We start from the raw sequence: 115343 nt of genomic DNA, 5'->3' as shown, positions 1-115343 counted from the left end.
GGTGCCGTGAAGACGCACGACTTTATCGTCAGGCAGAACGAACTCCAGCTCGCCCCACACCAGCCCGCGCTTACAGTGGATAGCCAGAAGCTGATTAAACGGAATAAGGTATTCGTGGCGTTCCCCGGAGACTTTCACCCCGGCATTAAGGAGAACCACCCTGTCGTAAGGGTGTTGCGCCAGGCGTTTGCCTAACGAGGTTGCTTTCAGTTCCATGTTCCGCCAAATCCACGAAGAGATAATTTACCTGACAGTTTAACTGCCAGTTTTAAGGTGCTCCAGCCTAAAAAAACGTTACAATCATTGGGCGTTAATTTTATCGAAAGGAAGTGAGGGTTTATGCGTACCGTTCTGAATGTGTTGAATTTTGTGCTGGGCGGTTTTGCCACCACCCTTTCCTGGCTTTTCGCCACGCTGGTGAGCATCGTCCTGATTTTCACGCTTCCCCTGACCCGTTCCTGCTGGGAGATCACAAAACTCTCCTTAATCCCCTACGGAAATGAAGCTATCCACGTTGACGAGCTCAATCCGGAGAGCAAAAACGCCCTGATGAATACGGGCGGAACCCTGCTGAACATTCTGTGGCTGATTTTCTTCGGCTGGTGGCTGTGCATCATGCATATTTTTGCCGGTATTGCACAGTGCATCACGATTATTGGTATTCCGGTGGGGATAGCGAACTTTAAGATCGCCGCTATCGCCCTTTGGCCCGTCGGTCGCAGGGTTGTTCCGGTAGAAGTGGCCCAGGCGGCGCGTGAAGCAAACGCGCGTCGTCGTTTTCAGTAAATAAGGACCGGCCGCGTTTATGCTAAGCCCACTGCTTCGCCGTTATACCTGGAACAGCACCTGGCTATACAACGTCAGGATATTTATCGCGCTTTGCGGCACGGTTGCCCTGCCCTGGTGGCTGAATGATGTCAAGCTCACCATTCCGCTTACGCTGGGGGTGGTGGCCGGGGCGCTGGCGGACCTGGACGATCGTCTGGCCGGACGTTTACGTAACCTGGTCATTACGCTCGTCTGCTTTTTCATTGCGTCAGCGTCCGTTGAGCTGCTTTTCCCGTGGCCCTGGCTGTTTGCCCTGGGCCTTACGCTCTCAACCAGCGGGTTTATTTTGCTGGGCGGCCTCGGGCAGCGCTATGCCACCATCGCGTTTGGTGCATTGCTGATCGCCATCTACACGATGCTGGGCGTTTCCCTGTACGACCAGTGGTACCAGCAGCCGGTTCTCCTGCTGCTGGGCGCCATCTGGTATAACCTGCTGACGCTAACCGGTCATCTGATCTTCCCGGTTCGCCCGCTGCAGGATAACCTTGCCCGCAGCTTTGAGCAGTTAGCCCACTATCTGGAACTGAAATCCCGGCTGTTCGACCCGGATATCGAGGAAGAAAGCCAGGCTCCGCTCTACGATCTGGCGCTGGCAAACGGCCAGCTGGTCGCCACCCTTAACCAGACAAAAGCCTCTCTGCTTACCCGTCTTCGCGGCGATCGCGGTCAGCGCGGAACGCGAAGGACCTTACACTACTATTTTGCCGCCCAGGACATTCACGAACGTGCCAGCTCCTCGCACGTTCAATACGCGGCCCTGCGCGAGAAGTTCCGCTACAGCGACGTGATGTTCCGCTTCCAGCGCCTGCTGTCCATGCAGTCTCAGGCGTGTCAGCAGCTCTCGCGCTCCATTCTGCTGCGTACGCCCTATCAGCATGACCCCCGCTTTGAACGCGTATTCAGCCATCTTGATGCGGCGCTCGACCGCGTTCAGGCCAGCGGAACGTCACCGGAGCACATCAAAGCGCTGGGCTTTCTGCTGAACAACCTGCGGGCGATTGATGCTCAGCTGGCGACCATTGAGTCCGAACAGGCGATGGCGCTGCCGGGCAGTGAGGTGGAAAATCAGCTTGCTGATGACAGCGTGCACAGCGTTAGCGATATGTGGCTACGGCTGAGCCGTAACTTTACGCCGGAGTCGGCACTCTTTCGCCACGCGGTAAGAATGTCGCTGGTGCTGTGCGTGGGGTATGCCTTTATCCAGATAACCGGGCTGCACCACGGCTACTGGATCCTGCTGACCAGCCTGTTCGTCTGCCAGCCAAACTATAACGCCACCCGACACCGTCTTGCGCTGCGTATTATCGGCACGCTGGTCGGCGTCGCGATCGGCCTTCCGGTGCTCTATTTCGTGCCCTCCGTTGAAGGTCAACTGATTCTGATTGTGATCACCGGCGTGCTGTTCTTCGCGTTTCGCAACGTGCAGTACGCGCACGCCACCATGTTCATCACGCTGCTGGTGCTGCTCTGCTTTAACCTGCTGGGTGAAGGGTTTGAAGTTGCCCTGCCCCGCGTGATCGATACCCTGATTGGCTGTGCGATTGCCTGGGCTGCGGTCAGCTTTATCTGGCCGGACTGGCGTTTCCGCAATTTGCCGCGCGTGGTAGACAGGGCAATGAACGCCAACTGTCGATACCTTGACGCAATCCTGGAGCAGTACCACCAGGGGCGCGATAACCGCCTGGCTTACCGGATAGCCCGTCGCGACGCGCACAACAGTGACGCAGAACTGGCCTCCGTTGTCTCTAACATGTCAACGGAGCCTCGCGCCACGGCGGAGATTCGTGAGACTGCGTTCCGCCTGCTCTGTCTGAACCATACGTTCACCAGCTATATTTCGACGCTGGGTGCCCACCGTGAGAAACTCACCAACCCGGGCATTCTCAACCTGCTCGATGATGCCGTCTGTTACGTTGATGACGCACTTCATCACCGACCGGCCGATGAGCCGCGCGTTCAACAGGCCCTGGATGAACTGGCTCAACGCATTGCGCATCTTGACCCAGGAAACGACAGCAAAGCGCCGCTGGTTCTTCAGCAAATAGGCCTGCTTATCGCTCTGCTGCCTGAAATTTGCCGGCTGCAACAGCAAATCGCTACCTGGAGGAGTGATTCTCCTGTGGCTCAGGCAGCGCATTAAACCACTCCGTCAGCTCCCGGCGAATGCCTGCCGGGAGTGCCGCCTCATGCAGCCCCTCGATAGCCCCTTCCAGCGCGAAAAGAACTTTAATACCGAGCGCTTTGTTTTTTGCCCGCATCTTCAGCCAGCTCGCTCTGGCACCCAGCGCCCGCAGCGTTTCCTCATTGGTGATGCCAGCTTCAAAGAGCAAGACTTCAAGCTGAAAGGTCAGGTTTGGCAGATCCTTGAGTCGGTTTCGTTGATGGCGCTGATAACGCTCTTTTCTTGCCGCACTGAGCGCAAACGAGGAGAGCTGAAGCAACCGCTCCCTGTCCTGCCATAATCCGTCATCCACACGATAATAGTTGAGCAGCACAGGGCGGCCTCGCTTCATCAACGTCAAAAAAGAGGAGGCATTTTTTACACAGTATTTCGCACTCTCTTCACAGGCGCGAAGATAAAGCTCTCCGTCTGACACCATGGCAAAAACCGCATCATCCACCGCCAGGGTATAGCCTCCAAACAGCGCACGATGATGAATCTCGCCCAACGGGGAGAGGTATTCCTGGGATTTATAAATCCGTTCATAAGATATCTTTTTCATGATATTTCCCTTCAAAATCATAAAGTAACAACGAAATTTCTTACTAGCGGATCCGTTAGCAGGAAAATAGGCAACTTATTGCCGATGAGCAAGATGATTTTTCGAGGGACATCAACATTGAATGAATTTTGCGAGTCGCTTTCCGAAAATGAGGTTGATCTTTATGCATACAGGGGTTACTGTATATCCATACAGTAACTACAGGGCTGGAATGAATATGCACACTTCAGGCTATGCAAATCGCTCAACCTCTCTCTCTTCTACCGCAGGCAATGTCGCGCAGAATTCCGTCGAGCGTGTTTCCACGGGGCTTATCAGTGAAGTGGTTTATCGTGAAGACCAGCCCCTGTTGACGCAACTTCTGTTGTTGCCGTTATTACAACAGCTTGGTCAGCAATCGCGCTGGCAGCTTTGGCTCACGCCTCAGCAAAAACTGAGCCGTGAGTGGGTTCAGTCCGCAGGCCTTCCGCTTACTAAGGTCATGCAAATTAATCAGCTCCCGCCGTGCGATACCGTTGAGTCGATGATCCGCGCGTTACGCACCGGAAATTACAGCGTGGTGATTGGATGGTTCCCGGAAGAATTGACGGAAGAGGAACATTTCCGTCTGACTGAAGCAGCCGAAGAAGGGAATGCGATCGGGTTCATTATGCGTCCGGTTCGATCGGATTCTTACCGCAGAGGACAACTTTCTGGGCTAAAAATTCACTCAAATTTGTATCATTGAGAGAAATTAAGATTTTTCCTGGAATTTTTTTTGACCACAAGATGGCATTAAAGTTCCCGGCCTGAAAATTGCGGCAAGGCTTGTCTGGTGCGGTTCTCCTTAATTTTATTGCACAAAATTCGTTCGAAAAATGTTAAATAATCGGTATACGGAACTTTTTTTTTCATATGCCTGACGGACTTCACACTTGTAAGTTTTCAGCTACGTTGTAGACTTTACATCGCCAGGGGTGCTCGGCCTAAGCCGAAGATATCGGTAGATTTATATTTGACCACGCCCCCCCGTGAAGGATTTAACCGTGATTCTCTCCTGAGACTTTCATGGCGAATTTTGGATGATAACGAGGCGCAAAAAATGAAAAAGACAGCTATCGCGATTGCAGTGGCACTGGCTGGCTTCGCTACCGTAGCGCAGGCCGCTCCGAAAGATAATACCTGGTATGCAGGTGGTAAACTGGGCTGGTCTCAGTTCCACGACACCGGCTGGTACAACAGCAGCCTGAACAATGATGGCCCAACTCACGAGAGCCAGCTTGGTGCAGGTGCGTTCGGTGGCTATCAGGTTAACCCGTATGTTGGTTTTGAAATGGGTTACGACTGGTTAGGTCGTATGCCATACAAAGGCGACACCATCAACGGCGCTTTCAAAGCACAGGGCGTTCAGCTGACCGCTAAACTGGGCTACCCAATCACTGACGATCTGGACGTGTACACCCGTCTGGGCGGCATGGTATGGCGCGCAGATTCCAGCAACAACATCTCTGGTGACAACCATGACACCGGTGTTTCCCCAGTATTCGCTGGTGGCGTTGAGTGGGCTATGACCCGTGACATCGCTACCCGTCTGGAATACCAGTGGGTTAACAACATCGGCGACGGCAACACCGTTGGTGTTCGTCCAGACAACGGCATGCTGAGCGTAGGTGTTTCCTACCGTTTCGGCCAGCAGGAAGAAGCAGCTCCAGTTGTTGCTCCAGCGCCGGCTCCAGCTCCAGAAGTACAGACCAAGCACTTCACTCTGAAGTCTGACGTTCTGTTCAACTTCAACAAAGCGACTCTGAAACCAGAAGGCCAGCAGGCACTGGATCAGCTGTACACCCAGCTGAGCAACCTGGATCCTAAAGACGGTTCCGTAGTGGTTCTGGGCTTCACCGACCGTATCGGTTCTGACGCTTACAACCAGAAACTGTCTGAGAAACGTGCTCAGTCTGTTGTTGATTACCTGATCTCTAAAGGTATCCCAGCTAACAAGATCTCCCCACGTGGTATGGGCGAATCTAACCCAGTTACTGGCAACACCTGTGACAACGTGAAAGCTCGCGCTGCACTGATCGACTGCCTGGCTCCAGATCGTCGCGTAGAGATCGAAGTTAAAGGCATCAAAGACGTTGTAACTCAGCCAGCGGCATAAGTTATCGTCTTATAAAAAAACCCCGCCATGCGGGGTTTTTTATTGTCTGAAGAAAAGAAAAATCTATTTTTTACCCAACAGAGCCTGAAGGTCGTTCTTCAGCGTCGACATCTGGTTGGCGTACTTCTCTTTATGTTCGGCATCCTCAATCAGCTGCACGATGGTTTCCGACAGCGTTTTGCCCCGTCGTTGTGCCAGCCCAGCCAGGCGTTGCCAGACAACGAACTCCAGGTCGATTGATTTTTTGCGAGTGTGCTGATGCTCAGCATTAAAATGCCGTTTGCGTCGCGCGCGGATAGTTTGCTTCATCCGGTTTAACAACGCGGGATTGATGTGTTTCTCAATCCAGCCGTTAACCTGTACCGGTTCATTTTCGAGGGTCAGCAAAATATCCACGGCTTCTTGCGCAGCGCTGGCTTCGACGTAGCAGGTGATCAGCTCCCCTTCACGGTGCTTTTTGACCAGGTACTTCCATTTCCAGCCGCTTTCGAGATTTTCCAGTTGTTGATATTTCATTGCGATCTCAGTGTTACCACGTAACTCTGTTCAGAATATCAGTTTTTTAGCAATCTGCTGAAAAGAAATCATATCCTGTGAGTGAATGCAGCCAATCGCCCTGTCGAAATGCCCAATCCTGCTTGGGTAGAGCCCCCCGCTTACGGTATACTCCACGCTTTTACATCTGACTAAAAAACATCAACTTTGACCATTACGAAACTTGCATGGCGTGACCTTGTTCCGGATACCGAAAGTTACCAGGAACTGTTTGCACAGCCCGAACTCGCAAAAGAACACGAATTCATCCTTAGCGATACGCAGCCTCGTTTGCATTATGCGCTGGAGCAGGTGTTAAGCCCATGGGCAACAGCGCCCTTCATGCTGCTCAAGGCCCCGGAAGAAGCGGAATACCTGACGCTGCTCGGTGATGCCGTGCGCCAGCTGAAGCCGGAAGCGAACGCAGTTTTTGGCGGCCAGTATCGTATTGCGGGACATGATGTCACTTTCGAACCAACGGCGCAGACCGATGGCCGTTTTGCCGTTAAAGGCGAAGTGATTACCGCTAACTGGGTCGAGGCGGAACAACTCTTTGGTTGTCTGCGCCAGTTTAACGGCGAACTTTCGCTGCAGCCGGGGCTGGTTCATCGCGCAAATGGCGGTGTTCTCATCATCTCACTGCGTACCCTGCTCTCGCAGCCGCTGCTGTGGATGCGTCTGAAAACTATCGTCAACCAGCAGCGTTTCGACTGGGTCGGCTACGATGAGTCTCGTCCTCTGCCTGTCTCTGTTCCGTCTATGCCGCTGTCGCTGACCGTCGTGCTGACGGGCGACCGCGAATCGCTGGCGGACTTCCAGGAAATGGAGCCGGAACTGGCTCAGCAGGCGGTGTATAGCGAATACGAAGACAACATCCAGATTGCTGACGCCGACGATATGGCGCAGTGGTGCCAGTGGGTGATGGCCGTTGCTGAGCGTTTTTCGCTGCCAACCCCTGCGGCTGACGCGTGGCCGGGCTTAATCCGCGAAGCGGTACGCTACACCGGTGACCAGGAAACGCTGCCGCTTTGCCCGCTCTGGATCGGCAAACAGCTGCGTGAAGTGGGTGTGATTAGCGGTAACGGGGCGTTCAGCGGAGAACAGCTCACTCAGATGCTGGCTCAGCGTGAGTGGCGAGAAGGCTATCTTGCCGACCGTATGCAGGATGAAATTCTGCTGGAACAAATTCTGGTGGAAACCGAAGGCGAACGCGTCGGGCAGATCAACGCCCTGTCGGTGATTGAATTTCCTGGCCATCCGCGCGCATTCGGGGAGCCGTCCCGTATCAGCTGCGTTGTGCACATTGGCGATGGCGAGTTCACCGATATTGAACGAAAAGCCGAGCTGGGCGGCAACATTCACGCGAAAGGCATGATGATCATGCAGGCGTTTTTGATGTCAGAGCTGCAGCTTGAGCAACAGATCCCCTTCTCCGCCTCGCTGACGTTTGAGCAGTCCTACAGCGAAGTGGATGGCGATAGCGCCTCTATGGCCGAGCTGTGCGCCTTAATCAGCGCCCTGGCGGAAGTGCCCATCAATCAGAACATCGCGATCACCGGTTCGGTGGACCAGTTCGGTCGTGCACAGCCAGTGGGAGGCCTCAACGAAAAAATTGAAGGCTTCTTCTCTATCTGTCAGCAGCGCGGTTTAAACGGCAAACAGGGTGTGATTATTCCTGCTCCCAACGCACGCCATTTGAGCCTCAGCCAGGATATTCTGGATGCGGTTGAGCAAGAGCAATTCACCATCTGGGCCATCGAAGGGATTGAGGATGCGCTACCCTTACTGACAAATCTGGTTTGGGATGGCGAAGGGCAAACCACCCTGATGCAGACTATCCAGGAGCGCATTGCTCAGGCGACGCAGCAGGATGCTCGTCATCGTCATCCATGGCCGTTACGCTGGCTGGGCTGGTTTAGTTCGAACTGATCGGACTTGTTCAGCGTACACGTGTTAGCTATCCTGCGTCCTTCACTAAAATAAGGCTTACTGAGAACATGGTAGATAAACGCGAATCCTATACAAAAGAAGATCTTCTTGCCTCTGGTCGCGGTGAACTGTTTGGCGCTAAAGGCCCACAGTTACCGGCCCCGAACATGCTGATGATGGACCGTGTCGTGAAAATGACCGAAACCGGCGGCAACTTCGATAAGGGTTACGTAGAAGCAGAACTCGATATCAACCCGGACCTGTGGTTCTTCGGTTGCCACTTTATTGGCGATCCGGTAATGCCTGGCTGTCTGGGCCTGGATGCCATGTGGCAGCTGGTTGGCTTCTATCTGGGCTGGCTGGGCGGCGAAGGTAAAGGTCGCGCGCTGGGCGTGGGCGAAGTAAAATTCACTGGCCAGGTTCTGCCTACGGCGAAGAAAGTGACCTATCGTATTCACTTCAAGCGCATCGTTAACCGCCGCCTGATTATGGGCCTGGCAGATGGCGAAGTGCTGGTCGATGGTCGTCTGATCTATAGCGCAAGCGACCTGAAAGTTGGCCTGTTCCAGGATACTTCAGCTTTCTGATCGTGCTTTTGGCACCCCCAGAAAGGCGAAACCTCCGCATTGCGGAGGTTTCTTTTTTAAAAGAGACGTTATCAGGCTATGAGTGCCCTGTCGCCGATGGCTTCTCGCCAGCCTCCAAGCCATTGTGACCTTTGATTTATCGTCTGATAAGGACACATTTCTTTAGAACGTCCAGCGATGCCGGCCTGATAACCACGTTGATGAGCCCGTTCCAGGCGATCTCGTTTCTGTCTCTTCATGCCTCGTTTCCCTCATTCTTTTGTCTGGTGGAAAGAAAACAGTGTCTGCACTATCTGCACAGGCACAGATAACGAATACCCCGAATTAGTCGCATCGTCAATGTTCAAAATTCATACAGGTGTCATATTTGTGAGCTAGCCGGAAGTTCATTTGTACAAAAATTGTGACGTGGCACAAGTAACAATCTGAACTGAAAACGAAAAAAAACCGCAATCAGCAACAGGCCAACTGCGGTTTTTGATGATGAATTTTACTTATGGCAGCCGGGAAATTTCTCTCGCGATGCTGGCCGACTCCTGTGCCCAACCCTGAGCCAGAACTTTCACCATTTCATCATAGCCATCTTTCTGCTGCTTCAGCTCCAGATGGAAAGGACGCTTAATCAGCTGCCCCTGATGGTTCAGCAACCACTCCCCGCTGATCACCACCGCACCGTCATAACGGCCGTGGAAGCCCGTTACCGTGACGTTAAGCGTATCCTGGTCGTTACCCAGCGGCTGCGACGCGACAACCCAGCCCGGAAGCTGACTGCCCAGATTGGCCACCAGCGTGTTACGCAGCTGCTGATCCAGCGGGCTGGCCCACAGGTTGTTCGTCGCAATCACGTATTTAACGTCGCTGGTCTGATAGACCACGCCGTTTCCTGCCAGATAATCCGGCACGGCAACCTGCTCAACCCACAGCTGGCGGTTTCCCTGGCTGGCCGTGCTTTGTCCACCGCTGTGGGTAGACACAGGCAGCTGATAGTAGCTTTTATTATCTACCCCTGAACTGCACGCCGTTAACAGCAGAGCGCCAACCATCAATAGCCACTTTTTCATTCTTTTGCCCTCTTCGGCTCAGGATCCTTTTTATCTTTCGCTTCGAACACCAGCGCATTGCTCTTCTCGTTGAGCGTTTTCAGCACCGGCTGCAGTTCACGCAAGACCTGATCAAGACGCTGCATATCTGCCACCATCTTGTTGTACGCCGCTGAACCCGGCTGGAAGCCCTGCATACTGCGGTTCAGCTCACGTAGCGTTTTCTGCATATCCTGCGGCAGCTGCTGCATGCTCTGGCTCGCAGTGATCTTGTTGATGTTATCCAGCGTGGTTTGCAGGCGACGCATCGTTGCCTGGCTTTCGCTCAGAGAGTTCGTCGCCGCTTCAATCATCGGATTCAGTGGCAGATTGTTGATCTTATCCAGCGTTTCCATCAGACGCTGCTGGATCTGAGCCAGACCGCTGCTCACCGTTGGAATGATCTTGTAGCCACCAAATTCACGAATACCGGTAATCGGCGGTGCTTTCGGGTAGAAGTCCATATCCACATACAGCGCACCGGTCACCAGATTACCCGTCTTCAAGGAACCTCGCAGACCACGGTCCATCAGTTGACTGATATGGGTGGCAATATCCTGATTCTCGCCAATCTGGTTAAGCAGACGTTCCGGCTCGATGCGGATCAGTACCGGAATGCGGTAATCATCGTCAAGCATCTGGCTCAGGCCCGGAACAAAGAACGGAACTTGCCCAACTGTACCAAGACGAATACCGCGGAACTCAACGGGTGCGCCCGGCTGCAGACCGCGGACGGAATCCTTGAAGAACATCAGGAAGTCGATGTGGTCGGTATAAAGCGCGTCCTGAATGCTTCGCTGATCGTCAAAGAGTCTGAACGCCGTTTTCTCGGCAACCGGCTGCCCCAGATCCTGCCCTTCCGGCACATCAAAGCTCACCCCACCGCCAAACAGCGTGGTTAAGGAACCCATTTCTACGCGCATCCCCGCCGACGTAAGATCGACCGCGATCCCGCTGTCCTTCCAGAAGCGAACGTTGCTGGTCACCAGACGATCGTTTGGCGCATTGATGAAAAGCTGATAGCTGATGGTACGCTTTTGCGCATCGAAGGTGCTGGTTTCAACGGAACCGACGCGGTAGCCGCGGAACAGTACCGGGTCACCCGCCGTAAGCTGGCCTGCTTTTTTGCTGTCGAGGATCACGCGGATACCCTTGGCATCAGGCGGCGCAAGCGGCGGTGAGTCGAGAAGCTGATATTGCCCAGGCTGGCTGCCCTTCGTGCCGGGCTGCAGTTCAATATAGGCCCCGGAGAGCAGCGTCCCTAAGCCGCTGATCCCTTCGCGCCCCACCTGCGGTTTAACGACCCAGAAAACGGAATCGCCGTGCAGCAGTTTTTCCATGCCGGCATTAAGGCGCGCCTTAATTTCCACGTGGGTTAAATCGTCGGTCAGGGTTGCGCTTTCGACCACGCCCACGTCCACGCTACGGCTTTTGATGGTCGTTTTACCGCCCTCAATCCCCTCGGCATTGGTGGTTATCAGCGTGACTTCCGGTCCCTGATGGCTGTAATGATAAAACAGGATCCATGCACCGATCAGCGCGGTCACAATGGGGAAAATCCACACCGGCGACCAGTTTTTGACCTTCTGCACTTTCGCCTCTCCACTCTTATTTTCCATGCTCTTACTCTTCCTCATGGCTTGATTCAGGCTCACGATCCCACGATAAACGAGGGTCGAAGGTCATGGCCGCAAACATGGTCATAATCACGACCAGTGCAAACATTAAAGCCCCCATCGCGGGATAAATACTCATCAAACCGCCCATCCGCACCAGTGCAGAGAGAACGGCGATGACAAACACGTCAATCATTGACCAGCGTCCGACAAACTCGACCACTTCATAAATCAGGTGCATGCGTTCGCTGTCGCGTTTTCCATGACCCTTCGCATCCCAACAGAGCCAGGCGATGGCGATCATTTTTAAGGTTGGCACCATAATACTGGCGATAAAGATCACGCCGGCGACAGGATAGGAACCTTCGCCCCACAGCAGGATCACCCCGGCGAGGATCGTCGAGGGCATTTTATCGCCGAGCAAATCGGTGATCATGATCGGTAGAATATTGGCAGGCAGATACAGCATGATGGAGGTGACCAGCAGGGCCATCGTCCACTGAAGGCTATTTTTACGGCGTACGTGACCCTTCGTTTCGCAGCGCGGACAAACGTCGAGATCGGCGGGCAGCACGGCGGTGCAGCACGGGCAGGAACGCAGCCCCTGACGAATGCCGGGCACGCCGACTTTTACCGTCTGCGCAAGCGTCGGTGCCGGGGCGATATCATCCCACGCCCAGCGTCTGTCCACGCACTGGAAAGCACGCAGCTGCAGGACACAGTACAGGCACCACGGAATAAAGCTGCTGCCGATCCCCACGTCGCCGTACGCCATGAGCTTCACGAAACTGACCAGAATGCCCGCCAGAAAGATCTCGGCCATGCCCCAGCTTTTAAGCTGAAAAAGGATACGCGCCAGCCGGATTTTCAGTGATGAGGGCATCCTGACGCGGTTGACCAGCAAAAGGATAACGACCAGGCAAAAAGCCGGGACTATCTGGACAAACAGGAGAAAAAAGGTGCCGAGGCTGGCGTAATCTTCCGAGAACATCACGCCCGGGATTTCAAGCAGATCCACCTGGCTGGTTATCCCTCCCACCTTCATATAGATGAAAGGGAAGAGATTGGAGAGCAGCAGCATGAACAATGCTGCCAGAGCGTAAGCAGTGGGACGCTGCCGCGGCGCGTCCCACTCGGTTGTCAACGTTGCGCCGCAACGTGGACACAGGGCTTTATGTCCGTGACCAAGCTCTGGCAACGCCACGAGCATATCGCATTGCGAGCATAAAATATGCCTGTCGGCATGGTGCTGGTCACACATATGTTATCCCTGTCTATGCGCCGTTTTTCAGAGACTCAAGGTACTCCCAGCGCTCAAATGCTTCTTCCAGGGCTTTTTCAGCCGCGGACAGTTCAGCCAGTACTTTCTGAGTATAGTCATGCGACTGGGTAAAGAATGACGCATCAGCGACCTGTTTTTGCAGATCCTCAAGCGCGGCCTCCAGCTCTTCAAGACGCTGCGGTAGCCCCTCCAGTTCGCGCTGCAGGTTATAGCTTAGTTTAGCCGAGGTTTTCTTGACAGTTTCTGCTTTTGTTACAGCAGGTTCTGAACTTATTTTGGACTTTGACTGTTTCTGCGCCAGAGACTGCGATTGCTGCCCTTTTGCATCGTGATAACCACCTACGTATTGTCCAATTCGCCCTTCACCTTCGAAGATCCAGCACTCGGTTACGGTGTTATCCACGAACTGACGATCGTGGCTGACCAGCATTACGGTCCCCTGATAACCGTCAATCAATTCTTCGAGCAATTCCAGCGTTTCGACATCCAGGTCGTTCGTTGGTTCATCGAGAATCAACAGGTTACTTGGTTTCAGGAACAAACGCGCCAGCAGCAGACGATTACGCTCTCCGCCAGATAACGCACGCACTGGGGTCATCGCACGTTTCGGATGGAACAGGAAGTCCTGCAGATAGCCCAGTACGTGGCGCGGTTTGCCGTTTACCATTACCTCTTGCTTGCCTTCGGCGAGGTTATCCATCACCGTGCGGTCCGGATCCAGCTCCGCGCGGTGCTGGTCGAAGTAGGCCACTTCCAGCTTAGTCCCACAGTGAATGCGGCCGCTGTCGGCCTGCAGCTGCCCCAGCATCAGCTTCAGCAGCGTGGTTTTACCACAGCCGTTCGGGCCGATAAGCGCAATTTTGTCGCCGCGCTGCACCTGGGCGGAGAAATCTTTCACCAGCACTTTGCCATCAACCTGATAGTTGACGTTTTCCATTTCGAAGACAATCTTGCCGGAACGGGATGCTTCTTCTACCTGCATTTTAGCGCTGCCCATCACTTCACGGCGTTCGCTGCGCTCACGGCGCATTGCCTTCAGAGCGCGCACGCGGCCTTCGTTACGGGTACGGCGGGCCTTGATGCCCTGGCGGATCCACACCTCTTCCTGCGCCAGCTTGCGGTCGAACTCCGCATTTTGCAGCTCTTCCACGCGCAGGTTTTCTTCTTTCTCCAGCAGATAGGTGTCGTAATCGCCAGGATAGGTGACCAGCTTGCCGCGGTCGAGATCGACAATACGCGTCGCCATGTTGCGAATAAACGAACGGTCGTGCGAGATAAAGATGATGGTGCCGCTGAAGGTTTTCAGGAAGCCTTCCAGCCAGTCAATCGCTTCGATATCCAGGTGGTTCGTCGGTTCGTCCAGCAGCAGCACCTTCGGCCCGCTGACCAGCGCGCGGCCCAGCGCCGCTTTACGCAACCAGCCGCCGGAGAGCGCCGACAGCTCCATGTCCGCTTCCAGACCAAGCTGGGCCAGAACCTCGTTAATGCGGTTTTCGAGCTGCCACAGACCGTGGTGATCGAGCATCTCCTGCACTTTCGCCAGTTCGTTGAGGTTCTTGTCGCTCGGGTCGGTCATCACCAGATGCGAAATCTCGTGATAGCGCTTCAGGTATTCGGCCTGCTCAGAAATGCCTTCCGCTACGAAATCGTAAACGCTGCCTGTCACGTGACGCGGCGGGTCCTGCTGGAGGCGGGAGACGATCAGATCCTGCTCGTAAACGATGCGACCGTCATCCAGCCCCTGTTCGCGGTTGAGGATTTTCATTAGCGTGGATTTACCCGCACCGTTACGGCCCACCAGACAGACGCGCTCGTTATCTTCGATATGCAGCTCTGCATTATCGAGAAGCGGCGAGTCGCTGAAAGAGAGCCACGCGCCGTGCATACTAATTAAAGACATTTATTTTTCCTTTCAGGCCGCGGTAATCAACCAGCAGTTATGAATTTGACGGTTACGGGCAAAGTCCTGAGACAGCGTTTTTTGGCTGATTTCTTGTGCTTTCAGTCCCAGGGCTGCTAAGCCGTCATGATCCATACGGAAGCCGCGTTTGTTGTTCGAGAACATAATGGTACCGCCCTTACGCAGCAGGCGCTTCAGGTCGGTCATCAGGCGCAGGTGATCGCGTTGAACGTCAAAGCTATCCTCCATGCGCTTGGAGTTGGAGAAGGTCGGCGGATCGATAAAGATCAGGTCGAACTGCTCGTCAGTATCACGCAGCCAGCCCAGCACGTCGGCCTGCATCAGACGATGCTGACGTCCGGTCAGCCCGTTAAGACGCAGGTTGCGCTCCGCCCACTCCAGATAGGTGCGGGACATATCCACCGTGGTGGTGCTTCGCGCGCCGCCCAGACCCGCATGCACGCTCGCGCTGCCGGTATAGGAGAACAGGTTGAGGAAATCTTTGCCCTTGCTCATCTGGCCCAGCATGCGACGCGCGATACGGTGGTCGAGGAACAGGCCGGTATCCAGATAGTCGGTCAGGTTGACCCACAGGCGAGCGTTGTATTCGCCCACTTCGATAAAATCACCCTTCTCGCCCATCTTCTGATACTGATTTTTTCCTTTCTGACGCTCGCGGGTTTTCAGCACCAGCTTGTTCGGCGCAATGCCGAGCACGGCGATGGTGGCCGCGATAACGTCCAGCATGCGCTGACGCGCTTTTTGCGCATCAATGGTTTTCGGTGGCGCATATTCCTGAATCACCACCCAGTCCGCGTAGCGGTCAACCGCCACGTTGTACTCCGGCAGGTCGGCGTCGTACAGGCGGTAGCATTCAATCCCTTCCTGCTTCGCCCACTTTTCATATTTTTTCAGGTTCTTGCGCAGGCGGTTGGCGTAATCCTCCGCCACGCCGGAAGGCTTACTGTCCGCCGCTTTCTCCGCCAGATGGTAGTTTTTCTGCACGCAGTCCAGCGGGCCGTTTTTCGCCTTAAACTGGCGATCGGCACGCAGCTGCAGGCAGCTCAGCAGCTCCGGCGAGGCGCTAAACAGCGACAGGTTCCAGCCGCCGAAGTAGTCCTTCATATTGCGCCCCAGCAGGCTGTGCAGGGCAATCAGCGCCGGCTCGCTGTCCAGACGCTCGCCGTATGGCGGGTTGCTGATCACGGTACCGTACGGGCCTTTTGGCAGCGGGTTGGTCAGATTCGCCACGTCTTTCACCTCGAAGGTGACCAGCTCGCCGATACCGGCGCGACGGGCGTTGCTGCGCGCGCGTTCGATTACGCGCGGGTCGCTGTCCGAACCGTAGAAGTGGGAGGTGTACTCCGCCAGACCTTTACGCGCGCGGGTCTGCGCGTCGTCTTTGACCTCTTTCCAGAGCGCTTCGTCGTGCTGGGCCCAGCCTTTAAAGCCCCAGTGACCGCGATGCAGGCCTGGCGCGCGGTCGGTTGCCAGCATGGCCGCTTCAATCAGTAACGTACCGGAACCACACATCGGATCGAGCAGCGGCGTGCCCGGCTGCCAGCCGGAGCGCATCACAATAGCGGCTGCCAGGGTTTCTTTAATTGGCGCCATACCGGTACGATCGCGGTAGCCGCGCAGGTGCAGGCCCGCGCCGCTCAGATCGAGAGAAATACTCGCCGAGTCACCGTTGAGCCAGACGTTAATACGCAGATCCGGATTTTCGCGATCGACGTTCGGACGTTCCTTATTTTTACGCGTGAAGCAGTCCACAATGGCGTCTTTTACGCGCAGGGCACCGTACTGGCTGTTGCGGATCTCGTCATTCACGCCGTTGAAATGCACCGCAAAGGTGGCATTGGGCGTGAAGATCTCTGTCCAGTCGATCATCTGTACGCCGGTATAGAGGTCCAGGTCGCTATAGACCTTGCACTCCTTCATCGGCAGCATGATGCGCGACGCCAGACGGCTCCACATCAGGCTCTGGTAAATAAGCCGCGTGTCGCCCTCAAAGTGGACACCACCCTGAACCACCTGGCACTCTTGCGCGCCCAGGCTTTCCAGTTCAGTTTTTAACAGCTCTTCCAGCCCACGGGCCGTACTGGCAAACAGAGAATTCATATCGTCACTTTTACTCTTAGAAAATTGTCGCGCATTATAGCTAATATGGCGTGTATGTCATAAAGTTGAAGGCTTATTTTCATTTGTGGGAGTGTGCAGTGGCGACGTTATCCAGGCTTTTTATTCATCCGGTGAAATCCATGCGCGGCATCGGCGTCTCTCACGCGCTGGCCGACATGAGCGGATTCGCCTTCGATCGTATTTTTATGGTCACCGAGCCTGACGGCACGTTCATCACCGCACGCCAGTTCCCGCAGATGGTTCGCTTTACCCCTTCCCCGCTTCATGACGGTTTGCACCTTACCGCGCCGGACGGTTCCAGCGCGGTCATTCGCTTTGCTGATTTTGCGCCTGTCGATGCGCCAACGGAAGTGTGGGGCAATCATTTTACCGCGCGCATCGCCCCGGATGAGATTAACCGCTGGCTGAGCGGTTTCTTCTCCCGCGACGTGCAGCTGCGCTGGGTAGGTCCTGAACCGACGCGTCGCGTGAAGCGCCACGACGCCGTTCCCCTCTCCTTCGCCGATGGTTTCCCATTCCTGCTGACTAACGAAGCCTCGCTGCGTGATTTACAAGGCCGCTGCAAGGCCAGCGTTCAGATGGAACAGTTCCGTCCGAACCTGGTGGTTACGGGTGCCGACGCCTGGGAAGAAGACACCTGGAAAGTGATCCGCATCGGCAGCGTCATCTTTGATGTCGTAAAACCCTGCAGCCGCTGCATTTTCACCACGGTGAGCCCTGAGAAAGGCCAGAAGCACCCTTCCGGCGAACCGCTGAAGACGCTGCAGTCGTTCCGCACCGCACAGGATAACGGCGATGTGGATTTCGGCCAGAACCTGATCCCGCGCTCCAGCGGCGCAATCCGCGTCGGTGATGAGGTAGAAATTCTTGCCAGAGGGCCTGCAAAAGCGTACGGCTCAGGTCAGGAAGAAGAAATGGTCGACGTTGTGACAAATGTCGCTTCTGCGGTAGATATTCACTGGCAGGGCAACGTCATCCGTGGCAACAACCAGCAGGTATTACTGGAGCAACTGGAGCAGGCAGGTATTCGCGTACCCTATTCCTGTCGCGCAGGCATTTGCGGATGCTGCCGCATCAGGCTGGTGGATGGAGAGGTTAGTGCGCTGAAAAAATCGGCAATTGGAAATGACGGCACAATTCTGTGCTGTAGCTGCATACCGAAAACGTCCGTACAGCTGGAAGCTTAAACCGCCTGTTCAAGGCTGAAAGAATCTACGCGCAGCTGCGGCTTCAGCCGGTCATTCATCACTTTAATGGCATCGCCAAGCTGCATCGTCCGCCCGGCAATGGTTACGCCGGGCTGTGCCAGCAGGCAGAGCGCAGCATTTTCACCTGGCTCAACCACCAGCAGGCTCACCTCTTCTGCGGTATCGCTCAGATTGACGCTGGCCGCGTCACCCGTTGCCGGGGTCCAGCTCATACCATGCGCAAGAAAATGCCAGCTTTTTGGCATTTGCGGTTTCAGGAAGCGGATAGCCACCAGCGCATTTAATACCAGCTCTGCACGCTGCTCTTTAGAGAGCACCAGATCGCGGCATTTTTCTTCAAAGGAGAAATAAAGCGCCGCATCGTCAACGCAAAAGCCCGACGGGGAAAATGCATCCGGGGTTAACATTCGGCGGGCAAAACGAGAACGAAACAACATGCCATTGGCTAAATCGAGCATCATTCGGTCATGCTCGTCGCAAAAATACCAGCGCCAGTTATCGTCAGGTTTAATTCGCATGTGTCTCTCCCGTCCCCAAACGTCCTGTACTAAAAATGTCCTGTTTGCCGCCTCGTTTATAACACCATTAATAAAAGACTATAATGACTAAATAAGCAACAGTGACGGAATATAAAACAACCAGGGCTGGAAATAAAGCCCTGGTTGTCTGATTAAGAGAAAAGATTAGATATGAGTAACGATTTCTTTAATCAGCGGCGGTCCTTTAAAAATAAAGCCGGAATAGATTTGCACCAGTGATGCACCCGCCGCCATCTTCTCGCGCGCAGCAATCACTGAGTCAATGCCGCCGACACCAATAATCGGCAGACGTCCTTTTAATTCTGCAGACAGGGCGCGAATAATTTCGGTGCTTTTTAATTGCACCGGACGTCCACTTAACCCACCCGCTTCGTCACAGTTTTTCATTCCCTGCACGAGGGAACGATCGAGAGTGGTATTGGTCGCAATAACACCATCAATATTATGGCGAACCAAACTGTCGGCAACCTGGATCAATTCTTCAGGAGAAAGATCCGGGGCGATCTTAACCGCGACCGGAACATATTTATGGTGGATCGTCTGGAGTTCATTTTGTTTATTTTTAATGGCACTCAGAAGATCGTCCAGCGCTTCGCCATATTGTAAGGAACGCAGACCCGGAGTATTGGGTGAAGAAATATTCACCGCGATATAACCGGCATAGGCGTAGACTTTTTCCATACAAATCAGATAGTCATCTTTACCCTGCTCTACCGGCGTGTCTTTATTTTTACCGATATTGATGCCTAATATTCCGTCAAAATGGGCTTTTTTTACGTTCTCAACCAGGTGATCAACACCGAGGTTATTAAAGCCCATGCGGTTGATCAGCCCTTCGGCTTCAACCAGGCGGAACAGGCGCGGCTTGTCATTTCCCGGCTGCGGGCGCGGCGTGACGGTACCGATTTCAATGGAGCCAAAGCCCATCGCGCCCAGGGCATCAATGCACTCGCCATTTTTGTCCAGACCGGCCGCCAGACCCAGCGGATTCTTAAAGGTCAGACCCATGCACTGCACAGGTTTTTCCGGCACATTCTGACGCACCAGAGCGGCCAGCGGCGTTCCGGTAATACGACGTAATTGCTGGAATGTAAATTCATGAGCGCGCTCAGGGTCGAGCTGGAAAAGGGCTTTACGAACGAAGGGGTAGTACATGAACTCTCCTGGATTCCCGGTGTGCAAACCGGGAGGGGATTATGGGCGATCCACGCGCGAAAGGGAATTGACCTGCGGCAAAAAATCAGCGTAAAACGCAATCGTTTACCTCCCCGTCTATTTCTTATGCACTTTTTCGCATTTTAATTGCAGATAAATCATTTAGTGGAATAACCGCGCGGTGTCACACTCCTGAAAATTGTTATGAATGTTAGATAAAAGCAAACAATTGGTTATAAGGAGGAAGTATGCGCGTCATTACCCTGGCCGGAAGTCCACGATTCCCTTCGCGCTCCAGCGCCCTGCTGGAATATGCCCGCGAAAAACTCAATGCCCTGGATGTGGAAGTGTGCCACTGGAACCTGCATAACTTCGAACCTGAAGATCTGCTCTACGCCCGCTTCGACAGCCCAGCGCTGAAAACGCTCATCGAGCAGCTTAACGGCGCTGACGGCTTAATTGTGGCAACGCCTATTTATAAAGCCTCTTTTTCCGGGGCGCTGAAAACCCTGCTCGATCTGCTTCCGGAACGCGCCCTGGACGGCAAAGTCGTGCTGCCGCTGGCAACGGGCGGTACGGTTGCCCATTTACTGGCCGTGGATTATGCCCTGAAGCCGGTGCTGAACGCGCTGAAAGCGCAGGAGATCCTCCACGGCGTTTTCGCAGATGACTCCCAGGTTATCGATTACCAACATAAACCTCATTTTACGCCGAACCTGCAAACCCGCCTCGATACTGCCCTGGAAACCTTCTGGCATGCCCTGCACCGCAGGGATATCCAGGCCCCGGCGTTTGGTCAGCCTCAAGGAGTCGCACATGTTTAAAACGTTAACCCGCATCGGCCTGGCAGGTCTGATGGCGCTTACCTCGCTGGCCCATGCCGCAGAAGCGGCTCCGGAAAGTTTGCGCATTGGCTATCAGAAAGGCAGCGTCAGCATGGTGCTGGCGAAAAGCCACCAGCTTCTGGAAAAACGCTTCCCGGACACCAAATTCTCGTGGGTGGAATTCCCGGCTGGCCCGCAGATGCTGGAGGCCCTGAACGTCGGCAGTATCGATCTCGGCAGCACGGGTGATATTCCGCCGATATTCGCCCAGGCGGCGGGAGCGGACCTCGTCTATGTTGGCGTTGAGCCGCCCAAACCGAAGGCCGAAGTGATCCTGGTGCCTGAAAACAGCGACATTAAAAGCGTCGCGGACCTCAAAGGGCATAAAGTGGCTTTCCAGAAAGGTTCCAGCTCGCACAACCTGCTGCTGCGTGCCCTGCAGGAAGCCGGGCTCAAGTTCACTGACATTCAGCCCGTTTACCTGACGCCTGCCGACGCGCGCGCCGCGTTCCAGCAGAAGAACGTTGATGCCTGGGCCATCTGGGATCCGTACTACTCCGCCGCATTGCTGCAGGGCGGCGTTCGCGTACTGAAAGACGGTACCACGCTGAAGCAGACCGGCTCGTTCTATCTGGCCGCGCGTCCTTATGCGGAAAAGAACGGCGCATTTATTCAGGGCGTACTGGATACCTTTACTCAGGCCGATGCGCTGACCCAGACCCAGCGTCAGGAGAGCATTGCCCTGCTGGCGAAAACCATGGGCTTACCTGAGCCGGTGATTGCGAGCTATCTCAACCACCGTCCGCCGACCACCATTACGCCCGTGGACGCGCACGTCGCCGCGCTTCAGCAACAAACGGCTGACCTTTTCTATCAAAACCACCTGGTGCCAAAACAGGTCACTATTCGCGAACGCATCTGGCAGCCCGCAGGCAAAGAAGGAGCTAAATCATGAGTCTGAATCTTTTCTGGTTTTTACCCACCCACGGTGATGGACACTATCTTGGTACAGAAGAGGGCTCGCGCCCGGTTGACCACGGCTACCTGCAGCAGATTGCGCAGGCGGCGGACCGAATCGGTTTCACCGGAGTGCTGATCCCGACCGGACGTTCATGTGAAGATGCCTGGCTGGTCGCCGCGTCGATGATCCCGGTCACCCAGCGTCTGAAGTTCCTGGTTGCCTTACGCCCGAGCGTGGTCTCCCCCACCGTGGCGGCGCGTCAGGCGGCAACGCTGGACAGGCTGTCCAACGGTCGCGCCCTGTTTAACCTGGTGACGGGCAGCGATCCGCAGGAGCTGGCGGGCGATGGGGTGTTCCTCGACCATACCGAGCGCTATGAAGCCTCCGCCGAGTTCACCCGCGTCTGGCGACGTCTGCTGGAAGGTGAAACCGTCACCTTTGAAGGCAAGCATATTCACGTTCGTGACGCGAGGCTCTACTTCCCGCCGGTGCAGCAGCCGCGACCGCCGCTCTATTTTGGCGGATCGTCGGATGTAGCCCAGGATCTGGCGGCAGAACAGGTCGATCTCTATCTGACCTGGGGCGAACCGCCTGAGCTGGTGAAAGAAAAAATTGCCCAGGTGCGCGCTAAGGCGGCCGCCCATGGTCGCAAGGTGCGCTTCGGCATTCGCCTGCACGTGATCGTGCGTGAAACCAATGAAGAAGCCTGGCAGGCCGCCGACCGCCTGATCTCCCACCTGGACGATGAGACCATCGCCAGGGCGCAGGCCGCGTTTGCGAAAACCGACTCCGTCGGACAGCACCGAATGGCGTCCCTGCACAACGGCAAGCGCGAGAACCTGGAGATTAGCCCGAACCTGTGGGCGGGCGTTGGCCTGGTGCGCGGCGGGGCGGGCACGGCGCTGGTCGGCGACGGACCGACCGTAGCCGCCCGGATTAATGAATACGCAGACCTGGGTATCGACAGCTTTATTCTCTCCGGTTATCCGCATCTGGAAGAGGCGTACAAGGTGGGCGAGCTGTTATTCCCGCATCTGGATGTCGCCATCCCGGAGATCCCGCAGCCGCAGCGGCTTCAGCTTCAGGGCGAAGCCGTGGCGAACGAGTTTATTCCACGCAAAGCCGCACAGAGCTAAGGAGTGACTATGTCTGCCACCTCCCAAAAATGGCTGCTGCGCGCCGCGCCGTGGTTTTTACCCGTCGGCATTGTGGCTCTCTGGCAGCTCGCGTCGTCCGCCGGCTGGCTGTCGAGCCGCATTCTGCCCTCTCCGGAGGGCGTCGTAGAAGCGTTCTGGTCGCTGAGCGTCAGCGGTGAGCTGTGGCAGCATCTGGCGATCAGCTCCTGGCGCGCCGTGATTGGGTTTTCCATCGGCGGCAGCATCGGTCTGGTTCTGGGCCTGATCAGCGGCCTTTCCCGCTGGGGCGAGCGGTTGCTGGATACCTCCATTCAGATGCTGCGCAACGTGCCGCATCTGGCGCTGATCCCGCTGGTTATCCTGTGGTTTGGGATTGATGAGAGCGCCAAGATCTTCCTCGTAGCGCTGGGCACACTGTTCCCGATCTACATCAACACCTGGCACGGCATCCGCAACATCGATCGCGGTCTGGTGGAGATGGCGCGCAGCTACGGCTTATCGGGTTTTTCCCTCTTTACTCACGTGATTCTGCCGGGCGCCCTGCCCTCCATTATGGTCGGGGTGCGTTTTGCGCTCGGCCTGATGTGGCTGACGCTGATTGTGGCGGAGACCATCTCGGCCAACTCAGGCATTGGTTACCTGGCGATGAACGCCCGCGAATTCCTGCAAACGGACGTGGTGGTGGTTGCCATCATTCTGTATGCCCTGCTCGGCAAGCTCGCCGACGTCAGCGCTCAGTGGCTGGAGCGCAGCTGGCTGCGCTGGAACCCGGCCTATACCCTTCAGGAGGCGAAAGCATGAATACTGCACGACTGAACCAGGGAACGCCGTTACTGCTGAACGGCGTGACCAAACGCTACGGCGAAAACACCATACTTAACGGGCTGGATCTGCATATTCCCGCCGGACAATTTGTGGCCGTTGTCGGGCGCAGCGGCGGCGGCAAGAGTACCCTGCTACGGCTTCTGGCCGGCCTGGAAGCCCCCAACGGCGGTGACATTCTGGCAGGAACGACGCCGCTTTCGAATATTCAGGACGATACCCGCATGATGTTTCAGGATGCACGCCTGCTGCCGTGGAAAACGGTTATCGACAATGTGGGGCTCGGTCTGAAAGGCAGCTGGCGGGATGAAGCCCGCCAGGCGCTGGCCGCCGTTGGGCTGGAAAATCGTGCGGGCGAATGGCCTGCCGCCCTCTCGGGCGGGCAGAAGCAGCGCGTGGCGCTGGCGCGCGCGTTGATTCACCGTCCGGGCCTGCTGTTGCTTGATGAACCGCTCGGCGCGCTCGACGCCCTGACGCGGATCGAAATGCAGGATTTGATTGGCTCCCTCTGGCAGGCGCACGGCTTTACGGTACTGCTGGTGACGCATGACGTGAGCGAGGCCGTCGCGATGGCTGACCGGGTGCTGCTAATTGAGGACGGGAAAATAGGTCTGGATCTGACGGTGGATCTTCCGCGCCCTCGTCGCGTGGGCTCGGCAAGGCTGGCGGAGCTGGAAGCTGAGGTATTGGATCGGGTGATGAAGCGCGGGGGGACGGAGTTACAGCGAGCCAAGGCTAATGCCTGATGCCCTCACCCCGGCCCTCTCCCACGGGGAGAAAACACAAAAAACGGCAACCGAGGTTGCCGTTCTGCTTTTACCTGCCCACAGGGCAATTTTTTATTACGCTAAGGCTTTAGCAATCTTCTCGTACAGATCGCCAGACAGGTTCTCCAGCCCTTTCAGCTGCTCAAGCGCGGCACGCATCTTCGCCTGACGCTTCGCATCGTAGCGTTTCAGACGGATCAGCGGCTCAATCAGGCGCGACGCCACCTGCGGGTTACGGCTGTTCAGCTCGGTCAGCATTTCCACCATGAACTGATACCCGCTGCCGTCTTCGGCGTGGAACGCGGCCGGGTTGCTGCTGGCAAACGCGCCAATCAGAGAACGCACGCGGTTTGGGTTGCTCAGGGTAAAGGAGCGATGCTTCAGCAGGCTGCGCACGTTGCTGAGCGCATCGGCCGCCGGGCTGGTCGCCTGCAGGATGAACCATTTGTCCATCACCAGGCCATCCTGATGCCACTTGTCGTCGTACTCCTGCATTAACGCATCACGGCACTGAAGTTCAGCGGCAACGCTTGCACCCAGCGCGGCCAGGGCGTCGGTCATGTTATCCGCTTCGTGGTACTGCTTGCTCACCAGGGTGTTCGCCAGCTCGGTTTCACCAAACGCCAGATAGCGCAGGCAGGTATTGCGCAGAGAACGTTTGCCAATGTCCGCGTGCTCAACGCGATAAGCGTCAAGCTTGTTGGCGTTATATATAGCCAGGAACTCATCGGCCAGCTCTGCAGCCAGCGTACGGGTCAACGCTTCACGCACCGCCACGATGGCAATCGGGTCGATGATGTCAAACAGCTCGGCGATTTCAGTCGCTGACGGCAGGGTCAGAATTTCAGCGGCCAGGGCCGGGTCAATCTTCTCATCCAGCAGGATCGCGCGGAACGCGTCAGCCACATGGACAGGCAGCGACAGCGGCTGGCCCTGCTGATGGCGGTTTACGTTGAGCTTGATGTAGGTCGCCAGCAGGCTTTGCGCCGCGTCCCAGCGGGAGAAGTCGTTACGCGCGTGACGCATCAGGAACGTCAGCTGCTGATCGCTCCACTTGTATTCCAGCTTCACCGGCGCGGAGAATTCGCACAGCAGCGCAGGCACCGGCTGGAAGTAGACGTTATCGAAGATAAAGGTCTGTTCGGCCTGAGTCACGTTCAGCACGTGGTGTACCGGGTGGCCGCCCTTCTGGAGCGGGATGACTTTGCCTTCGTTATCGTACAGCTCAATGCTGAACGGAATATGCAACGGATATTTCTCTTCCTGCTCCGCCGTCGGCGGCGTGCGCTGGCTGATGGTCAGGGTGTACTGCTCGGTTTCCGGATTGTAATCGTCTTTGACGGTGACAACCGGCGTCCCGGCCTGGCTGTACCAGCGGCGGAAGTGAGAGAGATCGACATTAGAGGCATCTTCCATAGCCTGCACAAAATCGTCGCAGGTGGCCGCGCTGCCGTCATGACGCTCGAAGTACAGCTGCATCCCTTTCTGGAAGTTCTCCTCGCCCAGCAGGGTGTGGATCATGCGGATAATTTCAGCGCCCTTCTCGTACACCGTCAGGGTGTAGAAGTTGTTCATCTCGATGACTTTATCCGGCCGGATCGGGTGCGCCATTGGGCTGGCATCTTCCGCAAACTGCAGGCCACGCATGGTACGCACGTTGTTGATGCGGTTCACCGCGCGTGAACCCAGATCGGAGCTGAATTCCTGATCGCGGAAGACGGTCAGGCCCTCTTTCAGGCTCAGCTGGAACCAGTCGCGGCAGGTGACGCGGTTACCGGTCCAGTTGTGGAAATATTCGTGGCCGATAACGCGTTCGATATCAAGGTAGTCTTTGTCCGTTGCGGTATCGGTACGCGCCAGCACGTATTTGGAGTTAAAGACGTTAAGGCCTTTGTTCTCCATTGCGCCCATGTTGAAGAAATCGACGGCGACGATCATATAGATGTCGAGGTCATATTCGAGGCCGAAGCGCTCCTCGTCCCACTTCATGGAGTTGATGAGGGAGGTCATCGCCCACGGCGCGCGGTCAAGGTTGCCGCGGTCAACAAACAGCTCCAGCGCCACCTCGCGGCCTGAGCGCGTTTTGAAGGTGTCGCGCAGCACGTCGAAGTCCCCCGCCACCAGCGCAAACAGGTAGCACGGTTTCGGGAAGGGATCCTGCCACTGCACCCAGTGACGGCCATTCTCTAGCTCGCCTTCGCCTACGCGGTTACCGTTAGAGAGCAGGAAGGGATACAGGGTTTTATCGGCGATGATTTTGGTGGTGAAGCGCGCCAGGACGTCCGGACGATCGAGATACCAGGTTATGTGGCGGAACCCTTCCGCTTCACACTGGGTACACAGCGCCACGCCCGACTGGTAAAGCCCTTCCAGCGCGGTGTTGGCGGCTGGGCTGATTTCATTCACGATGCGCAGCGTAAACTGTTCCGGCAGGTTGTCGATGACCAGCTGGTTGTTTTCTTCTTTATAGTCTGACCAGGCTTCATCATTAATATGCAGGGAGACCAGCGTCAGGTCTTCACCATCCAGACGCAGCGGCACCGCAGTTGCGCTATGGCGCGTCACCTGGCTCACCGCCGTGACAACGGTTTTAGTGGCATCCAGGTCAAAAGTCAGATCGATTTCGCTAATCAGGTAATCCGGCGCACGGTAGTCGTGGCGGTATTTGGCTTGTGGCTGTTGTGTCATAGAAAACCTTATGCATCGTTTGTCGAGTAACGTTTCAATATATTCCTGTTGCGCAAATCGCGCTATGCAGAATGTTCATCTTTTCAGGGTCAAAACCTTTTTTTGCTACATTTGTATAACACGGGGCACAAAATGCCCTCGACCATAAAACGCGCTTATGTTGTGATCGGGGTTCAATAAATCACTAAACAAGGTATACTCCGGAGTTGTTTATTGTACTAAACGCTCCTGTGAGAGGATGCTACTGCGCACCTATGACTCAATTCGCTTCTCCAGTTCTGCATACGTTGCTGGATACCGACGCGTATAAACTGCATATGCAGCAAGCCGTTTTCCACCATTACTATGACGTTCACGTCGCGGCGGAATTCCGCTGTCGTGGTGACGACTTGCTCGGTATCTACGCAGACGCCATTCGTGAACAGGTCGATGCTATGCAGCATCTGACGCTGCAGGACGAGGAATATCAGTGGCTTTCTGGCCTGCCTTTCTTCAAAGCCGACTACCTGAACTGGCTGCGCGATTTCCGCTATAAGCCGGAGCAGGTCAGCGTGGTTAACGATAATGGCAAGCTGGATATTCGCCTTGAAGGTCCGTGGCGGGAAGTGATCATGTGGGAAGTGCCGCTTCTGGCGGTGATCAGTGAACTGGCTCACCGCTACCGTTCGCCGGAAAAAGGCGTCGAGCAGGCGGTTGCCGCGCTGGAAAATAAACTCGCAGCCTTCTCCACGCTGACCGAAGGGCTGGACATGTCCCGCTTCCGCCTGATGGACTTTGGCACGCGTCGCCGTTTCTCGCGTGACGTTCAGGAGGCCATCGTTAAACGTCTGCAGCGGGAGCCGTGGTTCGTGGGCACCAGTAACTACGATCTGGCACGCCGCCTCAGCCTGACGCCAATGGGCACCCAGGCGCACGAGTGGTTCCAGGCGCATCAGCAGATCAGCCCCGATCTGGCTAACAGCCAGCGCGCGGCGCTGGCCGCATGGCTTGAGGAGTACCCGAATCAGCTAGGGATCGCCCTCACCGACTGTATTACGATGGATGCCTTCCTGCGCGACTTTGGTCCCGAGTTCGCTGAACGTTACCAGGGGTTACGGCACGACTCCGGGGATCCGGTTGAATGGGGCGAGAAAGCCATTGCCCATTACGAAAAACTCGGCATTGACCCGATGAGCAAAGTGCTGGTCTTCTCGGATAATCTCGACCTGGCGAAAGCGGTCGACCTCTATCGTCATTTCAACACCCGTGTGAACCTGAGCTTCGGGATTGGTACCCGTCTGACCTGCGATATTCCTCAGGTAAAACCTCTGAATATCGTCATCAAACTGGTGGAATGTAACGGCAAGCCGGTGGCGAAACTCTCCGACAGCCCGGGTAAAACCATCTGCCATGACAAAGCGTTTGTCCGCGCATTGCGCAAAGCGTTCGACCTCCCCTTGATCAAAAAAGCCAGTTAAGCGCTTACGGGAGCCTTTATGGCTCCCTTCTTATTATTTATTTCTCAATTCTTCTCTTTTGACTGCGAAATTTACTTGTCTGATAGCGGATGGCAGGTAACATAGATATCCCCCCATAAGGGTGGACAAGTGTTTATTTTTTCCGACTATTAACAGAGAGAATATTATGAGCGTTGTGCCTGTAGCCGACGTACTCCAGGGCCGTGTCGCCGTTGACCAGGAAGTCACCGTGCGCGGATGGGTGCGTACCCGCCGAGATTCTAAAGCTGGCATCTCCTTCCTCGCCGTCTATGACGGTTCCTGCTTTGATCCTGTACAGGCCGTCATTAATAATTCTCTGCCCAATTACAATGATGACGTTCTGCGACTGACAACGGGTTGCTCCGTCATTGTTACCGGCGTGGTTGTGGCTTCACCGGGTCAGGGCCAGAGCTTCGAAATTCAGGCCACTGCGATTGAAGTCACCGGCTGGGTTGAAGATCCGGACACCTATCCGATGGCGGCAAAACGCCACAGCATCGAATATCTGCGTGAAGTCGCCCACCTGCGTCCGCGTACCAACCTGATTGGTGCGGTGGCGCGCGTGCGTCATACGCTGGCGCAGGCGCTGCATCGTTTCTTCGATGAGCAGGGTTACTTCTGGGTGTCTACCCCGCTGATCACCGCGTCCGATACGGAAGGTGCCGGTGAGATGTTCCGCGTTTCGACGCTGGACATGGAAAACCTGCCGCGCACGCCTGAAGGTAAAGTGGACTATGACAAAGACTTCTTTGGTAAAGAAGCTTTCCTGACGGTATCTGGTCAGCTCAACGGCGAAACGTACGCCTGCGCGCTGTCTAAGATCTACACCTTTGGCCCAACCTTCCGCGCCGAAAACTCCAACACCAGCCGTCACCTGGCGGAATTCTGGATGCTGGAGCCTGAAGTGGCCTTCGCCAACCTCGACGATGTTGCGGGTCTGGCTGAAGCCATGCTGAAGTATGTGTTCAAAGCGGTGCTGGAAGAGCGTCCTGACGACATGAAATTCTTCGCAGAACGCGTAGACAGCGATGCTGTAGCGCGTCTGGAGCGTTTCGTCTCTGCCGACTTTGCGCAGGTGGACTATACCGACGCGGTGGCGATCCTCGAGAAATGCGGTGAGACGTTCGAGAACCCGGTTTACTGGGGCGTTGACCTGGCGTCTGAGCACGAACGCTATCTGGCCGAGAAGCATTTCAAAGCGCCGGTTGTCGTTAAAAACTACCCGAAAGACATTAAGGCCTTCTATATGCGCCTTAACGAAGACGGTAAAACCGTGGCAGCGATGGACGTACTGGCGCCGGGCATTGGTGAAATCATCGGTGGCTCTCAGCGTGAAGAACGTCTTGACGTGCTGGACGCGCGTATGGAAGAGATGGGGCTCAACCCAGCTGACTACAGCTGGTACCGCGATCTGCGCCGTTACGGTACCGTACCGCACGCCGGTTTTGGTCTGGGCTTCGAGCGTCTGATTGCCTACGTTACCGGTGTTCAGAACGTACGAGACGTGATCCCGTTCCCACGTACTCCACGTAACGCCAGCTTCTAATCGGTAAAAGACTGAAATGGCCAGCAGATGCTGGCCATTATTTTATTCTGTATTGTCAGTTTTCGTCAGCGCAAAGTCAGCGTCTTTAAACCTTCCCCCCGTCACAACCACTACCTGTTACGTTTTGTTTCCGCGAAATATCCAGCCACAAAAAATAAACCCCATTCTTATTGCGATTATTACACCCTCAAGCGATAGCACAAATTTCAACCACTTTTACAGCCATCCGGAAGGCCTTTCACAGTCATAAGAAAAAACGAGCCGTTTAAGGTCTGTTTATACGAATCGCCTTTATCTCAATTAATCATAAGGAATTCATATATATAGGATAGGATTTGCTGTTTAATTCGCCAGGGCGTTCTGAAGTTTGAGATGGTTCACAAAGTTCCGAAAAATACATATTTGGTTACACATATTTTCTTTCGGTTACTTAATCTTGAAAATTGTAGCACTTTCAGGCTAGCGAAACGCTTCGCCGAATGGAAAGATGCCTGTCAGATACATAAAGACACCAAACTCTCATCAATAGTTCCGGAAATATTTATTGACAGAATTTATTGACGGCAGTGGCGAGTGTCATAAAAAAACCAATGAGGGTAATAAATAATGATGAAGCGCAATATTCTGGCAGTGGTAATCCCTGCCCTGCTGGTAGCCGGTGCAGCTAACGCTGCAGAAATCTATAACAAAAACGCTAACAAGCTGGACTTCTACGGTAAAGCTGTAGGTGAGCATCAATGGACTACTAACGGCGCATCTAATAACAGCGATACCACCTATGCCCGTATCGGTTTCAAAGGTGAAACCCAGGTTAATGACCAACTGGTTGGTTACGGCCAGTGGGAATACAACATGGACGCTTCCTCTCAGGAAGGTGCTCAGGGTACCAAAACCCGTCTGGCTTTCGCAGGTCTGAAAGCTGGTGAATACGGTTCATTTGATTACGGCCGTAACTACGGTGTGTTCTATGATGCGCTGGCTTCAACCGACATGCTGGTTATCTGGGGTGGCGACTCTCTGGCCGCAACTGATAACTTCATGACCGCACGTAGCACCGGTTTGGCTACCTACCGTAACTCTAACTTCTTCGGTCTGGTTGATGGTCTGGCACTGGGCCTGCAGTATCAGGGTAAAAATGAAAACGGCCACACCACTTCTCGCCAGAACGGCGATGGCGGCAGCTACTCTCTGGGTTATGACTTCGCAGACGGCTTCAACGTGACCGCGGCATATACCAACTCTGACCGTTCCACTAAGCAGACTACCGATGGTAAAGGTGAACGTGCTGAGGGTTGGGCAACGTCACTGAAATATGATGCGAACAGCGTATACGCATCTGTAATGTACGGTGAATCCCGTAACATGACTCGTGAAAACGATGATGAATTCGCAAACAAAACGCAGAACTTCGAAGCTGTGGTTCAATACCAGTTCGACTTTGGTCTGCGTCCATCCATTGGCTATGTGCAGTCAAAGGGTAAAGACCTGACTGGCCGTACTGCTAACGGTGCTACTTTCGCAGGTGGCGATGCTGATCTGGTAAAATACATCGAAGTGGGTACCTGGTACTACTTCAACAAGAACATGAACGTTTATGCTGCGTACAAGTTCAACTTGCTGGATGAGAATGATTATACCCGTGCAACAGGCCTGTCTACCGACGACCAGGCTGGTGTTGGTATCGTTTACCAGTTCTAATCAGTACACCACTTTGTTATATGCTTAATGAACAGGGCTTCGGCCCTGTTTTTTTATGCGTGACAGAAAATAATGGCGACTTTTGAAAAGCCGCACGCTTTTCGTCGCAAACGGTTGGCATTTTGTAAATCTACCGTTAACCTGATAGCGGATTTCACTTCTGTAATCACAATGGAACTTCGTCATGTTTGAGAACATTACCGCCGCTCCTGCCGACCCTATTCTGGGCCTGGCCGATCTGTTTCGTGCCGACGACCGCCCTGGCAAAATCAACCTGGGTATTGGTGTATATAAAGATGAAACCGGCAAAACTCCGGTACTGACCAGCGTTAAGAAAGCTGAGCAGTATCTGCTGGAAAACGAAACCACCAAAAACTACCTCGGTATTGATGGTATCCCTGAGTTTGGTCGCTGCACCCAGGAGCTGCTGTTCGGTAAAGGCAGCGCAATTGTGAGTGACAAACGTGCCCGTACAGCACAGACCCCAGGCGGTACCGGTGCGCTGCGCGTAGCGGCGGATTTCCTTGCGAAAAACACCTCTGTTAAGCGCGTATGGGTGAGCAACCCAAGTTGGCCGAACCACAAGAGCGTGTTTAACTCTGCGGGTCTGGAAGTGCGTGAATATGCATACTACGACGCGGCAAACCACTCTCTCGACTTTGACGGCCTGCTGGCGAGCCTGAGCGAAGCGCAGGCAGGTGACGTGGTTCTGTTCCACGGCTGCTGCCACAACCCAACCGGTATCGATCCGACGCTTGAGCAGTGGCAACACCTGGCGAAGCTGTCCGTTGAAAAAGGCTGGCTGCCGCTGTTTGACTTTGCCTACCAGGGCTTTGCCCGTGGTCTGGAAGAAGATGCCGAAGGCCTGCGCGCGTTCGCAGCCGTTCACCAGGAGCTGATTGTCGCAAGCTCGTATTCCAAGAACTTCGGTCTGTACAATGAGCGCGTGGGTGCCTGTACGCTGGTTGCCGCTAACGAAGAGACCGTCGATCGTGCGTTCAGCCAGATGAAATCGGTTATCCGCGCTAACTACTCTAACCCACCGGCACACGGTGCGTCTGTTGTTGCCACTATCCTGAGCAACGATGCGCTGCGCGCTATCTGGGAACAAGAGCTGAACGATATGCGTCAACGTATTCAGCGCATGCGCCTGCTGTTTGTGAACACACTGGCTGAGAAAGGCGCGGACCGCGACTTCAGCTTTATTATCAAACAGAACGGCATGTTCTCGTTCAGCGGCCTGACCAAAGAGCAGGTTCTGCGTCTGCGTGAAGAGTTTGGCGTGTACGCCGTGGCCTCAGGCCGCGTGAACGTTGCAGGCATGACGCCTGACAACATGGCGCCACTGTGCGAAGCGATTGTCGCCGTACTGTAATTTGCGTCCATAAAAAAGCCTGCATTATGCAGGCTTTTTTTATTCTGGTTACCAGACAGGCATCTCATCCTGAAGGAACGGATTATGGAGCCGTTCGTAGCCCAGCGTCGACATCGGACCGTGTCCAGGGATAAACGTAACGTCATCACCCAGCGGCAATAACTTTTGTTTAATCGACTGAATCAGCTGCCCGTGATCGCCGCGCGGAAAATCGCTGCGTCCTACGCCACCTTTGAAGATCACATCGCCGGAAATCAGCAGACGGGACTGGTCATCAAAGAAGACGATATGGCCTGGCGTATGCCCAGGACAATGCAACACCTGTAAAGTCACATTCCCTACGTTAACGCGCTCTCCTTCGTTCAGCCAGCGATCGGGCGTCAGGGGCTGACACTCATCAAGGCCAAACATGCGGCTTTGGGCGGGTAACCCCTGCAGCCAGAACTCATCTTCTTTTTCCGGACCGACGATCGGCACACCGTAGTGTTTAGCGAGTTCAGCCGCTGCACCCACATGGTCGAGGTGACCGTGCGTCAGTAAAATCTGCATGAGCGTCACGCCGCTGTCGGCGACTTCCTGCTTGATTTTCTCAGCGTCACCGCCGGGATCGACAAGCGCGGCCAGTTTAGTCTGTTCGCACCAGATCAATGAACAATTCTGGGAGAACGCGGTAACCGGAATAATACGATAGTTCATACTGCTCCTGTGTTTCGTTATTACCAGTGCCGAACCGGACCGGTATCAATATGCACAAAGTTGCTGCTGGGGTAATATCCTACACCACCTGCGCGCATAGATAACGCGGCTTTGCGAATATTGGCTAACGAAACGCCTTCAATATGGAAATCCATTGCCTGTCCCTTCGTGTGATAGCTTTTTTTGGCTACCCCGCGACTGTGGGCGCGCAGTTCATTATTGGTATCAATCGAGCGATAGCCAGATATGAGCTGAACCGGCTTGCTGGTGCCCAGCAGGCCCTGAAGGCGGAAAAGCTGATCAAACAGTCCTGGATCGATGGCTTTTATTTTATTCGCGCGGAAATCACGGAAAAAATGGTTAAGTCTTGCTAATTCATCCTGAATATAGCCTCTGCCATCGAAAAACTCCGCTTTTAGCGACTCACCGGTATGTAGGTTGTTGAGCGTTAAAACTCGCGGTCGAGGTGTCGAGAGGGTGGCAAATGCTGGCGTCGGCAGGATGGCCGCTGCGCCAAGCGCAACACCACCTAACGCCAGCAGTTTGCGGCGATTAGCGTCAAATTTGTCCATGATAATCAGGTCTACAGGTAAAAGAAATCGTAATATGCTTAGCGCACGAAGGGCACCTTAACTGGCAAAACCAGGTACGTCAAGGCGCCCAACCCCAGTGAATACACGGCTTACAGCGATATTGCCCCCTATTCACCCTAATTTACGACAATCATTTTTCCCGAACTGCTTCATTTACCTGATTAATTGTTCCGCTTTTGGCAATATTTGTGCGCCGGATCGCGCGGTGAGATCATAATTGTAAATATCTGTACGATACTGGGTACGCCCGTCCTCACCCACAAATGCCGTCAGATAGTAAAGATTGACCGGAATATTGTGGCGAATATTCACGTAACGCGTATCCCCCTGCTTCAGGGCATCCGAGATACGCGTGTCGTTCCAGCCCGCATCCTGCAACAGCATATTGGCCAGCTCCGAGGCTTTGTTCACGCGCACGCAGCCAGAACTCAGCGCGCGCGTATCTTTCTGGAACAGGTTGTGGTTCGGCGTATCGTGCAGATAAATAGCTTCTGAACTCGGCATGTTGAATTTGTAGCGCCCTAAAGAGTTATGCGCTCCGGGAGCCTGCTGGAAGCGGAACGGCAGATTCGACGCTGTGATCGTCGACCAGTCGACCATATAAGGATCGATGGCCTCTTTACTGTTCCATCCACGCATCACCGTGTAGCCATGACGTTCCAGATAACCCGGATCGTTCCAGACTTTCGGCAGAATGTCTTTACGCGCCAGCGTCGGCGGCACGTTCCACGGCGGGTTAACCACCACGTTATTCAGCGCGCTGCTCATCATCGGTGTTTTACGATCCGGACGCCCGACAATCACGCGCGACGCCAGCACTTCGCTGCCGTTCTGGTAATAGACCAGGGAATACGCCGGGATGTTAACCATAATTCCGGTAGAGAGCGTTCCCGGCAGCAAACGCAAACGCTGGATATTGAGCGCCAGCACCCCTGCCCGCTGCGCAGGCGATACGTTCAGCCAGTCGCGCGTCGTCTTGCCAATGACGCCATCGGCCCCCAGCCCCTGAGCGGTCTGAAACTGTTTAACGGCCGCAACCAGCTCGCGATCGTAAGCCGCGGGTTTGTTGCTCAGGGCAACGGCTTTCTTCTCTTTAACTGGCGCTGACGGGCTGACGGCGACGTTTTGTGGATCGTCACCCGGGAGAACAATCTTTGGCCCGCCGTCAAGAAGACCGGAACGCGTCAGGATCTCGCGCAGGGCGGGCACATCGCTGCTCCACTGCCCCGGACGCAGCGTCGCGGTGCCGCGCATCTGCGGCCATGGACGCGTGTCCCCCACCAGCGTGAGGAGCGACTGGTGCAGGGTGGCATAGTGTGGATGCGCCGGTGCCAGGCTGGCAATAAAACGCGGCAGTTCACCATTGTCCAGCGCGAGCTGCCACTGGTTAATCACCGACAGCGCCGGCGTCGCCAGCTTGTACGGCTTATCGCTGTACAGCCAGCGGTTGCCGTAGACCGGGATTCCCGCCACGAACTGCAGGTAGCCCATCATGGCATCGGAAAGCACCACGTCCCGCGCCTGCCCGGTGACGGCAGGATCGGTTAACAGCTCAACCCACTTTGTAAACTGCGGCTGAAACCCTGCAATCGCAACCTCTGCCAGCTGCTGCTGGAAGGCACGCACGGCATCGCGATTTTCCCACATCGGTTTCATATCGCGGGCAGCATAGAGGAGCGTGAGCTGGTTGATATAGACAGGCGTGTAGCCTGACGGCAGCTCCGACTGCAGCTGCTGACTGAGCGATTCCGCGTCGATGCCTTCCGGCAGCGGTTTAATACCGGCCATGATCGCCGTTGCCGGAGACTGTTCCAGCGGCTGGGACAACGACGTTGGCTGCGCGCCTGTCGTTGCCGAGCTGTCAGTCGGCACAATTTCAGGCTCGTCGGCCTGGGCGGTTAACAGCGGAGCAAACATCACTGCCAGGCATAAACTCAGCGCAGACAGCTGACGACCACATTCTTTCTTTAGCAACATCCCTTGCCCCCTGTTTTCACGACATGCCCATCACGCTGGGGCTTTCTTTCATTATAGGTAGACGGCTAAGCTGTTGCCTTACCTTATGTAAAGAAGTTTAAAGATAACGCAGCCCCAAGCACAAGTTAAGTTTAAAAAAAAAGCGGCGCCAGTGCGCCGCTTCGGGTCAGAAGACGCTTCAGGAAGCGTCCGCCGTGGTTTCCGTCAACGACTCCGGCGGCTGCGGCGCAAAGCCACGCAGCCCCACAACGTGAACGTGTTCGCTGTTCTGGAACACCTTACGCACCAGTTTGTAGGTGGTGCCCTTCTCGGGGCTGATGTTCTCCGGCGCCGCGATAATGAGCTGCATATCGAGACGTTCGCAAAGCTCGAACAGCGTGGCAATCGAGCGGGCATCAAGTCGCGCCGCCTCATCCAGGAACAGCAGTCGGCATGGCGAGATATCTTTGCCGCGCAGGCGGCGCGCTTCATCTTCCCAGCTCTGTACGACCATCACCAGAATTGACATGCCGGTACCGATCGCTTCACCGGTAGAGAGCGCCCCGGATTCCGCACGCAGCCAGCCGTCTGAGCCACGGTTTACCTCAACTTCCATTTCCAGGTAGTTACGGTAGTCCAGCAGCTCTTCACCGATGGTTTGTGGCGTACGCTGGCCCATATCAATCTGCGGGTTCAGGCGCTGATACAGCTTCGCCAGCGCTTCGGAGAAGGTCAGACGGTTGCTGTTGAACAGATCCTGATGCTGCTCGTGCTGCTCTGAGAGCACTTCCAGCAGCGTCGCGTGGGCCTCACGCACGTTGACGTTGAGGCGCACGCTGTTCACTTGGCCAAACGACACGCTCTGCAGACCCTGGTTCAGCTGGCGGATACGGTTCTGCTCGCGCTGAATGGTTTTACGAATAATGTTCGCCACGCTGCGGGAGCTGATCGCCAGCTTCTGCTCGCGGGAGGTCAGTTCTTCCGTCAGACGGCCCAGCTCGATTTCCATCTGTTCGATGGCTTCGACCGGATCGTCGGTACGGATGATGTCCTGACGAATACGCTCGCGCAGGTGCTGGTAAACCGCCACGAAGAACTGGATTTTACGTTCCGGACGTTTCGGATCCTCCGACATGCGCAGCACGTCGCGCAGGTGTTCGTTATCCGCCACCGCCAGACGCAGCGCACCCAGCGCCTTATCCGACATGGAGCGCAGCTCATCGGCAGAGAGATACGCCAGCTCGCGGCGGTGCAGACGACGCTCAACGTTATTGTCTTTCACCATGCGCATCACCGCGCACCAGCCCGCCTTGGCGGTCACGACCTGCTCGCGCATTTCGTGATAGTCGCGTTCCAGCTTGCGCAGACGACGGGTCAGGTTATCCATTTCGGCTTCGCAGAAGGTCAGCGCTTTTTCCAGCTGATTACGACGCGCGCGGTTATTGCTGAGCTGCGAATGCAGCTCGTCACGACGAATACGCGCGCGCTCTTCTGCCCCGCTGTCGGCACGAACGCCGATGTCCTGAAGCTCTTTCTGCAGATCGTTTAACAGCTCTTTCTTGGTGTCGAAGGAGCTTTTCAGCGAGGCTAGCACCTGGTTGTACTGGTTCAGCTGAGCGGAATGGCTGCGCATTGCTTCGCGGGCGCGAGTACGTTCCGCCTCCGCCTGCTCAAGGCGCTGACGCAGTTTTTCGTTCAGATCGCTGTTACCGCTCAGCATTTCAGCCGAATCGGAGTAGCCAAAGTGGGCCCGACGCTGCACCACTTCCGTCAGGGCAAACGCCTGCTGACGCGCTTCGCGCTGCACCTGCTGCGACCAGGCATAATCTTCTTTTAACTGCTCGAACTGTTCCGGGTCGCTCTGCAGGACAGACACGACGGGCTCCAGCTTCGCCAGCTGATTGCCATGCTGCTGAACGAAACGCGCGGCTTCCTGCGCTTCATCCAGACGCTCCTGGATCTCATCCACACGGTCAGCCAGCGTGTCATCCGCCAGCAGATTCAGGCGCGGCAGAATGCGGTTAAGGGCAGCGACGCCCTCTTTCGCCTGTTCAAACTGAACGCGACTCTGCTGGTTATCACTTTCATGGCTTGCAATCGCACGTTCCAGCTCGCCACGGCGGGTATTGAGCTTGCGGATTTCGGCTTCCGGATCCGCGTCAAACGCTACGGCGAGATGGCTGCCGATAAAGCGGCTGAACGACTGGTGCAAACGCTGGGTTTTCTGCACGTCAAACGACAGGGTCGCAAAACGTTCAGACAGCGTTTCACGCTCGGCGTGCAGGCTCTCAATGCGGCTTTCGCGCGCGGCGCGGCCAAACAGCGGCAGCTCCGGGAAGCGGGAATAACGCCACTGGCGGTCGGCAATTTTCACCACCACCGCTTTTTCCAGCTCGTCGACGCTGAATACGCTATCATCGAACGACTGCGGATCCCCTTCGATCAAGTAGAGATCTTCCGGGCAATCTTCCAGGCCGGCAAGCTGCTCAGAAATCAGCGACAGATCCGGGACCACAATCGCGTTGCGGGATGGACCGTACAGCGCGGAGAAGTACGGGGCATCATCGAGGCCAACGTCGTCATAAATCTCGGACAGCAGCACGCCGCCAAAACGCTCCGCTAGCGCATTCAGGCGTGGATCTTCTGACCCGCCCGGCTGGCTTAAGCGCTCAATTTCTTCATCGACGTCGCGCTTGCGGGCGCCCACTTCATCACGCTCAACGATGGCTTCACGTTCGCGCTCCAGCAGCTGCTGCAGGTATTCGGTCACTTCCTGACTGGATTCGAACTGCTCGCCGCACTGCTCGCTGAGCTGGTTCAGGCTGCTTTGAGCCGCCAGCCAGACCGGCGCACGCTCAAGGAACGTCTTCGAACGGGACTGAATCTGCTCCAGCTCCTGACGCAGGGTCATACGCTGTTCACTGGCGTTTGATACGGTATCGGACAGGGCCGCAATACGCGCTTCCAGCTCCTGATGCAGGGCCTCAAGCTCGTCGAAATCGTAATTTTTTCCCTGACGCTTGCAGAATTCCGCCAGCAGACGCTCGGCTTCCTGCTGCTCACGCAGGCGCTGCTCCAGCTCGTTCAGACGCATACGCAGCGGCTGAACCTGCTCGGCCAGATGGCGCTGGTTCACACCGTCGCGCAGCAGTTCACGGGCAACGTCCCAGGCTTCGTTACGCGCCAGCGGGCCGTTAATCGCGACTACCAGCTGATAAGCCTGCTCAAACTGGCTGTGCGCCGTTTGCGCGACGCTCATTTTCTGTTCAAGGGAGAGCAGTTTCTCGGTGGCTTCCTGCTCTTTGGCCTGGAAGGTATCCAGCCACTCGTCGGCGCTGTCCGGCGTAAGGTCAGGCAGATGGCACAGCTCTTTTGCACGCTGTAATGCCTGCAGTGCCTGGGTGTACTGAATCGCTCGCGTCTGCTGCACGTCCAGCGCCTGCTGGTAATCGGCAAGCTGGCTTTTCAGCTCATCCACTTCCAGCTCGGCCGCTTCGGCGCGGGCTTCGTTCTCTTCCTGCATGTCGGCGGCTTCGGCCACCACTTCATTTTGCTCTTCGAGACGAATCTGAAGCTCATCGAGGTCCGCTTCATAGCGCTCGATTTTTTCCTGCTGACGCAGCGCGGTCTGCACCAGGTTCAGGTGATCGCTGGCAGCCTGATAATCGGCTTCCAGGTCGCCTTCAGCACCGTTGTGCTCGCCCAGCTCGCGCGCCATTTCAACGTGCTTGTACTGCTCCGCTACCAGCTGTTTACGGGAGGTAAACAGCTCGCGACGGTATTCTAATGCCTGATCGAGATGCACGCGGCGCTCGTTGGCGTGGCGCATGTAGTCCGCCGCCACGTAGTTGGTGGCTTCGCTGATCAGGTGTTTAAACAGGTCGCGGTCAGACTGGGTAACGCGAATCGCTTCCAGCGTCATGCGGTTTTCGCGCAGCGCCGCTTCCATATCCTGGAAGGCCTTACGCACGCCGCTGTTTTCCGGCAGCAGGTAGTCGCGCAGGGAGCGGGTAATCGCGCTGGAGATACCGCCGTACAGAGACGCTTCGATCAGGCGGTAGTATTTGCTACGGTCTGATGCGGTGCGCAGACGACGCGCCACCACGCCCAGATCGAACATCAGCGAGTGGTAGTCGGTAATCGAGTTGAACTGCTTGAACTGTACGCCTTCGATGGTTTCAAGCTTGTCTTTCAGCTCCTGCAGCGTCAGCACGCGCGCCTGGCGTTCGTTCAGGGTTTCCGTCAGCAGCGCCGTCGGCTGCACGGAGGTCGGCAGACCCTGGATCGCAAACGGCTTGATATCCACTTTACGGTCGCGACCGGCGACCTGCTGCAGGCGCACGCCCACTACCACACGCTGATGACGGGAGTTAATGACGTCCAGAACCGAATAACAGACGCCGGCCTTCAGCTTACCGTGCAGACCTTTATCACGTGAGCCGCTTGTGGCTCCCGCTTCGGTGGTGTTACGGAAGTGAAGCAGCGTCAGATCGGGGATCAGCGCCGTAACAAAGGCCGCCATGGTGGTGGATTTACCCGCACCGTTACCGCCGGAGAGCGTCGTGACCAGCTCATCCAGATCGAATGTTCGGGCAAAGAAGCCGTTCCAGTTAATCAGCGTCAGTGAGCGAAATTTACCGCGTTCAATCATTACTCTTCCTCCCCGCTATCCGGCAGATTCTCTTCATGCTCGTCATTGAGCTGCAAATGGTTTTCCACCGGCATCGCTTCACCGTCGCGGATCATGCGGAGCTGCGCTTCACGCGCGTCATCGCCCGCGCGCACGTCGGCGCCGAAGCGGAAGACAGATTCCGTAATGCGGAATTTGCTGCTGTCGTGGCCCATAAACCAGACCATCCCCAGACGGCGCAGACGGTTCAGGGAAGAGCGAACTTTTTCCTGTAATTTCTGACGGTCAAGATCCGACCCCGTGGAGCGGTTGTTCACCAGCTTCAGCAGCTTGCTTTCATCTGCCAGCGTCAACAGCTCGTCGTAAAGTTCCTGCTGGGTGAAGATCCCTTCATTCGCCAGACGTTCCGGGCTGAGGTAGAGGTAGCAAAGAATTTTGCCGACCATCATATCCAGCTCGGAGAGCACGGAACGCGGGATCAGCGTCGTGGAGCGCGGACGCAGGTAGAAAAACCCTTCCGGCGCGCGGATAAGTTCCACGTTATAGCGTGCGTAAAACTCTTCCAGGTACTCCTGGAAGTCCATCAAAAAGGCGTGATTATCCAGCTCGTCTAATCCAATGTGACGACCGGCACGCAGCTGGCTGTCCAGCGCCGGAAATAACGGATTCGCCAGCGCCTGTGCCAGCTTAACTGGCATCACTTGTTCAATATTTGTCAATGACATGCGCCTGTACCTTGGCTCCGTAATCGTTGATTGGCTGCCACTTCGGCGGCAGGCCGGTGAAATCTGCTTGCGCGACGCCCAGGCGCACCGCCTGGTCTACCACAATGCGGGCAATGTCGAAGTGGCGCGCGCGTGGATATTGCGCCAGATAGTCGCGCACCACGAGCCCAAGATCCAGCGGCACTTGTCTGGTTTTGTAGACAGCGAGCTGTTCTTCAATCATCGCCGCAAGCTGCTCGCGAATTTCGTTAAATTCTTCGTATTCCAGATCCGGCGGCAGTTCACCGGTCACCTCTTCATCGCGCAGCGCCATCTCTTCGTCGCGCATATCCAGCAGACGATCGGCATTGGCGTAGGTCAGCGCCCACGGCGCATCGAAATAGGTCTGCACCGACTGACGCAGACGCTGAGCAAAGACGCGGTTTTTATCCATATCAATCGCGGTACGGATAAATTTATGCACGTGTCGGTCATAGCCGATCCACAGGTCGATCGACTGCTGGCCCCAGCTGATAATGCGATCGAGTTTGCTCTGCAGATCGAACACCAGGCGGTCGACAAAATGCAGATCGTCGTGTGCCAGCGTCGCATCCTGGATACGCAGCAGGTTAGCCTGCAGCTTGTCTCCTGCGGCTTCCAGCGTATCCTGGAGCTCACGCAGCGTGCCGGAGGTTTCTGACAGCAGAAGTTCACAGCTGGAGATGGCCGCTCGCCAGTCTTTATTCAGCAGCTGGGCGATATCATCTTTCACCTGCTGCTGCTGTTCGTCCATCAGGCGCTGGGTGAGATCGATACTGTCGAAAATCTCGGCCACCGAATATTTCAGCGGCGCGTAGACGTTACGGTGCCAGTGGAATTCGTCACCGTTTTCATCCGCCGCGTCGGCGGCGCGCTTAAGCTCACCCGCCACGATCGAGAGCTGCATGGAAAGACGCAGCGTAGAAAATTCACGCTGGCGAATATAGTAATCGGTGATGCCGATGCCCAGCGGCGTCAGGCGATAGATGGCGTTTCCTTCCGCCTGCTCGCTGGTAAAGCGGTTCAGCAGACGTTGACGCACCATATCGTTGATTGCGTTGTTGGCACGCACGCTAATGGTTTCGCTGGTTTGCTCAAACGCATCACTGACATGGCGGAACGCATCCACCAGTTCACCCTCGCTCATTTCACCGTCCAGCCGTTCGCCGTTCAGCGTGGCAACCGCCAGCAGGAAAGAGAGTCTGTCTACCGGCAGCGAGATGGAGAAATCGTTTTTCCTGGCCCAGGCAACCAGTTCGGGGACTGTCTGGGAAAATTCACTCATAGGTTATCCTTGCATCTGCGGCTTGTGCGCGGTGACGTGAATATAGCGGCCAAGGCTGATAAAAGGCTCCTGACGGCAATACCGCGTTTCTAATTCTGTTAAGGTGTCAAAACAGTCACGCTGTTTGTGTTTTTCACGCAGATAATCATGAAACACCCTGACGCCCGTCTTCCCGACGATCTGCCAGCCAATCGCTTCCAGCCAGCCATAAACCTGCTGTGGATCGCGCGGATAGTCCGGGGAAAGCGTGCGCTTTTTCTTTTTGGGCATCCCGACCTGCACATAGTCGAAGTTTCCTGCAACCATGTTGTGCATCAGGAAGCCGTTAGCATTGTAGAACATCAGCGACAGCGTGCCGCCCGGGCGCAACATAGACCACAGGGTTTGTAACACGCTTTGCGGATCGGCAACCCACTCCAGCACCGCATGAAACAATATCAGATCAACCTGGGTTTCCAAATGCTGTGCGATGTCCTGAGCGGCGCATTGTATAAAATGCATGTTGTCGCTCACACCTTTCTCTTCTGCAGCACGCGTCGCGCGGGCGACCATTTCAGCAGAAAGATCGCAAAGCGTGACGTGATGACCGCGCTCGGCCATTTTTATCGCTGTCTGCCCTTCACCGCCACCGGCGTCCAGCACGCGCAACGTTTGCCCACCAAAGGTGGCCAGAATGGTGTCCAGATCCTGCCAGAGGATCGTCTGACGGAGCTGCCCTTTCGTGGTGCCATAAATGTTGCGCGAAAACTTTTCCGCGATGTCATCAAAATTGCGATCCCGCATTGGGAGAGTTCCACTCGCTAACTGCAAAACCGCTATTTTGTCACACCCGCGCGGAGAATGAACCTCTCTGGTGTAATATCACGGGTAATCACCTGCTATATGGTCAAAAAAGGAACCAAAAAGGATGCTTTTTACCCTTAAGAAATACATTGGAGGGATGATGCTTCCCCTTCCGCTGCTGCTCATCACCATCGCGCTGGGGCTGGCGCTGGTGTGGTTCAGTCGCTTTCAGAAGAGTGGCAAAACGCTTATCACGCTCGGCTGGTTTGTCCTGCTGCTGTTGAGCCTGCAGCCGGTCGCGGATGGTCTGTTACGCCCCATCGAAAACACGTACCCAACATGGCAGGGAAATCAGAAAGTGGCGTACATCGTGGTACTGGGCGGCGGGTATACCTGGGATCCTGACTGGGCCCCCAGTTCAAACCTGATCAACAACAGCCTGCCACGGCTAAACGAAGGCATTCGCCTCTGGCTGGCGAACCCGGGTTCAAAAATGATCTTCACCGGCGCGGCGGCCAAAACGAACCCGGTGAGTACGGCTGAAGCGGGCGCCAGGGTCGCAGAATCACTCGGCGTGCCGCGTTCCTCGATTATCACCCTGGACAGCCCAAAAGATACCGAAGAAGAGGCTGCCGCAGTGAAGCAGGCAATTGGCGATGTCCCGTTCTTACTGGTGACCTCCGCCTCACACCTGCCACGCGCGATGATTTTCTTCCAGAAGCAAGGCCTGCACCCGCTTCCCGCACCGGCAAACCAGATGGCCATCGACGCGCCGCTCAACCCGTGGGAACGGGCGATCCCATCCCCGGCCTGGCTGATGCATAGCGATCGCGTCGGTTATGAGACGCTCGGACGCCTCTGGCAGTGGCTGAAAGGATCGTCAGGCGAGCCAGGGCAAGAGTGATTTTGTTGCCAGATCGAAATTTGCGCGATTAAAACGTCCGGTGTTGACCAGCTGCGCGACTTCGTCCCAGAGCAGGTAAAGCCAGCGCCGCCAGAGAAACGCTTCTGCAACGGGCGCGCGTTGAAGGTAGTGCCACAGTAAACCTTCCGCCGCCCCGCTGTCGCTGAGCCTGAACAGCTCGTATTCGCGCGGAGCCCAGAGCATGATCCCCGGCCCGAGCATCGCCAGAAGCTGATCGCTGCGGGAGTCCTTGAGCATGCTGCGCAGGGTGAAATTACCGTGGATCAGCACGCAGTTGTCATTAAAACCGTCGAATAGCGCCGGTAAGCACTCGCGGGTGCGAAACAGAATACGTTTGTCCTGCATGGTTAAACCGGTATTGTTGAACTGGTTAAGCGTTCCCCACAGCACTTCCACCCGCTGGCGATACCACAGCGGCCACAGGTTTTCCTGAGTGCTGTCGACCGGACCGACAAGCCCGCGGCTATCCTGACGGTGCCAGGCCAGCAGCGCCTCGACAATCTGGTCTTTTAACTGCTCCCAGCGTTCCGGCGTGCGCGCGGGCGCTTCAACGGGCACGCCGCGTAAACGCTCAATCAGCAGCACGTCCGGGCCGGGGTGTTCCTCGTGCGTCATCACGCCGTACACCGTCGGCATACGGACGGTTCCCTCCCGCGCCAGCATCGACATTTTCCATGCCAGCTGCCTGGCAACGCCCGGCGAGGTGAAACTTCTGGCCATCAGCGGCATTGGGTTGCCCTGACTGTCATACAACGACCAAAGCGCGGTATCGGCCTTTTCACTCACGCATTCGATCCGACTTAATTTCTCACCCAGCAGATGGCTAAGTTCGGCACGCAGCTGTTCCATATGAGATTACCCCTATTAAGACTACTGCTTTTATAATGAGCGTCCTGAAGGGAGATGTCACCCGGAAGAGAACAATTAGGAAAAAGAAAGGGGAATTAGCGAGGGAGAGAACATCCCTCCGACAGGAGGGATGCAGGCGGGATTAGCGCAACTCGGCGCGAACGCGCTCAAGATCTTCCGGCGTATCAACGCCCGTTCCAGGCACTTCGCTGGCAACGGCAACGTGAATTTTTTCGCCGTACCAGAGCACGCGAAGCTGCTCCAGCATTTCGATATGCTCCAGCGGACTCGGCGCCCAGGTAACATATCGACGAATAAAACCGGCGCGATAGCCGTAGATCCCGATATGACGCAGGAAAGTATCACCGATCGTCTCTTTAGAGAGCGCAAAGCGATCGCGATCCCACGGGATCGTGGCGCGTGAGAAATAGAGCGCATAGCCTTCGGCATCCATGACCACCTTCACCGCATTGGGATTGAATGCCTCTTCAGCGTGGTGAATGGGCACCGCGAGCGTCGCCATACCGACCTGACGCTGAGCCAGGTTTTCTGCCACCTGACGGATAATCACCGCCGGGATCATCGGCTCGTCACCCTGCACGTTCACGATGACCGTATCATCACCGAAGCCACATTTTTCAACCACTTCCGCCAGACGCTCGGTGCCGGACTGGTGATCGGCGCGGGTCATGCATACCTCACCGCCTGCCGCCTCAACCGCACGGGCGACGTCAGGATGATCGGTAGCAACAATCACGCGATCGGCACCGGATTCACGCGCACGCTCAAGGACATGCACAATCATCGGCTTGCCGTTGATATCCACCAGCGGTTTACCCGGCAGACGCGTTGAGGCATAACGCGCAGGAATAATGACAACAAAACTCATGGTTTGCTCTCTTCTGCCACCAGGGAACGAGCTTCATTTTCCAGCAGTACCGGAATGCCGTCACGCAGCGGGAAAGCCAGGCTGTCCAGCTTGCAAATCAGCTCCTGTTTGTCCTGGCTGTAGTAGAGTTTGCCGTTGCATACCGGGCAGGCAATAATTTCAAGTAAACGGTGATCCATAGTTCCTCCGTATGGGTAATCGCTAAAGCTTAACACATTCCCTTTTCAGGGAGTGCCTGTTTCCCAGCCACTTCGACAGGATGTAAACAGTCCGTCGGGCACCCGGCCCAGCGTCACGTCGCAGGCACCCTGCCAGCGCGCGAATTCGCTAATGGCGAACGTTAACCCTTTTTCCAGGCTCGCCGTCACCCTGACACCCTCTTCCAGATAAAGCGCAATAATTTCAAGCGTGCCTGTCTTGCGGTGCATTTTGGCGTCCATACGCCCGACCAGTTGCCCCTTATGCAGCAGCGGGAGAACAAAGTAACCATACTGGCGCTTTGGCGCTGGGGTATAACATTCCAGCCGGTAGCTAAAATCGAACAGCTGCTCGGCGCGTTTTCTGTCCCAGACGACCGGGTCGAAAGGCGACAACACCGCACTGTGGGTTGCCTGAAGTTTCCCCTCCTGGGCCAGAGGCAGTAGCGGGAGGAGATCCGCATGCAGCCACATTTCGCCCAGCGTTTCCACCGTGACGGGGATGACGCGCTGTTCGCGTTGCCAGATATCCAGCAGCGGTTTCAGCGCGGGCTGACGAAGGCGATAATAATCAGCCAGCCATTGCGGGCGGAAAATTCCCAGGCTGCGGGCGCTGTTTTCGAGCATGATAGCCTCGGCCGCCTCCTGGGTAAGCAGGTCACGCTCGTCGTCCCAGTGCGGCATCACGCGATGCGTCAGGTCGTAGACGCGCTGAAAATTACGCCGCTCAATCACCATGACTTTGCCAGAGGTAAACAGCCCTTCGAGATGACGTTTATGCGGCTTCCACTCCCACCAGCCGCTGGTGCCTTTGCGCGGGTGTTCAAAATCGGCGGAGCGTACGGGACCGTTTTCCTGAATATGCGCGATAAGCTGCTCAATTTCGGCAGCATGTTCCAGCATCCACGCCTGACGGTATTTCCAGCCCATCTTTTGAGGGGCAAGCATACGGTGGCGAACCAGGGCAAAATCGCTGCGGGGCAGGAAGCAGGCTTCGTGCGCCCAGTACTCCATCAACTCCCCCTTGCTGAGTGCCTCATCCAGCCACTGCGAAGGATAATTTCCCAGTCGGCTAAACAGCACCAGGTAAGGGCTACGGGCCACAATGTTAATGGTGTCAATTTGAAGCAGCGACATGCGCTGGACGGTAGAGAGAATATCGGCAGGCTGCGCGCGGCGGCGGGGCTTTTTAAGCAGTCCCTGCGCGGCAAGATGTAAATGACGTGCGGCTGAAAGCGAGAGTTGCGGTAAAGACATGCGTTATCCTGTCAGTCAAAGCGCCACCAGAACCGCGTAAGCGTTTATTTCACCAACGCAATCAGTTCCTGGAGCAAGTGTTCCGGCTGCTCGCCGCTGAGTTCAGCGTCAACCGGCAGATACCACCAGTTATCTTTCGCAAAGGCACGGCATTTCACCGCATCTTTTTCGGTCATGATTAGCGACTGCCCGGGTACGGTCAGGGCGTCTACCTGCCCTTCCACCAGCGCCTGATGGTCGGCCAGTGGAACGCGTTTTTCCAGCCGGGCACCACAGTGTTCCAGCGTCGCGAAGAAGCGCGGCGGATGGCCAATCCCCGCCATCGCCACCGGTGAAGGCAGCTCAGCAACCGACCGGCGTTCACCCGTCACCAGGTTGACCGCCAGGCCCGGCTGCAGGTACATCGGGATTTCACCCGCTTTTGCCTCACCGCCGTTCACAATCACCGCATCAACGGACTTAAGACGCGAAGCGCGTTCGCGCATGGGCCCGGCCGGCAGCCACCAGCCGTTACCGAAGCGACGAATCCCGTCGATGACCACAATCTCTTTATCACGCGCCAGGGCGTAATGCTGCAGGCCATCGTCAGTGATAATGATTTGTACCGCATGTTCGGCAAGCAGTGCCTGAACGGCGTCGCTGCGCACCGGGGAGACCGCAACCGGCGCGCCGGTACGCTGGAAAATCAATACCGGCTCATCACCCGCTTCGGCAGTCGTGGTTTCCGCCGTCAGCAGCAGCGGATAACGCGCCGCTTTACCACCATATCCGCGCGATACCACCCCGGGGCGGATACCGCGTTTTTGCAATTGCTCCACCAGCCAGATCACTACCGGCGTTTTACCGTTGCCGCCCGCCGTAAGATTACCGACCACCACAACCGGAACCGGCGCGCGCCAGGCGCGCTTCAGCCCCAGACGGTAAAGCAGACGGATAATGCCGCTCACCAGGCCGTATAGCCAGGAGAGCGGCAAAAGCAGGAGCCACAGCGGAGATTCACCGGACCAGATGCGTGCAATCATTCGCCAAACTGCATCTTATGAAGCTGGGCGTAAACGCCGCGGTGTTCCAGCAAATCAGCATGGCTTCCGCGTTCAACAATGATACCGTCCTCAACCACGACGATTTCGTCAGCCTGCTCGATAGTCGACAGACGGTGCGCAATCACCAGCGAGGTACGGTTCTTTTGCAGCTCATCCAGGGCAGACTGAATAGCGCGTTCAGATTCCGTATCCAGCGCGGAGGTCGCTTCGTCCAGGATCAGAATCGGGCTATCGCGCAGCAGCGCACGCGCAATGGCGATACGCTGACGCTGACCGCCGGAGAGCAGTACACCGTTCTCACCGATTATCGTATCCAGACCGTTATCCATCTTGTTGATAAAGTCCATTGCGTAGGCCATACGCGCGGCATTCTCAATCTGCTCACGGCTGTATTCATCCGTGCGCGCATAAGCAATGTTGTTTGCCACAGTATCGTTGAACAGGTGCACGTTCTGGGAAACCAGCGCCACCTGGTTACGCAGCGACTGCAGGGTATATTCCCGCAGGTCATGACCGTCCAGGAGGATCTCACCTTCGTTAATATCGTAGAAACGGGTGATCAGGCTGGCAATCGTCGATTTACCCGAGCCGGAACGGCCCACCAGCGCCACGGTTTTACCCGCCGGAATGGACAGGTTGATATTACGCAGCGCCGGCGTTTCACGTCCAGGATAGGCGAAAGTGACATTGCGGAATTCAACATCGCCACGGGCGCGCTCAATCTCGCGAGTACCTTCATCTTTTTCCTGTTCGGAATCCAGAATGCTGAACAGCGTCTGACAGGCGGCCATCCCGCGCTGGAACTGGGCGTTCACGTTCGTCAGGGATTTCAGCGGACGCATCAGGGCGATCATTGAGGAGAAGACCACGGTGATAGTACCCGCCGTCAGCGTCTCCATCACGCTAGGGAAACTTGCCGCATAGAGGACGAATGCCAGCGCCAGTGACGCAATCAGCTGAATAATCGGGTCAGAGATGGAAGAGGCCGAGACCATTTTCATCCCCTGCAGACGCATTTTATTGCTGACTTTATCAAAGCGTTTGGTTTCGACGTCCTGACCGCCAAAAATCAGAACTTCTTTATGCCCTTTCAGCATCTGTTCCGCGCTGGTCGTCACCTGCCCCATCGTGTTCTGCATATTCTTACTGATATTGCGGAAGCGCTTTGAGACGACGCGGATAGCAATAGAAACTATCGGTGCCAGAACGATAAGGATGATCGACAGCTGCCAGCTGTAATAGAACATCATCGCGAACAGGCCGATGATTGACGCACCCTCACGCACAACGGTGATCAGCGCGCTTGAGGACGAGGAGGCAACCTGCTCTGAGTCGTAAGTAATACGGGACAGCAGCGTCCCGGTAGACTGCTTGTCAAAGAACGAGACCGGCATGCCCATCATGTGGCTGAACAGGCGACGGCGCATGGTCATCACCACTTTCCCTGATACCCAGGAAATACAGTAGCTGGAGATATAGCTGGTGATGCCGCGTAAGATCATCAGTCCGATAACCACCAGAGGCATCCATAGCAACACTGAGCGATCCGTTTTACCAAAACCGTCGTCCAGTAACGGTTTGAGAAGCGATAGCATAAAAGTATCGCTGGCTGCGTTGAGGATTAACGCTACTCCCGCCACGATCAGGCCTGTTTTAAAGGGCGCAATCATCGGCCAGAGTCGGCGGAAGGTTTGCCACGTGGAGAGATCTTTGTCGTTATGCATTCAAAAAACCAGCATTCGTTGAAATAGCCGCATATTCTACCCGTTATCGACGGGCTCGCCAAACCACTGATGATACCAAACGGGTAAAAATTGCTCTCGCAAGCGCCGGATTTGCCAGTGATGTTGCGAGAATGTCACCGATATTTGTCCAGAATGAGGGGTATCGTGCCAGATGTACCCCTCTTTTCGATAACGTCGGACAACTTTTGCCGACGGGAATCGCCATGCGTTATAGCGGGCCGTTGAATCCAGGGCGATCTGACCTTCCACCCGCTGCACCAGCGGCAATGAAGAAGAAGTATTGCTGCCATGATGGGGCACCTGTATAAGCGTAGACGTCAGATAACGCCAGTAATGGCTAAGCATAGCCTGTTCCGTTTGTGCTTCAATGTCCCCTGTTAGCAGAACGCTCTGCTCACCGTCGTCCACCTTGACCACGCAGGAATGGTTATTTCCCTGCGCCGGGTAATTTTCGGGGGGCCAGTGGACGGTGAAGGAGAGTCCCTGCCATTTCCATCTCTGCCCGCGAAAACAGGGGCGATGTCCCGCCTGGCGCAATGGGCTTCTTACCCACGCGTCAGGCCACGCTTTTTGCAACGATGCGAGTCCTCCCGCATGGTCGAGGTGCTCATGACTGAGAATAACGCCTTCAGGCCGCAGGTGATGCCAGCGAAGCCACGGGATAATCAACCGCTGCGCGCTATCCCCGCCCGGCCAGGCGAGCCCGGTATCATAGAGAATGGCTTTTCCCTGCCGTTCAATGACCATCGCCAGCCCCTGCCCCACATCCAGCATATGCAGCGTCCAGCTCTCGCTTTTTTCCGTTCGCCAGAGAGGAAATGTCAGTAAGACACTTCCTGCAAGACAAACGGCAGGAAGGGTTTTCCAGGCACGAAAGCGCCAGCCGATGATGATAAGCCAGGGCAGTAGCGTCATGTACTGCCAGCGTTGATCGACACTCTGCCAGCCGTCAGGCAGGCGCATGAGGAGCCAGAACAGCCCCGCAAGTGATTTATCGGCTGCGAACCAGACGACGCTTTCAGGTGCCGCCAGCGGCAGCAGATGAAGCAGCATACCGAGCAGGATCAGCGGCACGGAGACAAACGTCACCAGGGGAACGGCAAAGAGATTCGCGACCAGAGAAGAAATGCTGAAGCCATGGAAAATCAGGACCTGTAGCGGCATCAGCAGCATCAACATACCCACCTGCAGATAGATCAGGTTCAGCAGCGGCCGTAGACGTCGTGCCCTGCGCCAGCCAGGAAGAGGTAGCCACTGAAACCAGAAAATCAGCGCGGCGACGGCAAATGCAGACAAGAGCAGACTCTGCGAGAGTATGGCTAAGGGATCGCTTATCAGGATTGCCGCGATACAGCAAACCCACACCTGCCAGGGAGACCATTGTCGGGCAGCGATCCGCAACATTGCAAGCACAGCAAGCGCGATGACCGTTCGTAGCGCAGGCGGTTGAAGACCGGTAAGCCAGGCGTAGAAAGCGGCAAAGCATAACCCGGCCAGAAGAGGCATTTGCCAGTGGATCCGGTGGCTGGGTAATAAAAACTGGAGCCCACGTGCGAGTAACCAGGCGAGGGATGCCGCCAGCGCGATATGCAGTCCCGAAATCGCCATCAGATGCAGCGTCCCGGTTTCACGCATCAGGTCTTGTATTTCCCGAGGCACATCCAGACGTTCACCCATTCCCAGTCCGAGGATAACTGCCCCCCATCGGTAAGCAGAAAGGCGGTTTTGCAGTGACATGAGATATTGCGCTCGCAGGCTGCAGCGTCCATCAACGAGTTCCGCACGGGTGAAACGCCCGCTCAGCGTTTGATGGCGGGCAAAAGCGCTGCGCTGAGAATCATAACCGCCGTCGTTCAGCTCGCCGTGCGCAGGCCTGAGCCTGAGCGTCATGGTCCAGCGCTGACCGGCACACGCTTTCTGTGGCAGATAATTGCCATACAGCGTTATGCCGGTAGAGGCCCACCAGCGCTTGCCATCAACGCTAAGAATGTTTCCCTGATGCTGCGTTGCGCCATCTGTGGCGGCGATCGCTACCTCAGCCTGCACGGCCCCCGTGGTTAAATGCTGCATCGGCCAGACGCTCTCCTTCGCAGCCAGAATACCCCACACGCAACATAACAGCGTGATACCCGCATACTTCAGTCGTACGTTTCGCCGTGCGGCCAGCACGATCCCGCCAACAATCATTATCCACACGGTATGACGTGATGGCAGTTGAGGTAACCAGAGTAACGGGGCTATTGCCAGAATGACGCAGATGCTAAGCGCGGGAATTCCCATTGCTACCTCCCTGTTTCAGAGGGGCAGTATCTAATCAGGCAGAGCGAATTGTCAGATGGGAAAAGTACGTTTTACAGCGCGCGCTGTGCTGTTTTTATCGGTTTGCAGAAAACGAAACGGAAAAATGCGGGGCACCTTCAGAAGGAAAGCGACAGAGACAAAAAAAGCACCCGCAGGTGCTTTCTTTCGAACCCAGTTTAACCGTCTGGCTAAACTCAGTTGCCGTAAATATTGGCGCGATCGCGCAGTTCTTTACCCGGCTTAAAGTGTGGAACGTATTTACCTTCCAGCTCGACTTTATCGCCAGTTTTCGGGTTACGCCCGGTACGTGGAGCACGATAGTGCAGAGAAAAACTACCGAAACCGCGGATTTCAATGCGCTCGCCCTGGGCAAGAGTGGAGGCCATATGCTCCAGCATCTCTTTTACGGCATCTTCCACTGCCTTGGCAGGGATATGCGGTTGCTGACTGGCAAGTCTTTCAATCAATTCTGACTTGGTCATGATTCCTCCGGTTCCTTTCAAACCAATTAGCTGAACAGCTCATTAAACAAGGGCGGCCGTAGCCGCCCTTTGTTATTGATTACAGGACGAATCCTGCAATCTGTCAAGTTTGCTCCTCATCCTTCACGCTGTAAATGCGTTACAGCGCAAATGATGCTGAGAACCTGATATTACTCGCCTTTAGCTGCTTTGAAAGCTTCAGCCATTGCGTTGTTAGAGAAGTTTGCATCTTCTTGTTTGTTAACAGTTGCGATTGCATCTTTCTCATCAGCTTCGTCTTTAGCACGAACAGACAGGCTGATTGCACGGTTCTTACGGTCAACGCCGGTGAACTTAGCTTCAACGTCGTCGCCTACGTTCAGAACCAGAGTGGCATCTTCAACGCGGTCACGTGAAGCTTCAGAAGCGCGCAGGTAACCTTCAACGCCGTCAGCCAGTTCTACGGTTGCGCCTTTAGCGTCAACTGCAGTCACTTTACCGTTTACGATTGCGCCTTTCTTGTTCAGTGCAACCCAGTTGTTGAACGGATCTTCTGCGAGCTGTTTAACGCCCAGGGAGATACGCTCACGCTCTGCGTCAACCTGCAGAACAACTGCAGCGATTTCGTCGCCTTTTTTGTATTCACGAACTGCTTCTTCGCCTGCAACGTTCCAGGAGATGTCAGACAGGTGAACCAGGCCATCGATGCCGCCGTCCAGGCCGATGAAGATACCGAAGTCAGTGATAGACTTGATTTTACCTTCAACACGGTCACCCTTGTTGTGGGTTTCCGCGAACTGCTGCCATGGGTTGTTTTTGCACTGTTTCAGGCCCAGGGAGATACGACGACGTTCTTCGTCGATATCCAGAACCATCACTTCCACTACATCACCAACGTTAACAACTTTGGATGGGTGGATGTTTTTGTTGGTCCAGTCCATTTCGGAAACGTGCACCAGGCCTTCAACGCCTTCTTCGATTTCAACGAAGCAGCCGTAGTCAGTCAGGTTGGTTACGCGACCAGTCAGTTTAGTACCTTCTGGGTAACGCTTAGCGATAGCTACCCATGGATCTTCGCCCAGCTGTTTCAGGCCGAGGGATACACGAGTACGCTCGCGGTCGAACTTCAGCACTTTAACAGTGATTTCGTCGCCCACGTTCACGATTTCGCTTGGGTGCTTAACGCGTTTCCACGCCATGTCGGTGATGTGCAGCAGGCCATCAACGCCGCCCAGGTCAACGAATGCGCCGTAGTCAGTGAGGTTCTTAACGATACCTTTGACTTCCATGCCTTCCTGCAGGTTTTCCAGCAGCTGATCGCGTTCTGCGCTGTTTTCGGATTCGATAACGGCACGACGGGAAACAACAACGTTGTTACGCTTCTGGTCCAGCTTGATTACTTTGAATTCAAGCTCTTTGCCTTCCAGGTGCAGAGTGTCACGAACTGGACGAACGTCTACCAGAGAACCTGGCAGGAACGCACGAATACCATTCAGCTCAACAGTGAAGCCACCTTTAACTTTGCCGTTGATAACACCGACCACAGTTTCAGCTTCTTCGTAAGCTTTTTCCAGCGTGATCCATGCTTCGTGACGTTTAGCTTTCTCACGAGAAAGCAGGGTTTCACCGAAGCCGTCTTCTACTGCGTCCAGAGCAACGTCAACTTCGTCACCTACCTGGATTTCCAGCTCGCCCTGGGCGTTTTTGAACTGCTCTGCCGGAATGGCGGACTCAGATTTCAGACCGGCGTCAACCAGTACTACGTCTTTGTCGATAGCAACAACAACACCGCGAACGATGGAACCCGGGCGGGTTTCGATTTCTTTTAAGGATTCTTCAAACAGTTGAGCAAAAGATTCAGTCATGTTTAATCTTCAGGTTAATATTAACGTCCACCTGGCTCCGTGCCGGATGGGGTTGTTTCACATACCCGCCGTCAATCCATTGCAGCGGGGGTACTACTAAATCGGTCGCGATTACGCGAGTGCCAGTTTTTGGCGCGCATATTGTAGCGCTTTTTCAATCACTTGCTCAATAGTTAAACTGGTTGAATCCAGAACTAATGCATCTTCTGCAGGAACAAGTGGGGCGACGGCGCGGTTACGATCGCGGTCATCGCGCTCTTTTATCTCGGATAAAAGGCGATCAAAGTTAACACTAAACCCCTTTTCCTGCAACTGAAGCATGCGGCGTTGAGCACGTTCTTCCGAAGAGGCGTCAAGAAAAATTTTCACTGGCGCATCAGGGAATACCACCGTTCCCATATCGCGTCCGTCAGCGATCAGCCCCGGGGCTTCACGGAACGCGCGCTGACGACGTAACAGCGCCTCGCGAACGCGCGGGAACGCCGCGACCTGAGAGGCCGCATTAGCCACTTCCTGCGTACGGATTTCGCCGCTCACGTCTTCCCCTTCAAGGATGACTTCCAGGTTGCCATCGGTCGATACGAAACGCACATCCAGATGCGCAGCCAGCGGAACCAGCGCTTCTTCAGACGCGACATCCACATGGTGATGCAGCGCGGCCAGCGCCAGCACGCGATAGATTGCTCCCGAATCTAAAAGATGCCATTGCAATGCTTCCGCCATCGCTTTGCACAGAGTACCTTTCCCTGCGCCACTCGGCCCATCAATGGTGATTACCGGGGCAACTGCCGTCATCTTTTTCTCCTTAAATAAGGCATACCGTTTACATGAACGCCGCGCATTATACGCGCCAACGTGCGCAACTGTTACCTTTGCGTGCAAATTACGGAATGATTGAAGCAGAGTGTAGAAGAAATGAGCGGAGATGTTCGTAATGAAGCGTAAGCAAATGCCGCATCGGGCGATGCGGCAATACGTTATCAGGCCAGCGTGCTAATGCGTGCCAGCTGTTCGAAGTAGTCCGGGAACGTTTTCGCCGTACATTTCGGGTCAAGAATGGTGACTGGCGTGTCTGACAGCGCCACCAGCGAGAAGCACATCGCCATACGGTGATCGTTATAGGTGCCGATTTCCGCAAACTGCAGTTTTGCCGGAGGGGTCACGCGAATGTAGTCTTCGCCCTCTTCCACCTCGGCACCGACTTTTCGCAGCTCGGTCGCCATCGCGAACAGGCGGTCCGTCTCTTTTACGCGCCAGTTGTAGATGTTACGCAGCGTGGTAGTGCCTTTGGCAAACAGCGCCGCCGTGGCAATGGTCATCGCCGCATCCGGGATATGGTTCATGTCCATGTCGATGGCGTTCAGCTCGCCGTGAGTACAGGAGATGAAGTCATCGCCCCAGGTGACAATGGCGCCCATTTTTTCCAGCACGTCCGCAAAACGGATGTCGCCCTGCACGCTGTTACGGCCAATACCGGTCACTTTTACCGTGCCGCCTTTAATCGCACCCGCGGCCAGGAAGTAGGACGCGGATGACGCATCCCCTTCAACGAGATAGTTACCCGGAGACTGGTACTGCTGCGCCCCGCGCACCACGAAGCGCTGATAAGACTGGTTTTCCACCTCAACGCCGAAGGTTTTCATCAGGTGCAGGGTTATATCAATGTACGGTTTGGAGACCAGCTCACCTTTAATGGTGATAACCGTATCCTGCGGTGCCAGCGGCGCGGTCATCAGCAGGGCCGTCAGGAACTGGCTGGAGACGCTGCCGTCCACCTCGACGTGACCGCCGGTAAAACCGCCGCGCAGACGCAGTGGCGGATAGTTTTCCTGCTCCAGATACTCAACCTGCGCGCCGCCCTGACGCAGAGCATCCACCAGGTGACCAATCGGACGCTCTTTCATGCGCGGCTCGCCGGTCAGCACAATGTTATTGCTACCCAGGCACAGGGCCGCCGCCAGCGGGCGCATCGCGGTACCGGCGTTGCCCAGAAACAGCTCAAGCTCTTCGCCCGATCGCAGCGCGCCGCCGTTGCCGGTCACTTCGCAGCGGGTACGATCGTCGGAGAGAGTGTAATGAACGCCCAACGCTTTCAGCGCATTGAGCATATGGCGCACGTCATCGCTGTCCAGCAGGTTTGTGAGGACGGTGGTGCCGTTTGCCAGAGCTGCCAGCAGCAGAGCGCGGTTCGAGACACTTTTTGAACCAGGCAGATTAATGGTGCCATCTACCCGCGCGATAGGTTGTAACGTCAGGGATTCCATGAAAACTAAACTCTCAACTCAACATAATAAAAACCCCGCAGGGACGCTGCGGGGGTGAAAAACAGCAAATTAACCGTGACGACGTTCGAAGTCGATCATGAAATCCGTCAGGGCTTTAACGCCTTCCAGCGGCATCGCGTTATAGATGGAGGCACGCATGCCGCCAACGACACGGTGACCTTTAAGCGCATGCAGACCTGCCGCGAAGGACTCTTCCAGGAACACTTTGTCCAGGCTGCTGTCCGCCAGCTGGAACGGCACGTTCATACGGGAACGGTTCGCTTTCGCCACATCGTTGCGGTAGAAATCGCTCTTGTCGATCACGCCATACAGCAGTTCAGCTTTCTGCTGATTCACCTTGTCCATCTGCGCCACGCCGCCGTTTTGCTTCAGCCATTTGAAGACCAGGCCGGAGAGATACCAGGCAAACGTTGGTGGGGTGTTGAACATCGAATCGTTATCGTTCAGCACGGTGTAATCGAGAATCGACGGACAGGATTTATGTGCTTTACCCAGCAGGTCTTCACGCACAACGACGATAGTCAAACCGGCCGGGCCGATATTTTTCTGCGCGCCCGCATAGATAACGCCGTAGCGGCTGACATCAATTGGCGCAGACAGAATGGTGGAGGAGAAGTCGGCGGCAACCACGACATCGCTACCGAAGTTTGGCGTCTCGTCAATGGCAATCCCGTCAATGGTTTCGTTCGGGCAGTAGTGCAGATACGCTGCGTTATCGGAAAGCTGCCACTCGCTCATTGGCTTCACGGCGCGCAGACCGTCAACGGTCACTTTGGCGTCGATAACATTCGGCGTGCAGTATTTATGCGCTTCTTTAACGGCGCTTGCCGCCCAGTAACCCGCGTCAACGTAGTCAGCCGTCGTTTTGTCACCGAGGATATTCAGCGGAACGCCTGCAAACTGGCCGCGTCCACCGCCGTGACAGAACAATACTTTGTAGTTCGAGGGAATATTCAGCAGATCGCGAAAATCCTTTTCTGCCTCTTCCGCCACCTGAATAAACTCTTTACCACGGTGGCTGATTTCCATCACCGACGTACCGAGACCGTTCCAGTCACAGAGTTCCTGTTGAGCCTGTTTAAGCACGTCTGCCGGTAACATTGCCGGACCTGAACTGAAATTAAAGACTTGAGCCATTTCCCCTCACCACGCTAAAAGCCATAAGTTATAACTGTGGATATCGGTTTTATCATTCAGTGACACGCGCCGCAATGTCTAAAACTTATGACCCGCGAAATGTGCCCCGCGTCACACAAAACAATCTGCCGCCTCGCCAGGACAAAACCGACAAAATGGCTGTCAGGTGATGCGTTTGGCCCGGCTAACCTTCGTCCATTCCGGATTTGCACAGCGGGGGCATAATTGACGATCCCCCGGCTGCATCGCGACTACATGGCTACATCTTACGCAAGCATACTCGCCTGACTCAGGTGCGGTTCTGAAACGCTCGATCAGCATATCCGGCAGGATACACAGTCCCGGCTTCACCTCGTCGTCAGAATAGTAATAGACGCTGATCTGCCCGTTGGTTTCCATGATCGCCAGACGCACCTGCCCGAGCTGTTCAACGCTGTTCAGGCGAAGCTCCATAAAGAACTCAAACTCGGTCATATTGGCGCTTTGTACATTTTCCCAGGCCAGCTGTCCGTCCTCGACGATAACGACCGGCTTCCCTTCAAGCAGATCTTCCAGCTTTTCGCTTTTCGCTTTTCGACATCAGCCACATGACAAGGCGATAAAGTAGCGCCAGTGAGACAAAAACGATAAACACCGGCACCATCGGCACGTCGTCATAAAAGGCGACGTCACCCGCCGCCGAGCCCAGCGTCAGGATGATCAACACCTCAAAGAGCGACATCTGCCGCACGCCGCGGCGGCCGGTGATTTTAAGAAACAGGAAGACGAGGACGAAGGTATACAGGCTGCGCAGCGCCACTTCGCCCAGAAATTCGGGAGGAACTTTATCAAACGCCATCCGCTGGAGATCAAATGCTTTCATTTTTCTATGCCTTAACAGTCAGTTACTGCCACTAAGCATAGCCCAGCCTTTTATTTTCGCCGAAGATAGCACCCGTCACGCAAAACCCGTATCATTGCGCGCTTTACGTACGATAAAAGTGAACGCCATGACTCAAACGTTTATCCCCGGCAAAGACGCCGCTCTGGAAGACTCCATCGCTCGCTTCCAGCAGAAACTGACCGACCTGGGTTTTAACATCGAAGAAGCCTCCTGGCTCAATCCGGTGCCTCATGTCTGGTCCGTGCATATTCGCGATAAAGACTGTGCCCTGTGCTTTACCAACGGTAAAGGCGCGACAAAAAAAGCGGCACTGGCCTCTGCGCTGGGTGAGTATTTTGAGCGTCTGTCCACCAACTATTTCTTTGCTGACTTCTGGCTGGGCGAAACCATCGCTAACGGCCCGTTCGTTCACTATCCAAATGAAAAATGGTTCCCGCTGACCGAAGATGACGAGCTGCCGGAAGGTATTCTCGACGCGCGCCTGCGTGCTTTCTACGATCCAGACAGCGAACTGACCGCCAGCATGCTGATCGATCTGCAGTCTGGCAATGAAGACCGTGGGATCTGCGCCCTGCCGTTCACCCGTCAGTCTGACGAGCAGACCGTGTATATTCCGATGAACATCGTCGGCAACCTGTATGTGTCCAACGGTATGTCCGCCGGTAACACCCGCAATGAAGCGCGCGTGCAGGGTCTGTCTGAAGTCTTTGAACGCCACATTAAAAACCGCATCATCGCTGAATCCATCAGCCTGCCTGAAATTCCGGCAGACGTGCTGGCGCGCTACCCGGGCGTAGTGGAGTCCATCGCTAAGCTGGAAGCCGAAGGTTTCCCAATCTTTGCCTATGACGGCTCGCTGGGCGGCAAGTATCCGGTTATCTGCGTGGTGCTGTTTAACCCGGCCAACGGCACCTGCTTCGCCTCATTCGGTGCGCACCCTGACTTCGGCGTGGCGCTGGAGCGTACCGTTACCGAGCTGCTGCAGGGCCGTAGCCTGAAAGATCTCGACGTCTTCACCCCGCCAACGTTTGACGATGAAGAAGTGGCCGAGCATACCAACCTTGAAACCCACTTCATCGACTCCAGCGGTTTAATTTCCTGGGATATGTTCAAGCAGGACGCCGACTATCCGTTCGTGGACTGGAGCTTTGCCGGGACCACGGAAGAAGAGTTCGCCACGCTGATGGCGATCTTCAACGCGGAAGATCGGGAAGTTTATATTGCCGACTACGAACATCTTGGCGTCTACGCGTGCCGCATTATCGTTCCGGGCATGTCCGATATCTACCCGGCTGAAGATCTGTGGCTGGCGAATAACAGCATGGGCGCGCACCTGCGCGAAACGCTGCTGGCTCTGCCGGGCAGCGAGTGGGAGAAAGAAGATTATCTGAACCTGATCGCCCAGCTGGACGAAGAAGGCCATGATGACTTTACCCGCGTACGCGAACTGCTGGGCCTGGCGACCGGTAAAGACAACGGCTGGTATACCCTGCGCATCGGTGAGCTGAAAGCGATGCTGGCCCTGGCGGGTGGCGATTTGGATCAGGCCCTGGCCTGGACCGAGTGGACCATGGAATTCAACCAGTCTGTCTTCTCTGCCGAGCGCACCAATTATTACCGCTGCCTGCAAACCCTGTTGCTGCTGGCCCAGGAAGAGGATCGCGAGCCGCTGCAATACCTGAACGCTTTCGTGCGTATGTACGGTGCTGAAGCCGTAGAAGCAGCCAGCGCAGCCCTGAGCGGCGAAGAGCCGTTCTATGGCCTGCAGGCTGTTGATAGCGATCTGAAAGCCTTCCCGGCGCATCAGTCGCTGCTGAAGGCCTACGAAAAACTGCAGAAAGCAAAAGCCGCTTACTGGTCAAAATAAGCGCACATAACATTACCAGCTGTAGGCGTATTCAATCGTCTGGGCTATATTACGGGGCAATTTCATTGCCCCGTTTTTTATTTTCTTCGGCAATGACTGTTGATTGTAATAATAAAGTTAAACATGGGTAAATATAATAATATTTACCTGGGCTTTACTGTTACTTTTTATGGTAAATACTCCATATTAATTAACTGCGTCAGAGGTGGCTGAACGAAAAAATTCAACTCTTTTCATAACTTTTAAAATTTATTTTTATACGGATAATCAAATACTTACTCCGCATTTGCTGTAAAACCATACACACTGCGGGCCTATAAGCCAGGCGAGATATGATCTATATCAATTTCTCTTCTATAATGCTTTGTTAGTATCTCGTCGCCGACTTAATAAAGAGAGAGTTAGTGTGAAAGCTGACAACCCTTTTGATCTTTTACTCCCTGCTGCGATGGCCAAAGTTGCCGAAGAAGCGGGTGTCTATAAAGCAACGAAACACCCGATGAAGACGTTCTATCTGGCGATCACGGCTGGTGTGTTCATCTCTATCGCTTTCGTCTTCTACATCACCGCCACCACCGGTACTGCCGGAATGCCTTTCGGCATGGCCAAACTGATTGGCGGCATTTGCTTCTCACTGGGTCTGATTCTCTGCGTCATCTGCGGCGCCGACCTCTTCACCTCAACGGTGCTGATTGTCGTGGCAAAGGCCAGCGGAAGAATTACCTGGGGTCAGCTGGCACGCAACTGGCTTAACGTCTACGTGGGTAACCTGGTTGGCTGTCTGCTCTTTGTTTTGTTGATGTGGCTTTCTGGCGAGTACATGACCGCCAACGGTGGCTGGGGCCTTAACGTCCTGCAAACCGCCGACCACAAAATGCACCACACATTTATCGAAGCCGTTGCTCTCGGCATCCTCGCTAACCTGATGGTCTGCCTGGCTGTATGGATGAGCTACTCGGGTCGTAGCCTGATGGACAAAGCCTTAATTATGGTTCTGCCGGTTGCGATGTTTGTTGCCAGCGGCTTTGAGCACAGTATCGCGAATATGTTCATGATCCCAATGGGCATTGTCATCCGCGACTTTGCAAGCCCGGAGTTCTGGACCGCAGTTGGTTCATCCCCGGAAAGTTTCTCTCACCTGACTATTATGAATTTCATTACTGATAACCTGATCCCTGTCACTATCGGGAACATTATCGGTGGGGGTCTGTTAGTTGGGTTGACATACTGGGTCATTTACCTGCGTGGCGACGATCATCATTGATGGTTTTCTCAGGCAGTAAATAAAAAATCCACTTAAGAAGGTAGGTGTTACATGTCCGAGCTTAATGAAAAGTTAGCCACAGCCTGGGAAGGTTTTGCGAAAGGTGACTGGCAGAATGAAGTAAACGTACGTGACTTCATTCAGAAAAACTATACCCCGTATGAAGGTGACGAATCCTTCCTGGCTGGCGCAACTGACGCGACCACCAAGCTGTGGGACAGCGTAATGGAAGGCGTTAAACTGGAAAACCGCACTCACGCGCCAGTTGATTTTGACACCTCCGTTGCTTCCACCATCACTTCTCACGATGCTGGCTACATCAACAAAGCCCTTGAGAAAATCGTTGGTCTGCAGACTGAAGCACCACTGAAACGCGCAATCATCCCGTTCGGTGGTATCAAAATGGTTGAAGGTTCCTGCAAAGCGTATAACCGCGAGCTGGACCCAATGCTGAAAAAAATCTTCACCGAATACCGCAAAACCCACAACCAGGGCGTATTCGATGTTTACACCAAAGACATTCTGAACTGCCGTAAATCTGGCGTTCTGACTGGTCTGCCAGATGCGTATGGCCGTGGCCGTATCATCGGTGACTACCGTCGCGTTGCGCTGTACGGTATCGACTTCCTGATGAAAGACAAGTACGCGCAGTTTGTTTCCCTGCAGTCCGATCTGGAAAACGGCGTAAACCTGGAAGCGACTATCCGTCTGCGTGAAGAAATCGCTGAACAGCACCGCGCGCTGGGTCAGATCAAAGAGATGGCAGCAAAATATGGCTGCGATATCTCTGGTCCGGCTACCAACGCTCAGGAAGCTATCCAGTGGACCTACTTCGGCTACCTGGCCGCTGTTAAGTCTCAGAACGGTGCAGCAATGTCCTTTGGTCGCGTATCCACCTTCCTGGATGCGTACATCGAACGCGACATCAAAGCAGGCAAAATCACCGAGCAAGACGCTCAGGAAATGATTGACCACCTGGTCATGAAACTGCGTATGGTTCGCTTCCTGCGTACTCCTGAATACGATGAGCTGTTCTCTGGTGACCCAATCTGGGCAACAGAATCAATCGGTGGTATGGGCGTTGACGGCCGTACTCTGGTAACCAAAAACAGCTTCCGCTTCCTGAACACCCTTTACACCATGGGTCCTTCTCCGGAGCCGAACATCACCGTTCTGTGGTCTGAAAAACTGCCTCTGAACTTCAAGAAATTCGCTGCTAAAGTGTCCATCGATACCTCTTCTCTGCAGTACGAGAACGATGACCTGATGCGTCCGGACTTCAACAACGACGATTACGCTATCGCTTGCTGCGTAAGCCCAATGGTTGTTGGTAAACAAATGCAGTTCTTCGGTGCGCGTGCAAACCTGGCGAAAACCATGCTGTACGCAATCAACGGCGGCGTTGATGAAAAACTGAAAATGCAGGTTGGTCCTAAGTCTGAGCCGATCAAAGGCGACGTTCTGAACTTCGACGAAGTGATGGAACGTATGGATCACTTCATGGACTGGCTGGCTAAACAGTATGTCACTGCGCTGAACGTAATCCACTACATGCACGACAAGTACAGCTACGAAGCCTCTCTGATGGCGCTGCACGACCGTGACGTTATCCGCACCATGGCGTGTGGTATCGCTGGTCTGTCCGTTGCTGCTGACTCCCTGTCTGCAATCAAATATGCGAAAGTTAAACCAATTCGTGACGAAGACGGCCTGGCTGTAGACTTCGAAATCGAAGGTGAATATCCGCAGTTTGGTAACAACGACTCTCGCGTTGATGACATGGCGGTTGACCTGGTAGAACGTTTCATGAAGAAAATTCAGAAACTGACTACTTACCGTAACGCTATCCCGACTCAGTCTGTTCTGACCATCACCTCTAACGTTGTGTATGGTAAGAAAACCGGTAACACCCCAGACGGTCGTCGTGCTGGAGCGCCATTCGGCCCAGGTGCTAACCCAATGCACGGTCGTGACCAGAAAGGTGCGGTTGCCTCTCTGACCTCCGTTGCTAAACTGCCGTTTGCTTACGCGAAAGATGGTATCTCTTATACCTTCTCTATCGTGCCAAACGCGCTGGGTAAAGACGACGAAGTGCGTAAAACTAACCTCGCGGGTCTGATGGATGGTTACTTCCACCACGAAGCGTCCATCGAAGGTGGTCAGCACCTGAACGTGAACGTCATGAACCGTGAAATGCTGCTCGACGCGATGGAACACCCTGAGAAATATCCTCAGCTGACCATCCGCGTATCTGGCTACGCAGTACGTTTTAACTCCCTGACTAAAGAACAGCAGCAGGACGTTATCACCCGTACTTTCACTCAGTCCATGTAACTGGAATTGACTGAAATCACGCGTTAAAAAGCGTACAATAAAGGCTCCACGTCAGTGGGGCCTTTTTAGCACCCTCTCCACCTCAGTCTCTTTTGTCCGCTATCTATACTCTATGGATATCAGCCAAAACAGACTTCAACACAGCCGGCTTTGAGCTGTGCATACTCAGGCCCCGGACGGGCCGATGCTGGAGATATCACCGCAATGTCAATTATTGGTCGCATTCACTCCTTTGAATCCTGTGGCACCGTCGATGGCCCGGGTATCCGTTTCATCACCTTTTTCCAGGGCTGCCTGATGCGCTGCCTGTACTGCCATAACCGTGACACCTGGGATACGCACGGCGGTAAAGAAGTGACCGTTGAAGACTTGATGAAAGAGGTGGTGACCTACCGCCACTTTATGAACGCGTCCGGCGGCGGCGTCACCGCATCCGGCGGTGAAGCCATTCTGCAGGCCGAATTTGTCCGCGACTGGTTCCGCGCCTGCCATAAAGAAGGCATTCATACCTGCCTCGACACCAACGGCTTTGTGCGCCGCTACGATCCGGTTATCGACGAGCTGCTTGAAGTGACCGATCTGGTGATGCTCGATCTTAAACAGATGAACGATGAGATCCACCAGAACCTCGTTGGCGTCTCAAACCACCGCACGCTGGAATTCGCCAAATACATTGCCGATAAAGGCATCAAAACCTGGATCCGCTACGTGGTGGTTCCCGGCTGGTCAGATGACGACGACTCCGCGCACCGCCTGGGGGAATTTACCCGCGACATGGGCAACGTCGAAAAAATCGAGCTTCTCCCCTATCACGAGCTGGGTAAACATAAATGGGTGGCGATGGGCGAAGAGTACAAACTTGATGGCGTGAAGCCGCCAAAAAAAGAGACGATGGAACGCGTCAAAGGTATTCTTGAACAGTACGGCCACAAGGTGATGTATTAAAGAAAAGCCCGGTGAAAACCGGGCTTTTTTATATTCTATTTAAAGACGCCGTTAATAACGGACGTCACAATGGCTGTACTCAGCGCAATTAAGACCAGGTCGTCTCCGACCACGCGCCATTCATAGCCAGGGTAGGAAGGAAGCTGACCCAGCATTGAGGCCGGCACGGTTTTCTTCGCAATGCCCGGAGGCAACGGTTTACCGCGCGCCAGGTTTTTCGCGATACCCGGAGGCAGAGAGTCATAGCCCGTTAAGCCATAATTCAGCGCCAGATGGCGGGCATGATCGAAGCTCACGCGAGCGTCGACATCGTTACCGACATCTTTACTGCTTTTAAAACTTTTATCCGATTTTCCAGGGTTATCCTGACCGTTATTTTGCTTATTGCCATGGTTACCAGAATTCCCGTTACCATGATTACCGCCATTACCTTGCCCGCCACCGTTTCCGTGACCACCGCCATTCCCGTTTCCAGGATTAGCCATGACCGGAGCCGTTGCAAACGTTAAAGACAACACTACGGCAAGTGCGGTAGTGGAAAAACGACGAATAGACATGATTGCTGCCTTATAGTGGTAGGACTCACATGAATTATCGCCTGGCGCAATAAACAAACAATAAGTAAAACTCTTAGTTGTGACAGGGACAAAAAAGCCTGTCATCGACAGGCTTTTATTTAATCAGGCATGTGCCACAGGCGTTGGATGCTCGCCTGCTTTGCGCAGCAGCATCAAGAGATAAATAAACGACACGCTGGCGATCATGATAAACAATAAATTATCGGAATAATTCTGCATCAGCATCGCGGTAAACGTCGGCCCTAATAAACTGCCGATGGTATAGCTCAGTAACAGCGCCTGGTTCATTGCCACCAGCTGGTGATGTTCAACTTTCTCACAGGCCCAGGCCATCGCGACCGGATAGAGCGTAAAGCCGGCCGCCCCGAGAATAAACAGCGCAGGCGCCATCGCGGCGTTGCTGAGCATGGCAAGGCATCCCATGATGACCACAAAGACCTGCACGCGCAGCACCAGCAGACGACCGAAGCGGTCCGCCAGACGGCCAATCGGCCACTGCCCGACGATCCCCGCACTCACCATCACCGCCATCCAGAAGCCAATTCCAGAATCGCTGACGCCCTGATGATTCAGATAGAGCGGCATCAGGCCGTAGAGCGAGCCCAGTACAATCCCCGAGATAATGCAGCCGTTAACGCCCAGGCGCGCCTGACGGAGTCTGAGCATCGGCCAGACGTGGGTCGCTTCCTGATGCTCGCTGTTCTGGTTCACAATGCGCGTGAAGAGCAGCGGCAGGATCGCGGCGAGCACCATGCCCGTTACCCACGGCAGAACGCTCATCAGATCGGTTGGCAGCTTGCTGACCATCAGTTGCCCCAGCACGGTGCCGACGTAGTAAACCATCATATAGGCCGCCAGCAGGCGTCCACGGTTGCGCGAAGTGCCGCTGCACATCAGCGCGCTTTCAACCACCACCCAAATCATCGCGCAGCCTACGCCTGCGATAAAGCGCCATGCCATCCAGCTCCAGAAGCCGACCATCAGGCCCAGCCCGGCACACCCGGCGGCGAAAATCAGCGAAGCCAGATAATAGCTGCGATTAAAGCCAAAGCGCTTAATCAGGCTCCCGGTCATTAGCGTACCCAGCAGGTTCCCGGTAAAAAAGGACGAGCTGACCATACCCACCTGCCAGGTCGGTAAGTTTTCATGGGCGAGCCATAGCGGGACGAGCGTATTTAACACTGCGATCGCCAGGGTCAACAGAAGCAGGCCACAAAGCAACAGAAGCACTGGCCGGGTATAGGTGGTCATGGATTAAAAACCGTGAGGAAGTTCAGATTTCGTGCGCATCATGCCACTGGCAAAACCAAAGTCAATCCACTGATTTAGCCGCCTCGCACAATATGTTCCCTGTCGATTTAAAAAACTTATCCTGCTAATGCCACGCCTGCTATAGATATTAATTATGTGTCTGTTTTTATTTATTAATGAGCGAAATTAAAACAAAACGACAGTCGAAAAATTTCATGATCGAAAAAAGAAAAGCCGGGCACTCAGACCCGGCTTGATATAACTCAATGCAACGTTAGCTGGCGATAGCCATACCTACGGTCATATGCAACCCGTAGAACACACCGCGGCCAATCAGTTCACCCGCCAGGACCAGCACAAAGGCCAGTGACAGCAGCGGCAGCGCAGGCTGATAACCTTTGAGCTGAGGAGCAATCCAGAATACCAACGCAGCGACCAGCAGAACGATGCGCCAGGCCATCAGAGAACCGTAGTCCGGCACCAGGGCAGAAGCCTGCTGGATAGAGCTGTGAATGGTTGCCAGTTCTGCCCCCTGCATCAGAGCGACCATCGCACTCACCACCAGCGCCAGCAGCGAAACAGCCGGCAGCAAACGCATTGCCCACCCGTCTACGCCCGCCACGCGCAGCAGCAGGTAGCCCAGCAGCGGCCCGCCGATAAACATCGTCAGGAAGAAGCTCATCGGCGTCCAGACGCTGTACCAGGTTGGAACGGTATCGATGGTGTTATAGACGCGCACCATCATCCACACGAACACCACGCCCAGCACCATGGTCACGATCAGCCACAGGCTGCGCAGACCCGCAGGCAATTTCTTCAAAGCGGCCAGCAGCCAGCCCAGCCCACCGACGGCAAAGAAAATTGCCCCGCTGGCAATCTCGTTACTGAGGGATGAGGCCCCCACGCGGTTCAGAGAGTTAAACGCGCGCATCGGCGAACCCAGGTGCAGCGTAGAGGCGATAAAGCCAATTCCCATCAGCACCCACAGGCCAAACATGCTCAACACTAAACGCTGCTGCTGTTCAGCGTTGAGATTTCCCTTCAGCAGCGCCAGCGCGAGCACAATGAAACCGCCCGCCACGCACTGGCCAAAGACCGTGAAGATCATCAGCGGCCATTCATGCCATCCACTTCCCATCTCACACCTCCTTCGGATTTGCCAGGTAGCCGGTGGTGTCACCTGTAGGACGGCTGTTGGCGTTAGGTTTAATCACAATGCTCGGCTTCGTGAAGTGCGCAGACGGCAGCGGTGCCACTGCGGCAAGCTGACCGTGTTTTTGACGCAGCTCCTCAATCGGACCGAAGTCCAGCGCGCGCAGCGGACAGGACTCGACGCAAATCGGCTTTTTGCCGTCCGCCACGCGGGTGTGGCAACCGTCGCATTTGGTCATATGACCTTTGGCGGCGTTGTACTGCGGCGCGCCGTACGGGCACGCCATGTGGCAGTACCGACAGCCGATGCAGACATCTTCGTCCACCACCACAAAGCCGTCTTCACGCTTGTGCATCGCCCCACTCGGGCAGACCTTGGTGCAGGCCGGATCTTCACAGTGGTTACAGGCAATCGACAGGTAATAGGCAAAGACGTTCTGATGCCAGATGCCGTTATCTTCCTGCCAGTCGCCCCCGGCGTATTCGTAGATGCGGCGGAAGCTGACGTCAGGAGTCAGGTCTTTGTAATCTTTACAGGCCAGCTCGCAGGTTTTGCACCCGGTGCAACGGCTGGAATCGATAAAAAATCCATACTGGGTTGTCATCGGCTACTCCTTAAACCTTTTCAACCTGGACAAGGTTTGTGTGGGATGGGTTGCCCTTCGCCAGCGGCGACGGACGCTGCGTGGTCAGCACGTTAATACTGCCCGCCTGGTCGATGCGGTTGGCATCAGGGTTGTACCAGGCCCCTTCCCCCAGCGCCACCACGCCTGGCATCATGCGCGGCGTCACTTTGGCCTCAATGTGCACCTCGCCGCGGCCGTTGAAGATACGCACGCGATCGCCATTGCTGATGCCGCGTGCTTTGGCATCCATCGGGTTGATCCACATCTCCTGACGGCAGGCGGCCTTAAGTACTTCGACATTGCCGTAGGTGGAGTGAACGCGCGCTTTGTAGTGGAAACCGGTCAGCTGCAGCGGGAATTTCGCCGTCAGCGGATCGTTATAGTTCTCGAAACCTGGCGTGTAGATCGGCAGAGGATCGATAACGTCCCCTTCCGGCAGCTCCCAGGTCGACGCGATTTTTGCCAGCTCTTCGGAGTAGATTTCGATTTTGCCCGACGGCGTGGTCAGCGGGTTCGCCTGCGGGTCTTCACGGAACGCTTTGTACGCCACGTGGTGCCCTTCCGGATCGCGCTGTTTGTACATCCCCTGCTTGCGGAAGGTATCGAAATCCGGCAGGTCAGGGACCGCCTTACGGGAGAGTTCATGCAGATGGCGCATCCAACCTTCCTGAGTACGCCCCTCGGTAAACTGCTGCTCAACGCCAAGACGTTTCGCCAGCTCAGAGGTCATCTCATAAATGGTTTTGCACTCGAAGCGCGGTTTGATCGCCTGGTCGGTAAAGATCACGTAGGACATGTTGCCGCAGGAGGCGTCCAGCGCGAAATCCATCTGTTCAGAGGCGGTGCAGTCCGGCAGCAGGATATCGGCGTATTTCGCCGAGGAGGTCATGTGGCAGTCGATGACCACAATCATCTCGCACTTCTTATCATCCTGCAGGATTTCATGGGTGCGGTTGATTTCGGAGTGCTGGTTGATGAGACAGTTACCGGCATAGTTCCAGATCATCTTGATCGGCACGTCCAGCTTGTCCTTGCCGCGCACGCCGTCGCGCAGGGCGGTCATTTCAGGACCACGTTCGATCGCATCGGTCCACATAAACATGGAGATGCTGGTCTGAACAGGGTTATCCAGCGTAGGCATACGTTCAAACGGCACTTCATACGAGCCTTCACGCGCGCCGGTGTTACTGCCGTGAATACCGACGTTGCCGGTCAGAATGGAGAGCATGGAGATGGCGCGAGTCGCGATTTCGCCGTTCGCATGGCGCTGCGGTCCCCAGCCCTGGCTGATGTAGGCCGGTTTGGCCGAGCCAATCTCACGCGCCAGCTGAACGATACGCTCGGGCGGAATACCGGTGATGGTGGACGCCCACTCGGGCGTTTTCGCCACGCCGTCGCTGCCCTGTCCGAGAATATAGGCCTTGTAATGGCCATTTGCAGGCGCGCTGGCTGGCAGGGTTTTCTCGTCATAGCCGACGCAGTATTTATCCAGGAAAGGCTGATCGACGAGGTTTTCTGTGATCATTACCCACGCAAGCGCCGAGACCAGCGCTGCATCGGTACCCGGACGGATTGGGATCCACTCATCTTCACGTCCGGCGCCGGTGTCGGTATAGCGCGGATCGATAATGATCATGCGGGCATTGGATTTGGCGCGGGCCTGTTCGAGGTAATAGGTTACCCCGCCGCCGCTCATGCGGGTTTCGCCCGGGTTGTTACCGAACAGGACGACCAACTTACTGTTTTCGATATCGGACGGGCTGTTGCCGTCCGCCCAGCCGCCGTAGGTATAGTTCAGGCCCGCAGCAATCTGCGCCGATGAGTAGTCGCCGTAGTGGTTGAGATAACCGCCGCAACAGTTCATCAGGCGTGCCACCAGCGTTTTACCCGGTGGCCAGGAGCGGGTCAGCGTACCGCCGAGCGTCCCAGTGCCGTAGTTCAGGTAGATGGATTCGTTGCCGTACTCTTTGATAAGGCGCTGCATATTGGTGGCGATAATGTCGTAGGCTTCATCCCAGCTAATCCGCTCGAACTTCCCTTCCCCACGCTTACCGACGCGCTTCATCGGATATTTCAGGCGGTCCGGATTATACACGCGACGACGCATTGAGCGGCCGCGCAAACAGGCACGAACCTGATGTAACCCTTCGTAGTTATCGTCGCCGGTATTGTCGGTTTCGACATATTTTATTTCGCCATCCACCACGTGCATACGCAGCGGACAACGGCTACCGCAGTTTACGGTACAGGCACTCCACACCACTTTTTCCGGAGCTGAGGCTGGGGATAGTGCATCAGCCGCTGAGGCCAGTCGGGTAAAAGGAAGCGTGAAGGCGCTGCTGGCTACGGCCAGGCCGCCTATTGCCGTGGTTTTCATCAACCCACGGCGAGTGACCTCGGCAGCCATTAATGCTTCAGGCGCGTTGATTTTCATAGAGACTCACTTTGGTTGCTCACAAAGAAAAGAGTGGCGGCGCAAACCGCTATGTATTTTTATATACAACGAATTTTTACGTAATCAGCTTTTTCTGCTGACTTTCATTCGGAGGAGTATTACTACTTTAGAGGGAGGGGGTATTGCGTCGTGTCAATTCAGAGGCATAAAAAAAGCGCCCAAAGGCGCTTTTTTATTGTGAGGCAAAGAATTAGCCGATGTACTGCTGGCCTTTCATGTATGGACGCAGCACTTCAGGGATCTCAATACGACCGTCTGCCTGCTGGTAGTTTTCCAGCACGGCAACCAGCGTACGGCCCACAGCCAGACCAGAACCGTTCAGGGTATGCACCAGACGGGTTTTCTTGTCAGATTTGCTGCGGCAGCGTGCCTGCATACGACGCGCCTGGAAATCCCAGACGTTAGAGCAGGAGGAGATCTCACGATAGGTGTTCTGAGCAGGCACCCACACTTCCAGATCGAAGGTTTTGCAGGCGCCAAAGCCCATATCACCGGTGCACAGGGCCATACGACGGTACGGCAGGCCCAGCAGCTCCAGCACTTTCTCAGCGTGGCCGGTCATCTCTTCCAGCGCGTCCATGGACTCTTCAGGGCGGACGATCTGCACCATCTCAACTTTGTCGAACTGGTGCATACGGATCAGACCGCGCGTGTCGCGACCGTAAGAACCTGCTTCAGAACGGAAGCACGGTGAATGTGCCGTCAGCTTAATTGGCAGGTCGTCTTCATCGATGATCTCATCACGCACGAGGTTAGTCAGCGGCACTTCAGCGGTTGGGATCAGCGCGTAGTTGCTGCTGTCTGCTTCCTCGTCCAGCGGACGGGTATGGAACAGATCGCCGGCAAATTTTGGCAGCTGGCCTGTACCGTACAGCGTATCGTGGTTGACCAGATACGGCACGTAGGTTTCGCTGTAGCCATGCTGCTCGGTGTGCAGATCCAGCATGAACTGCGCCAGTGCGCGGTGCAGATGGGCAATCTGGCCTTTCATCACCACAAAACGGGAGCCGGTCAGCTTAACCGCTGCCGCAAAGTCCAGGCCCGCGTGCATTTCGCCCAGCGTCACGTGATCGCGCACTTCGAAGTCAAACTCACGAGGCGTACCCCAGCGTTTCACTTCAACGTTGTCGTTTTCATCTTTGCCGACAGGCACGCTGTCGTCAGGAATATTCGGGATAGCCAGGGCAATATCACGAATCTCGGCCTGAAGAACGTCCAGCTCAGCTTTAGCCTGATCCAGTTCTTCACCCAGTTTGTTCACTTCCAGGCGTAATGGCTCAATATCTTCCCCGCGCGCTTTCGCCTGGCCGATGGATTTCGATCGAGAGTTACGCTCTGCCTGCAGATTTTCAGTTTGTACCTGCAGAACTTTACGACGCTCTTCGAGAGCGCGCAGCTTATCTACATCCAGCTTAAAGCCCCGGCGTGCCAGTTTTTCAGCGACTGCGTCTGGCTCATTACGCAGCAGATTGGGATCGAGCATGCTTATCCTGTGCTTATCGAATTAAAATAGGAAAATGTGACCACAGCCTGCGGCCACAAGGATACATTGCCAACATTACCGCAACGATTGAACTAACGGTAGCGTTTTATAGGGCTATTTTGATCCTGTCCGGCGAGCCAGGTGAGCTTTTCACCAATCTTGCCTTCAAGACCTCTGTTTGTGGGGTGATAATAGCGCGTTTGTGCCATCTCCTGCGGGAAATATTCCTCCCCGGCAGCGTAGGCATTGGGTTCATCATGAGCGTAACGGTACTCCTGCCCGTAACCCATCTCTTTCATCAGTTTGGTCGGCGCGTTACGCAGGTGAACCGGCACATCGTAGTCCGGACGTTCACGCGCGTCGGACATCGCCGCTTTAAAGGCGGTATAAACCGCATTGCTTTTCGGCGCGCAGGCCAGATAAACAATCGCCTGCGCAATGGCACGTTCGCCTTCCGCAGGTCCAACGCGGGTGAAGCAGTCCCAGGCCGACAGCGCAACCTGCATGGCGCGAGGATCGGCATTGCCGACATCTTCTGACGCAATCGCCAGACAGCGACGCGCGACATATAAAGGATCGCCGCCCGCAGTGATAATGCGCGCGTACCAGTAAAGCGCCGCATCCGGCGCGCTGCCGCGCACGGACTTATGCAGCGCCGAGATCAGGTCGTAAAAACGGTCGCCTTTGTTATCGAAACGCGCGCTGCGCTCCCCCGCAATTTCGGTGAGCAGCTCCTGCTTCAGCACCCGCTTCCCGGCATCGTCGACTTCGGCCATATCGGCCATCATTTCCAGCGTATTCAGCGCACGCCGCGCATCACCGTTTACCAGCTCGGCAATCGCACGACGCGTGTCGTCAGGCAGAACGATATCCTGCCCGCCGTAGCCGCGCGCTTTGTCGTTCATCGCCTGGGTGAGAACCTTTTCGATGTCCTCGGTGGTCAGCGATTTGAGCAGGTAAACGCGCGCGCGGGAAAGCAGCGCCGAGTTCAGTTCAAACGATGGGTTTTCGGTGGTCGCACCGATGAAGAAGATCGTGCCGTCTTCAATATGCGGCAGGAAGGCATCCTGCTGGCTCTTGTTGAAGCGGTGGACTTCGTCCACGAAGAGGATGGTGCGCCGTCCGGCATTGCGGTTCTGCCGCGCACGCTCGATCGCCTCACGGATCTCCTTCACGCCGGAGGTGACCGCCGAGATACGTTCAACGTCCGCGTTGGCATAGCGGGCGATAACTTCTGCAAGCGTAGTCTTGCCGGTGCCAGGGGGGCCCCAGAGGATCATGGAGTGAAGATGCCCGGCCTCAATGGCGCGCGGCAATGGCTTACCGGCAGCCAGCAGATGTTGCTGGCCGATGTACTGCGCTAAATTTTCTGGCCGCATACGGGCGGCCAGAGGTTGAAACGCGTTATCTGAAAAATCGAGCGACAGATTGCCCACTCACGCCTCTTACTTATTGCGTTGGTCGTCCACCGTTACGCCCTGCGGCGGGGTAAAGGTGAATTTCGATGCATCAACGGCGCCGTTTTGCTGAGACTTGAGCTGGTAGCTGCTGCGCTGATCGTCCTGCTCAACCGCGCCAAACTGATTAATCGTACCGTTGGTGCTTACGTTAATGGTGAACTGCTTCAGGTTGCCGTTACTGCCTTTCGGCGTCAGGACAAACTCGTCACCCGTCTGTTTAATATTGTACTGCTGCCAGTCGCTGGACTGGTTACGAGCAATCAGCATAAACGGCGTATTGCTGGTGGCATCTTTCAGCCAGGTCGCCGTTGCCTGCTCAACGAACGGGTTGAAGAACCATAAGGTTTTGCCGTCAGACACCAGGATGCTCTCATCCGGCTGGGTCATGTGCCAGTTGAACAGATTTGGGCGTTTTACCCACAAATCTCCCTGACCTTCCTGCACCGCGTTGCCGCTGCCGTCAGTCACTTTTTGCGTGAAGCTGGCGTGGAAGCTGCTTACTTTATCCAGTCGGCTTTTAAGGTCGCTGGCCGCATCAGCCCAGACGCTGCTGGCGACAAAACTGGTGAGTAATGCACAGGCGATGGCGATTTTTTTCATTGTTATTCCTTAAAATACGTCTTCCCGATATGGGGTTTCCGTCTTCTATTCTGGACCTGCCCGAAGGCAGGCGACAGAAGAAAATGCTTAATTTGGGCTGATTTACCCTTCTTTGCAATCGCTGAAGGTTAATCAAACGGCGGAGGCGCCAGCACCTCGCGGTTACCGTTATGCCCCTGCTCGCTCACAATGCCCTGCGCTTCCATCTGCTCGATGATGCGCGCCGCGCGGTTATAGCCGATGCGGAACTGACGCTGCACGCCTGAGATGGACGCTTTGCGTTTTTCGGTAACGAAGTTAACCGCCTGATCGAATAACGGATCCAGCTCTTCGCCGCCGTCGAAGCCACCGCCGCCGCCTTCGCTTTCCGTGTCGCTGGTAATACCGTCAACGTATTGCGGACGACCGCGCGCTTTCCAGTCCTGCACGACGGCGTGAACTTCCTCATCGCGGACGAACGCACCGTGGACACGCACCGGAGAGGTGGAGTTCGGGCCTGAATAGAGCATGTCACCCATACCCAGCAGCGACTCTGCGCCGCCCTGGTCAAGAATGGTACGGGAGTCAATTTTACTGGATACGGTAAAGGCGATACGCGTCGGGATGTTCGCTTTGATAAGACCAGTGATAACGTCCACGGAAGGACGCTGGGTCGCCAGCACAAGGTGAATACCGGCCGCACGCGCTTTCTGCGCCAGACGGGCAATCAACTCTTCTACTTTCTTACCGACGGTCATCATAAGGTCAGCGAATTCATCAACCAGCACGACGATATAAGGCAGTTTTTCCAGCACCGGATGCTGAGCATCCATGCTGTCACCCGGCTTCCAGTAAGGATCCGGGATCGGACGCCCCATGCGCACAGCCTGGGCAATTTTCTCGTTATACCCGGCCAGGTTACGCACGCCCAACGCAGACATCAGCTTGTAGCGGCGTTCCATCTCGTTGACGCTCCAGCGCAGGGCGTTGGCGGCGTCCTTCATATCGGTGACCACTTCGGTCAGCAGATGCGGGATGCCTTCGTAGACCGACAGTTCGAGCATTTTCGGGTCGATCATAATGAAACGCACATCTTCCGGCTGCGCTTTATAGAGCATGCTGAGGATCATGGCGTTCACACCGACAGACTTACCGGAACCGGTGGTACCCGCTACCAGCAGGTGAGGCATTTTGGCGAGATCCGCGACTACCGGATCGCCAGCGATATCTTTACCCAGCACCACGGTCAGCGGGGACGGGTTATCGCGGAATTTGGTGTTATCCAGCACTTCACGCAGGTAGACGGTCTGACGTTTCTTGTTCGGCAGCTCAAGGCCAACGTACGGTTTGCCCGGTATTACTTCCACCACACGTACCGCCACGGTCGAGAGAGAACGCGCCAGGTCGCGGGACAGGTTGGAAATACGCGCGGCTTTAACGCCGGGCGCCAGGTTCAGTTCAAAACGGGTGATCACAGGACCCGGCGAGTAGTTCACCACGTCCGCTTTGATGCGGAAGTCAGCCAGACGCGCTTCCACCAGACGCGCCATCTGCTCCAGCGCGAAGGTATCGACCGGCTCCACTTCTGACGGCGGAGGCGTTAACAGATCCAGCGACGGCAGCGGCGTGCTTGGACGCTGTAGCGGACGGCTGTCACCGTTACGCATCAGCAGAGGGTGAATCAGACTTTCCTGCGGCTGAGGCGCAGGCTGCTGGAACTGCGGCGGCTGTGGTGGCTGCTGCGGTTGCTGAACAGATTGATGCGGCTGCGCGTAGGCCTGTGGTGCTGGCTGCTGGCGCACAGGCTCCGCTTCCGGCATCACGCTCGGGGTAAATAAAGGCTCGCTAGGGCCATCATCCACCAGATCCTTCATCGGCGAGAATTCAAAATCAGACAGCGAGAACGGATTTGCTCCAGCCGGTTGTTCACCGGAATAGCGCTGCTGCTGGGTGGCGGCGAACTGGCGCGCCAGTTCTGCTTCAGCCGCGTCCTCTTCGTCTTCCAGCATAGGTTCATCGTGCTGGTATTCATTACCGTAGCGCTGATTCTGCTGCGCGGCGAACTGACGGGCCAGCTCGTCCTGCTGCATTTCATCGGCGTCATCTTCGTACTCAGGCTCGCGCGCTTTCTCTTCCGCCATACGCTGGGAAGGCAGCTTGATGCCATAAGAGGCAAGCTCACGGCGGGTTGGAACGCGAACGCGGTTAGGGCGAGGCAGTTGCGGACCAATCCCCTCCTTCACCTGAGGACGTGGCGCGCCACTGGTTGCCAGGCTAAAAACAGGTGCAGCCACGGCAGCGGCCGCGGTAGCCTGCTTCACGCTTTCCGCTACGGGTGCGACTGCAGGCGTCGGGTCGATCGGTGGAACGGAAACAGAAGGCGCTTTCGTCACCGGCTCCTGCACCGGTTCAGGCACAGGCTGGTACCAGGCCGCCAGCTGCTCGCGTTCACGCGCGCGACGCTCTTCAACTTCTTCAAAATAGTACATCGGCGGACGAGAGGGTTTTACCTCTTCCACAATTTCAGGTTCAGGCTGCGGCTCTACATAAGGCTGCACAGGTTCAACCGGTTCAGGCACATACTCCTGATAAGGTTGGGCCACAGGCTGTTCATAGTGCGGGGACTCTTGCGGTTCATATGCAGGCTGCGGCGGCTGATATGGCTGCTGCCACTGCTCCTGCTGCACAGGGATGTAGCTTTCAGGTTCAGGCGCGATAACCGGCTCCGGCGTGTGAACGCCTGGCGCAGTCTGCCAGTCAACCTGAGGCTGCTGAATAACGGATTCCGGCGGCGAAACCGGCGCGGATGGCGTCACGGCCCCGACAGGCGCGGCATACGCCTGCGCAGCGGTCGTCGCGGCTGCGGCGGCTGCAACCGGCTCGGTAACCGAATGGCCATTTAACAGCGGATCGTATTCGTCGAAGTCACCCGGAGTGGCCCGGCTGCCGGAGAAGAGCACATCGTCAGGATCGACGGCGACACCCGCAGCGCGATACGCCACCTGCTCGTCTTCATCCATGCGCTTACCGGAGAAGAGCGCCGCATCGGTTTTACGACCCAGCGGATTGGCAAATTTTTCAGCAACACGCTGGCGACGCGCCAGCGCGCCGCGCAAAATACGCGCACGACGAGACTCGCGACGCTGCACAGGCGCGTCATCTTCCTCTTCATCTTCGTATTCGTCTTCATCAACCCACGTATCGTCACGGCGGGTACGGTTGCTGGCGAAAGTCAGAATGGTGAGGATAAAACTTCCGATCTTCTCAGCAATGCTCACCCAGGACCAGCCGGTAAACAGCGTCAGCCCGGCCGCCCAGATGCACAGCAGCGCCAGCGTGCCGCCGCTGCTGTGCAGCATCGGCTGCAGCGCAGAACTGAGTAAACTGCCGATCACTCCGCCAGAGGCGAAGTACCAGATATCATCCGCATTGATTGCCGCCAGCCCGCACGAGGTGAGGATCAGCGCCAGCGCGCCAATCAGGCGCAGCGACACGGCAAAATAGTCGATGTAATCATCGTTCTGACGATGACGCCACGCAAACCAGCATCCGCCAATGATAATGACGGGAAGGGTGTAGGCCATCACACCGAAAATGAAGAACAGCGTGTCCGCAAGCCAGGCACCGGGGACACCGCCTAAATTATGGATAGGCTCATGCCATGCAGTTTGTGACCAGCTGGGATCTGAGGGGTTGAAACTGAGTAAGGCTGCCATCAGCCAGACGGCAAAAAGGGCAATAACAATCAGCAAAGCCTCGAGGAGACGACGTCCGCTGCTTAGCTTCGATAGTGTGACTTCTTTGTCTTCAGTGTATTCCTGGCTCAAAAAAGGCTCTCCAGGTATCAGGCATATCCTGCCTTTTTGCTAAAACGGACAACAGCGCCGGGACTCCCCGGCACTGTTGCTGTATGGATTAACAGGAGTGTAATCAAACTACGCTGATTTTGCACCTGTTCCGTGTTAGCGCGTCTTAATAACCAGACGATTGCTCTGTTTGACCTCTTCCATCACCACATACGTACGGGTGTCGTTCACGCCTGGCAGACGCAGCAGGGTTTCCCCCAGCAGCTTACGGTAGGCGGACATATCAGGCACACGGGTTTTCAACAGGTAGTCGAAATCACCGGACACCAGATGACACTCTTGAATTTCTTCAAGTTTTTGTACAGCGGCGTTAAATTGCTCAAACACATCCGGCGCACCACGATTCAGAGTAATCTCAACAAATACCAGAAGTGAGGCATCCAGATAATGCGGGTTCAGCAGAGCAGTATAGCCCTGAATGAAACCCTGTCTTTCCAGTCGGCGCACACGCTCAAGGCACGGCGTCGGGGAAAGTCCCACACGTTTTGAAAGCTCGACGTTGGAAATACGCCCATCCTTTTGCAATTCATTAAGAATGTTACGATCGATACGGTCGAGATCTTTGCCAGGGCGCTTCTTGCTATCTACCATTATTATTGTCTCTCTGTATTCCTTCCCTACTCCTGCCTGGACCCTGTGCACATCACTGTTCAGAGCCTGTACCCGTTAGTCATCACATCGCCTGGTTTTGTATTAGACGCGATGCGGATTCGGGTTCTGTTGGTAAGAAGACCGTTGCCCGAAGGCAGTCACCGACATCACGTATGGCGTCTGTCCACGCCATGCGTAGATTTCACTGACCCGGTAAAAATGGCATTTACGTGCATGCCTATGCGGCATACGGTTAACGCGGTTTTTTTTCTTCCTTGAATGTTTTCGCAAAAGCGCAGGGGATTGTCAAAGCAAAACATCGTTTTTTAGTACAACATGCCGGATATTCATTACGGCAGGGTATTAATCCTCATTTTATTGCCTTACAAACGACCGGTTTTCAGGCGAAAGCGTGATGTTATAGCGCCTCATTCATCGCTCGTGGCTATTACACAGATTGATATCAAAATTGCTGCGCTCTTTTTTTACGACAACAAATTCCCTACAATCCAGCCAAATGTCTGCCAACAACAATGGGGATCTCATGGGCACGGCCAAACACAGTAAGCTGCTAATCCTTGGTTCTGGACCTGCGGGATATACCGCAGCGGTCTATGCTGCACGCGCTAACCTGCACCCGGTACTCATCACCGGCATGGAAAAAGGCGGTCAGCTGACCACCACCACCGAAGTGGAAAACTGGCCAGGGGACCCGAACGACCTGACCGGGCCGCTGCTGATGGAACGTATGCACGAGCATGCCGCTAAATTCGAAACTGAAATTCTGTTCGACCACATCAATAAGGTCGATCTGCAGAACCGTCCGTTCCGCCTGACGGGCGACAGCGGCGAATACACCTGTGACGCGCTGATCATCGCCACCGGCGCCTCTGCCCGTTACCTCGGCCTGCCATCTGAAGAAGCGTTCAAAGGCCGCGGCGTCTCTGCCTGCGCAACCTGTGACGGTTTCTTCTACCGTAATCAGAAAGTCGCGGTCATCGGCGGCGGCAACACCGCAGTGGAAGAAGCGCTCTACCTGGCGAACATTGCCTCTGAAGTGCACTTGATCCACCGTCGCGAAACCTTCCGCGCGGAGAAGATCCTGATCAAACGTCTGAGGGATAAAGTGGCCAGCGGCAACATCGTGCTGCACACCAACCGTACCCTGGAAGAGGTGACGGGCGACCAGATGGGCGTTGCCGGTCTGCGTATTCGTGATACCCAGAACACTGATAACGTCGAAACGCTTGAAGTGGCGGGTCTTTTCGTGGCGATCGGTCACAGCCCGAACACCGCGATCTTCGACGGTCAGCTGGAGCTGGAAAACGGCTACATCAAAGTGCAGTCCGGCATTCACGGTAACGCGACCCAGACCAGCATCCCGGGCGTGTTCGCGGCTGGCGACGTAATGGACCATATTTATCGTCAGGCGATCACCTCTGCGGGCACAGGCTGTATGGCCGCGCTCGACGCTGAACGCTACCTCGATGGACTGGCTGAACAAGGTAAATAATCTTTACAAGTCAGTAACAAACGTAAATAAAGGCGGCGATAAGTCGCCTTTATTGTCTCCCCGTTGTAACATTGCGCTGCCCAATTTCTAATAACGTCACCTGCAAAGTACGCAATGGAAAAAACCCGTCAACAAGAGTTAACACGCTGGCTGAAACAGCAAAGCGTTATTTCCCGCCGCTGGCTTACGATTTCCCGTCTCCTGGGGTTCGTTAGCGGTCTGTTGATTGTTGCCCAGGCATGGCTGCTGGCCCGCATTCTTAATCACATGATCATGGAGAACATCCCGCGCGAAGCGCTGTTGCTGCCTTTTATTGTCCTGATCCTGATTTTTATCCTGCGCGCCTGGGTGGTGTGGCTGCGTGAGCGCGTCGGTTTTCACGCCGGTCAGCACATCCGCTACGAGATCCGCCGCCAGGTGCTCGATCGTCTTCAGGAAGCCGGGCCCGCGTGGATCCAGGGTAAACCTGCCGGTAGCTGGGCGACGCTGATCCTTGAGCAGATTGACGATATGCACGACTACTATGCGCGCTATCTGCCGCAGATGGCCCTTGCCGTCTTCGTTCCGCTGCTGATCGTGATCGCCATCTTCCCGGTGAACTGGATGGCTGCGCTGATTCTGATGGGCACCGCCCCGCTGATCCCGCTGTTTATGGCGCTGGTCGGCATGGGTGCAGCGGATGCCAACCGCCGTAACTTCCTGGCACTGGGTCGCCTGAGCGGTCATTTCCTCGATCGTCTTCGAGGCATGGAGACATTACGCATTTTTGGCCGCGGTGAAGCAGAAACCGAAAACATTCGCCAGGCATCGCAGGACTTCCGTCAGCGCACCATGGAAGTGTTACGCCTCGCCTTCTTATCTTCCGGCGTACTGGAATTCTTTACCTCACTGTCGATTGCCCTCGTGGCGGTCTATTTCGGCTTCTCCTATCTCGGCGCGCTGGATTTCGGCCATTACGGCACGGCGGTAACCCTTTCAGCCGGGTTCCTGGCGCTGATCCTGGCCCCGGAGTTTTTCCAGCCGCTCCGCGATCTGGGAACCTTCTATCACGCCAAAGCGCAGGCAGTTGGCGCAGCCGATAGTCTGAAAACGTTCCTGGAAACGCCGCTGGCACACCCGGAGCGGGGTGACGTGACGCTGAATGCTAAAGACCCCGTGACGATTGAAGCGCAGGACTTTTCTATTCTGTCACCCGAAGGCAAAGTGCTCGCGGGTCCGCTGAACTTTACCTTACCTGCCGGACAACGGGTGGTGCTCGTCGGCACCAGCGGTTCCGGTAAAAGTTCTCTGCTGAATGCGCTATCCGGCTTTATGACCTACACGGGTTCACTGCGGATCAACAAAACCGAACTGCGCAACCTCGATCCAGACGCCTGGCGTAAACAGCTCAGTTGGGTAGGACAAAACCCGCAGCTTCCAGCCTCAACGCTGCGTGAAAACGTTCTGCTGGCGCGCCCGGACGCGCGTGAAGATGAACTGCAGTCGGTGCTTGACCGCGCCTGGGTCAGCGAGTTTCTGCCCCTGCTCCCGCAAGGTGTAGATACCGTGGTCGGCGACCAGTCCGCCGGGCTGTCGGTCGGACAGGCGCAGCGCGTGGCCGTTGCCCGCGCGTTGTTGAATCCTTGTCAGCTGATGCTGCTGGATGAGCCCGCCGCCAGCCTGGATGCCCACAGCGAGCAGCGCGTAATGGAGGCCCTGAACGCCGCCTCCCGGCAGCAAACCACCCTGATGGTTACCCATCAGCTGGAGGGGATTGCCGACTGGGACCAGATCTGGGTCATGGAGAACGGCCGTATTGTTGAGCAAGGCGATTACGCCTCTCTCGTTGCCGCCCAGGGACCGTTTGCCGCCCTGCTGGCGAACCGTCAGGAGGACATCTGATGCGTGCTCTGCTGCCTTATCTTGCGCTCTATAAACGCCACAAATGGATGCTGACGCTGGGGATTGTACTGGCGATTGTCACGCTGCTCGCCAGCATTGGCCTGCTCACGCTTTCCGGCTGGTTCCTGTCGGCCTCGGCCGTCGCGGGCTTTGCCGGTTTATACAGCTTCAACTATATGCTCCCGGCTGCCGGCGTTCGCGGTACCGCCATCACCCGTACTGCCGGTCGCTATTTCGAACGCCTGGTCAGCCACGACGCCACTTTCCGCGTGCTGCAGCACCTGCGCATCTACACCTTCAGCAAACTGCTGCCCCTCTCCCCTGCCGGGCTGGCGCGTTTTCGTCAGGGTGAGTTACTTAACCGTGTCGTTGCGGATGTCGACACTCTGGATCACCTGTACCTGCGCGTGATTTCCCCGATCGTGGGCGCGTTTGTGGTGATTGTGGTGGTCACGCTGGGGCTGTCTGTTCTGGATGTTTCCGTTGCGCTGACGCTGGGCGGGATCATGCTGCTGACGCTCATCATTCTGCCGCCGCTGTTTTACCGCGCCGGGAAATCCACCGGGGAAAACCTGACGCGCCTGCGCGGGGACTACCGCCAGCAGCTCACCTCCTGGCTTCAGGGGCAGGCAGAGCTGACGATTTTTGGCGCCAGCAAGCGCTACCGTGCGCGGATGGAAAGTACGGAGCTTAACTGGCATGAGGCCCAGCGCCGCCAGTCGGAGCTGACAGCCTTCTCTCAGGCGCTGATGATGTTAATCGGCGGCGTGGCGGTGATTGCCATGCTGTGGCTGGCTTCCGGCGATGTCGGGGGGAATTCACAGCCGGGTCCTCTTATTGCCCTTTTCGTCTTCTGCGCGCTGGCGTCGTTTGAGGCGCTGGCCCCGGTAACGGGCGCCTTCCAGCATCTGGGCCAGGTGATCGCCTCTGCCCTGCGCATCACGCAGATTGCCGAGCAGGAGCCTGAAGTCACGTTCAGTGCCGGGCAGACCGCGGTACCAGAGCAGGTCGCGCTGACGCTTGAAGATGTCACCTTCGCCTATGACAAACAGGCGCAGAACGCGCTGGACGGTATTAACCTTTCTGTTAACGCAGGTCAGCGGATGGCGATCCTCGGCCGTACCGGCTGCGGTAAATCGACGCTGCTGCAGTTGCTGACCCGCGCCTGGGATCCGCAGCGCGGCCATATTCGTTTTAATAACACGTTGCTGACCGATTTCAGCGAGCAGGCCCTGCGCAAGACGGTGAGCGTCGTTCCGCAGCGCGTGCATCTGTTTAGCGCCACCCTGCGCGATAACCTGCTGCTGGCCGCGCCAGAGGCCTCTGATGATGCGCTTCGCGCCGTGCTGGAGCAGGTCGGGCTGCAAAAACTGCTTGAGGACAACGGGCTAAACAGCTGGCTGGGCGAAGGCGGCCGTCAGCTGTCCGGCGGTGAACTGCGCCGTCTGGCAATTGCGCGCGCGCTGCTGCACGATGCGCCGCTGATGCTGCTCGACGAACCCACCGAGGGGCTGGATGCCACCACCGAGAGCCAAATCCTTGATTTACTGGCAAATGTTATGACCGGCAAAACCGTGCTGATGGTCACTCACCGCCTGCGTGGACTGGCGAGTTTTGATCGGATAATTGTGATGGACAACGGACACATTATTGAGCAAGGTAGTCACGCAGAGCTGTTGGCGAAACAGGGTCGCTACTACCAGTTTAAACAGCGTCTGTAGACTATATTTGTAGCGTCCTTACTCGCGTACTGGAGTTTTGCTGTCATGCGCCTGGTCCAGCTTTCTCGTCATAACATCGCGTTCCCTTCTCCGGAAGGGGCGCTGCGTGAGCCCAACGGGCTGCTGGCCCTTGGTGGTGACCTCAGTCCCGCACGGCTTTTGATGGCGTACCAGCGCGGTATATTTCCCTGGTTTTCCCCCGGCGATCCGATTTTATGGTGGTCCCCCGATCCGCGTGCCGTGCTGTGGCCAGCGCAGTTTCACGCGAGCCGCAGCATGAAGCGTTTCCATGCGAAATCACCCTACCGCGTCACCCTCAATCACGCCTTTGGTCAGGTCATTGAAGGCTGCGCTGAAGACCGCTATGAAGGGACATGGATAACCCGCGATATCATTACCGCCTACCACCAGCTCCACGAGCTTGGCTATGCCCACTCCATCGAGGTGTGGGAAGGCGGAGCACTCGTCGGCGGCATGTACGGCGTGGCGCAAGGCACGCTATTTTGCGGCGAGTCGATGTTCACTCGTGCGGTTAACGCCTCGAAAACCGCACTGCTGGTCTTCTGCGAGGCGTTTGCCCAGCGCGGCGGACGCCTGATCGATTGTCAGGTGCTCAACGAGCACACGGCCTCGCTGGGTGCTGTTGAAATCCCGCGACGCCAGTATATCGAGCATCTGGACGTCAGCCGCCAGGAGAAGCTCCCGCGCGACTTCTGGATACCGAGAACGCTCTTTATGCCCAATGCCTAAATGTTTTCCGCATATTTTTTGTGAGGGTGTTATAATTATGCCGCAGAGTAGCTTCTGCCTGTTGCCCCGCCGCCGTTTGGGACCCTCGCTTCAGATAACGTCCTGACGTTTATCCTGTTGTCTCCCCTTTACGAATGCGCTTCCTGTTCGGTTGTACCGTGACGCTTGGGCAATGCGCCGAAACTGTTTTGCTGCGTTTTAATCGCGCAATTCTTTACTTAATTGATGAATTTCGGCATTATCTTGCCGGTTCAAAACTTGGTAGTGATACCCCAGAGGATTAGATGGCCAAAGAAGACAATATTGAAATGCAGGGTACCGTACTTGATACGTTGCCTAATACCATGTTTCGCGTAGAGCTGGAAAACGGTCACGTGGTAACTGCGCACATCTCCGGTAAAATGCGCAAAAACTACATCCGCATTTTGACGGGCGACAAAGTGACTGTTGAACTGACCCCGTACGACCTGAGCAAAGGCCGCATTGTCTTCCGTAGTCGCTAATTGTTTTCGCCTGTAATGGCAGATGAATATTAAATAAGGCCGGGATTTTCCCGGCCTTACTTTTTTGTGCTGCAGGCTATTATTTGAACAATTATTTTTGCCGTTCGATTCAGCGTCAGGGCTGTCTGTTCGACAGCAATGCCCTTTTAATGGCTGTGTCTTGCTAAGCTATCAGGCGTTTGCCACCTGATAACCTATATTTATCAAAGCATCAAGCTCGTCTTTTGCAAACAACCTTGCCCGGTAGCATTCACCAGGGAACTCTGGATAGCCATCCATCGAGCAAATCAGATCGTAGATTGTGGCAATAATATGGCCTGTTGCATCGCTGATCAAGAAAGAGCGTGCGTGGTTGGTGTAGATGCCATAGTAGTCACCATAATCTATTGCTGCCCCCATAAAATCAGTGACCTGAGGAACACGATCGGAGGGTAACTGGATAATGCTACCTGCCTGGGTTGCTGTATTGGCGACGAGATCAACAGCATAGAACATGACTCTCGAAGGATCGGTTTTGTAAGAATCAGTCGTTGAATCACGTGTAATATCTCGAGTAACCGCATTGCCTTCATTATCAACGCAGGAGCGATTATCAAAGAGCGAAAGAACAAATTTTCCTTCAGTCTCATTGCTTAACCCAGCAAAAGCGCTATTTTTAGTGACGAATACGGTATGAGCGCCATTTTCAAAACTCTCAATACCGGAAGTATCTATCTGCGTAACGCCCTGTCCTGCTGCGAAATTACTGTTAAATCCCCCGGTATTAATACTCCATAATATCTTGCCGTCGGCAGGAGAAATACCAAACGTCAGGCCTGCAGAACGAGTATGGACAACAATCGCTTCAGCATTTGCCTCGCCTGCGGGGATCCAGGAAAGCGAGTTAAGGTGAGCATCGTTTGTGGGGCTATTATTCAGGATCTGAGTATTATCAAATGCACGGGTATAATTTTTTGCCCACAGCATCACGCCTGTCTTTTCATCAAATTTTAAAATTGATGCGTCCTGTCTCATCGTGTTGGTCGAACGGTCCGGGTTATCATTACCAATCATGAAAAGATTATCGGCGGAATCCCAAATCAGATCGTGTGTGTTAGCATAGCGGTTACCATCGCGGTCACGTAAATCAAACTCCAGAATCTCGTTGCCCAAAATATCGATTTTGAAAAAGCGTCGCCCATACCAGTGTTCATCTTCATCACTGCCGATATAGAAATAACCATTATGCGTTTTTAGCATCTGATTACGGTAGGGCTGAGCATAATAGCAGCGAAGATCGCCGTTCCGGTCGTAGCCATCACAATTGGTAGTCATTAACCAACTGTTTCCCCATACGGTCGTGAAGTTAGCGGGATCAGTTTGCTCAATATCGATATGGAAAATCGTCCCATCGCGGTAGAGTTGTTGCTGTGTGCTTACCTGGATGGTTTGATTAAAAACTTCCACTCCGCTAAGGTTTTTAAAGATAACCTGCACATGGTTAAGGTAGTTTGCATACAGTCCAATAACCGGAATTTTTATCTCAGGTAAAGAGACAATGTCATTTGATGAATACGTAAAGTCTAAACTTGTCGTGCTAGTCGTTCTTCCCAGTACCGTATAGGAATATGTTATCGCCTCATCAATTATAAACTTCAGATAGACCGCAAGCTGGTTGTTAGCAGGGGCGAGTTCCATTCCAAGATAGGTAATTGCCATATTATTCACCTGTTGTTAATTATTACTGTGTAACTTCTTTTACTCGCATCTCATTCACCTGTTGGGGAATGATCTTATTTCCTTTCACCAGGTAATCAATAACCGCATCGGAAAGGTTATATCCACCTTTTACCTGTTTGTTCTGACCATCAATGAATGCAGTAAAGCCATCGCCACCAGGAGCAAGGAAACTATTTGTCGCTACGCGATAGGTTTCAGAGTCTACAATTGGCTTGCCATTAAGCGTAAATAGTACAACGCGTTGCCCGACAGGTTTATGTTGGTCGTAGCGCATCTCCAGTCCTTTCGACATCTGCAAAACACCGTTAGTGAGTGACGCACTATGCTCCATAAGATTTCGTAAGGATTTCCCATTCAAATCCATTACGGTAAGCTCATTTGGAAACGGGAACGCGCTAATAACATCGCCGAGGGTTATCGGACCGGCATTCAAATCAGCCCGCAGACCACCTGAATTAGTGAGCGCCAGTTGCGCATCAGGCGCAGCGGCAAGCATTGCATCGGTAAACAAATTGCCCAGCGAAGATGATTCCCCGTAGGCGCGCGTAAGCGTAACAGGCGTCTCTCCAACTTTTTGGCGAACCGTTTCGGAGAGCTTTTTATTCCAGCTATCAATAACACTCTGAGTTGCCGGATCGGGTTTCCATTCATCAGCGTAAAGGGTCTTAAGTTCGAAGCTTTTTATTTTGTTGTGATGTTTTTTTAGATCCACATCCAGGACCAGTTTACCAATATCAATCCCACCACTGTCAGTCGAAAGCACCAGCGTGTTACCTACTTTAAGCGGCTCCGGCGTTCCAACATGCGCATGTCCGGTAATCAGAATATCCAGTCCTTTCACCTGCTTCGCCGTCTGGATATCCTTATCAAGGGCGCGTTTGACATCAGTATTGCCGATACTGGACTGGCGTGCAGGGAAACCTTCATGCATGAGTGCAACGGTTATATCTACTTTTCCACGTAGTTCATCCAGATAACGCTGGAGATATTTCACCTCGTCACGCGCTTCAATGCCCTGACGCATTGACGATGAAACGGTATCATCGAAAGCGAATACGCCATGCAACCCAATGACCCCAATTTTAACGCCATCCTTTTCGATGATGGTATACGGCTTATTCCAGAAAAGGATATTACTATTTTTATAAAACACGTTACCTAACAGTATCGGGAATTTAGCCTGACTGAGCTGTATCAGCGTATTATCCCAACCATGGTCGAACTCATGATTGCCGACAGACGCAGCATCAAATGACATTGTATTCATAATATCTATGATTGCCCGCCCTTTTGTCAGGCTGCTAATGTATGGACCGGTAAAGTAATCTCCAGCATCGAAATAAAAAGTAGCCTTATTCTTTTTCTTTTCTTGCTTAACGTAAGTCGCAATATTTGCGAAGCCACCGACAGCTCTTTTACCTTCTGCAACATAAGGAAGTTTATAGGGCTCAACATGTGCATGCAGGTCATTGGTATAAATGACGGTAACGTCCTGCGCTGGACTTAGCGAAGCATATCCCGATAGTAATAAAACCGCGATTACTGTTTTTTTCATTTTTTAACTCTCGAATTAAAGAAAGAATTTCATTATCGATTAGCAAAAAACAGATTTTGTGAACCTTCTCACGACATATGAAAAAGGGAGACGCGAAAATTTACGACTAACAGAATCAGTTGGTGAAGCACATGGAATCCGCTCCAAAAATAGATCTCAATGTTTGTAAAAGCTGGTCATGTCCAAATCTCGGCATACCAGATGCGAGTGATTATGTTTTTCCTATTTATCGTCTGGGCTACGCTGCACTTGAATGTCAAAAATGTGGCAGTCTTCCTCCACTGTTTAATACAAAAGAATGTGACGAGTGGTTCAGTCAATTCATGCAACGAAAATTAGGAAATACAGGACAAGGTTGTCCCCGCTGTTTTACAGCGCACATCATTCGCTATGGATACACAAAAGCCAGAACACCCCGCTTTCAATGTTGCACCTGCCGTTATGTATTTACTCCACACTATGACAATGCTGTAGGCCTGAATAAAAATATCACCCTTCTTTCCCAGCTCGAACAAGGGGTGCACTCTGGTGAAACGACAAACCAAAGAGTCCTTGCGCAAGCGGTTAACGGTTTCGAACACGATCTGCATGTTTCACTCCCTGCGCTAACAAGGGTGTCAACGACCACAATGGTTATACCGTTTCAGGGTCATTCTGCGAGGCAGAAACTGTATGTTGTGATCAGTGCCGATGCTGACTCCGGCAAAATTATTCAAGTAACAACCAACTATTGCGACTGGAAGGCAGGTAATTCATTGCTCTATCAGGGTTCTAAGTCTTTCCCTTCTTCGATACTACCGTCGAGCGATACCGATCTTATTCGGGAGCAAGAGATGCAATTTCTTAAACGGAGCCAATTTGATGAAATTCAGTACGGTAGTGCCGAGCTTAAGCGAAACGACCGGGGAAGCATGGTCCGTCCTGTCATTACCATACACAGTCATTTCCAGAGATTAAAACGACGCTTCCCGGGTGTAACCGATCATTATCTCGCCCATGAGTGCGTTTTGCGCGGCGGGGCTATAACTGCCTGGTCAACAGAAGTCCGACTTGGGAAAACCGATCTTTGGTTTGTGTCTGAAAATATTGAAAACGCCAACCTCTCTGACAAAGCATTTTGCCTTACTGGTAGCTGGAAAATGGGATGGTGGAAAAATGTGTGGCAGCGTTGGGATAATGGCGAGATATGCAAGATGATTGGCCTGCTGACCGGACAGCAAAGTACAGCGGAACCCGCGTTGATTTCACTTGCATCCTGCACTGCATTTGCTGTCTGGCTGAAATCCCATCCATGGTCATTACAGTGTCATAACTTTGGGGCGCGGGTAGTGAGCCAGCATTTAGTGGGTCTTGGCTGTATTTACAACCAACAGATGAAGGAAAATTCAGGCCGTTAAGGGCTACATAACGCGAGCTGTACGGCAGCGAACTGAAAGCGAACTGCACTATTTTTTATTGTCATCAAAAGTTATTAACGTCTTCCTGTAACACCCACTTTTCCGAAGATTAATCCATTTGGCGTCAGAGGAACTCCGCCGACGCCTCGGATCGACGTCAGGAAATAATGTGAATTACCGTTTTTGCACTTTACGGTGCAACGACATCTGCGGCCATCGAATGCGTTATGTCATGCAGCAGTCCCGTCAGGTGCGGCAACATATCGCGGTCAAAATGCGATACCAGCAGTATGTGGTTTAACGCCCGACAGTAATCACACTGTGCTTCGGTGTCTTCAAGCAGCCACTCTTTTTGTCTCGGTTGTTCCGCGTCGTCCTCAAATTCCACCACCTGAAAATCACGCATTGATTCTGTGAGGCCGGCTTTCATTTCTTCCAGATACGCTCCCAGGCAGCGACAGACGGGCTGCGTTTGTGGGAGTGATGTGCAGTCGAGGAGGATTTCAGTGAGCAGTTTGCAGCGCTCTGCAAGGGTTGGGAGATCGGGGTTGAGGGAGAGTTCGGTGTAAAGCAGTGAAAGATTGTTATGTTCCATTTGATTTTGACTCCGTGTGAAATGATGAGATCTCCACCCGAACGCCAACTCAGGTGGCAGACTGAACCGGTTTGGCGTACCGACCCACACGGGAAAATCGGCGCTTCAAAAGAAGCCCCGGTTCAGCCCACCATAATTGAGTCTGCGGATTATATCGCTAGCTTTCAAAAGTGTGAACGAACCTGATGATAGTTGACGTATCAACATCATTTCTCGTGTGTAATCAGGACGCCAATCCTGACACCTGATTTTGCAGGTGCGCCGCCATTTTATTACTGTAGATTTATCCAGCAACTGACTTCGAAAGAAACTGGAAAGCGCCTCGCAAAATTCCTCTGCGGCCTGATGCCCTCACCCCCGCCCTCTCCCACAGGGAGAGGGAGAAAACACTAAAAACGACAACACTGTTGTCGTTTTGCTTTTACCTTGGCAGGCATAAAAAAACCGGGCAAATGCCCGGTTTTTTACATTAACGTTTAACTCAGTGAGCCGCTTCCGGCTTGTGCTTCGCCGCACTCTGGAAATCATACGTCAGTTCGTTCTTCGCCTGGTCCAGCGCCACGGTCACCTGACCGCCGTCCACCAGCGAGCCAAACAGCAGCTCGTTCGCCAGCGGTTTCTTCAGGTTGTCCTGAATCACGCGCGCCATCGGACGGGCACCCATCGCACGGTCGTAGCCTTTCTCGGCCAGCCAGTTGCGGGCCTCCTGGCTCACTTCCAGCGACACGCCTTTCTGATCCAGCTGAACCTGCAGCTCGACGATGAACTTGTCCACAACCTGATGGATCACCTCGGTAGACAGGTGATCGAACCAGATAATGTTGTCCAGACGGTTACGGAACTCCGGCGTGAAGATCTTCTTGATCTCCTCCATCGCATCGGTGCTGTTATCCTGGTGGATCAGGCCGATGGATTTACGCTCGGTTTCACGCACCCCGGCGTTGGTGGTCATCACCAGCACCACGTTGCGGAAGTCCGCCTTGCGCCCGTTGTTGTCGGTCAGCGTCCCGTTGTCCATCACCTGCAGCAGGATGTTGAACACGTCCGGGTGCGCTTTCTCGATTTCATCGAGCAGCAGTACCGCGTGCGGATGCTTGATCACCGCGTCGGTGAGCAGGCCGCCCTGGTCAAAGCCCACGTAGCCCGGAGGCGCACCAATCAAACGGCTGACGGTGTGACGCTCCATATACTCGGACATATCAAAGCGCAGCAGCTCAATGCCCAGCGCTTTGGAGAGCTGAACCGTCACCTCGGTTTTCCCTACGCCGGTCGGGCCAGCGAACAGGAAGGAACCGACAGGCTTGTGGTCATGCCCCAGCCCGGCGCGGGCCATCTTGATCGCTTCGGTTAAGGCCTCAATGGCTTTATCCTGACCAAAGACCAGCATTTTCAGGCGATTGCCGAGGGTGCGCAGCGTGTCGCGGTCGCTCTGAGAAACGCTCTTCTCAGGGATACGCGCGATGCGGGCCACCACGGACTCAATATCCGCCACGTTAACGGTTTTCTTACGCTTGCTGGCCGGCATCAGGCGTGCACGCGCGCCTGCCTCGTCAATCACGTCAATCGCCTTATCCGGCAGATGACGGTCGTTGATGTATTTCACCGCCAGCTCCACCGCCGCACGGACCGCTTTCGCGGTGTAACGCACGTCGTGGTGCGCTTCGTACTTCGGCTTCAGGCCGTTGATGATCTGCACCGTCTCCTCAACGGACGGCTCGGTCACGTCGATTTTCTGGAAGCGACGCGCCAGCGCACGGTCTTTCTCAAAGATGTTGCTGAACTCCTGGTAGGTCGTGGAGCCAATCACGCGGATCTTGCCGCTGGAGAGCAGCGGTTTGATCAGGTTCGCGGCATCCACCTGGCCACCGGAGGCCGCACCTGCGCCGATGATGGTGTGGATCTCATCGATAAACAGGATGCTGTTGGTGTCCTGCTCCAGCTGTTTCAACAGCGCCTTGAAGCGTTTTTCAAAATCACCGCGGTATTTGGTGCCCGCCAGCAGCGAGCCGATATCCAGCGAGTAGATGGTGCAGTCGGCAATCACTTCCGGCACGTCGCCCTGCACAATGCGCCAGGCAAGCCCTTCGGCAATCGCGGTTTTACCCACGCCTGACTCACCCACCAGCAGCGGGTTGTTCTTGCGGCGACGGCACAGCACCTGGATCGCGCGCTCCAGCTCTTTATCGCGACCAATCAGCGGGTCGATACCGCCAACGCGAGCAAGCTGGTTAAGATTGGTGGTGAAGTTTTCCATACGATCCTCCCCGCCTGCTTGCTCTTCATTGTTATTGACCTGATTGCTGGAATCCGATGCCTGGTTAGGCTCGTCTTTGCGCGTTCCGTGAGAAATAAAGTTAACCACGTCGAGGCGGCTGACTTCGTGTTTGCGCAGCAGGTAGGCAGCCTGTGACTCCTGCTCGCTGAAGATGGCGACTAAGACGTTTGCGCCAGTCACTTCGCTACGCCCGGAAGACTGGACGTGGAATACCGCGCGCTGCAGCACGCGCTGGAAGCTGAGCGTCGGCTGCGTGTCGCGCTCTTCTTCACTGGCTGGCAGCACCGGTGTGGTTTGTTCTATGAAGGCTTCGAGTTCCTGACGTAGCGCCACCAGATCCACGGAGCAGGCTTCCAGCGCTTCGCGGGCAGATGGGTTGCTAAGCAGTGCGAGCAGTAAATGCTCGACGGTCATAAACTCATGTCGGTGCTCACGCGCTCTGGCGAAAGCCATGTTTAAACTGAGTTCCAGTTCTTGATTGAGCATAGGCACCTCCCCCAATTTTATGCCTTATCAGGCCTTTTCCAGCGTACACAGCAACGGATGCTCGTTCTCCCTCGCATAGTCGTTCACCATCGCCACTTTGGTTTCCGCCACTTCGGCTGTGAAGATGCCGCAGATAGCTTTGCCACGATAATGAACGGTAAGCATCAGTTGCGTTGCACGTTCTACATCATAAGAAAAGAACTTTTGTAGCACGTCAATAACAAATTCCATCGGCGTGTAATCATCGTTCATTAACATAACTTTATACATAGATGGCGGTTTTAGCGCGTCGCGCACTTTGTCTTCCGCCAGCTGGTCGAAATCCAGCCAATCGTTGGTCTTACCCATTATGCATAACCACTTTGAATCTACCTCAGATGTTAGATAACAATCATCTATTACTGTCATCCGCGATGTCTGTCACAAACTGTTGCAATAGCGTTAACTGCTTCAAACTTTGGTTGATTATTGTCCCATCTCCAGCGCCAAACGCTTGACGACTTCTTTCGTTTCTCTAAATTGTACAAGCGTGAGATGGCGAGGTTTTGAACAGCCCCCACTCCACCACCGGTTCATTCCATCTTAACTTATAAGATTTACGAAGGATGTCGAAGCATGGAAATGGGTACTGTTAAGTGGTTCAACAACGCCAAAGGGTTTGGCTTCATCTGCCCCGAAGGCGGCGGCGAGGATATCTTCGCTCACTATTCCACCATTCAGATGGATGGTTACAGAACGCTCAAAGCCGGGCAGTCCGTCCGGTTCGATGTACATCAGGGACCAAAAGGCAATCATGCCAGCCTAATCGTACCCGTTGAAGCAGAGACGGTTGCATAGCTCTCTGTTTTATTGTGTACATCCCGCAGTCAAAATGCCAGCCCGATCGGCTGGCATTTTTATTTTCGGGTTATTCCCGAGCCAGCGCCTCCACCGGATCCAGCCGCGCCGCGTTGCGGGCGGGCAACCAGCCAAACAAAATGCCGGTAAAGGTCGAACACAAAAATGCGGTAATAATGGCAACCGGCGAGAAGCCAATCTCCCAGCCGGGTAAAAAGAGCTGAAGCGCAAACGCGATCATCATCGAGAGCGCAATACCCATCGCCCCGCCAACCAGACACACCAGCACCGCTTCAATCAAAAACTGCTGCAGCACGTCGCTGGCCCGGGCGCCGACCGCCATGCGAATGCCGATCTCCCGGGTACGTTCGGTTACCGACACCAGCATGATATTCATCACCCCGATGCCGCCGACGACCAGCGAAATCACCGCCACCAGCGTGAGGAACAGCTGAAGAGTACGTGTGGTCTTTTCCGCCGTTTTCAAGAGGCCGTCCATATTCCAGGTGAAGAAATCTTTCTTCCCGTGGCGCAGGGTTAACAGCCGCTCAAGCTGCTGTTCGGCCAGCGCGCTGTCGTAGCCCTCCTTCACGCGTACGGTGATGGAGTTGAGCCATGACTGCCCCATAATCCGCCCTGAGATGGTGGTGTAGGGCAGCCAGACGCGCAGGATCTTACTGCTGCCAAACATCGACTGCTTCTCTTCCGCCACGCCGATGACCGTGGCAGGCATGTTGCCGACCAGAATCACTTCGCCCACCACGTTGGCTTTGTTTGGGAAAAGCTGCCTGCGCGAGTTCGCGTCCAGCACCACCACCTGCGCCCTGCCCGCCAGCTGCTCGGCGTTGAAGGTGGCACCTTCGCTGAAGGTCATGCCGTAGACGTTGAAATAGTCTCCGCTGACGCCGTTAGCGCTGGCGGCCACGTCAACGTTGCCCACGCGCAGACGCAGGTTCTGCGAAACCGCAGGCGTGGCGGAGTTCACCCACGGCTGCTTCTGAATCGCCGCCAGATCGTCGTATTTCAGCGCCTGCTGATACTGCGGCTCGTCGTCGCCAAAGTCTTTGCCGGGATAGACGTCAATGGTATTGGTGCCGATGGCGCGGATATCGGCCAGCACCAGCTGCTTCGCCGCGTCGCCCACCACCACAATCGACACCACCGAGGCGATCCCGATAATGATGCCGAGCATCGTCAACAGGGTACGCATTTTATTGGCCGCCATCGCCAGCCAGGCCATGGTCAGCGCCTCGCGAAAGCCGCTGGAGAACTGCCCCCAGCCTGTTGATGCCGGCAGCGCTTCTTTCGGCGCCGCTGCCCTGGACTCACGCGGCGGCGGATTGCTGACCAGCTCGCCGTCGTGGATCTCAATAATGCGTTCCGCCTGCGCCGCCACCTGCGGATCGTGGGTAACAATGATGACAGTGTGGCCCTGATCGCGAAGCTGGTGAAGGATCGCCATCACCTCTTCGCCGGAATGGCTGTCAAGTGCCCCGGTCGGTTCATCCGCGAGGATCACCTGCCCGCCGTTCATCAGCGCACGGGCAATACTCACGCGCTGCTGCTGGCCGCCGGACAGCTGCGAGGGCTGGTACTCCACCCGCTCCGCCAGCCCCAGACGCGTCAGCAGCATCTGCGCGCGCTCAAGTCGCTTTTTCCGCTCGACGCCCGCATACACCGCAGGCACTTCCACGTTCTGCGCCGCATTCAGGTGAGAAAGCAAATGGTAACGCTGGAAGATAAAGCCGAAATGTTCCCGGCGCAGCTTCGCCAGCGCATCGCCGCCCAGCGTGGAGACATCCGTCCCGGCCACGCGATAGGTACCGCTGGTCGGTTTATCCAGACAGCCGAGAATGTTCATCAGCGTCGATTTACCGGAACCCGATGCCCCGACAATCGCCACCATCTCGCCCGCTTCCACGCGCAGGGAGATGCCCTTCAGCACCTCCACCGGACCGTCGCCTGACGGATAGCTGCGACGAATGTTATTCAGCTCAAGCAGCGCCGTCATTTAGCGGCTCCGGGCAGGCTTTCGCTGACAACAACCTCCTCGCCCTCTTCCAGAGCTTTCACCACCACCACGTCGGTGTCGTTGCGCGCGCCGATCACGACCTCGCGCTCGCGCGTTTCGCCGTTGCGCAGCACTTTCACTTTATAACGGCTCTCCCCGGCGGACTCGCCGAGCGCAGAGAGCGGAATGGTCAGCACGTTCTTCACGCCGGTCAGCTGGATATGCACTTGTGCGGTCATGTCCAGACGCAGCACGCCCTGCGGGTTTGGCACCTCAAAGCGGGCATAGTAGAAGATAGCGTCGTTAACTTTTTCCGGCGTCGGCAGAATGTCTTTCAGCACGCCTTCGTAGCGCGTCTGCGGGTCGCCAAGCACCGTAAACCAGGCGTTTTGTCCGGGCTTAAGATGGATAACATCCGCCTCTGAGACCTGGGCTTTGACCAGCATGGTGCTCATGTCAGCCAGCGTCAGAATGTTTGGCGCCTGCTGCGCGGCAATCACCGTCTGGCCCTGCAGCGTGGTGATCTGGGTGACTTCGCCCGCCATCGGCGCGACGATTTTGGTGTAGTCGAGGTTGGTTTTTGCCGTATCCAGCGAGGCCTGATTGCGTTTGATTTGCGCGTCAATCGTGCCAATCTGCGCCTGTTTCACCGCCAGTTCTGTGGTGGCAGTATCTAAATCCTGTTTCGAAATAGCCTGGGTTTTGGCCAGCGCCTGCTGACGGGTCAGCGTTACCTGAGCCAGGTTACGTTCTGCCAGCGCCTGCGCACGCTGCGCGCGCAGCTCCATCAGCGTGGCTTCCACCTCGCGGATCTGGTTCTCAGCCTGCTCAGGATCGATAACGCCGAGCAGCTGGCCTTTTTTCACCTTGTCGCCAATCTCAACCGACAGCGTTTTCAGCTGGCCGCTGACCTGAGCGCCGACGTCAACCTTGCGCAGCGCGTCAAGCTTGCCCGTCGCGAGGACGTTTTGCTGCAGTTCGCCCGGGCGAACGATCAGCGTCTGATACTGCGGCACCGGCGCATTCAGCACCTGCCATAGCCAGTACCCACCGGCTAAAACCGCGACCGCCAGCAGCAGAAACAGCGTTCTGCGTTTTCCCTTGAGGTTCATAAATATTCCAAATAAATGTTCTGGCAATTATAAATGTTGATTCTATCTAAACGACTCCTCAACGAAACCCCTGTTCTCCGAAATCGCCCTAATTTGTTTACGAGACGTTGACATTTCCCCTGTTGAAATAGCGATATTCCAAAAGGATCAGGATCTACCATGTCTTCTATCGTCGATACATCACTTTCAAACCTGCCGCAGCCAAAAACCGGCTGGCAGCTCTTCAAAAACCTGGCTTTTGGTGAGATCGCACCCGGGCTGGCATGGGAAAAAACCGCCTACCGACGTAAGTTCATGCTGCGTTCACTGGCGACACCGCTCAGCACCGCTCGCCTGCTGTCTGATCTTGCGAAACATCCGCACCTGATGCAAATGCTCCAGGTTCAGCCGGGGCTGCCGTGTCGCCTTCATCGTCCGTGGCTGACGGTCAATATGGATCGACAGCGTGCGCTGGAATCGCTGTCCTGGCACTATCAGATGATGTGCCGCCAGCTGCCGGCAACGCTGACAAAGGGTTATCTTTCAAAGCAGGGCGTGACTCTGCTGACCTTAACCGGAAAAGATGAACAGCAATTTACCGTCCGCCTGTGTGCCGACGCGTTTATGGATAAAGAGGGAGAAGCTACCCTCGTTTTCTGTGACAGTCAAAATACGGCGCTGGCGGAGATGACCTTTACGCTATGCCAGTTTGAGGGAAAATCAACGCTGTTCATTGGCGGTTTGCAGGGCGCAAAAGCGCATGTTCCCCACGAGCTGATCCAGGGTGCGACGAAAGCCTGCCACGGTCTGTTCCCGAAACGTCTGCTGGTCGAGGCCGCAATGACGCTCGGCGCCGCGTTCCCGGTAGAGCAAATAGTCGCCGTCAGTAACGATACCCACATTTATCGCAGCTGGCGCTACCGCAAGAAAAAAGAGGGGAAACTGCTGGCCGATTACGACAGTTTCTGGAGCTCCATCGGCGGTGAAAAGCAGGATAACGGTAATTTTATGCTGCCGCTCGTCATGCCGCGTAAACCGATGGAAGAGATCGCCAGCAAAAAACGCTCCGAATATCGCCGCCGCTACGCGCTGCTGGATAGCCTGATTCAGCAGATGAAACAGGCGACCCAACGCTAATCCGCTTTCCCGCGTGCCAGCCACAGCACGCGGGAGAACATCTTCCGCAGCAGGGTCGGTACCGCCTCCACGCCCCGCCTGCCCGCTTCCGTCGCCACTTCAATGGCTAAATCCGGTTTTGACGAACGGTGAATGGCTTTGGCGATCACCCGCCGCATGTTCATCGGGACATCGACCGGTACCATGGCAATGCGGTGGAAGACGTCGTCGAACCCCTGACGATACATAAAGTGTTCCATGTCCATCGCGGGGAGCATGGTTAAATGGTCCCGCTCTTCCTCGCGCTCGTTATTCAGCAGGCTCCGCACGGTCAAGGCATATTTTTTACCCGCCTCATCACCGTCTACCAGCACGTGCCACTCGATCCCCATCCGGCGGGCGAATTTTATCAGCGGCTTTAATCCCGACTGCGCGAATTCAATCACCTTAATGCCTTCCGCATCAAAATGGTGGCCGCACTGGCGCGCCAGCTCGTTGATGACCCAGGTTTCCGTTTCCCCCTCCACCAGCAGCCAGCAGCGGGCAAAGAGCGACGACGCCCGGTTAAAGCGAATATGAAACGCGATGCGCCGCCCGTCTTCCGCATTCAAACCGCCCGGCCCAAGCCGGAAAGCGGAGACGCGGGAGGATTCACGCACCAGGCGACAGACGTGTTCTACCGGCGTCAGCGATAATAACTCTCCGGAATTGGTGGTCGTAATGCGCTGGAGCGGCAGCAGGTTCAGCAGATGCCATGCCACGGAGAGCATGATGGGATGCAGGCGCGTTTCCGGGTCTTCCACCAGCAGCAGCGGCCGGGCGTCCCGGTCAAGACGAACGGTGCCTTTGGCCTGCAGAAGCGTTGAAAACAGCCCCAGCAGAATCACCCGATGGGTACGGCCGCCGGGCCGGTCGATCATCCGGTTGATGATGTCGAGATAACGCCAGCTTCGCTGCTCATCATGAGAGCGGCGGCGCATCAGACGGTGGCGCGACTCCGACGTTCCCTGCTCGGAAAAATAGTGCTCAAGGAGCTGTACCATCGCGGACAGCCCCTGACGGATTTGTCCGTCGGTCAGATTCTGCGGGCGCGACACCAGCTCTCTGGCCAGAAAATCCAGCTCGCGGGCGGTGACTTCCACTTCCGGCATATTGGGTACGGTTCCGTTACGAATACGCCGCATAAAGCGCGCATCGCGCAGGCGTAACACCGGCGTCAGGCGGATCAGGTGACGGGCCAGATCGTCGATATTGTCCAGCGGGATCGGGTTGGCTTTCTCATCGAGAAAATCACGCAGGGTGAGTACTCCCTCGTTCTCCGCCATCTCGCCTTCCAGCCGATAGAAAATCCGGTGGAAACCGTCATCGCACGGCACCCAGCAGGGTGACAGCGGGCGGAAGCGACGCACGCGATGACGTCCGGGCTCGGATTCGCGGAACGTCAGGATGATATGCAGGTGCTTCTCGCGCCCCGTTACGTCGCCGGGCGGGAACCAGAAATCGTCGCGGACGAAGTGATACAGATCGTCTTCGGGCGAAAGCAGTAGCGTCAATGCATCCAGCAGGCTGGACTTACCCCACGCGTTCTCGCCGATCAGGACGTTGTTCTGCTCCAGCTGCAGCGACAGGCGGTTAATACCGCGAAACCCGACAATTTCCACACGTTCGAGAAGCATAAATCCCCCGCGATATGATCACTTTTTCCTTCAAGTAATCAGCAGTATAGCGGGATGCAGACGGGCTTGACACTGCAATCCGCCTTCATAACCTGGCGGAAGCACGAAAAATTCAGAATTTATCCATCAGGTTTCATTTGAAATAACCCACATCTCACAAGATACTACCGCCCGCAAATTGGTCTATGCTCTATTTACCGCTGATTTGAACAAGGATTGACATCACATTGCCTTAAATCAAATTAATCGAATTTATTTAAGTGGCGAAGGGGTGTTGTTGGTTTTTAAAATACGGGCTCTTTGAGTCGTCATCCCTTTATGGCGATATATCCCGCGCGCGGGAAAGCGTGCGGAAAATTATTTGAGGTGGTTATGTTTAGAAAATTGGCAGCAGAATGCTTTGGTACATTCTGGCTGGTATTTGGTGGCTGCGGTAGCGCCGTTCTGGCAGCAGCATTCCCGGAATTAGGTATCGGTTTTGTCGGCGTCGCGCTGGCGTTTGGTTTAACCGTATTAACCATGGCATTTGCCGTGGGACATATTTCCGGCGGTCATTTTAACCCGGCAGTGACGTTAGGTTTATGGGCGGGCGGCCGTTTCCCGGCGAAAGACGTAATTGGCTACATTGTGGCGCAGGTAGTTGGCGGTATTATTGCGGCGGGCGTTCTGTACGTGATTGCCAGCGGTAAAGCCGGCTTCGACGCGGCGGCCAGCGGCTTTGCCTCTAACGGCTTCGGCGAACACTCTCCTGGCGGTTACTCCATGCTGTCTGCCATCGTGATCGAAATCGTGCTTACCGCCGGCTTCCTGCTGGTGATCCACGGCGCAACGGACAAACACGCCCCGGCCGGTTTTGCTCCAATTGCCATTGGTCTGGCGCTGACGCTTATCCACCTGATTTCTATTCCGGTCACCAACACCTCCGTTAACCCGGCACGCAGTACCGCCGTCGCCATCTTCCAGGGCGGCTGGGCGCTTGAGCAGCTGTGGCTGTTCTGGGTGATGCCAGTTATCGGCGGTATTCTGGGTGGCGTGCTGTATCGCACCCTGCTGGAAAAACGCGATTAATCTTTCCTCTCTCTCCCCGTGGGAGAGGTCCGGGGTGAGGGCTTCAGGCCGCACACCCCACGTAGACACAAGCCGGGTAAAGCGTAGCCGCCGCCCGGCTTTCTTTTGCCGCTTTACTGAACAGCCTTTATTGGGTAGTGTCACTGGCGCTTAACCGATACTCAAAAAGGACCGGCTGTTCATGTTTTCAGGACTCCTCATCATTTTGCTGCCCTTGATCGTGGGCTATCTTATTCCGCTGCATCGTGAATCCGCATTAAGGCTCATTAATCGATTCCTGAGCTGGATTGTCTACGTTATTCTTTTCTTTATGGGGATTAGCCTGGCATTTCTGGACAACTTATCGGCGAATTTACTCTCCATCCTCCATTATTCTGTCGTCACCGTGGTGGTTATTTTGCTGTGCAATATTGCCGCGCTGCTGTGGCTGGAACGCACTATTCCATGGAAAAATCACCATCATCAGGAAAAACTCCCTTCACGAATTGCAATGGCGCTTGAATCATTAAAATTATGCGGCGTCGTGGTGCTCGGTTTTCTTCTTGGGCTGACCGGTTGGGCATTTTTACAGCACGCGACTGAGGCCAGTGAATATACACTGATCTTCCTGCTGTTCCTGATCGGTATTCAGCTGCGAAATAATGGCATGACGCTGAAACAAATTGTCCTCAACCGTCGGGGAATGATGGTTGCGGTTATGGTTGTTGCCAGTTCAATGGTGGCGGGCGTCATCAACGCCTTTATTCTCGATCTGCCGCTGAAAACCGGCCTGGCGATGGCATCCGGTTTTGGCTGGTATTCGCTCTCCGGTATTCTGCTGACCGAATCATTCGGACCGGTGATCGGCAGCGCCGCCTTCTTTAACGATCTGGCGCGCGAGCTGATTGCCATCATGCTGATCCCGAGCCTGGTTCGCCGCAGTCGTTCTACCGCGCTGGGTCTGTGCGGCGCGACGTCGATGGACTTTACCCTGCCGGTACTACAACGCTCCGGCGGGCTGGAGATGGTGCCCGCGGCTATCGTGCACGGCTTTATTTTAAGCCTGCTGGTTCCGGTCCTGATGGCCTTCTTCTCTGCCTGATACTTCTTTGGCGGTAGGTTTCCTGCCGCCAAAATTGCGCTAAATCAATCTCCCTCTATTTTGTAGCAGAAAGCCCTTTTCTCCGTTCTGGCACAGGCATAACCTTAAACATGTATATCAAATATAACTTTAACAGGTGTGATTATGTTTTGTGTGCAATGTGAACAAACCATCCGTACCCCGGCAGGCAATGGCTGCTCTTACGCACAGGGTATGTGCGGCAAAACCGCAGAAACATCTGACCTGCAGGACCTGCTGATTGCGGCTCTGCAAGGCCTTTCCGCATGGGCGTTCAAAGCCCGCGAATACGGCATTGTCGACCATTACGTCGATAGCTTCGCCCCGCGCGCCTTCTTCTCCACGCTGACCAACGTTAACTTCGACTCTCCGCGCATTGTCGGCTACGCCCGCGAAGCGATTGCCCTGCGTGAAGCGCTGAAAGCACAGTGCCTGAAGGCGGATGCCTCCGCTCGCGTGGAAAACCCGATGTCAGAACTGCAGCTGGTCAGCGACGATTTGGGCGACCTCCAGCGTCAGGCGGCAGAATTCACCCCGAATAAAGACAAAGCGGCGATTGGCGAGAACATTCTCGGCCTGCGCCTGCTGTGCCTGTACGGCCTGAAAGGCGCTGCGGCCTATATGGAACACGCGCACGTTCTGGGTCAGTACGACAACGACATCTACGCCCAGTACCACAAAATCATGGCGTGGCTAGGCACCTGGCCTGCCGATATGAACGCCCTGCTTGAGTGCTCAATGGAAATCGGCCAGATGAACTTCCGCGTGATGAGCATTCTGGATGCCGGTGAAACCAGCACCTACGGCCACCCGACGCCGACGCAGGTCAACGTCAAGGCAACCGAAGGCAAGTGCATTCTGATTTCCGGTCACGACCTGAAAGATCTCTACAACCTGCTGAAGCAAACCGAAGGCACCGGCGTTAACGTTTATACCCACGGCGAAATGCTGCCGGCGCACGGCTACCCTGAGCTGCGTAAATTTAAGCATCTGATCGGTAACTACGGCAGCGGCTGGCAGAACCAGCAGGTGGAGTTCGCCCGCTTCCCTGGCCCTATCGTGATGACCTCTAACTGCATCATCGACCCGACCGTCGGCGCGTACGATGACCGCATCTGGACCCGCAGCATCGTCGGCTGGCCGGGCGTGAGCCATCTTGAAGGTGACGATTTCGGTCCGGTTATCGCCCAGGCGCAGCAGATGGCAGGCTTCCCGTACAGCGAGATCCCGCACCTTATTACCGTCGGCTTCGGTCGTGAAACCCTGCTGGGTGCCGCTGATTCGCTGATCGATCTCGTCAGCCGTGAAAAGCTGCGCCACATCTTCCTCGTCGGCGGCTGCGACGGCGCGCGCGGCGAGCGTAACTACTTCACCGATTTCGCCACCAGCGTACCGGAAGACTGCCTGATCCTGACCCTGGCGTGCGGCAAATACCGTTTCAACAAGCTGGACTTCGGCGACATCGAAGGTCTGCCGCGCCTGATCGATGCAGGCCAGTGTAACGATGCTTACTCGGCCATCATTCTGGCGGTCACCCTGGCGGAGAAACTGGACTGCGGCGTGAACGACCTGCCGCTGTCGCTGGTGCTGTCATGGTTCGAGCAGAAAGCGATTGTCATCCTCCTGACCCTGCTCTCTCTCGGCGTCACCAACATCGTGACCGGCCCGACCGCGCCTGGCTTCCTGACGCCGGACCTGCTGGCGGTGCTGAACGAGAAATTCGGCCTGCGTTCCGTGACCAACGTTGAAGATGATATGAAGCAGCTGCTGAGCGCGTAAGGAGTTATTCATGACCATGCCAACCTCACAATGTCCGTGGCGGATGCAGGTTCATCACATCCATCAGGAGACGCCGGATGTGTGGACGCTGTCGCTGCTGTGCCATGACTACTATCCGTACCGTGCAGGCCAGTACGCGCTGGTCAGCGTTCGCAATTCGGCGGATACGCTGCGCGCCTACACGATCTCCTCAACGCCGGGCGTGAGCGAGTACATTACGCTCACCGTCCGCCGCATTGACGACGGCGCGGGCTCGCAGTGGCTGACGCGGAACGTCAAGCGCGGGGATTACATCTGGCTGTCTGACGCGCAGGGAGATTTCACCTGTGACGACAAAGCAGACGATAAATTCCTGTTGCTGGCGGCGGGCTGTGGCGTAACGCCAATTATGTCGATGCGCCGCTGGCTGGCAAAAAATCGCCCGCAGGCCGATGTGCAGTCGATCTTCAGCGTCCGTTCCCCGGAAGATGTGATTTTTGCCGGGGAATGGCGTGATTATCCGGTGACGCTGGTGGCGGAGCACAACGCGACCCACGGCTTTGTGCCCGGTCGCCTGAGCCGCGAGCTGCTGCAAAGCGTACCGGATATCGCGAACCGCACCGTGATGACCTGCGGCCCGGCGCCGTACATGGATATCGTGGAAAAAGAGGTGAAAGCGCTTGGCGTGACCCGCTTCTTCAAAGAGCAGTTCTTCACGCCGGTGGCGGAAGCGGCAACCAGCGGCATTACCTTCACCAAACTGCAGCCTGCGCAGACCTTCTTTGGCCGCGTGGGGACCACGCTGCTGGAGGCGCTGGAAAGCAACAAGGTGCCGGTAGTGGCTGCCTGTCGTGCGGGCGTGTGCGGCTGCTGTAAGACGAAGGTGGTTTCCGGGGAGTACACCGTCACCAGCACCATGACGCTGTCCGACGCGGAAATTGCCGAGGGTTACGTGCTGGCATGCTCATGCCATCCACAGGGCGATCTCGTCCTCGCATAAACGGTAAACGTTCGATCGTAGGCCCGGTAAGCGTCAGCGCCACCGGGCTTTTTGTCGGGTGACACTGCGTTTACCCGACCTACGACAACCTCACCGCCACGCGGGCGCTTTACCCAGCGCAAACCGCCCCGCCCCTAAAAACGCGACCGCCAGCGAGCCGATAAAGAAGTACACCAGGCTTTCAATCGCCCATGCGCCTACCTTATCGAGGGCGAGCGTTTCACCCATTCCTACCATCAGCCACGCCACAATCATCGTAAAGGCCAGCACCAGCGCGGCCGGGCGCGTAAAGAGCCCAACAATAATCAGGATCGGTGCCACCACTTCGCCAACCAACACGCCGTAGGCGATAAACCCCGGCAGCCCTTTCTCCACCAGCATGCCGCTGATAAAGCCCACGCCGCCAAAAAGCTTGTGCAAACCGTGAAATAGCATCAGCCCGCCGACGGCAAGTCGTAACAAGAGTTTGCCAAGATCGTCGCACGATAGCTTTTCATTAACAGCGATTAACAATGATTTAACCATTTGAAATACTTCCTGTTTTTACTGAGGTAGCACCAGATTATGCCGAATAATTGCGCATGAAAAGCACCTTTTAATTGGGGGGATGCGACGGGCAATACGGAGACTTTCTTCTAAGCTTGTAAGCGATATCACAAAAAGGAGACGGACAACCATGAAACAAACCGTGGCTGCATATATAGCGAAAACGCTCGAACAGGCTGGCGTGAAACGTATCTGGGGCGTAACCGGCGATTCCCTGAACGGACTTAGCGACAGCCTCAACAAGATGAAGACCATCGAATGGATGCCCACGCGCCATGAAGAGGTTGCCGCCTTCGCCGCAGGCGCTGAAGCACAGATCACGGGGGAACTGGCCGTCTGCGCCGGATCGTGCGGTCCCGGCAACCTGCATCTGATCAACGGCCTCTTTGACTGTCACCGTAACCACGTGCCGGTGCTGGCAATTGCCGCCCATATCCCCTCTTCCGAAATCGGCAGCGGCTATTTTCAGGAGACGCATCCGCAGGAGCTGTTCCGTGAATGCAGCCACTATTGCGAGCTGGTTTCATCCCCAGAGCAGATCCCGCAGGTGCTGGCGATCGCCATGCGCAAAGCCGTGCTGAACCGCGGCGTTTCTGTGGTCGTTATCCCGGGCGATGTGGCCCTCAAGGCCGCGCCTGAAGGGGCCAGCACCCACTGGTATCACGCCCCGCAGCCGGTGGTGACGCCTGCGGAAGAGGAGCTGAAAAAGCTGGCACAGCTGCTGCGGTACTCAAGCAATATCGCCCTGATGTGCGGCAGCGGCTGCGCGGGCGCGCACAAGGAGCTGCTTGAATTTGCGGGTAAGCTTAAGGCCCCCATTGTTCACGCCCTGCGCGGCAAAGAGCACGTCGAGTACGACAACCCCTTTGATGTGGGGATGACCGGTCTGATCGGTTTCTCCAGCGGCTTCCACACCATGATGAACGCCGACACGCTGATCCTGCTCGGCACCCAATTCCCGTATCGCGCGTTCTACCCGACGGATGCCAAAATCATTCAGATTGATATCAACCCGGCCAGCATCGGCGCGCACAGCAAGGTTGATATGGCGCTGGTGGGCGATATCAAATCTACCCTTTCCGCCCTGCTGCCGCTGCTGGAAGAAAAAACGGACCGCAAGTTCCTTGATAAAGCCCTGAGCGACTATCGCGACGCCCGCAAGGGGCTGGACGACCTCGCCAAACCGAGCGACAAAGCCATTCATCCGCAGTATCTGGCGCAGCAGATCAGCCATTTCGCGGACGACGACGCCATCTTCACCTGCGACGTGGGCACGCCAACCGTCTGGGCGGCACGCTATTTGAAGATGAACGGCAAGCGTCGCCTGCTCGGCTCGTTCAACCACGGCTCTATGGCCAACGCCATGCCGCAGGCGCTGGGCGCAAAAGCGACGGCGCCGGAGCGTCAGGTGGTGGCGATGTGCGGCGACGGCGGGTTCAGCATGCTGATGGGGGATTTCCTGTCGGTGGTGCAGATGAAGCTCCCGCTGAAAATCGTGGTCTTTAACAACAGCGTGCTGGGCTTCGTGGCGATGGAGATGAAGGCCGGAGGCTATCTCACGGACGGCACCGAGCTGCACGACACCAACTTCGCGCGCATCGCCGAGGCCTGCGGCATCACCGGTATTCGCGTGGAGAAAGCCTCAGAGGTGGACGAAGCCCTGCAGCGCGCATTTTCCATCGACGGTCCGGTGCTGGTGGATGTCGTCGTCGCCAAAGAAGAGCTGGCGATCCCGCCGCAGATCAAGCTGGAACAGGCCAAAGGCTTTAGCCTGTATATGCTGCGCGCCATCATCAGCGGGCGCGGCGACGAGGTGATCGAACTGGCAAAAACCAACTGGCTCAGGTAAAACATTTCGCATGACCTCTTAAAATAAAGGGATGTGAAATGATTGATTTACGCAGTGATACCGTAACCCGCCCGAGCCGCGCCATGCTCGAAGAGATGATGGCCGCCCCGGTCGGGGATGACGTCTACGGCGATGACCCAACGGTTAACGAACTGCAGCGTTACGCGGCAGAGCTGAGCGGCAAGGAGGCCGCGCTGTTCCTGCCGACCGGCACGCAGGCTAACCTGGTGGCGCTGCTCAGCCACTGCGAGCGCGGGGAAGAGTATATCGTCGGCCAGGGCGCGCATAACTATCTCTACGAAGCCGGCGGCGCGGCGGTGCTCGGCAGCATTCAGCCGCAGCCGATTGACGCCGCGCCGGACGGCTCCCTGCCGCTCGATAAAGTCGCGGCGAAAATCAAAGCTGACGATATTCACTTCGCCCGCACCCGACTGCTCAGCCTCGAAAACACCCACAACGGCAAAGTGCTGCCGCGCGAATACCTGAAAGCAGCGTGGGAATTCACCCGCGAGCGCCGGCTCGGCCTGCACGTTGACGGCGCGCGTATCTTTAACGCCGTCGTGGAGTATGGCTGCGAGCTGAAAGAGATTGCGCAATACTGCGACTCGTTCACCATCTGCCTCTCAAAAGGGCTGGGCACGCCGGTGGGCTCTCTGCTTGTGGGCGACGCGGACTACATCAAGCGCGCCAACCGCTGGCGTAAAATGACCGGCGGCGGCATGCGTCAGGCGGGTATTCTGGCGGCTGCCGGGCTGTATGCCCTGAAAAATAACGTGGCGCGCCTGAAGGACGATCACGACAACGCCGCGTGGATGGCGGCGCAGCTGCGCGAGATTGGCGCCGACGTGATGCGCCACGACACCAACATGCTGTTCGTACGCGTGGGCGATGACCGCGCCGCCGCGCTGGGTGAGTTTATGAAATCACGTGGCGTGCTGATCAACGCCTCACCCGTCGTGCGCCTGGTCATGCATCTCGACGTGAGCCGCGAACAGCTGGCGGACGTGGTGAAACACTGGCAGGCGTTTTTACAGCGATAAGGAGCATCACGTGCCGCAACGAATTCTGGTGCTCGGCGCCAGCGGGTACATCGGTCAGCATCTCACCGCGGCGTTAAGCCAGCAGGGACACCAGGTGCTGGCAGCGGCACGCAATACCGAACGCCTGCAAAAACTCAGTTTGCCTGGCGTCACCTGCCACAGCGTTGACCTCAACTGGCCGAAGGAACTTCCCGCCCTGCTGGAAGGGGTCGATACGCTTTACTACCTGGTGCACAGCATGGGCGAAGGCGGGGATTTCATCGCCCACGAGCGGCAGGTGGCGATGAACGTTCGCGACGCCCTGCTGCAAACCCCGGTGAAGCAGGTCATTTTTTTAAGCTCGCTCCAGGCGCCCGAACACGAGCAGTCCGATCACCTGCGCGCCCGCCAGCTGACGGCTGACACCCTGCGCGGGGCGAATATCCCCGTCACCGAACTGCGCGCCGGGATCATCGTCGGCGCAGGCTCCGCCGCCTTCGAAGTGATGCGCGATATGGTTTACAACCTGCCCGTACTCACGCCGCCGCGCTGGGTGCGCTCGCGCACCACGCCGATTGCGCTGGAGAATTTACTGCATTATCTGGTGGCCATGCTGGATCGCCCGGCGGAGCAACACCGCGTGCTGGAGGCGGCAGGCCCTGAAGTGCTGAGCTATCAGGAGCAGTTCGAACATTTCATGCGCGTCAGCGGCCGCCGCCGCTGGCTGATCCCCATTCCCTTCCCGACCCGCTGGATTTCGGTGTGGTTTTTGAATGTGATCACCTCCGTGCCGCCGACGACCGCCAAAGCGCTGATCCAGGGGCTCAAACATGATTTACTGGCGGACGATCGCGAACTGCGGGCACTCATTCCCCAGGACCTGATCCGTTTTGACGATGCCGTGCGCAATACGCTGAAAGAAGAAGAGCAGCTGGTGAACTCCAGCGACTGGGGTTACGACGCCCAGGCGTTTGCCCGCTGGCGGCCGGAGTACGGCTATTACCCGAAACAGGCGGGCTGCACGGTGAAAACCCACGCCAGCCTGGCCGCGCTGTGGGAAGTGGTGAACCAGATTGGCGGCAAAGACGGTTATTTCTTCGGTAATATCCTCTGGCAAACGCGCGGAGCAATGGATCTGCTGGTGGGGCACAGGCTGGCAAAAGGCCGTCCGGCACGCCCGTATCTTGAGGTGGGCGACGCGGTCGACAGCTGGAAGGTCATCATCGTCGAGCCGGAAAAACAGCTGGCGCTGCTGTTCGGTATGAAAGCCCCGGGGCTGGGCCGGCTCTGCTTTACCCTGAAAGACAAAGGCGATTGTCGTGAACTGGACGTCCGCGCCTGGTGGCATCCGCACGGAATGCCGGGTCTGTTCTACTGGCTGTTGATGATCCCCGCCCACCTGTTTATCTTCCGCGGGATGGCAAAGCGGATTGCGCAACGGGCAGAACAAAAGACGGAAAAGATCTAAATAAAACTCTCTTTCTTTCACCTTTCCCATTGCATAGCGCCGTAATTCACGAAAGAATGCGCACGAAATTCTTTTCAACACAGTGGATTGATATGAAGGTACTGGTTACCGGGGGGACCAGCGGCTTAGGCCGAAATGCGGTCGAATTTCTGCGCAACAAGGGCATCAGCGTCAGGGCTACCGGTCGCAACGAAGCGATGGGAAAGCTGCTGCAAAAAATGGGCGCGGAGTTCGTCCATGCTGACCTGACGGAGCTGGTCTCCTCTCAAGCGAAAGTGATGCTCGCCGGTATCGACACGCTGTGGCACTGCTCCAGCTTCACCTCCCCGTGGGGTACCCAGGAAGCCTTTGATCTCGCCAACGTGCGGGCAACCCGCCGTCTGGGCGAATGGGCCGTTGCCTGGGGCGTGCGTAACTTTATTCATATCTCGTCACCTTCACTCTATTTCGACTATCACCACCATCGTGAGGTGCAGGAAGATTTCCGTCCCGCTCGCTTTGCCTGCGAGTTTGCCCGCAGCAAGGCGGCCAGCGAAGAGGTGATTGACCTGCTGGCACAGTCGAACCCGCACACCCGTTTTACGGTCTTACGTCCGCAGAGCCTGTTCGGGCCGCACGACAAAGTGTTTATTCCGCGCCTGGCGCAGATGATGCACCACTACGGCAGCGTACTGCTGCCGCGCGGCGGCGATGCGCTGGTGGATATGACCTATTACGAAAACGCCGTTCACGCCATGTGGCTGGCAAGCCAGCCGGACTGCGATAAGCTGATCTCCGGTCGCGCCTACAACATCACGAACGGCGAACCGTGCACGCTGCGCAGCATTGTGCAGCGTTTAATTGACGAGCTGCAGATCGACTGCCGCATCCGTTCAGTTCCTTACCCAATGCTGGATATGATTGCCCGCAGCATGGAGCGTTTTGGCAGTAAATCGGCCAAAGAGCCTGCGCTGACGCATTACGGCGTATCGAAGCTGAACTTTGATTTCACGCTGGATATTTCGCGGGCGGAGAACGAGCTTGGGTACAAACCGATCGTGACGCTGGATGAAGGGATTACGCGTACGGCGGCGTGGCTGCGGGATCACGGGAAGCTTCATCGGTAGATCGGGTCCTGCATTTTTACGATGAGAAAAAAAACGGCAACCCGAAGGTTGCCGTTTGTCATTTTGCTGTTGTGCTGATTACAGCGCAGTCCACGCGTCCTGCCATGCAATCCCTTTACCTGGCTCGTAGTAGGATGGCGCGTTATTGCACCAGCCGCTGTACGGATAAGGTTTGCACTGGAACAGCTGGCCGCGGTTGTTAACGATATCGCCTGCTTTCCATTTGGTTTTGGAGGTCCAGGTCGGGTAAGTCCCGGTCTGGCCGCCGTTGGTCTGCTTAGCCTGTACGTTCAGCGTATAGGTGGTAGTGCTGCTCAGCTCGCCGTCACTGACGGTAAGGTTGATCGGGTACTGCGTCGTCGCCGCCACTTCCGGTGCATTGAACGTAATAATCGCTTTATCATCGCCGCTTACGGTCTGGCCGTTCGGAGCCGTCCAGGTATAAGTCAGGTGGTTACCGTCTTCGTCGGTCGAGCCAGACGCGTTCAGAGAAACAGATTTACCCGCTTCAACCGCCCCCACCGGACCGGCGATTTTTGCTACCGGCGCATGGTTTACCGGCGCTGGCGTATTATCTTCCGGAGCCGGGGTGTTATCGTCCGGCACCGGCGTGGTGTTGCCTTCGTCCGTTGGGTCGACAGGGGTCGGGGTCGGGGTCGGAGCTGGCGTGACGCTACCGCCGTCGGAAGTGCCGTCTTCACCCACCACGTTGACGTTGAAGTAATGCTTCACGCATTTGGTGTAGTCACCCTCTTTAAAGGCGCTGAATGGCGTCTGGTAACCCACCAGCTGGCAAGAGTAAGTCTGGCCTGACGGGGTATCCGCGCTCCATCCCCAGTCCTGTTCCCAGTAGATCTTCAGCGCGCCGGCACCGCCTTCGTCGAACTGCTTCATGTTGGCGCAGCCCAGCACTTCGTTAGATGCAACAGGCACCTTCAGGTAGTTGGCGAACTCTTTGTAGTATTTGATACGGTTTTGAGACTGGGCGATCTCAGTCGGGCCACCGCACTCCACGCCGCCGTTGATGATCTGCGTGGTCACGCCGAAGCCCGGAACCAGACCATTCGCCTTATCGTGATCGTTCGGCTGCCAGGTGCCGTCGATAACCTGCAGCATGCTCGGTTTTGGCGGCTGCGGGTAGGCGAAGAAGAAGATCGCGGAAGCAAGGTTCAGCCAGGTGTCCGCCACCAGCTCAGGTTTGTCCAGCAGTACGCGGACGTCGCCGTACATCGCTTCAGAGAACGGGCCGTAGTTGTAGTTATAGGAGAGCTGTTTCGCGCCGCGACCAAAGTAGCTAACGAAATCGCCATCTTTGTCTTTACCGCACGGCCAGGTCTGACCCTGCCAGACATCCGGGTTACATTCGCCGTTATAGCCGCCCTTCTGACCTTCGCTCCAGCCCATCTCACGCACGTAAACCAGCGCCTGACGCCACTCGGCTTCCGGACGCCAGGACTCGTGGCCGCCGGTTTCCTGCGCGAAGTGCGCGAACATGGTTGCCAGAGACTTACGGCAGATGGCATCGCTGTTACGACCATCGGTATAGGTCTGGCACAGTGCCGGGAATTTACCGACCGCTTTCAGGAAGTTGCTGTAGGTATATTCCGGCGCACGCAGTGGGAAGAGATATTCCCAGTCGCTGGCCTTGATAATCCCTTCCACGCGCTTGACGTTTTCCGGGTTTGTCGATTTACCCGGCTCAATTTGTTCCACCAGGCTGTTGTCCAGCGTGCGGATGGTTGACTTCACTGAAGCCATCAGCGGGAAGTTGGTCAACTCCTGCTCTTTCTTCTGCAGATCGCTGGCCTTAACGGTGTAAGGTTCGCTGCTGGCCTGCAGCTGGGTTGCCTGAGCCATAAACGGTGCAACACATGCGCCCGCGATAAGAACACTGAGTAATGTTCTTTTGTTCATGTCAATGGTCCTCTTAATTATATTAAGGGTATATAAAAGTTAATTTGTTTCGCGGTTTATTTATTAATCATTTAATAAATAAACCCGGGAGCAGTTTTCGTTTTATGAAGAACACCAGTCGGTACTCTTCAAAAAACAAAAATCAATAATAATAACGGTTACGGGTGCTACGTTTTAATTTCTGATATTTATTCCAGACCTTACGGGCATAGACCATACGCTGCGGGTAACTCTCTTTTTTCAGACCCGCGTTATAGGCGCCGACCGCCTCCCAGTTATAGCCATAAACTTTAATCATTCCGGATAATATCGATGCGCCAACCATAATCGAGGTGCAGGGCTCGGTAATTAACCGGTACTCATTAATGCCTTTTCGCTCCAGCTCGGAAAAATGTGAACTGTTAATCTGCATCAGGCCGACATCACGCGTTCCATCATTATTCTGTCCAATCGCATTGGGATTCATTCCCGATTCAACATTAGCAATGGCATACAACAGATAAGGATCCACATGGTAATAACTGGCGGCTTTATCCCAGCAGTTGGCAAAGACGCTATGGCTTATTATCAGCAACAATAAAAATAACGTTTTCATTTTCAGTCCGGCTCTTTTTCATTGTCTCCTTACGCGCTTATCACTCTGTTTCCTGATTCACGGTCCACGTCCGTCGCGGGACGTGGACCGTGATGGCGGGCAAGTTACTTACCCGCATCGTTATGGCTGTGACTTACTGGCAGTCAGCCGCAGGGCCTTTTTTCACCCATACATCGCTGCTACCCGGTTTATCACCCTTCGTCCACCATTTCGCGGTGTAGGAGTAACCGTTGTAGGTAGTGGTGTCGCCGCCGTTATAGACCACGTCGGAGCGCCAGTTGAATTTCACCTGACTTACCAGCTCCCATGCATCCACACCGAAGCCCGGCTGGTTGCCCTGAGTCCAGTATTTTGCTTTCCAGACCAGGTTGTCGAAGCTGACGGTATTGCCCGCGTTGTAAACCTTGCTTGCACTCCAGGCAGCGTATTTGCTGGCGTTGGCGTCAACAGGCTTATCGCAGCTATTGGTGGCAGAACCTTCGTCAGACGGCGTATTGCCTTCATCGGATGGGGTGTTACCTTCGTCAGACGGCGTGTTGCCTTCATCGGATGGGGTGTTACCTTCGTCAGACGGCGTGTTGCCTTCATCGGAAGGGGTATTGCCTTCGTCAGACGGCGTTTCCGCCGCTTTAGGCGTTACCGTCACCTGCACGTTAGTCTGTACGCTGGACTTGCCATCGCTTACCACCACGGTCAGCGTGTAAGTTGATTCCGCGTCCACGTCCGGTGCGGTGATGTTCAGGTTCGCGGTGTCTGCGCCTGTCGCCTGCATATTCGCAGGAACGCTCCAGGAGTAGGTCAGCGCGTCGCCATCAGGATCGTTAGCCTGAGCGTGCAGAGAGTAGCTCTGGCCCGCTTCCAGCGTCA

At 55.4% G+C, this 115343-nt stretch carries 90 protein-coding genes and 1 pseudogene (2 of these 91 cut by a window edge); 37 read left to right on the top strand and 54 right to left on the bottom strand.

Annotated features, from left to right (window positions below):
- Positions 1-216, bottom strand: partial view of a DNA helicase IV gene (helD, locus tag HB664_RS10755; RefSeq protein WP_219940778.1) — the 5' end (the start) only. Its footprint begins 1839 nt before the window's first position; 216 of the gene's 2055 nt are visible here — the first part of the coding sequence; it begins with the start codon at positions 214-216; its stop codon lies beyond the left edge, outside the window.
- A gap of 123 nt (positions 217-339) precedes the next feature.
- On the opposite strand from helD, the gene HB664_RS10750 reads away from it, so the two are divergent.
- Together HB664_RS10750 and yccS are read left to right on the top strand one after the other, a co-directional pair.
- Positions 340-786, top strand: coding sequence for a YccF domain-containing protein (locus HB664_RS10750; RefSeq protein WP_023311032.1), 447 nt, complete (start codon positions 340-342; stop codon positions 784-786).
- Between the two features lie 19 nt (positions 787-805).
- On the top strand, positions 806-2968 hold the full coding sequence (gene yccS / locus HB664_RS10745; protein ID WP_033145122.1) for a YccS family putative transporter: 2163 nt from the start codon (positions 806-808) through the stop codon (positions 2966-2968).
- Here the strand turns inward: yccS and HB664_RS10740 are convergent.
- Positions 2925-3551, bottom strand: a complete 627-nt coding sequence (locus HB664_RS10740) for a TfoX/Sxy family DNA transformation protein (protein WP_033145121.1) — start codon at positions 3549-3551, stop codon at positions 2925-2927. The genes yccS and HB664_RS10740 overlap by 44 nt on opposite strands.
- 217 nt (positions 3552-3768) lie before the next feature.
- Between HB664_RS10740 and sulA the strand changes: the two genes are divergently transcribed.
- Both sulA and ompA read left to right on the top strand, forming a co-directional pair.
- Positions 3769-4278 (top strand): SOS-induced cell division inhibitor SulA, encoded by a 510-nt coding sequence (sulA, locus tag HB664_RS10735; RefSeq protein WP_087822284.1) that lies wholly within the window; start codon positions 3769-3771, stop codon positions 4276-4278.
- A gap of 354 nt (positions 4279-4632) precedes the next feature.
- Positions 4633-5688 (top strand): porin OmpA, encoded by a 1056-nt coding sequence (gene ompA, locus HB664_RS10730; protein WP_023311028.1) that lies wholly within the window; start codon positions 4633-4635, stop codon positions 5686-5688.
- Positions 5689-5751: 63 nt separating this feature from the next.
- Here ompA and matP read toward each other — a convergent pair whose 3' ends face one another.
- Positions 5752-6204 carry a macrodomain Ter protein MatP gene (gene matP, locus HB664_RS10725; RefSeq protein WP_032658161.1) on the bottom strand — a complete coding sequence of 151 codons (453 nt, stop codon included), beginning with the start codon at positions 6202-6204 and terminating at the stop codon, positions 5752-5754.
- Between the two features lie 186 nt (positions 6205-6390).
- Here matP and HB664_RS10720 point away from each other — a divergent pair, with 186 nt between their 5' ends.
- Positions 6391-8151, top strand: coding sequence for a Lon protease family protein (locus tag HB664_RS10720; RefSeq protein ID WP_219940777.1), 1761 nt, complete (start codon positions 6391-6393; stop codon positions 8149-8151).
- 68 nt (positions 8152-8219) lie between these two features.
- Positions 8220-8738 carry a 3-hydroxyacyl-[acyl-carrier-protein] dehydratase FabA gene (gene fabA, locus HB664_RS10715; protein WP_008499931.1) on the top strand — a complete coding sequence of 173 codons (519 nt, stop codon included), beginning with the start codon at positions 8220-8222 and terminating at the stop codon, positions 8736-8738.
- Between the two features lie 71 nt (positions 8739-8809).
- Here fabA and rmf read toward each other — a convergent pair whose 3' ends face one another.
- From rmf to rlmKL, 6 genes are all read right to left on the bottom strand, one after another.
- The gene (rmf, locus tag HB664_RS10710; protein ID WP_013097261.1) at positions 8810-8977 is read right to left on the bottom strand and encodes a ribosome modulation factor; all 168 of its coding nucleotides are present in this window, start codon (positions 8975-8977) and stop codon (positions 8810-8812) included.
- 255 nt (positions 8978-9232) lie between these two features.
- The gene (gene pqiC / locus HB664_RS10705) at positions 9233-9799 is read right to left on the bottom strand and encodes a membrane integrity-associated transporter subunit PqiC (protein WP_033145118.1); all 567 of its coding nucleotides are present in this window, start codon (positions 9797-9799) and stop codon (positions 9233-9235) included.
- Entirely contained in the window at positions 9796-11436 is a 1641-nt protein-coding gene (gene pqiB / locus HB664_RS10700; protein ID WP_033145117.1) for an intermembrane transport protein PqiB, read from the bottom strand. Before pqiB ends, pqiC begins: the two co-directional genes overlap by 4 nt.
- 4 nt (positions 11437-11440) lie before the next feature.
- The gene (gene pqiA / locus HB664_RS10695; RefSeq protein ID WP_023311024.1) at positions 11441-12694 is read right to left on the bottom strand and encodes a membrane integrity-associated transporter subunit PqiA; all 1254 of its coding nucleotides are present in this window, start codon (positions 12692-12694) and stop codon (positions 11441-11443) included.
- Between the two features lie 13 nt (positions 12695-12707).
- The gene (locus HB664_RS10690; protein ID WP_033145115.1) at positions 12708-14615 is read right to left on the bottom strand and encodes an ABC transporter ATP-binding protein; all 1908 of its coding nucleotides are present in this window, start codon (positions 14613-14615) and stop codon (positions 12708-12710) included.
- A gap of 12 nt (positions 14616-14627) precedes the next feature.
- Positions 14628-16736 carry a bifunctional 23S rRNA (guanine(2069)-N(7))-methyltransferase RlmK/23S rRNA (guanine(2445)-N(2))-methyltransferase RlmL gene (rlmKL, locus tag HB664_RS10685; RefSeq protein ID WP_182071695.1) on the bottom strand — a complete coding sequence of 703 codons (2109 nt, stop codon included), beginning with the start codon at positions 16734-16736 and terminating at the stop codon, positions 14628-14630.
- A 98-nt stretch (positions 16737-16834) separates the two neighbouring features.
- Here rlmKL and HB664_RS10680 point away from each other — a divergent pair, with 98 nt between their 5' ends.
- On the top strand, positions 16835-17944 hold the full coding sequence (locus HB664_RS10680) for a YcbX family protein (RefSeq protein ID WP_048979745.1): 1110 nt from the start codon (positions 16835-16837) through the stop codon (positions 17942-17944).
- Here HB664_RS10680 and zapC read toward each other — a convergent pair.
- Positions 17941-18483, bottom strand: a complete 543-nt coding sequence (gene zapC / locus HB664_RS10675; protein WP_023311020.1) for a cell division protein ZapC — start codon at positions 18481-18483, stop codon at positions 17941-17943. The genes HB664_RS10680 and zapC overlap by 4 nt on opposite strands.
- A gap of 165 nt (positions 18484-18648) precedes the next feature.
- Positions 18649-19659: a quinone-dependent dihydroorotate dehydrogenase gene (pyrD, locus tag HB664_RS10670; RefSeq protein WP_023311019.1), complete on the bottom strand. Its 1011-nt coding sequence runs from the start codon at positions 19657-19659 to the stop codon at positions 18649-18651.
- Between the two features lie 248 nt (positions 19660-19907).
- Between pyrD and ssuE the strand changes: the two genes are divergently transcribed.
- Genes ssuE through ssuB form a run of 5 tightly spaced genes read left to right on the top strand, consistent with a single transcriptional unit; the run spans position 19908 to position 24148 of the window.
- Positions 19908-20483, top strand: coding sequence for an NADPH-dependent FMN reductase (gene ssuE / locus HB664_RS10665; RefSeq protein ID WP_023335146.1), 576 nt, complete (start codon positions 19908-19910; stop codon positions 20481-20483).
- Entirely contained in the window at positions 20476-21438 is a 963-nt protein-coding gene (locus tag HB664_RS10660) for a sulfonate ABC transporter substrate-binding protein (RefSeq protein ID WP_039261603.1), read from the top strand. The genes ssuE and HB664_RS10660 overlap by 8 nt, the downstream gene beginning before the upstream one ends.
- Positions 21435-22580: an FMNH2-dependent alkanesulfonate monooxygenase gene (gene ssuD, locus HB664_RS10655; protein WP_219940776.1), complete on the top strand. Its 1146-nt coding sequence runs from the start codon at positions 21435-21437 to the stop codon at positions 22578-22580. The genes HB664_RS10660 and ssuD overlap by 4 nt, the downstream gene beginning before the upstream one ends.
- Positions 22581-22589: 9 nt before the next feature.
- Positions 22590-23381 carry an aliphatic sulfonate ABC transporter permease SsuC gene (gene ssuC / locus HB664_RS10650; protein WP_219940775.1) on the top strand — a complete coding sequence of 264 codons (792 nt, stop codon included), beginning with the start codon at positions 22590-22592 and terminating at the stop codon, positions 23379-23381.
- On the top strand, positions 23378-24148 hold the full coding sequence (gene ssuB / locus HB664_RS10645; RefSeq protein WP_032658179.1) for an aliphatic sulfonates ABC transporter ATP-binding protein: 771 nt from the start codon (positions 23378-23380) through the stop codon (positions 24146-24148). Before ssuC ends, ssuB begins: the two co-directional genes overlap by 4 nt.
- Before the next feature lie 96 nt (positions 24149-24244).
- Here the strand turns inward: ssuB and pepN are convergent, their stop codons facing one another.
- Positions 24245-26857 carry an aminopeptidase N gene (gene pepN / locus HB664_RS10640; RefSeq protein WP_219940774.1) on the bottom strand — a complete coding sequence of 871 codons (2613 nt, stop codon included), beginning with the start codon at positions 26855-26857 and terminating at the stop codon, positions 24245-24247.
- Positions 26858-27111: 254 nt separating this feature from the next.
- Between pepN and pncB the strand changes: the two genes are divergently transcribed.
- The 4 genes from pncB to aspC all read left to right on the top strand — a co-directional run bounded on the left by pncB (position 27112) and on the right by aspC (position 32954).
- Positions 27112-28314, top strand: coding sequence for a nicotinate phosphoribosyltransferase (pncB, locus tag HB664_RS10635; protein ID WP_213787490.1), 1203 nt, complete (start codon positions 27112-27114; stop codon positions 28312-28314).
- A 166-nt stretch (positions 28315-28480) separates the two neighbouring features.
- On the top strand, positions 28481-29881 hold the full coding sequence (gene asnS, locus HB664_RS10630; RefSeq protein WP_033145107.1) for an asparagine--tRNA ligase: 1401 nt from the start codon (positions 28481-28483) through the stop codon (positions 29879-29881).
- Positions 29882-30487: 606 nt separating this feature from the next.
- On the top strand, positions 30488-31579 hold the full coding sequence (locus HB664_RS10625) for a porin (protein ID WP_047061504.1): 1092 nt from the start codon (positions 30488-30490) through the stop codon (positions 31577-31579).
- A 184-nt stretch (positions 31580-31763) separates the two neighbouring features.
- Positions 31764-32954, top strand: coding sequence for an aspartate transaminase (aspC, locus tag HB664_RS10620; protein ID WP_033145106.1), 1191 nt, complete (start codon positions 31764-31766; stop codon positions 32952-32954).
- 48 nt (positions 32955-33002) lie between these two features.
- Here the strand turns inward: aspC and HB664_RS10615 are convergent, their stop codons facing one another.
- The 7 genes from HB664_RS10615 to cmoM form a co-directional block, all read right to left on the bottom strand.
- Complete coding sequence (locus HB664_RS10615; RefSeq protein ID WP_033145105.1) at positions 33003-33650, bottom strand: MBL fold metallo-hydrolase; 648 nt, start codon at positions 33648-33650, stop codon at positions 33003-33005.
- A 20-nt stretch (positions 33651-33670) separates the two neighbouring features.
- Positions 33671-34222: a YcbK family protein gene (locus HB664_RS10610; protein WP_032639289.1), complete on the bottom strand. Its 552-nt coding sequence runs from the start codon at positions 34220-34222 to the stop codon at positions 33671-33673.
- Between the two features lie 174 nt (positions 34223-34396).
- Positions 34397-36220, bottom strand: coding sequence for a L,D-transpeptidase (ldtD, locus tag HB664_RS10605; protein WP_219940773.1), 1824 nt, complete (start codon positions 36218-36220; stop codon positions 34397-34399).
- Between the two features lie 178 nt (positions 36221-36398).
- The gene (gene mukB / locus HB664_RS10600; protein ID WP_219940772.1) at positions 36399-40850 is read right to left on the bottom strand and encodes a chromosome partition protein MukB; all 4452 of its coding nucleotides are present in this window, start codon (positions 40848-40850) and stop codon (positions 36399-36401) included.
- A complete protein-coding gene (gene mukE, locus HB664_RS10595) occupies positions 40850-41554 on the bottom strand; it encodes a chromosome partition protein MukE (RefSeq protein WP_008499954.1) in 705 nt (234 codons plus the stop codon). Before mukE ends, mukB begins: the two co-directional genes overlap by 1 nt.
- Positions 41535-42857, bottom strand: a complete 1323-nt coding sequence (gene mukF / locus HB664_RS10590) for a chromosome partition protein MukF (protein ID WP_033145101.1) — start codon at positions 42855-42857, stop codon at positions 41535-41537. The genes mukE and mukF overlap by 20 nt, the downstream gene beginning before the upstream one ends.
- Before the next feature lie 3 nt (positions 42858-42860).
- The gene (gene cmoM, locus HB664_RS10585; protein ID WP_023311004.1) at positions 42861-43640 is read right to left on the bottom strand and encodes a tRNA uridine 5-oxyacetic acid(34) methyltransferase CmoM; all 780 of its coding nucleotides are present in this window, start codon (positions 43638-43640) and stop codon (positions 42861-42863) included.
- 124 nt (positions 43641-43764) lie between these two features.
- On the opposite strand from cmoM, the gene elyC reads away from it, so the two are divergent.
- The gene (gene elyC, locus HB664_RS10580) at positions 43765-44544 is read left to right on the top strand and encodes an envelope biogenesis factor ElyC (RefSeq protein WP_047061500.1); all 780 of its coding nucleotides are present in this window, start codon (positions 43765-43767) and stop codon (positions 44542-44544) included.
- Here the strand turns inward: elyC and HB664_RS10575 are convergent.
- The 13 genes and pseudogenes from HB664_RS10575 to HB664_RS10515 all read right to left on the bottom strand — a co-directional run bounded on the left by HB664_RS10575 (position 44521) and on the right by HB664_RS10515 (position 59456).
- The gene (locus HB664_RS10575; RefSeq protein ID WP_063144414.1) at positions 44521-45414 is read right to left on the bottom strand and encodes a YcbJ family phosphotransferase; all 894 of its coding nucleotides are present in this window, start codon (positions 45412-45414) and stop codon (positions 44521-44523) included. The genes elyC and HB664_RS10575 overlap by 24 nt on opposite strands.
- A gap of 142 nt (positions 45415-45556) precedes the next feature.
- A complete protein-coding gene (kdsB, locus tag HB664_RS10570) occupies positions 45557-46303 on the bottom strand; it encodes a 3-deoxy-manno-octulosonate cytidylyltransferase (protein ID WP_219940771.1) in 747 nt (248 codons plus the stop codon).
- The gene (ycaR, locus tag HB664_RS10565; RefSeq protein ID WP_006174474.1) at positions 46300-46482 is read right to left on the bottom strand and encodes a protein YcaR; all 183 of its coding nucleotides are present in this window, start codon (positions 46480-46482) and stop codon (positions 46300-46302) included. Before ycaR ends, kdsB begins: the two co-directional genes overlap by 4 nt.
- Positions 46483-46527: 45 nt before the next feature.
- Complete coding sequence (locus HB664_RS10560) at positions 46528-47757, bottom strand: winged helix-turn-helix domain-containing protein (protein WP_219940770.1); 1230 nt, start codon at positions 47755-47757, stop codon at positions 46528-46530.
- A gap of 44 nt (positions 47758-47801) precedes the next feature.
- Entirely contained in the window at positions 47802-48779 is a 978-nt protein-coding gene (lpxK, locus tag HB664_RS10555) for a tetraacyldisaccharide 4'-kinase (RefSeq protein WP_219940769.1), read from the bottom strand.
- The gene (gene msbA, locus HB664_RS10550; RefSeq protein WP_033145094.1) at positions 48776-50524 is read right to left on the bottom strand and encodes a lipid A ABC transporter ATP-binding protein/permease MsbA; all 1749 of its coding nucleotides are present in this window, start codon (positions 50522-50524) and stop codon (positions 48776-48778) included. The genes lpxK and msbA overlap by 4 nt, the downstream gene beginning before the upstream one ends.
- Positions 50525-50560: 36 nt before the next feature.
- The gene (locus HB664_RS10545) at positions 50561-52825 is read right to left on the bottom strand and encodes a ComEC family protein (protein WP_219940768.1); all 2265 of its coding nucleotides are present in this window, start codon (positions 52823-52825) and stop codon (positions 50561-50563) included.
- A gap of 215 nt (positions 52826-53040) precedes the next feature.
- On the bottom strand, positions 53041-53328 hold the full coding sequence (ihfB, locus tag HB664_RS10540; RefSeq protein WP_008499965.1) for an integration host factor subunit beta: 288 nt from the start codon (positions 53326-53328) through the stop codon (positions 53041-53043).
- 170 nt (positions 53329-53498) lie between these two features.
- Positions 53499-55172 (bottom strand): 30S ribosomal protein S1, encoded by a 1674-nt coding sequence (rpsA, locus tag HB664_RS10535; protein WP_008499966.1) that lies wholly within the window; start codon positions 55170-55172, stop codon positions 53499-53501.
- A 111-nt stretch (positions 55173-55283) separates the two neighbouring features.
- Entirely contained in the window at positions 55284-55967 is a 684-nt protein-coding gene (gene cmk / locus HB664_RS10530; protein ID WP_013097305.1) for a (d)CMP kinase, read from the bottom strand.
- Between the two features lie 185 nt (positions 55968-56152).
- The gene (aroA, locus tag HB664_RS10525) at positions 56153-57436 is read right to left on the bottom strand and encodes a 3-phosphoshikimate 1-carboxyvinyltransferase (protein ID WP_029739498.1); all 1284 of its coding nucleotides are present in this window, start codon (positions 57434-57436) and stop codon (positions 56153-56155) included.
- A gap of 69 nt (positions 57437-57505) precedes the next feature.
- Positions 57506-58594, bottom strand: coding sequence for a 3-phosphoserine/phosphohydroxythreonine transaminase (serC, locus tag HB664_RS10520; protein WP_029739497.1), 1089 nt, complete (start codon positions 58592-58594; stop codon positions 57506-57508).
- 162 nt (positions 58595-58756) lie between these two features.
- A pseudogene (locus tag HB664_RS10515) lies at positions 58757-59456 on the bottom strand (DUF421 domain-containing protein).
- A 127-nt stretch (positions 59457-59583) separates the two neighbouring features.
- Here HB664_RS10515 and ycaO point away from each other — a divergent pair.
- The 4 genes from ycaO (at position 59584) to pflA (ending at position 65887) form a co-directional block, all read left to right on the top strand.
- Positions 59584-61344, top strand: a complete 1761-nt coding sequence (ycaO, locus tag HB664_RS10510; RefSeq protein WP_033145089.1) for a 30S ribosomal protein S12 methylthiotransferase accessory factor YcaO — start codon at positions 59584-59586, stop codon at positions 61342-61344.
- Between the two features lie 406 nt (positions 61345-61750).
- Positions 61751-62608, top strand: coding sequence for a formate transporter FocA (gene focA, locus HB664_RS10505; RefSeq protein WP_008499974.1), 858 nt, complete (start codon positions 61751-61753; stop codon positions 62606-62608).
- Positions 62609-62659: 51 nt separating this feature from the next.
- Complete coding sequence (gene pflB, locus HB664_RS10500) at positions 62660-64942, top strand: formate C-acetyltransferase (RefSeq protein ID WP_033145088.1); 2283 nt, start codon at positions 62660-62662, stop codon at positions 64940-64942.
- Positions 64943-65146: 204 nt separating this feature from the next.
- Entirely contained in the window at positions 65147-65887 is a 741-nt protein-coding gene (gene pflA / locus HB664_RS10495; protein WP_023310991.1) for a pyruvate formate lyase 1-activating protein, read from the top strand.
- Positions 65888-65922: 35 nt separating this feature from the next.
- On the opposite strand, the gene HB664_RS10490 is transcribed toward pflA, so the two are convergent.
- From HB664_RS10490 to lrp, 10 genes are all read right to left on the bottom strand, one after another.
- Positions 65923-66444 (bottom strand): anti-virulence regulator CigR family protein, encoded by a 522-nt coding sequence (locus HB664_RS10490; protein ID WP_023310990.1) that lies wholly within the window; start codon positions 66442-66444, stop codon positions 65923-65925.
- Between the two features lie 123 nt (positions 66445-66567).
- Positions 66568-67716, bottom strand: a complete 1149-nt coding sequence (locus tag HB664_RS10485; RefSeq protein WP_047742311.1) for an MFS transporter — start codon at positions 67714-67716, stop codon at positions 66568-66570.
- A gap of 274 nt (positions 67717-67990) precedes the next feature.
- A complete protein-coding gene (locus HB664_RS10480; RefSeq protein WP_029739492.1) occupies positions 67991-68854 on the bottom strand; it encodes a dimethyl sulfoxide reductase anchor subunit family protein in 864 nt (287 codons plus the stop codon).
- Position 68855: 1 nt separating this feature from the next.
- Positions 68856-69473 carry a DMSO/selenate family reductase complex B subunit gene (locus HB664_RS10475; protein WP_219940767.1) on the bottom strand — a complete coding sequence of 206 codons (618 nt, stop codon included), beginning with the start codon at positions 69471-69473 and terminating at the stop codon, positions 68856-68858.
- 10 nt (positions 69474-69483) lie between these two features.
- Positions 69484-71928, bottom strand: a complete 2445-nt coding sequence (dmsA, locus tag HB664_RS10470) for a dimethylsulfoxide reductase subunit A (RefSeq protein ID WP_219940766.1) — start codon at positions 71926-71928, stop codon at positions 69484-69486.
- 211 nt (positions 71929-72139) lie between these two features.
- On the bottom strand, positions 72140-73432 hold the full coding sequence (gene serS, locus HB664_RS10465) for a serine--tRNA ligase (protein ID WP_008499983.1): 1293 nt from the start codon (positions 73430-73432) through the stop codon (positions 72140-72142).
- Between the two features lie 92 nt (positions 73433-73524).
- Positions 73525-74868, bottom strand: a complete 1344-nt coding sequence (gene rarA, locus HB664_RS10460) for a replication-associated recombination protein RarA (RefSeq protein WP_087822267.1) — start codon at positions 74866-74868, stop codon at positions 73525-73527.
- A 9-nt stretch (positions 74869-74877) separates the two neighbouring features.
- The gene (gene lolA / locus HB664_RS10455) at positions 74878-75492 is read right to left on the bottom strand and encodes an outer membrane lipoprotein chaperone LolA (RefSeq protein ID WP_023310983.1); all 615 of its coding nucleotides are present in this window, start codon (positions 75490-75492) and stop codon (positions 74878-74880) included.
- A 128-nt stretch (positions 75493-75620) separates the two neighbouring features.
- Positions 75621-79298, bottom strand: coding sequence for a DNA translocase FtsK 4TM domain-containing protein (locus HB664_RS10450; protein WP_219940765.1), 3678 nt, complete (start codon positions 79296-79298; stop codon positions 75621-75623).
- A 135-nt stretch (positions 79299-79433) separates the two neighbouring features.
- Positions 79434-79928 carry a leucine-responsive transcriptional regulator Lrp gene (gene lrp / locus HB664_RS10445; RefSeq protein ID WP_000228469.1) on the bottom strand — a complete coding sequence of 165 codons (495 nt, stop codon included), beginning with the start codon at positions 79926-79928 and terminating at the stop codon, positions 79434-79436.
- 544 nt (positions 79929-80472) lie between these two features.
- Between lrp and trxB the strand changes: the two genes are divergently transcribed.
- From trxB to infA, 5 genes are all read left to right on the top strand, one after another.
- Complete coding sequence (trxB, locus tag HB664_RS10440) at positions 80473-81441, top strand: thioredoxin-disulfide reductase (protein WP_219940764.1); 969 nt, start codon at positions 80473-80475, stop codon at positions 81439-81441.
- Positions 81442-81555: 114 nt separating this feature from the next.
- Positions 81556-83322 carry a cysteine/glutathione ABC transporter permease/ATP-binding protein CydD gene (gene cydD, locus HB664_RS10435; protein WP_033145082.1) on the top strand — a complete coding sequence of 589 codons (1767 nt, stop codon included), beginning with the start codon at positions 81556-81558 and terminating at the stop codon, positions 83320-83322.
- Positions 83322-85043: a cysteine/glutathione ABC transporter ATP-binding protein/permease CydC gene (gene cydC, locus HB664_RS10430; RefSeq protein ID WP_219940763.1), complete on the top strand. Its 1722-nt coding sequence runs from the start codon at positions 83322-83324 to the stop codon at positions 85041-85043. Before cydD ends, cydC begins: the two co-directional genes overlap by 1 nt.
- Positions 85044-85088: 45 nt before the next feature.
- Positions 85089-85793, top strand: a complete 705-nt coding sequence (gene aat, locus HB664_RS10425; RefSeq protein ID WP_182383244.1) for a leucyl/phenylalanyl-tRNA--protein transferase — start codon at positions 85089-85091, stop codon at positions 85791-85793.
- A gap of 284 nt (positions 85794-86077) precedes the next feature.
- Positions 86078-86296, top strand: a complete 219-nt coding sequence (infA, locus tag HB664_RS10420) for a translation initiation factor IF-1 (protein WP_002211347.1) — start codon at positions 86078-86080, stop codon at positions 86294-86296.
- Between the two features lie 171 nt (positions 86297-86467).
- Here the strand turns inward: infA and HB664_RS10415 are convergent, their stop codons facing one another.
- Together HB664_RS10415 and HB664_RS10410 are read right to left on the bottom strand one after the other, a co-directional pair.
- Positions 86468-87994, bottom strand: a complete 1527-nt coding sequence (locus HB664_RS10415) for an aryl-sulfate sulfotransferase (protein ID WP_219940762.1) — start codon at positions 87992-87994, stop codon at positions 86468-86470.
- A 22-nt stretch (positions 87995-88016) separates the two neighbouring features.
- Positions 88017-89570: a bifunctional UDP-sugar hydrolase/5'-nucleotidase gene (locus HB664_RS10410; RefSeq protein ID WP_219940761.1), complete on the bottom strand. Its 1554-nt coding sequence runs from the start codon at positions 89568-89570 to the stop codon at positions 88017-88019.
- 122 nt (positions 89571-89692) lie between these two features.
- Here HB664_RS10410 and HB664_RS10405 point away from each other — a divergent pair, with 122 nt between their 5' ends.
- Entirely contained in the window at positions 89693-90967 is a 1275-nt protein-coding gene (locus tag HB664_RS10405; protein ID WP_219940760.1) for a hypothetical protein, read from the top strand.
- 190 nt (positions 90968-91157) lie between these two features.
- On the opposite strand, the gene HB664_RS10400 is transcribed toward HB664_RS10405, so the two are convergent.
- The 3 genes from HB664_RS10400 to clpS all read right to left on the bottom strand — a co-directional run bounded on the left by HB664_RS10400 (position 91158) and on the right by clpS (position 94671).
- Complete coding sequence (locus HB664_RS10400; RefSeq protein WP_219940759.1) at positions 91158-91562, bottom strand: hypothetical protein; 405 nt, start codon at positions 91560-91562, stop codon at positions 91158-91160.
- A gap of 481 nt (positions 91563-92043) precedes the next feature.
- A complete protein-coding gene (gene clpA / locus HB664_RS10395; RefSeq protein ID WP_008499992.1) occupies positions 92044-94323 on the bottom strand; it encodes an ATP-dependent Clp protease ATP-binding subunit ClpA in 2280 nt (759 codons plus the stop codon).
- 27 nt (positions 94324-94350) lie between these two features.
- Positions 94351-94671, bottom strand: coding sequence for an ATP-dependent Clp protease adapter ClpS (gene clpS / locus HB664_RS10390; RefSeq protein WP_006174393.1), 321 nt, complete (start codon positions 94669-94671; stop codon positions 94351-94353).
- A 267-nt stretch (positions 94672-94938) separates the two neighbouring features.
- On the opposite strand from clpS, the gene cspD reads away from it, so the two are divergent.
- Positions 94939-95160, top strand: a complete 222-nt coding sequence (gene cspD / locus HB664_RS10385; protein ID WP_006809408.1) for a cold shock-like protein CspD — start codon at positions 94939-94941, stop codon at positions 95158-95160.
- A 70-nt stretch (positions 95161-95230) separates the two neighbouring features.
- On the opposite strand, the gene macB is transcribed toward cspD, so the two are convergent.
- A complete protein-coding gene (macB, locus tag HB664_RS10380) occupies positions 95231-97171 on the bottom strand; it encodes a macrolide ABC transporter ATP-binding protein/permease MacB (protein ID WP_219940758.1) in 1941 nt (646 codons plus the stop codon).
- A complete protein-coding gene (gene macA / locus HB664_RS10375) occupies positions 97168-98283 on the bottom strand; it encodes a macrolide transporter subunit MacA (protein WP_219940757.1) in 1116 nt (371 codons plus the stop codon). Before macA ends, macB begins: the two co-directional genes overlap by 4 nt.
- A gap of 159 nt (positions 98284-98442) precedes the next feature.
- Here macA and HB664_RS10370 point away from each other — a divergent pair, with 159 nt between their 5' ends.
- Complete coding sequence (locus HB664_RS10370) at positions 98443-99399, top strand: VirK/YbjX family protein (protein WP_219940756.1); 957 nt, start codon at positions 98443-98445, stop codon at positions 99397-99399.
- Here the strand turns inward: HB664_RS10370 and HB664_RS10365 are convergent.
- Complete coding sequence (locus tag HB664_RS10365) at positions 99396-101054, bottom strand: ATP-dependent endonuclease (RefSeq protein WP_219940755.1); 1659 nt, start codon at positions 101052-101054, stop codon at positions 99396-99398. The genes HB664_RS10370 and HB664_RS10365 overlap by 4 nt on opposite strands.
- Positions 101055-101426: 372 nt before the next feature.
- Between HB664_RS10365 and aqpZ the strand changes: the two genes are divergently transcribed.
- The 4 genes from aqpZ (at position 101427) to hcr (ending at position 105979) form a co-directional block, all read left to right on the top strand.
- Positions 101427-102122 (top strand): aquaporin Z, encoded by a 696-nt coding sequence (aqpZ, locus tag HB664_RS10360; protein WP_033145073.1) that lies wholly within the window; start codon positions 101427-101429, stop codon positions 102120-102122.
- Positions 102123-102303: 181 nt separating this feature from the next.
- Positions 102304-103203, top strand: coding sequence for a lysine exporter LysO family protein (locus HB664_RS10355; protein ID WP_033145072.1), 900 nt, complete (start codon positions 102304-102306; stop codon positions 103201-103203).
- A 144-nt stretch (positions 103204-103347) separates the two neighbouring features.
- A complete protein-coding gene (hcp, locus tag HB664_RS10350; protein WP_219940754.1) occupies positions 103348-105000 on the top strand; it encodes a hydroxylamine reductase in 1653 nt (550 codons plus the stop codon).
- Positions 105001-105010: 10 nt separating this feature from the next.
- Positions 105011-105979, top strand: a complete 969-nt coding sequence (gene hcr, locus HB664_RS10345) for an NADH oxidoreductase (RefSeq protein ID WP_058842119.1) — start codon at positions 105011-105013, stop codon at positions 105977-105979.
- A 90-nt stretch (positions 105980-106069) separates the two neighbouring features.
- On the opposite strand, the gene HB664_RS10340 is transcribed toward hcr, so the two are convergent.
- Positions 106070-106504, bottom strand: coding sequence for a DoxX family protein (locus HB664_RS10340; protein ID WP_033145069.1), 435 nt, complete (start codon positions 106502-106504; stop codon positions 106070-106072).
- Positions 106505-106655: 151 nt separating this feature from the next.
- On the opposite strand from HB664_RS10340, the gene poxB reads away from it, so the two are divergent.
- The 4 genes from poxB to HB664_RS10320 all read left to right on the top strand — a co-directional run bounded on the left by poxB (position 106656) and on the right by HB664_RS10320 (position 111967).
- A complete protein-coding gene (poxB, locus tag HB664_RS10335; RefSeq protein ID WP_219940753.1) occupies positions 106656-108374 on the top strand; it encodes a ubiquinone-dependent pyruvate dehydrogenase in 1719 nt (572 codons plus the stop codon).
- 38 nt (positions 108375-108412) lie between these two features.
- The gene (ltaE, locus tag HB664_RS10330) at positions 108413-109414 is read left to right on the top strand and encodes a low-specificity L-threonine aldolase (protein ID WP_033145067.1); all 1002 of its coding nucleotides are present in this window, start codon (positions 108413-108415) and stop codon (positions 109412-109414) included.
- A 10-nt stretch (positions 109415-109424) separates the two neighbouring features.
- The gene (locus HB664_RS10325) at positions 109425-110861 is read left to right on the top strand and encodes an SDR family oxidoreductase (RefSeq protein ID WP_094934316.1); all 1437 of its coding nucleotides are present in this window, start codon (positions 109425-109427) and stop codon (positions 110859-110861) included.
- A 92-nt stretch (positions 110862-110953) separates the two neighbouring features.
- A complete protein-coding gene (locus tag HB664_RS10320; protein ID WP_219940752.1) occupies positions 110954-111967 on the top strand; it encodes an NAD(P)-dependent oxidoreductase in 1014 nt (337 codons plus the stop codon).
- Positions 111968-112045: 78 nt separating this feature from the next.
- On the opposite strand, the gene HB664_RS10315 is transcribed toward HB664_RS10320, so the two are convergent.
- The 3 genes from HB664_RS10315 to HB664_RS10305 all read right to left on the bottom strand — a co-directional run.
- Positions 112046-113881, bottom strand: coding sequence for a chitinase (locus HB664_RS10315; protein WP_219940751.1), 1836 nt, complete (start codon positions 113879-113881; stop codon positions 112046-112048).
- A gap of 142 nt (positions 113882-114023) precedes the next feature.
- Positions 114024-114476 (bottom strand): type III secretion system invasion protein IagB, encoded by a 453-nt coding sequence (iagB, locus tag HB664_RS10310; protein ID WP_058842124.1) that lies wholly within the window; start codon positions 114474-114476, stop codon positions 114024-114026.
- A 133-nt stretch (positions 114477-114609) separates the two neighbouring features.
- Positions 114610-115343: the 3' portion of a glycosyl hydrolase family 18 protein gene (locus HB664_RS10305; protein ID WP_219940750.1), read on the bottom strand. It continues 2035 nt past the right edge of the window; only the last 734 of its 2769 coding nucleotides appear in the window; the start codon falls outside the window, past its right edge — the gene reads right to left on this strand; it ends in the stop codon at positions 114610-114612.

Source organism: Enterobacter sp. DNB-S2 (genome assembly GCF_019443845.1).
Lineage (GTDB): Bacteria > Pseudomonadota > Gammaproteobacteria > Enterobacterales > Enterobacteriaceae > Enterobacter > Enterobacter asburiae_B.
This window is presented reverse-complemented; position numbering and strand designations above follow the sequence as displayed.

Excerpts from the sequence above, each read along its gene's own strand:
- HB664_RS10750 (WP_023311032.1), top strand. The coding sequence starts at position 340 with ATGCGTACCGTTCTGAATGTGTTGAATTTTGTGCTGGGCGGTTTTGCC.
- yccS (WP_033145122.1), top strand. The coding sequence starts at position 806 with ATGCTAAGCCCACTGCTTCGCCGTTATACCTGGAACAGCACCTGGCTA.
- HB664_RS10740 (WP_033145121.1), bottom strand. The coding sequence starts at position 3,551 with ATGAAAAAGATATCTTATGAACGGATTTATAAATCCCAGGAATACCTC.
- sulA (WP_087822284.1), top strand. The coding sequence starts at position 3,769 with ATGCACACTTCAGGCTATGCAAATCGCTCAACCTCTCTCTCTTCTACC.
- ompA (WP_023311028.1), top strand. The coding sequence starts at position 4,633 with ATGAAAAAGACAGCTATCGCGATTGCAGTGGCACTGGCTGGCTTCGCT.
- matP (WP_032658161.1), bottom strand. The coding sequence starts at position 6,204 with ATGAAATATCAACAACTGGAAAATCTCGAAAGCGGCTGGAAATGGAAG.
- fabA (WP_008499931.1), top strand. The coding sequence starts at position 8,220 with ATGGTAGATAAACGCGAATCCTATACAAAAGAAGATCTTCTTGCCTCT.
- rmf (WP_013097261.1), bottom strand. The coding sequence starts at position 8,977 with ATGAAGAGACAGAAACGAGATCGCCTGGAACGGGCTCATCAACGTGGT.
- pqiC (WP_033145118.1), bottom strand. The coding sequence starts at position 9,799 with ATGAAAAAGTGGCTATTGATGGTTGGCGCTCTGCTGTTAACGGCGTGC.
- pqiB (WP_033145117.1), bottom strand. The coding sequence starts at position 11,436 with ATGGAAAATAAGAGTGGAGAGGCGAAAGTGCAGAAGGTCAAAAACTGG.
- pqiA (WP_023311024.1), bottom strand. The coding sequence starts at position 12,694 with ATGTGTGACCAGCACCATGCCGACAGGCATATTTTATGCTCGCAATGC.
- HB664_RS10690 (WP_033145115.1), bottom strand. The coding sequence starts at position 14,615 with ATGTCTTTAATTAGTATGCACGGCGCGTGGCTCTCTTTCAGCGACTCG.
- rlmKL (WP_182071695.1), bottom strand. The coding sequence starts at position 16,736 with ATGAATTCTCTGTTTGCCAGTACGGCCCGTGGGCTGGAAGAGCTGTTA.
- zapC (WP_023311020.1), bottom strand. The coding sequence starts at position 18,483 with ATGCGAATTAAACCTGACGATAACTGGCGCTGGTATTTTTGCGACGAG.
- pyrD (WP_023311019.1), bottom strand. The coding sequence starts at position 19,659 with ATGTACTACCCCTTCGTTCGTAAAGCCCTTTTCCAGCTCGACCCTGAG.
- ssuE (WP_023335146.1), top strand. The coding sequence starts at position 19,908 with ATGCGCGTCATTACCCTGGCCGGAAGTCCACGATTCCCTTCGCGCTCC.
- HB664_RS10660 (WP_039261603.1), top strand. The coding sequence starts at position 20,476 with ATGTTTAAAACGTTAACCCGCATCGGCCTGGCAGGTCTGATGGCGCTT.
- ssuD (WP_219940776.1), top strand. The coding sequence starts at position 21,435 with ATGAGTCTGAATCTTTTCTGGTTTTTACCCACCCACGGTGATGGACAC.
- ssuC (WP_219940775.1), top strand. The coding sequence starts at position 22,590 with ATGTCTGCCACCTCCCAAAAATGGCTGCTGCGCGCCGCGCCGTGGTTT.
- ssuB (WP_032658179.1), top strand. The coding sequence starts at position 23,378 with ATGAATACTGCACGACTGAACCAGGGAACGCCGTTACTGCTGAACGGC.
- pepN (WP_219940774.1), bottom strand. The coding sequence starts at position 26,857 with ATGACACAACAGCCACAAGCCAAATACCGCCACGACTACCGTGCGCCG.
- pncB (WP_213787490.1), top strand. The coding sequence starts at position 27,112 with ATGACTCAATTCGCTTCTCCAGTTCTGCATACGTTGCTGGATACCGAC.
- asnS (WP_033145107.1), top strand. The coding sequence starts at position 28,481 with ATGAGCGTTGTGCCTGTAGCCGACGTACTCCAGGGCCGTGTCGCCGTT.
- HB664_RS10625 (WP_047061504.1), top strand. The coding sequence starts at position 30,488 with ATGATGAAGCGCAATATTCTGGCAGTGGTAATCCCTGCCCTGCTGGTA.
- aspC (WP_033145106.1), top strand. The coding sequence starts at position 31,764 with ATGTTTGAGAACATTACCGCCGCTCCTGCCGACCCTATTCTGGGCCTG.
- HB664_RS10615 (WP_033145105.1), bottom strand. The coding sequence starts at position 33,650 with ATGAACTATCGTATTATTCCGGTTACCGCGTTCTCCCAGAATTGTTCA.
- HB664_RS10610 (WP_032639289.1), bottom strand. The coding sequence starts at position 34,222 with ATGGACAAATTTGACGCTAATCGCCGCAAACTGCTGGCGTTAGGTGGT.
- ldtD (WP_219940773.1), bottom strand. The coding sequence starts at position 36,220 with ATGTTGCTAAAGAAAGAATGTGGTCGTCAGCTGTCTGCGCTGAGTTTA.
- mukB (WP_219940772.1), bottom strand. The coding sequence starts at position 40,850 with ATGATTGAACGCGGTAAATTTCGCTCACTGACGCTGATTAACTGGAAC.
- mukE (WP_008499954.1), bottom strand. The coding sequence starts at position 41,554 with ATGTCATTGACAAATATTGAACAAGTGATGCCAGTTAAGCTGGCACAG.
- mukF (WP_033145101.1), bottom strand. The coding sequence starts at position 42,857 with ATGAGTGAATTTTCCCAGACAGTCCCCGAACTGGTTGCCTGGGCCAGG.
- cmoM (WP_023311004.1), bottom strand. The coding sequence starts at position 43,640 with ATGCGGGATCGCAATTTTGATGACATCGCGGAAAAGTTTTCGCGCAAC.
- elyC (WP_047061500.1), top strand. The coding sequence starts at position 43,765 with ATGCTTTTTACCCTTAAGAAATACATTGGAGGGATGATGCTTCCCCTT.
- HB664_RS10575 (WP_063144414.1), bottom strand. The coding sequence starts at position 45,414 with ATGGAACAGCTGCGTGCCGAACTTAGCCATCTGCTGGGTGAGAAATTA.
- kdsB (WP_219940771.1), bottom strand. The coding sequence starts at position 46,303 with ATGAGTTTTGTTGTCATTATTCCTGCGCGTTATGCCTCAACGCGTCTG.
- ycaR (WP_006174474.1), bottom strand. The coding sequence starts at position 46,482 with ATGGATCACCGTTTACTTGAAATTATTGCCTGCCCGGTATGCAACGGC.
- HB664_RS10560 (WP_219940770.1), bottom strand. The coding sequence starts at position 47,757 with ATGTCTTTACCGCAACTCTCGCTTTCAGCCGCACGTCATTTACATCTT.
- lpxK (WP_219940769.1), bottom strand. The coding sequence starts at position 48,779 with ATGATTGCACGCATCTGGTCCGGTGAATCTCCGCTGTGGCTCCTGCTT.
- msbA (WP_033145094.1), bottom strand. The coding sequence starts at position 50,524 with ATGCATAACGACAAAGATCTCTCCACGTGGCAAACCTTCCGCCGACTC.
- HB664_RS10545 (WP_219940768.1), bottom strand. The coding sequence starts at position 52,825 with ATGGGAATTCCCGCGCTTAGCATCTGCGTCATTCTGGCAATAGCCCCG.
- ihfB (WP_008499965.1), bottom strand. The coding sequence starts at position 53,328 with ATGACCAAGTCAGAATTGATTGAAAGACTTGCCAGTCAGCAACCGCAT.
- rpsA (WP_008499966.1), bottom strand. The coding sequence starts at position 55,172 with ATGACTGAATCTTTTGCTCAACTGTTTGAAGAATCCTTAAAAGAAATC.
- cmk (WP_013097305.1), bottom strand. The coding sequence starts at position 55,967 with ATGACGGCAGTTGCCCCGGTAATCACCATTGATGGGCCGAGTGGCGCA.
- aroA (WP_029739498.1), bottom strand. The coding sequence starts at position 57,436 with ATGGAATCCCTGACGTTACAACCTATCGCGCGGGTAGATGGCACCATT.
- serC (WP_029739497.1), bottom strand. The coding sequence starts at position 58,594 with ATGGCTCAAGTCTTTAATTTCAGTTCAGGTCCGGCAATGTTACCGGCA.
- ycaO (WP_033145089.1), top strand. The coding sequence starts at position 59,584 with ATGACTCAAACGTTTATCCCCGGCAAAGACGCCGCTCTGGAAGACTCC.
- pflB (WP_033145088.1), top strand. The coding sequence starts at position 62,660 with ATGTCCGAGCTTAATGAAAAGTTAGCCACAGCCTGGGAAGGTTTTGCG.
- pflA (WP_023310991.1), top strand. The coding sequence starts at position 65,147 with ATGTCAATTATTGGTCGCATTCACTCCTTTGAATCCTGTGGCACCGTC.
- HB664_RS10490 (WP_023310990.1), bottom strand. The coding sequence starts at position 66,444 with ATGTCTATTCGTCGTTTTTCCACTACCGCACTTGCCGTAGTGTTGTCT.
- HB664_RS10485 (WP_047742311.1), bottom strand. The coding sequence starts at position 67,716 with ATGACCACCTATACCCGGCCAGTGCTTCTGTTGCTTTGTGGCCTGCTT.
- HB664_RS10480 (WP_029739492.1), bottom strand. The coding sequence starts at position 68,854 with ATGGGAAGTGGATGGCATGAATGGCCGCTGATGATCTTCACGGTCTTT.
- HB664_RS10475 (WP_219940767.1), bottom strand. The coding sequence starts at position 69,473 with ATGACAACCCAGTATGGATTTTTTATCGATTCCAGCCGTTGCACCGGG.
- dmsA (WP_219940766.1), bottom strand. The coding sequence starts at position 71,928 with ATGAAAATCAACGCGCCTGAAGCATTAATGGCTGCCGAGGTCACTCGC.
- serS (WP_008499983.1), bottom strand. The coding sequence starts at position 73,432 with ATGCTCGATCCCAATCTGCTGCGTAATGAGCCAGACGCAGTCGCTGAA.
- lolA (WP_023310983.1), bottom strand. The coding sequence starts at position 75,492 with ATGAAAAAAATCGCCATCGCCTGTGCATTACTCACCAGTTTTGTCGCC.
- lrp (WP_000228469.1), bottom strand. The coding sequence starts at position 79,928 with ATGGTAGATAGCAAGAAGCGCCCTGGCAAAGATCTCGACCGTATCGAT.
- trxB (WP_219940764.1), top strand. The coding sequence starts at position 80,473 with ATGGGCACGGCCAAACACAGTAAGCTGCTAATCCTTGGTTCTGGACCT.
- cydD (WP_033145082.1), top strand. The coding sequence starts at position 81,556 with ATGGAAAAAACCCGTCAACAAGAGTTAACACGCTGGCTGAAACAGCAA.
- cydC (WP_219940763.1), top strand. The coding sequence starts at position 83,322 with ATGCGTGCTCTGCTGCCTTATCTTGCGCTCTATAAACGCCACAAATGG.
- aat (WP_182383244.1), top strand. The coding sequence starts at position 85,089 with ATGCGCCTGGTCCAGCTTTCTCGTCATAACATCGCGTTCCCTTCTCCG.
- infA (WP_002211347.1), top strand. The coding sequence starts at position 86,078 with ATGGCCAAAGAAGACAATATTGAAATGCAGGGTACCGTACTTGATACG.
- HB664_RS10415 (WP_219940762.1), bottom strand. The coding sequence starts at position 87,994 with ATGGCAATTACCTATCTTGGAATGGAACTCGCCCCTGCTAACAACCAG.
- HB664_RS10410 (WP_219940761.1), bottom strand. The coding sequence starts at position 89,570 with ATGAAAAAAACAGTAATCGCGGTTTTATTACTATCGGGATATGCTTCG.
- HB664_RS10400 (WP_219940759.1), bottom strand. The coding sequence starts at position 91,562 with ATGGAACATAACAATCTTTCACTGCTTTACACCGAACTCTCCCTCAAC.
- clpA (WP_008499992.1), bottom strand. The coding sequence starts at position 94,323 with ATGCTCAATCAAGAACTGGAACTCAGTTTAAACATGGCTTTCGCCAGA.
- clpS (WP_006174393.1), bottom strand. The coding sequence starts at position 94,671 with ATGGGTAAGACCAACGATTGGCTGGATTTCGACCAGCTGGCGGAAGAC.
- cspD (WP_006809408.1), top strand. The coding sequence starts at position 94,939 with ATGGAAATGGGTACTGTTAAGTGGTTCAACAACGCCAAAGGGTTTGGC.
- macB (WP_219940758.1), bottom strand. The coding sequence starts at position 97,171 with ATGACGGCGCTGCTTGAGCTGAATAACATTCGTCGCAGCTATCCGTCA.
- macA (WP_219940757.1), bottom strand. The coding sequence starts at position 98,283 with ATGAACCTCAAGGGAAAACGCAGAACGCTGTTTCTGCTGCTGGCGGTC.
- HB664_RS10370 (WP_219940756.1), top strand. The coding sequence starts at position 98,443 with ATGTCTTCTATCGTCGATACATCACTTTCAAACCTGCCGCAGCCAAAA.
- HB664_RS10365 (WP_219940755.1), bottom strand. The coding sequence starts at position 101,054 with ATGCTTCTCGAACGTGTGGAAATTGTCGGGTTTCGCGGTATTAACCGC.
- aqpZ (WP_033145073.1), top strand. The coding sequence starts at position 101,427 with ATGTTTAGAAAATTGGCAGCAGAATGCTTTGGTACATTCTGGCTGGTA.
- HB664_RS10355 (WP_033145072.1), top strand. The coding sequence starts at position 102,304 with ATGTTTTCAGGACTCCTCATCATTTTGCTGCCCTTGATCGTGGGCTAT.
- hcp (WP_219940754.1), top strand. The coding sequence starts at position 103,348 with ATGTTTTGTGTGCAATGTGAACAAACCATCCGTACCCCGGCAGGCAAT.
- hcr (WP_058842119.1), top strand. The coding sequence starts at position 105,011 with ATGACCATGCCAACCTCACAATGTCCGTGGCGGATGCAGGTTCATCAC.
- HB664_RS10340 (WP_033145069.1), bottom strand. The coding sequence starts at position 106,504 with ATGGTTAAATCATTGTTAATCGCTGTTAATGAAAAGCTATCGTGCGAC.
- poxB (WP_219940753.1), top strand. The coding sequence starts at position 106,656 with ATGAAACAAACCGTGGCTGCATATATAGCGAAAACGCTCGAACAGGCT.
- ltaE (WP_033145067.1), top strand. The coding sequence starts at position 108,413 with ATGATTGATTTACGCAGTGATACCGTAACCCGCCCGAGCCGCGCCATG.
- HB664_RS10320 (WP_219940752.1), top strand. The coding sequence starts at position 110,954 with ATGAAGGTACTGGTTACCGGGGGGACCAGCGGCTTAGGCCGAAATGCG.
- HB664_RS10315 (WP_219940751.1), bottom strand. The coding sequence starts at position 113,881 with ATGAACAAAAGAACATTACTCAGTGTTCTTATCGCGGGCGCATGTGTT.
- iagB (WP_058842124.1), bottom strand. The coding sequence starts at position 114,476 with ATGAAAACGTTATTTTTATTGTTGCTGATAATAAGCCATAGCGTCTTT.